The organism is Streptomyces sp. NPDC127595, from assembly GCF_042671685.1.
Lineage (GTDB): Bacteria > Actinomycetota > Actinomycetes > Streptomycetales > Streptomycetaceae > Streptomyces.
In genome coordinates, this window is record NZ_JBHXWK010000006.1 from 114496 (window position 1) to 227645 (window position 113150).

103 protein-coding genes, 2 tRNA genes and 2 pseudogenes (2 of these 107 only partly in view) are annotated in these 113150 nt (G+C 70.1%); 46 read left to right on the forward strand and 61 right to left on the reverse strand.

Features of this window, described 5'->3' with window-relative positions; all coding sequences use genetic code 11:
• Positions 1-945 carry the 5' end (the start) of an MMPL family transporter gene (locus tag ACFVKT_RS20360; RefSeq protein WP_385733387.1) on the reverse strand. It extends 1272 nt beyond the left edge of the window, so the window shows 945 of its 2217 coding nt (coding positions 1-945); its start codon is at positions 943-945; the stop codon falls past the left edge of the window.
• Positions 946-1102: 157 nt separating this feature from the next.
• Positions 1103-1693 (reverse strand): TetR/AcrR family transcriptional regulator, encoded by a 591-nt coding sequence (locus ACFVKT_RS20365; RefSeq protein WP_385733389.1) that lies wholly within the window; start codon positions 1691-1693, stop codon positions 1103-1105.
• A gap of 322 nt (positions 1694-2015) precedes the next feature.
• Here ACFVKT_RS20365 and ACFVKT_RS20370 point away from each other — a divergent pair, with 322 nt between their 5' ends.
• The gene (locus ACFVKT_RS20370) at positions 2016-5306 is read left to right on the forward strand and encodes a S41 family peptidase (RefSeq protein ID WP_385734194.1); all 3291 of its coding nucleotides are present in this window, start codon (positions 2016-2018) and stop codon (positions 5304-5306) included.
• Between the two features lie 135 nt (positions 5307-5441).
• Here the strand turns inward: ACFVKT_RS20370 and ACFVKT_RS20375 are convergent, their stop codons facing one another.
• The 4 genes from ACFVKT_RS20375 to ACFVKT_RS20390 all read right to left on the reverse strand — a co-directional run bounded on the left by ACFVKT_RS20375 (position 5442) and on the right by ACFVKT_RS20390 (position 9103).
• Positions 5442-5681, reverse strand: a complete 240-nt coding sequence (locus ACFVKT_RS20375) for a hypothetical protein (protein ID WP_385733391.1) — start codon at positions 5679-5681, stop codon at positions 5442-5444.
• Positions 5682-5796: 115 nt separating this feature from the next.
• Positions 5797-6675 (reverse strand): SDR family oxidoreductase, encoded by an 879-nt coding sequence (locus tag ACFVKT_RS20380; protein ID WP_385733392.1) that lies wholly within the window; start codon positions 6673-6675, stop codon positions 5797-5799.
• Positions 6672-7589, reverse strand: coding sequence for an alpha/beta fold hydrolase (locus ACFVKT_RS20385; RefSeq protein ID WP_385733394.1), 918 nt, complete (start codon positions 7587-7589; stop codon positions 6672-6674). Before ACFVKT_RS20385 ends, ACFVKT_RS20380 begins: the two co-directional genes overlap by 4 nt.
• Positions 7586-9103: a flavin-containing monooxygenase gene (locus ACFVKT_RS20390; protein ID WP_385733396.1), complete on the reverse strand. Its 1518-nt coding sequence runs from the start codon at positions 9101-9103 to the stop codon at positions 7586-7588. Before ACFVKT_RS20390 ends, ACFVKT_RS20385 begins: the two co-directional genes overlap by 4 nt.
• Positions 9104-9256: 153 nt before the next feature.
• Between ACFVKT_RS20390 and ACFVKT_RS20395 the strand changes: the two genes are divergently transcribed.
• Positions 9257-9883, forward strand: coding sequence for a MerR family transcriptional regulator (locus ACFVKT_RS20395; RefSeq protein ID WP_385734196.1), 627 nt, complete (start codon positions 9257-9259; stop codon positions 9881-9883).
• Positions 9884-9920: 37 nt separating this feature from the next.
• On the opposite strand, the gene ACFVKT_RS20400 is transcribed toward ACFVKT_RS20395, so the two are convergent.
• The gene (locus tag ACFVKT_RS20400) at positions 9921-10724 is read right to left on the reverse strand and encodes an exodeoxyribonuclease III (RefSeq protein WP_385733398.1); all 804 of its coding nucleotides are present in this window, start codon (positions 10722-10724) and stop codon (positions 9921-9923) included.
• Between the two features lie 58 nt (positions 10725-10782).
• On the opposite strand from ACFVKT_RS20400, the gene ACFVKT_RS20405 reads away from it, so the two are divergent.
• The gene (locus ACFVKT_RS20405) at positions 10783-11268 is read left to right on the forward strand and encodes a GNAT family N-acetyltransferase (protein ID WP_385733400.1); all 486 of its coding nucleotides are present in this window, start codon (positions 10783-10785) and stop codon (positions 11266-11268) included.
• 27 nt (positions 11269-11295) lie between these two features.
• Here the strand turns inward: ACFVKT_RS20405 and ACFVKT_RS20410 are convergent, their stop codons facing one another.
• The 13 genes from ACFVKT_RS20410 to galU all read right to left on the reverse strand — a co-directional run bounded on the left by ACFVKT_RS20410 (position 11296) and on the right by galU (position 23288).
• Positions 11296-12480 carry an ABC transporter permease gene (locus tag ACFVKT_RS20410; RefSeq protein ID WP_385733402.1) on the reverse strand — a complete coding sequence of 395 codons (1185 nt, stop codon included), beginning with the start codon at positions 12478-12480 and terminating at the stop codon, positions 11296-11298.
• 89 nt (positions 12481-12569) lie between these two features.
• Positions 12570-13244, reverse strand: coding sequence for an ABC transporter ATP-binding protein (locus ACFVKT_RS20415; protein ID WP_385733404.1), 675 nt, complete (start codon positions 13242-13244; stop codon positions 12570-12572).
• Positions 13245-13522: 278 nt separating this feature from the next.
• Positions 13523-14563, reverse strand: coding sequence for a peptidoglycan-binding protein (locus tag ACFVKT_RS20420; protein ID WP_385733406.1), 1041 nt, complete (start codon positions 14561-14563; stop codon positions 13523-13525).
• A gap of 62 nt (positions 14564-14625) precedes the next feature.
• Positions 14626-15156, reverse strand: a complete 531-nt coding sequence (locus ACFVKT_RS20425; RefSeq protein ID WP_385733408.1) for a hypothetical protein — start codon at positions 15154-15156, stop codon at positions 14626-14628.
• Between the two features lie 58 nt (positions 15157-15214).
• A complete protein-coding gene (locus ACFVKT_RS20430) occupies positions 15215-16663 on the reverse strand; it encodes a sensor histidine kinase (RefSeq protein WP_385733410.1) in 1449 nt (482 codons plus the stop codon).
• Complete coding sequence (locus tag ACFVKT_RS20435; protein ID WP_385733412.1) at positions 16656-17321, reverse strand: response regulator transcription factor; 666 nt, start codon at positions 17319-17321, stop codon at positions 16656-16658. Before ACFVKT_RS20435 ends, ACFVKT_RS20430 begins: the two co-directional genes overlap by 8 nt.
• A 164-nt stretch (positions 17322-17485) precedes the next feature.
• A tRNA-Ala gene (locus ACFVKT_RS20440) sits at positions 17486-17559 on the reverse strand.
• Positions 17560-17654: 95 nt separating this feature from the next.
• Entirely contained in the window at positions 17655-19058 is a 1404-nt protein-coding gene (gene glpR / locus ACFVKT_RS20445) for a gephyrin-like molybdotransferase receptor GlpR (protein ID WP_385733414.1), read from the reverse strand.
• Positions 19059-19242: 184 nt separating this feature from the next.
• A complete protein-coding gene (locus ACFVKT_RS20450) occupies positions 19243-19977 on the reverse strand; it encodes a GNAT family N-acetyltransferase (RefSeq protein WP_385734198.1) in 735 nt (244 codons plus the stop codon).
• On the reverse strand, positions 19974-20489 hold the full coding sequence (locus tag ACFVKT_RS20455; RefSeq protein ID WP_385733416.1) for a molybdenum cofactor biosynthesis protein B: 516 nt from the start codon (positions 20487-20489) through the stop codon (positions 19974-19976). Before ACFVKT_RS20455 ends, ACFVKT_RS20450 begins: the two co-directional genes overlap by 4 nt.
• Complete coding sequence (gene moaC, locus ACFVKT_RS20460; protein WP_385733418.1) at positions 20486-20998, reverse strand: cyclic pyranopterin monophosphate synthase MoaC; 513 nt, start codon at positions 20996-20998, stop codon at positions 20486-20488. The genes ACFVKT_RS20455 and moaC overlap by 4 nt, the downstream gene beginning before the upstream one ends.
• A gap of 60 nt (positions 20999-21058) precedes the next feature.
• Positions 21059-22381 carry a gephyrin-like molybdotransferase Glp gene (gene glp / locus ACFVKT_RS20465; RefSeq protein ID WP_385733420.1) on the reverse strand — a complete coding sequence of 441 codons (1323 nt, stop codon included), beginning with the start codon at positions 22379-22381 and terminating at the stop codon, positions 21059-21061.
• A 4-nt stretch (positions 22382-22385) separates the two neighbouring features.
• Positions 22386-23288 carry a UTP--glucose-1-phosphate uridylyltransferase GalU gene (gene galU, locus ACFVKT_RS20470; RefSeq protein ID WP_385733422.1) on the reverse strand — a complete coding sequence of 301 codons (903 nt, stop codon included), beginning with the start codon at positions 23286-23288 and terminating at the stop codon, positions 22386-22388.
• Positions 23289-23419: 131 nt separating this feature from the next.
• Between galU and ACFVKT_RS20475 the strand changes: the two genes are divergently transcribed.
• The gene (locus ACFVKT_RS20475; RefSeq protein WP_385733423.1) at positions 23420-23995 is read left to right on the forward strand and encodes a 5-formyltetrahydrofolate cyclo-ligase; all 576 of its coding nucleotides are present in this window, start codon (positions 23420-23422) and stop codon (positions 23993-23995) included.
• 82 nt (positions 23996-24077) lie between these two features.
• Here ACFVKT_RS20475 and ACFVKT_RS20480 read toward each other — a convergent pair whose 3' ends face one another.
• Positions 24078-26828, reverse strand: coding sequence for a penicillin acylase family protein (locus ACFVKT_RS20480; protein ID WP_385733425.1), 2751 nt, complete (start codon positions 26826-26828; stop codon positions 24078-24080).
• 260 nt (positions 26829-27088) lie between these two features.
• On the opposite strand from ACFVKT_RS20480, the gene ACFVKT_RS20485 reads away from it, so the two are divergent.
• The 6 genes from ACFVKT_RS20485 to ACFVKT_RS20510 all read left to right on the forward strand — a co-directional run bounded on the left by ACFVKT_RS20485 (position 27089) and on the right by ACFVKT_RS20510 (position 33109).
• Complete coding sequence (locus tag ACFVKT_RS20485) at positions 27089-28630, forward strand: potassium/proton antiporter (protein WP_385734200.1); 1542 nt, start codon at positions 27089-27091, stop codon at positions 28628-28630.
• Between the two features lie 364 nt (positions 28631-28994).
• On the forward strand, positions 28995-30257 hold the full coding sequence (locus tag ACFVKT_RS20490; protein WP_385733427.1) for an MFS transporter: 1263 nt from the start codon (positions 28995-28997) through the stop codon (positions 30255-30257).
• Positions 30258-30326: 69 nt separating this feature from the next.
• A complete protein-coding gene (locus ACFVKT_RS20495; RefSeq protein ID WP_385733429.1) occupies positions 30327-30689 on the forward strand; it encodes an FmdB family zinc ribbon protein in 363 nt (120 codons plus the stop codon).
• Positions 30690-30790: 101 nt separating this feature from the next.
• The gene (locus ACFVKT_RS20500; RefSeq protein ID WP_385733431.1) at positions 30791-31669 is read left to right on the forward strand and encodes an S-methyl-5'-thioadenosine phosphorylase; all 879 of its coding nucleotides are present in this window, start codon (positions 30791-30793) and stop codon (positions 31667-31669) included.
• Between the two features lie 318 nt (positions 31670-31987).
• Entirely contained in the window at positions 31988-32497 is a 510-nt protein-coding gene (locus ACFVKT_RS20505; RefSeq protein WP_385733433.1) for a hypothetical protein, read from the forward strand.
• 141 nt (positions 32498-32638) lie between these two features.
• Complete coding sequence (locus tag ACFVKT_RS20510) at positions 32639-33109, forward strand: MscL family protein (protein ID WP_385733435.1); 471 nt, start codon at positions 32639-32641, stop codon at positions 33107-33109.
• 148 nt (positions 33110-33257) lie between these two features.
• Here ACFVKT_RS20510 and ACFVKT_RS20515 read toward each other — a convergent pair whose 3' ends face one another.
• Positions 33258-33449 (reverse strand): hypothetical protein, encoded by a 192-nt coding sequence (locus ACFVKT_RS20515; RefSeq protein ID WP_385733437.1) that lies wholly within the window; start codon positions 33447-33449, stop codon positions 33258-33260.
• 196 nt (positions 33450-33645) lie between these two features.
• Between ACFVKT_RS20515 and ACFVKT_RS20520 the strand changes: the two genes are divergently transcribed.
• From ACFVKT_RS20520 to ACFVKT_RS20535, 4 genes are all read left to right on the forward strand, one after another.
• A complete protein-coding gene (locus ACFVKT_RS20520; RefSeq protein ID WP_385733439.1) occupies positions 33646-34872 on the forward strand; it encodes a low temperature requirement protein A in 1227 nt (408 codons plus the stop codon).
• Between the two features lie 16 nt (positions 34873-34888).
• On the forward strand, positions 34889-35929 hold the full coding sequence (locus tag ACFVKT_RS20525; RefSeq protein ID WP_385733441.1) for a P1 family peptidase: 1041 nt from the start codon (positions 34889-34891) through the stop codon (positions 35927-35929).
• A 165-nt stretch (positions 35930-36094) separates the two neighbouring features.
• A complete protein-coding gene (locus tag ACFVKT_RS20530) occupies positions 36095-37324 on the forward strand; it encodes an Ig-like domain-containing protein (RefSeq protein ID WP_385733443.1) in 1230 nt (409 codons plus the stop codon).
• A gap of 157 nt (positions 37325-37481) precedes the next feature.
• Positions 37482-38231 carry a DUF6227 family protein gene (locus ACFVKT_RS20535; RefSeq protein WP_385733445.1) on the forward strand — a complete coding sequence of 250 codons (750 nt, stop codon included), beginning with the start codon at positions 37482-37484 and terminating at the stop codon, positions 38229-38231.
• Positions 38232-38262: 31 nt separating this feature from the next.
• Here ACFVKT_RS20535 and ACFVKT_RS20540 read toward each other — a convergent pair whose 3' ends face one another.
• The 6 genes from ACFVKT_RS20540 to ACFVKT_RS20565 all read right to left on the reverse strand — a co-directional run bounded on the left by ACFVKT_RS20540 (position 38263) and on the right by ACFVKT_RS20565 (position 45179).
• Positions 38263-38613, reverse strand: coding sequence for a hypothetical protein (locus tag ACFVKT_RS20540; protein ID WP_385733447.1), 351 nt, complete (start codon positions 38611-38613; stop codon positions 38263-38265).
• A 115-nt stretch (positions 38614-38728) separates the two neighbouring features.
• On the reverse strand, positions 38729-40849 hold the full coding sequence (locus ACFVKT_RS20545; protein ID WP_385733449.1) for a fructose-specific PTS transporter subunit EIIC: 2121 nt from the start codon (positions 40847-40849) through the stop codon (positions 38729-38731).
• Positions 40846-41574: a hypothetical protein gene (locus ACFVKT_RS20550; RefSeq protein WP_385733451.1), complete on the reverse strand. Its 729-nt coding sequence runs from the start codon at positions 41572-41574 to the stop codon at positions 40846-40848. The genes ACFVKT_RS20545 and ACFVKT_RS20550 overlap by 4 nt, the downstream gene beginning before the upstream one ends.
• The gene (pfkB, locus tag ACFVKT_RS20555; protein ID WP_385733453.1) at positions 41571-42524 is read right to left on the reverse strand and encodes a 1-phosphofructokinase; all 954 of its coding nucleotides are present in this window, start codon (positions 42522-42524) and stop codon (positions 41571-41573) included. The genes ACFVKT_RS20550 and pfkB overlap by 4 nt, the downstream gene beginning before the upstream one ends.
• A gap of 92 nt (positions 42525-42616) precedes the next feature.
• Positions 42617-43378 (reverse strand): DeoR/GlpR family DNA-binding transcription regulator, encoded by a 762-nt coding sequence (locus ACFVKT_RS20560; RefSeq protein WP_385734202.1) that lies wholly within the window; start codon positions 43376-43378, stop codon positions 42617-42619.
• Between the two features lie 274 nt (positions 43379-43652).
• On the reverse strand, positions 43653-45179 hold the full coding sequence (locus ACFVKT_RS20565) for an MFS transporter (RefSeq protein WP_385733455.1): 1527 nt from the start codon (positions 45177-45179) through the stop codon (positions 43653-43655).
• A gap of 118 nt (positions 45180-45297) precedes the next feature.
• Here ACFVKT_RS20565 and ACFVKT_RS20570 point away from each other — a divergent pair, with 118 nt between their 5' ends.
• Positions 45298-46299 (forward strand): helix-turn-helix transcriptional regulator, encoded by a 1002-nt coding sequence (locus tag ACFVKT_RS20570; protein WP_385733457.1) that lies wholly within the window; start codon positions 45298-45300, stop codon positions 46297-46299.
• 257 nt (positions 46300-46556) lie between these two features.
• Here ACFVKT_RS20570 and ACFVKT_RS20575 read toward each other — a convergent pair whose 3' ends face one another.
• The 3 genes from ACFVKT_RS20575 to ACFVKT_RS20585 all read right to left on the reverse strand — a co-directional run bounded on the left by ACFVKT_RS20575 (position 46557) and on the right by ACFVKT_RS20585 (position 49396).
• Complete coding sequence (locus tag ACFVKT_RS20575) at positions 46557-46700, reverse strand: hypothetical protein (RefSeq protein ID WP_385733459.1); 144 nt, start codon at positions 46698-46700, stop codon at positions 46557-46559.
• A gap of 11 nt (positions 46701-46711) precedes the next feature.
• On the reverse strand, positions 46712-47860 hold the full coding sequence (locus ACFVKT_RS20580; RefSeq protein WP_385733461.1) for a TetR/AcrR family transcriptional regulator: 1149 nt from the start codon (positions 47858-47860) through the stop codon (positions 46712-46714).
• Between the two features lie 537 nt (positions 47861-48397).
• Entirely contained in the window at positions 48398-49396 is a 999-nt protein-coding gene (locus tag ACFVKT_RS20585) for an RNA polymerase sigma factor RpoD/SigA (RefSeq protein WP_385733463.1), read from the reverse strand.
• A 172-nt stretch (positions 49397-49568) separates the two neighbouring features.
• On the opposite strand from ACFVKT_RS20585, the gene ACFVKT_RS20590 reads away from it, so the two are divergent.
• Complete coding sequence (locus tag ACFVKT_RS20590; RefSeq protein WP_385733465.1) at positions 49569-50087, forward strand: GNAT family N-acetyltransferase; 519 nt, start codon at positions 49569-49571, stop codon at positions 50085-50087.
• Between the two features lie 88 nt (positions 50088-50175).
• On the opposite strand, the gene ACFVKT_RS20595 is transcribed toward ACFVKT_RS20590, so the two are convergent.
• Positions 50176-50943 carry a dioxygenase gene (locus ACFVKT_RS20595; protein WP_385734204.1) on the reverse strand — a complete coding sequence of 256 codons (768 nt, stop codon included), beginning with the start codon at positions 50941-50943 and terminating at the stop codon, positions 50176-50178.
• Positions 50944-51153: 210 nt separating this feature from the next.
• Between ACFVKT_RS20595 and ACFVKT_RS20600 the strand changes: the two genes are divergently transcribed.
• On the forward strand, positions 51154-51657 hold the full coding sequence (locus tag ACFVKT_RS20600) for a MarR family winged helix-turn-helix transcriptional regulator (protein WP_385733467.1): 504 nt from the start codon (positions 51154-51156) through the stop codon (positions 51655-51657).
• A 188-nt stretch (positions 51658-51845) separates the two neighbouring features.
• Here ACFVKT_RS20600 and ACFVKT_RS20605 read toward each other — a convergent pair whose 3' ends face one another.
• Positions 51846-53393, reverse strand: a complete 1548-nt coding sequence (locus tag ACFVKT_RS20605; protein WP_385733469.1) for an MFS transporter — start codon at positions 53391-53393, stop codon at positions 51846-51848.
• 239 nt (positions 53394-53632) lie between these two features.
• The gene (locus ACFVKT_RS20610) at positions 53633-54277 is read right to left on the reverse strand and encodes a TetR/AcrR family transcriptional regulator (RefSeq protein ID WP_385733471.1); all 645 of its coding nucleotides are present in this window, start codon (positions 54275-54277) and stop codon (positions 53633-53635) included.
• 273 nt (positions 54278-54550) lie between these two features.
• Between ACFVKT_RS20610 and ACFVKT_RS20615 the strand changes: the two genes are divergently transcribed.
• The 3 genes from ACFVKT_RS20615 (at position 54551) to ACFVKT_RS20625 (ending at position 57976) form a co-directional block, all read left to right on the forward strand.
• Complete coding sequence (locus tag ACFVKT_RS20615) at positions 54551-55825, forward strand: M6 family metalloprotease domain-containing protein (RefSeq protein ID WP_385733473.1); 1275 nt, start codon at positions 54551-54553, stop codon at positions 55823-55825.
• Positions 55826-55929: 104 nt separating this feature from the next.
• A complete protein-coding gene (locus tag ACFVKT_RS20620; protein WP_385733475.1) occupies positions 55930-57720 on the forward strand; it encodes an IclR family transcriptional regulator C-terminal domain-containing protein in 1791 nt (596 codons plus the stop codon).
• Positions 57721-57903: 183 nt separating this feature from the next.
• A tRNA-Arg gene (locus ACFVKT_RS20625) sits at positions 57904-57976 on the forward strand.
• A 109-nt stretch (positions 57977-58085) separates the two neighbouring features.
• On the opposite strand, the gene ACFVKT_RS20630 is transcribed toward ACFVKT_RS20625, so the two are convergent.
• Entirely contained in the window at positions 58086-58724 is a 639-nt protein-coding gene (locus ACFVKT_RS20630) for a TetR/AcrR family transcriptional regulator (protein ID WP_385733477.1), read from the reverse strand.
• Positions 58725-59123: 399 nt separating this feature from the next.
• Here ACFVKT_RS20630 and ACFVKT_RS20635 point away from each other — a divergent pair, with 399 nt between their 5' ends.
• Positions 59124-59759 carry a nuclear transport factor 2 family protein gene (locus ACFVKT_RS20635; RefSeq protein ID WP_385733479.1) on the forward strand — a complete coding sequence of 212 codons (636 nt, stop codon included), beginning with the start codon at positions 59124-59126 and terminating at the stop codon, positions 59757-59759.
• 49 nt (positions 59760-59808) lie between these two features.
• Here ACFVKT_RS20635 and ACFVKT_RS20640 read toward each other — a convergent pair whose 3' ends face one another.
• On the reverse strand, positions 59809-60510 hold the full coding sequence (locus tag ACFVKT_RS20640; RefSeq protein ID WP_385733481.1) for an NAD(P)-dependent oxidoreductase: 702 nt from the start codon (positions 60508-60510) through the stop codon (positions 59809-59811).
• Positions 60511-60623: 113 nt separating this feature from the next.
• On the opposite strand from ACFVKT_RS20640, the gene ACFVKT_RS20645 reads away from it, so the two are divergent.
• Complete coding sequence (locus ACFVKT_RS20645) at positions 60624-61334, forward strand: TetR/AcrR family transcriptional regulator (protein WP_385733483.1); 711 nt, start codon at positions 60624-60626, stop codon at positions 61332-61334.
• Between the two features lie 9 nt (positions 61335-61343).
• Here the strand turns inward: ACFVKT_RS20645 and ACFVKT_RS20650 are convergent, their stop codons facing one another.
• The 3 genes from ACFVKT_RS20650 to ACFVKT_RS20660 all read right to left on the reverse strand — a co-directional run bounded on the left by ACFVKT_RS20650 (position 61344) and on the right by ACFVKT_RS20660 (position 63297).
• Positions 61344-62183, reverse strand: a complete 840-nt coding sequence (locus ACFVKT_RS20650; protein ID WP_385733485.1) for an enoyl-CoA hydratase/isomerase family protein — start codon at positions 62181-62183, stop codon at positions 61344-61346.
• A 67-nt stretch (positions 62184-62250) separates the two neighbouring features.
• Complete coding sequence (locus ACFVKT_RS20655) at positions 62251-62859, reverse strand: DJ-1/PfpI family protein (protein WP_385733487.1); 609 nt, start codon at positions 62857-62859, stop codon at positions 62251-62253.
• A 126-nt stretch (positions 62860-62985) separates the two neighbouring features.
• Positions 62986-63297: a hypothetical protein gene (locus tag ACFVKT_RS20660; RefSeq protein ID WP_385733489.1), complete on the reverse strand. Its 312-nt coding sequence runs from the start codon at positions 63295-63297 to the stop codon at positions 62986-62988.
• A gap of 137 nt (positions 63298-63434) precedes the next feature.
• On the opposite strand from ACFVKT_RS20660, the gene ACFVKT_RS20665 reads away from it, so the two are divergent.
• Positions 63435-64943 (forward strand): ISL3 family transposase, encoded by a 1509-nt coding sequence (locus tag ACFVKT_RS20665; protein WP_385733491.1) that lies wholly within the window; start codon positions 63435-63437, stop codon positions 64941-64943.
• 169 nt (positions 64944-65112) lie between these two features.
• Here the strand turns inward: ACFVKT_RS20665 and ACFVKT_RS20670 are convergent, their stop codons facing one another.
• Complete coding sequence (locus ACFVKT_RS20670) at positions 65113-66108, reverse strand: hypothetical protein (RefSeq protein ID WP_385733493.1); 996 nt, start codon at positions 66106-66108, stop codon at positions 65113-65115.
• 208 nt (positions 66109-66316) lie between these two features.
• Positions 66317-67219 (reverse strand): helix-turn-helix domain-containing protein, encoded by a 903-nt coding sequence (locus ACFVKT_RS20675; RefSeq protein WP_385733494.1) that lies wholly within the window; start codon positions 67217-67219, stop codon positions 66317-66319.
• 153 nt (positions 67220-67372) lie between these two features.
• On the opposite strand from ACFVKT_RS20675, the gene ACFVKT_RS20680 reads away from it, so the two are divergent.
• Together ACFVKT_RS20680 and ACFVKT_RS20685 are read left to right on the forward strand one after the other, a co-directional pair.
• Positions 67373-67888 (forward strand): SRPBCC family protein, encoded by a 516-nt coding sequence (locus ACFVKT_RS20680; RefSeq protein ID WP_385733496.1) that lies wholly within the window; start codon positions 67373-67375, stop codon positions 67886-67888.
• A 122-nt stretch (positions 67889-68010) separates the two neighbouring features.
• On the forward strand, positions 68011-68517 hold the full coding sequence (locus tag ACFVKT_RS20685; RefSeq protein ID WP_385734247.1) for a sensor histidine kinase: 507 nt from the start codon (positions 68011-68013) through the stop codon (positions 68515-68517).
• Here ACFVKT_RS20685 and ACFVKT_RS20690 read toward each other — a convergent pair.
• The 4 genes from ACFVKT_RS20690 to ACFVKT_RS20705 all read right to left on the reverse strand — a co-directional run bounded on the left by ACFVKT_RS20690 (position 68498) and on the right by ACFVKT_RS20705 (position 73107).
• Entirely contained in the window at positions 68498-69700 is a 1203-nt protein-coding gene (locus tag ACFVKT_RS20690) for a DegT/DnrJ/EryC1/StrS family aminotransferase (RefSeq protein WP_385733498.1), read from the reverse strand. The genes ACFVKT_RS20685 and ACFVKT_RS20690 overlap by 20 nt on opposite strands.
• Positions 69701-69877: 177 nt before the next feature.
• Positions 69878-71026 carry a GNAT family N-acetyltransferase gene (locus tag ACFVKT_RS20695; RefSeq protein WP_385733500.1) on the reverse strand — a complete coding sequence of 383 codons (1149 nt, stop codon included), beginning with the start codon at positions 71024-71026 and terminating at the stop codon, positions 69878-69880.
• A 224-nt stretch (positions 71027-71250) separates the two neighbouring features.
• Complete coding sequence (locus ACFVKT_RS20700) at positions 71251-71799, reverse strand: isochorismatase family protein (protein WP_385733502.1); 549 nt, start codon at positions 71797-71799, stop codon at positions 71251-71253.
• Between the two features lie 279 nt (positions 71800-72078).
• Complete coding sequence (locus ACFVKT_RS20705; protein ID WP_385733504.1) at positions 72079-73107, reverse strand: trypsin-like serine peptidase; 1029 nt, start codon at positions 73105-73107, stop codon at positions 72079-72081.
• A 297-nt stretch (positions 73108-73404) separates the two neighbouring features.
• Here ACFVKT_RS20705 and ACFVKT_RS20710 point away from each other — a divergent pair, with 297 nt between their 5' ends.
• The gene (locus ACFVKT_RS20710) at positions 73405-74190 is read left to right on the forward strand and encodes a Scr1 family TA system antitoxin-like transcriptional regulator (RefSeq protein WP_385734206.1); all 786 of its coding nucleotides are present in this window, start codon (positions 73405-73407) and stop codon (positions 74188-74190) included.
• A pseudogene (locus ACFVKT_RS20715) lies at positions 74187-74300 on the forward strand (DUF397 domain-containing protein); the annotation flags it as partial. The gene ACFVKT_RS20710 and the pseudogene ACFVKT_RS20715, both read left to right, overlap by 4 nt.
• On the opposite strand, the gene ACFVKT_RS20720 reads toward ACFVKT_RS20715, so the two are convergent.
• Positions 74262-75503: an MFS transporter gene (locus ACFVKT_RS20720; protein WP_385733506.1), complete on the reverse strand. Its 1242-nt coding sequence runs from the start codon at positions 75501-75503 to the stop codon at positions 74262-74264. The pseudogene ACFVKT_RS20715 and the gene ACFVKT_RS20720 sit on opposite strands and share 39 nt — an antisense overlap.
• A 77-nt stretch (positions 75504-75580) precedes the next feature.
• On the opposite strand from ACFVKT_RS20720, the gene ACFVKT_RS20725 reads away from it, so the two are divergent.
• A complete protein-coding gene (locus ACFVKT_RS20725) occupies positions 75581-76576 on the forward strand; it encodes an ArsR family transcriptional regulator (protein ID WP_385733508.1) in 996 nt (331 codons plus the stop codon).
• 15 nt (positions 76577-76591) lie between these two features.
• Here ACFVKT_RS20725 and ACFVKT_RS20730 read toward each other — a convergent pair whose 3' ends face one another.
• Both ACFVKT_RS20730 and ACFVKT_RS20735 read right to left on the reverse strand, forming a co-directional pair.
• Positions 76592-77326 carry an ABC transporter permease gene (locus ACFVKT_RS20730; RefSeq protein WP_385733510.1) on the reverse strand — a complete coding sequence of 245 codons (735 nt, stop codon included), beginning with the start codon at positions 77324-77326 and terminating at the stop codon, positions 76592-76594.
• 160 nt (positions 77327-77486) lie between these two features.
• Complete coding sequence (locus ACFVKT_RS20735; protein WP_385733512.1) at positions 77487-78539, reverse strand: ABC transporter substrate-binding protein; 1053 nt, start codon at positions 78537-78539, stop codon at positions 77487-77489.
• A gap of 181 nt (positions 78540-78720) precedes the next feature.
• Here ACFVKT_RS20735 and ACFVKT_RS20740 point away from each other — a divergent pair, with 181 nt between their 5' ends.
• From ACFVKT_RS20740 to ACFVKT_RS20760, 5 genes are all read left to right on the forward strand, one after another.
• Positions 78721-79491, forward strand: a complete 771-nt coding sequence (locus ACFVKT_RS20740) for an ABC transporter ATP-binding protein (RefSeq protein WP_385733514.1) — start codon at positions 78721-78723, stop codon at positions 79489-79491.
• A 7-nt stretch (positions 79492-79498) separates the two neighbouring features.
• On the forward strand, positions 79499-80437 hold the full coding sequence (locus tag ACFVKT_RS20745) for an LLM class F420-dependent oxidoreductase (protein WP_385733516.1): 939 nt from the start codon (positions 79499-79501) through the stop codon (positions 80435-80437).
• A gap of 9 nt (positions 80438-80446) precedes the next feature.
• A complete protein-coding gene (locus ACFVKT_RS20750; RefSeq protein WP_385733518.1) occupies positions 80447-80944 on the forward strand; it encodes a glutathione peroxidase in 498 nt (165 codons plus the stop codon).
• Between the two features lie 287 nt (positions 80945-81231).
• On the forward strand, positions 81232-81519 hold the full coding sequence (locus tag ACFVKT_RS20755; RefSeq protein ID WP_385733520.1) for a DUF6355 family natural product biosynthesis protein: 288 nt from the start codon (positions 81232-81234) through the stop codon (positions 81517-81519).
• Between the two features lie 125 nt (positions 81520-81644).
• Positions 81645-82502: a MerR family transcriptional regulator gene (locus tag ACFVKT_RS20760; protein ID WP_385734208.1), complete on the forward strand. Its 858-nt coding sequence runs from the start codon at positions 81645-81647 to the stop codon at positions 82500-82502.
• 169 nt (positions 82503-82671) lie between these two features.
• Here the strand turns inward: ACFVKT_RS20760 and ACFVKT_RS20765 are convergent, their stop codons facing one another.
• Positions 82672-84687, reverse strand: coding sequence for an MFS transporter (locus ACFVKT_RS20765; protein WP_385733522.1), 2016 nt, complete (start codon positions 84685-84687; stop codon positions 82672-82674).
• 241 nt (positions 84688-84928) lie between these two features.
• The gene (locus tag ACFVKT_RS20770) at positions 84929-87958 is read right to left on the reverse strand and encodes a serine hydrolase (RefSeq protein WP_385733524.1); all 3030 of its coding nucleotides are present in this window, start codon (positions 87956-87958) and stop codon (positions 84929-84931) included.
• 256 nt (positions 87959-88214) lie between these two features.
• On the opposite strand from ACFVKT_RS20770, the gene ACFVKT_RS20775 reads away from it, so the two are divergent.
• From ACFVKT_RS20775 to ACFVKT_RS20785, 3 genes are all read left to right on the forward strand, one after another.
• On the forward strand, positions 88215-88970 hold the full coding sequence (locus tag ACFVKT_RS20775; RefSeq protein ID WP_385733526.1) for a GPP34 family phosphoprotein: 756 nt from the start codon (positions 88215-88217) through the stop codon (positions 88968-88970).
• A gap of 464 nt (positions 88971-89434) precedes the next feature.
• On the forward strand, positions 89435-90292 hold the full coding sequence (locus ACFVKT_RS20780) for a helix-turn-helix domain-containing protein (protein WP_385733527.1): 858 nt from the start codon (positions 89435-89437) through the stop codon (positions 90290-90292).
• Positions 90293-90549: 257 nt separating this feature from the next.
• Positions 90550-90759: a DUF397 domain-containing protein gene (locus ACFVKT_RS20785; RefSeq protein WP_385733528.1), complete on the forward strand. Its 210-nt coding sequence runs from the start codon at positions 90550-90552 to the stop codon at positions 90757-90759.
• 148 nt (positions 90760-90907) lie between these two features.
• Here the strand turns inward: ACFVKT_RS20785 and ACFVKT_RS20790 are convergent, their stop codons facing one another.
• Positions 90908-91747: a hypothetical protein gene (locus ACFVKT_RS20790; RefSeq protein WP_385733529.1), complete on the reverse strand. Its 840-nt coding sequence runs from the start codon at positions 91745-91747 to the stop codon at positions 90908-90910.
• A gap of 81 nt (positions 91748-91828) precedes the next feature.
• On the opposite strand from ACFVKT_RS20790, the gene ACFVKT_RS20795 reads away from it, so the two are divergent.
• Together ACFVKT_RS20795 and ACFVKT_RS20800 are read left to right on the forward strand one after the other, a co-directional pair.
• The gene (locus ACFVKT_RS20795; RefSeq protein WP_385733531.1) at positions 91829-92617 is read left to right on the forward strand and encodes an SDR family oxidoreductase; all 789 of its coding nucleotides are present in this window, start codon (positions 91829-91831) and stop codon (positions 92615-92617) included.
• Between the two features lie 209 nt (positions 92618-92826).
• A complete protein-coding gene (locus ACFVKT_RS20800) occupies positions 92827-94371 on the forward strand; it encodes a sodium:solute symporter family protein (RefSeq protein ID WP_385733533.1) in 1545 nt (514 codons plus the stop codon).
• Positions 94372-94483: 112 nt separating this feature from the next.
• On the opposite strand, the gene ACFVKT_RS20805 is transcribed toward ACFVKT_RS20800, so the two are convergent.
• From ACFVKT_RS20805 to ACFVKT_RS20830, 6 genes are all read right to left on the reverse strand, one after another.
• Positions 94484-95599: an ADP-ribosylglycohydrolase family protein gene (locus ACFVKT_RS20805; RefSeq protein ID WP_385733535.1), complete on the reverse strand. Its 1116-nt coding sequence runs from the start codon at positions 95597-95599 to the stop codon at positions 94484-94486.
• A 176-nt stretch (positions 95600-95775) separates the two neighbouring features.
• Positions 95776-96036, reverse strand: a complete 261-nt coding sequence (locus tag ACFVKT_RS20810; RefSeq protein ID WP_385733537.1) for a hypothetical protein — start codon at positions 96034-96036, stop codon at positions 95776-95778.
• Complete coding sequence (locus ACFVKT_RS20815) at positions 96033-96380, reverse strand: DUF6247 family protein (RefSeq protein ID WP_385733539.1); 348 nt, start codon at positions 96378-96380, stop codon at positions 96033-96035. Before ACFVKT_RS20815 ends, ACFVKT_RS20810 begins: the two co-directional genes overlap by 4 nt.
• Before the next feature lie 89 nt (positions 96381-96469).
• Entirely contained in the window at positions 96470-97144 is a 675-nt protein-coding gene (locus tag ACFVKT_RS20820) for a helix-turn-helix domain-containing protein (protein WP_385733541.1), read from the reverse strand.
• A 242-nt stretch (positions 97145-97386) separates the two neighbouring features.
• Positions 97387-97818: an ATP-binding protein gene (locus ACFVKT_RS20825; protein ID WP_385733543.1), complete on the reverse strand. Its 432-nt coding sequence runs from the start codon at positions 97816-97818 to the stop codon at positions 97387-97389.
• 65 nt (positions 97819-97883) lie between these two features.
• Positions 97884-100340: a tetratricopeptide repeat protein gene (locus ACFVKT_RS20830; protein WP_385733545.1), complete on the reverse strand. Its 2457-nt coding sequence runs from the start codon at positions 100338-100340 to the stop codon at positions 97884-97886.
• A 104-nt stretch (positions 100341-100444) separates the two neighbouring features.
• Here ACFVKT_RS20830 and ACFVKT_RS20835 point away from each other — a divergent pair, with 104 nt between their 5' ends.
• The 3 genes from ACFVKT_RS20835 (at position 100445) to ACFVKT_RS20845 (ending at position 102871) form a co-directional block, all read left to right on the forward strand.
• On the forward strand, positions 100445-100978 hold the full coding sequence (locus ACFVKT_RS20835; protein WP_385733547.1) for a DUF2165 domain-containing protein: 534 nt from the start codon (positions 100445-100447) through the stop codon (positions 100976-100978).
• 270 nt (positions 100979-101248) lie between these two features.
• Positions 101249-102451, forward strand: a complete 1203-nt coding sequence (locus ACFVKT_RS20840) for a glycoside hydrolase family 27 protein (RefSeq protein ID WP_385733549.1) — start codon at positions 101249-101251, stop codon at positions 102449-102451.
• Between the two features lie 222 nt (positions 102452-102673).
• Positions 102674-102871, forward strand: a complete 198-nt coding sequence (locus ACFVKT_RS20845) for an NPCBM/NEW2 domain-containing protein (protein WP_385733551.1) — start codon at positions 102674-102676, stop codon at positions 102869-102871.
• A gap of 320 nt (positions 102872-103191) precedes the next feature.
• Here ACFVKT_RS20845 and ACFVKT_RS20850 read toward each other — a convergent pair whose 3' ends face one another.
• Positions 103192-103470: a LamG-like jellyroll fold domain-containing protein gene (locus ACFVKT_RS20850; protein ID WP_385733553.1), complete on the reverse strand. Its 279-nt coding sequence runs from the start codon at positions 103468-103470 to the stop codon at positions 103192-103194.
• A 72-nt stretch (positions 103471-103542) separates the two neighbouring features.
• A complete protein-coding gene (locus tag ACFVKT_RS20855) occupies positions 103543-106128 on the reverse strand; it encodes a bifunctional FO biosynthesis protein CofGH (RefSeq protein ID WP_385733555.1) in 2586 nt (861 codons plus the stop codon).
• A 215-nt stretch (positions 106129-106343) separates the two neighbouring features.
• Here ACFVKT_RS20855 and ACFVKT_RS20860 point away from each other — a divergent pair, with 215 nt between their 5' ends.
• Both ACFVKT_RS20860 and ACFVKT_RS20865 read left to right on the forward strand, forming a co-directional pair.
• Complete coding sequence (locus ACFVKT_RS20860) at positions 106344-107834, forward strand: CehA/McbA family metallohydrolase (protein ID WP_385734210.1); 1491 nt, start codon at positions 106344-106346, stop codon at positions 107832-107834.
• A gap of 248 nt (positions 107835-108082) precedes the next feature.
• Positions 108083-109453 carry a CapA family protein gene (locus ACFVKT_RS20865; protein WP_385733557.1) on the forward strand — a complete coding sequence of 457 codons (1371 nt, stop codon included), beginning with the start codon at positions 108083-108085 and terminating at the stop codon, positions 109451-109453.
• Between the two features lie 12 nt (positions 109454-109465).
• Here the strand turns inward: ACFVKT_RS20865 and ACFVKT_RS20870 are convergent, their stop codons facing one another.
• Complete coding sequence (locus ACFVKT_RS20870) at positions 109466-110479, reverse strand: hypothetical protein (RefSeq protein WP_385733559.1); 1014 nt, start codon at positions 110477-110479, stop codon at positions 109466-109468.
• 140 nt (positions 110480-110619) lie between these two features.
• Between ACFVKT_RS20870 and ACFVKT_RS20875 the strand changes: the two are divergent.
• Positions 110620-110741: pseudogene (locus tag ACFVKT_RS20875) on the forward strand (DALR anticodon-binding domain-containing protein); the annotation flags it as partial.
• Positions 110742-110822: 81 nt separating this feature from the next.
• Here ACFVKT_RS20875 and ACFVKT_RS20880 read toward each other — a convergent pair.
• Positions 110823-111266 (reverse strand): peptidoglycan-binding protein, encoded by a 444-nt coding sequence (locus ACFVKT_RS20880; protein WP_385733560.1) that lies wholly within the window; start codon positions 111264-111266, stop codon positions 110823-110825.
• 306 nt (positions 111267-111572) lie between these two features.
• Between ACFVKT_RS20880 and ACFVKT_RS20885 the strand changes: the two genes are divergently transcribed.
• A complete protein-coding gene (locus ACFVKT_RS20885; protein ID WP_385733562.1) occupies positions 111573-112367 on the forward strand; it encodes a peptidoglycan-binding protein in 795 nt (264 codons plus the stop codon).
• On the forward strand, positions 112364-113150 hold the 5' portion of the coding sequence (locus ACFVKT_RS20890) for a DUF2690 domain-containing protein (RefSeq protein WP_385733564.1). Its footprint extends 71 nt past the window's final position; only the first 787 of its 858 coding nucleotides appear in the window; the start codon lies at positions 112364-112366; its stop codon lies off the right edge, out of view. The genes ACFVKT_RS20885 and ACFVKT_RS20890 overlap by 4 nt, the downstream gene beginning before the upstream one ends.

The window sequence follows — 113150 nt, forward strand, 5'->3', positions numbered from 1 at the left end:
CACGGCGATGACGACCGTGCCGGCCGCCGCGACCCCCATCTTCGTCAGCATCGGGACGTTCACGACCGACAGGCCGACCAGCGCGATGACCACGGTGAGACCTGCGAAGACGACCGCGGAACCCGCCGTGCCGACGGCCCGCCCGGCCGCTTCCTCGCGTTCGCGGCCCTCGGCCAGCTCGGCTCGGTAGCGGGAGACGATGAACAGCGCGTAGTCGATACCGACCGCGAGGCCGATCATCATCGCGAGGGTGGAGGTGGTGCTGCCGAGGTCGAGCGGCTTCGCCAGGGCCGTGATGACGGAAATGCCGATGCCCACGCCGATCAGGGCGGTCAGCAGGGGCAGTCCGGCCGCGATCAGCGAGCCGAAGGTGATGACGAGGACGACCGCGGCGACCGCGATACCGATGACCTCGGTGGACCCGGTCTCGGGCGTCGCCTGGAGCGCGTCACCGCCGATCTCGACGGTCAGGCCGCCGGCCCGCGCCTCCTTCGCCGTGTCCTCCAGGGCCTCCTTCGAGGAGTCCTTCAACTCCATGCCGGAGACCTTGTACGAGACCTGCGCGTACGCGACGGACCCGTCCTTGGAGATCGAGTTGGCCTTGTAGGGGTCCGTGACGGAGGTGACCTCGGAACCGTCGCCGAGTGCCTCGACGGCCTTCTCGACGGTCGCCTTGTTCTCCGCGTCCTCCATCTTCTCGCCGGCGGGCGCCTTGAAGACGACTCGCGCGGTCGCACCGTCGGCGCTCATGCCGGGGTTGCGCTGTTCCAGCAGGTCGAAGGCCTTCTGTGCCTCCGTGCCGGGTATCGAGAAGGAACTGGTGCCCGCGGCGGGTGCGCTTGCCGCGCCGACACCGGCGAGGGTGAGCAGCGCCACCCAGATCAGGGCGACGAAGTGCCGTCGCCTGAAGGCGAGTCGGCCGAGTTTATAGAGAAACGTAGCCACGAGGGCGTACTCCCGGTCAGGTCGTGGGATGGCAAAGGGCTGGTGCGATCACCCGCTGGGGACCGGGTGAGGGCAGGAAGGATCAGCCCGACGACGTGAGCGGTCGCGTCAGGTACAAGTGCAGGGAATTGCAAGGGACTTACAAGGGGGGTGAGGTTCAGGCGCAGAGGGCAGGGAGGACCACTGCGTCGACGTAAGAGGTGAGGAAGGCCTGGCTCGGAGGTAGTTCGTCGATCATTGTCCGGGCGGCGAAGCCACCGATCATCATGTGCATCACGTAGTCGATCGCCGGGTTGTCCGGACGGACCTCACCACGGTCGATCGCGCGTTGCAGCATGCGCCGCACCTCCGCCATCTCGGGCTCGATGAGCAACTCCCGGAAGGCACGCCGGAGATCGGGGTTCGCGTGCATCGCCACGGCCAGTCCCCGCATCAGCGCGGAGTTCTGTTCCATGTGACAGTCGTCCTCACGCGTCACCATCGCGTGAAGGTCACCCTGGAGGGACCCGGTGTCGACACCGCCGAGCCGGCCCGGCTTCTGTTGCCGCATCGCCCTGGCGACGAGCTCCGCCTTGCCGCCCCACTGGCGGTAGAGGGTGGCCTTGCTCGACTTGGTGCGGGTGGCGACGGCGTCCATCGTCAGGGCGTCGTAACCGACCTCCCGAAGCAGGTCGAGCACAGCCGCGTACAGCTCGGCCTCACGCTCGGGCGTGATCCGACTGCGTCGCACCGTTGCGGCTTCAGTCATCCCACTCACCTTCTCCTGCTCGGCGCACGGAGCGGGGGGAGCTCCGGGCGACACGGTTCTTACGTCTCTGAACATACCCTGAGAGCGAGCGAAACGAAACCGTTTCGTACGTGTCGTGTGTCACGGGTTTCCGGCTCAACCCCGCAAACGCCCCCGCGCACAAGTTGCCGAGGCCCCCCGACCGGAAAAGCATAGGGAGGTGAGCGACGCGCACGAGGACGAAACCAGGGACACGCACGAGGTCGAGCCCAAGGGCAGGTACGAGGTCGAACCCAGGGACACGTACGAGAACGCGACCGGCGAGGAGAGCGCCCCGGGCTACCTGCGCTTCCCACACCTCAGCGGCGACCGGCTGTGCTTCGCGGCCGAGGACGACCTGTGGGTGGCCCCCTTGGAAGGACCGGGCCGCGCCTGGCGCCTCACCGTCGACCGCACCAAGGTCGGCCACCCCCGCTTCTCCCCCGACGGCCGCCAGATCGCGTACACGAGCTGGCGCAGCTTCGTCCCCGAGATCCATCTGGCGCCGGTGGACGGCGGCCCCGGCCGACAGCTCACCTACTGGGGCAGCGCCGACACCCAGGTCTGCGGCTGGTCACCCCCTGACAAGGACGGAAACAGCGACATCCTCGCCGTCGCCTCGCACGGCCAGCCCTTCTCCTACTTCACCTGGGCCTACAGCGTCCCCACCACCGGCGACCCGGGGGGCAAACTCCCCTGGGGCCCGGTCTCCGACATCGCGGTCGCCGACATCGGCGGCGAGCGCCAGACCCTGCTGCTCACCGGCACCCCACCGCACGAACCGGCCGCCTGGAAGCGCTACCGCGGCGGCGCGACAGGCCGGCTCTGGCTGCACGGCAGGCGGCTCCTCGCCGATCTCGAAGGCCACCTCGACACGCCCATGTTCGTGGGCGGCCGCATCGCGTTCCTCTCCGACCACGAGGGCGTCGGCAACCTGTACTCGTGCGCGTACGACGGCTCCGGCCTGCGCCGCCACACCGACCACGACGCGTACTACGCCCGGCACGCCTCCAGTGACGGCACCCGGGTCGTCTACCAGTGCGCGGGCGACCTGTGGATCGTCGACGACCTGTCCGCCGACTCGATCCCGCGCCGGCTCGACGTCCGCCTCGGCGGCCCGCGCGCCGGACGCCGTACCTACCAGGTGCCTGCCGCCCAGCACATCGACAGCATCTCCGTCGACGAGACGGGCCGGGCCAGCGCCGTCGTCGTACGCGGCAGCTTGTACTGGCTCACCCACCGCGACGGCCCCGCGCGCACCATCGCGGACACCCCGGGCGTACGGGTCCGGCTCCCCGAGATGCTCGGCTCCGGCGGCCAGGTCGCTTACGTCACCGACGCGGAGGGCGAGGACGCCGTCGAGATCGCCTACCTCCCGCGTGCGAGCGGTGAACGCGAACCGCGCCGCCTGGCCTCCGGCGAACTGGGCCGCGTACAGGAACTGGTGTCGGACCCGCAGGGCGAGCGTCTCGCGATCGCTTCGAACGACGGGCGGCTGCTGCTCCTGGACGCGTCCGAGGAGTCTGGGGGCACCTCCCGGACGAAGTCTGGGGGAGGCGAGGTCACCGAGCTCATCCGGTCCGTCAACGGGCCGGTGCGCGATCTCGCCTTCTCGCCGGACGGTGCCTGGCTGACCTGGGCACACCCCGGGATCGGCCGCTCCTTGCGCCAGATCAAGATGGCTCGAATTTCCCCGAAGGGACAAGGGGACCGCCTGATCGTCGATGTCACCAACGGCCGCTTCGAGGACGAGAATCCGGTGTTCACGCGGGACGGCCGCTATCTGGCGTTCCTGTCCTGGCGCGGCTTCGACCCGGTGTACGACGTCCACACCGGAGACCTGTCCTTCCCGCTCGGCTGCCGTCCCTACCTGGTGCCCCTGTCGTCCGCGACCCCCTCCCCCTTCGCGCTCAACCCCGACGGCCGGCCGGTCGCGGGAGGCCTGGACCCGGTCGAGGACGACACGGGCGACGGCTCCACGGTGACCGTCGAGATCGAGGGCCTGGAGAGCCGGGTGACGCCGTTCCCGGTCACCGCCTCCAAGTACTCGGCGCTCTACCCGGTCGCGGGCGGCGGCCTGGTCTGGCTGCGCTGGCCGATCTCGGGCGCGCTCGGCGAGACCTTCGCCAACCCCGACGACACCTCCGGCCGCCCCACCCTCGAGTACTTCAACATCGCCAAGGCGAAGAAGTCCGAACTCGTCGACCATCTCGACTGGTTCGCGGTCAGCGGCGACGGCAGCCGGCTGGTCGTGGTCGACGAGGGCGACCTGCGCGCCGTCCCCTCCACCGAGTCCGGCGACGGCGACTCCACGGTCTGGATCGACCTGCGCCGCATCCTGCACGAGGCCGACCCGCCCGCCGAGTGGCGCCAGGCGTACGAGGAAGCGGGCCGCATCATCCGCGCGTACTACTGGGAGCCACAGATGTGCGGCATCGACTGGGACGCGGTGCTCGCGCAGTACCGCCCCCTGGTCGAACGGGTCGCGTCCCCCGACGACTTCGCGGATCTGCTCCGCGAGGTGCTCGGCGAACTGGCCACCTCGCACGCGTACGTCTCCGCCGCCCGCCGCAACGAGGGCCCGGCCCACTACCAGCGCCGGCAGGGCCTGCTCGGCGCCAACTTCGTCCGCAGGGACGGGAGTTGGATGCTCAAGCGGATCCTCCCCGGCGACTCCTCGGACTCCAAGGCCCGTTCACCGCTGGCCGGCACGGGCATTCGCGAGGGCGCGATGCTCACCCACGTGGACGGCCGGCCGGTGGACCCGGTCACGGGCCCGTATCCCTTGCTGGCGGGCGCGGGCGGTACGACGGTGGAGCTGACGTTCACCCCGGCGGAGTTCACCCCGGCGAAGGGTGCGGGGCGCTCCCGCCGGGTCGCCGTGGTCCCGCTCATCGACGAACGGCCGCTGCGCTACCAGGACTGGGTGGCCAAACGCCGTGACGTCGTACGGGAGTTGAGCGGCGGACGCTGCGGCTATCTGCACATCCCCGACATGGGCGGCTCGGGCTGGGCCCAGTTCAACCGCGACCTGCGCCTGGAGGTGTCCCGGCCCGCGCTCATCGTCGACGTGCGCGGCAACGCGGGCGGCCACATCAGCGAACTGGTCGTCGAGAAGCTGACCCGCAAGATCCTGGGCTGGGACCTGACACGCAACGCCCAGCCGGTGTCGTACGCCTCCAACGCTCCGCGCGGTCCGGTGGTGGCCCTTGCGGACGAAGCGACCTCGTCCGACGGCGACATGATCACCGCCGCCTTCAAGCTGCTGAAGCTGGGGCCCGTCGTCGGCCAGCGCACCTGGGGCGGAGTCGTCGGCATGACCGGCCGGCACCGTCTCGGCGACGGGACGGTGATCACGGTCCCGATGAACGCCGCCTGGTTCGACGCGTACGGCTGGTCCATCGAGAACAAGGGCGTCTACCCCGACCTGGAGATCCTCCGCACACCGCTGGACTGGGCCGAGGGCCGCCACGCGCAGCTCGACGACGCCGTCCAACTCGCCCTGGACCTGCTGAACACACAGCCCGCGGCCTCCCCGCCGGACTACTCGAACGTGCCGGACCGGACGAGGCCGAAGCTGCCGCCGCGAGCCTGAACACCGGGGTGGGGCGCCCTCGTTGAGGAGGGCGCCCCACCCAGGTACTGCTCGTGCGGCGACTCGACGACCGGACCTCAGAGGCCAGATCGTCCGACGTCAGAGGTCAGATCGCCAGACACCAACTGCCAGACGTCAGACGTCGTAGTCCTGGTCGAAGCGGTCCTGAGCCTCCTGCTGCATGCGGTCCGTGCCCCGCTCACCACGCTCGCCACGGTCCTGCTCGCCGCGCTCGCGGTCCCGCCGGCCGGGCTCGGGCTGCCGCGAGGAACGCTCGCTCGCCTCGTCCTGGTTCTCGGCGTTCTCGCCCATCTTCTTCTTGGCCCGCTGCTTCATCTCTTCGGCCTTGTCCTGGAACTGGTCCTTCATACCCATGAGTTTTCACTCCCGTTTGTGGGTGAGGGGGTCAAGCCTCGACCAGACTTACACGGGGCCACAGAGCACGCATTTCGATCAATAACGCACGGTGAGTACGCCCAGGAACTCCAGGTCAGACGCCCTGCCGTTCCTCCTCGTCCGCCGCCCCGCCCGCACCCACAAGTCCCCTGCCCACACCCTTGAGTCGTGGTTCGAGCCGCCGCATCTCCCGCTCCCCCACCACCGCGATGATCCCGGGAAGGTAACCGCGGATGCCCTGCGTCCCCCGCAGCCACCACTGCGCGTACACATGGCTCGACCGCCGCTCGATGCCGGCGACGATCCGGTCGACGGCAGGACCCAGCGGATACGTCTTGTTGGCCGGCCACGGCAGCCGCTGCCGCAGTTCGCGCATCACGTCGTCCTGATCGGCCCCGCGCACCATGTCGGTGTCGGTCCACGACAGGTAACCGACGCCGACCCGCACCCCCTTGTAGCCGACCTCGGCCCGCAGACTGTGCGCGTACGCCTCCACGCCCGACTTGGACGCGCAGTACGCGGTCATCATCGGCGCCGGGGTGACCGCGGCGAGCGAGGCGATCTGGAGCAGATAACCGCGGCTCTCCATCAGCACCGGCAGGAAGGCGCGAGCAGTCACCGCGGACCCGATGAGGTTGACCTCGATCACGCGCCGCCAGGCGACCGGGTCGGACTCGACGAAGGGCCCGCCGTTGGCCACCCCCGCGTTCGCGACGACGATGTCCACCTTCCCGAACCGCTCCTTCACCTCCTCGGCGACCCGCGCCATCGCCTCGTGGTCGGTGACATCGGCGTACCAGTGGCCGCTCTCACTGTGCAGCCGCTCCGAGACCTGCTTCAGCTCGTCCGCCTCCAGACCGACGAGCGCGACCTTCGCCCCGCGTGCGGAGAGCTTGCGGGCGAGGAGTTCACCGACTCCCCGAGCGGCCCCCGTGACGACCGCGACCTGCCCTTCGAGGCTCACCCTGCTCATGCGCCCTCCTTGATCTGTACGTACGTCGACACCAGTTCGCGTATCCGCCCGGTCACCAGCTCGGGCGCCTCCACCGGAGTCATGTGCCCGAGTCCGGCCAGTTCGGTGATCCCGACGCAGTTGGGCAGCGCGGCGACCAGGGCACGTGCGTGCAGGGCCGGCGTCATCCGGTCCGCCGTACCCACCAGCACGGCGGTCGGTGCCACCAACTGACGTGCGCCGTCATCCAGATCGAGCCGGTCGAGCACGACCGACCAGGCGTAGCGCACCCGCCGCGGACACGCGTGCACGATCCGCGCGCACGCCTCGACCATGACCGGCGACGAACCGGCGCCCATGGTCGCGTACTTGAGGATCCGGCCGGCGAGCGGCGTGACCGGTCCGAGCGGCGCCCGCGAACCGAGAACCGACCGGGTGATACGGGTCCGCAGCCGCCCGGCGCGCAGCGGCACCACCCGCGACTCGGCGACCAGTTTCGAACTGCCCGTGCTGCACAGGAGTACAGCCGCCGCGTGCTCCCGCAGCCCCGGCCGCGCGGAGGCGGCCATCAGCGTCATCCCGCCCATGGAGTGCCCCACAAGCACGGCCTTCTCGCCCGGCGCGAGGGTGGCCGCGAGCACCGCCTCCAGGTCGTCGGCGAGCGCGTCCGTACCGCACGCGTCGCTCGCGGGACTGCGCCCGTGCCCGCGCTGGTCGTACGCGATGACCCGGTGGTCGGCGGCGAGCTCGCGGATCTGCGCCGCCCAGAAGGCGGTTGAGCAGGTCCAGCCGTGCACGAGGACTACAGCGGGCGCCCCCTCCGCGCCGTGCACCTCGACGTGCAGCCGCGCCCCGTCGGCGGAGACGGCGGTCAGTTCGCGCGCGGCGACGGGCGGGGCGTAGGGCCCGTGCGACACATGCATGAGCCGGCTCATACTCCGGCCTCCACGGCCTTCTCGGCGGTGTTCTCCGTGCGCGGCTCGGCCGCCCGCAGCACCTCGTACTCCGCCAGTTCGACACGTCGCGTCGCCCTGCGGAACTCGGTCGTGGTCCCCGGCCAGATGGTCGTGTTGACCCCGTTGGCGTCGAGGTACCAGCTTTCGCAGCCGCCGACGTTCCACACCGTGCGCTTCATCCGCCCCTGGACCTGGCGGTTCCAGGCGTCCACGGCGTGGGGGCGCGCGTCGAGGGCCACCCGCCCGCCGAGCACGTCCAACTGCCGTACGAAGTCGGCCATGTAGTTGAGCTGGGACTCGATCATCAGGATCATGCTGGAGTTCCCGAGCCCGGTGTTGGGCCCGACGATCGTCAGCCAGTTGGGGAAGCCCGCGGCGGTGGCGCCCCGCAGCGACTTCATGCCGTCCTTCCAGGACTCGGCGAGCGTCCGGCCGTCCGCGCCGACGACCCGGTCGGCGATCGGCATGTCGGTGACGTGAAATCCCGTACCGAAGACGATCGCGTCGACCTCGGCCTCGCTGCCGTCGGCCGCGACGAGGGTGGATCCCCTGATCTCGCTGAGACCGCCCACCAGGTCCACGTTGGGCTGGGCGAGCGCCGGATAGTAGGAGTTGGAGAGCAGGATCCGCTTGCAGCCGATGCGGTAGTCCGGGGTGAGCCGGGCCCGCAGACCAGCGTCCTTGATGGCGCGGGCGATGTTGCGCTTGGCCAACTGCTCCACCATCCCCAGCTCGTTGGGCCGCTTGGTGAACGCCTGGACCTGCAACTCCCGGATCCCCCACAGGAGTCCGCGCCTGGCCTGCGCCGTGAACGGCAGCTGCCGGTGCAGCCACCGCTCGACGCCGCTGATGGCACGGTCGGTGCGCGGCATCACCCACGGCGGGGTGCGCTGGAAGAGCGTGAGGTGCGCGACCTCCGGCTGGATGGCCGGCACGATCTGAATGGCCGAGGCCCCCGTACCGATCATGGCGACGCGCTTGCCGCGCAGGTCGTAGTCGTGGTCCCAGCGGGCGGAGTGGAAGACCTTGCCGGGGAAGGTGTCGATCCCCGCGATGTCCGGGACCTTGGGGTCGGACAGCGCCCCGGTGGCGGACACGACGACGTCGGCGGTAAGAAAGCCGCTACTGGTCTCGATCCCCCACCGCAGCTTCTCCGCGTCCCAAGTCAGCTTCTTCACTTCGGAGTTGAAGCGCAGATGCGACCGCAGCCGGAAGACGTCCGCCACGTGCTCCAGATAGGCGCGGATGTGCTCCTGCCCGGAGAAGGTACGCGGCCAGTCGGGATGGGGCGCGAACGAGAACGAGTACAGATGGGACGGTACGTCGCAGGCGCAGCCGGGATAGCTGTTGTCCCGCCAGGTGCCGCCCACGCTGTCGGCCCGCTCCAGGACGACGAAATCGGTGGCCCCTTCACGGCGGAGCCGCACGGCCGCCCCCAGCCCGCCGAACCCGGACCCGATCACCGCCACCCGCACATGCTCGTGCTCGGTCATCCCGAAGCCTCCCTGACCCACGACTCTGCCAGTGAACACTGGCGCAATGGGGAGAGTAGGGCAGGTTCGTACTCATGGGTAGGGGTCGCGACAGGGAAAGTTACCGACGGTACGACGTAGGGTGCGCTCGTGACGGAGAAGCGCGAGTACCGGATGGCGGAGCTGGCCAAGGAGGCCGGCATCACCGTGCGCACCCTGCGCTTCTACCGCGAGCGCAAACTGATTCCGCCGCCCCGCCGCGAGGGCCGTATCGCCTGGTACGACACCACCCACCTGGCCCGCCTGCGCACGATCACGGCGCTCCTGGAACGCGGCCACACCCTGAACGGCATCGCGGAACTGGCGGAAGCGTTCGACCACGGCCGCAACGTGGGTGAGTTGCTCGGCCTCGGCGAGCCCTCCGAGGAAACCCCGGTCCGCCTCTCCCCCGAGGAGCTGGCCGACGTCTTCGCCGGCCAGGCCACCCCGGAGAACCTCGCCGCCTCACTCGACCTCGGCTACCTCGGCACCGACGGCGGCGAGATCGTCCACATCAGCCGCCGCCTGCTCGACGCCTCGGCGGCCCTGGTCCGCGAGGGCATCCCCCTCGCGGACGTCCTCGCGACAGCCCGCCAGGTACGCGCCCACGCAGACGCCCTCGCCGACCTCTTCATCACTCTGGTCCTCACCGCCGACCACACCCCGTCCGACCTCCAACGCCTACGGCCCCTGGCGAAGACCGTGGCGGAGGCGGAACTGTCGATGGCGATGGACAGACGGCTACGCGATCAGAAGTCGTAGACCTGGCCGCCCAGTCAGTGGTTATAGACCACCCCAGTCAGTGGTTATAGACCACCGTCACCGGCGCATGGTCGGACCACCGCTCCTCATGCGTCGCCGCACGCTCCACGAACCCCTTGACGGCCTTGCCCGCGAGCCCCGGCGTGGAGACGTGGTAGTCGATCCTCCAACCTGCGTCGCCGTCGAAGGCCCGCCCCCGGTACGACCACCACGAGTACGGCCCCTCGACGTCCGGATGCAGCGCGCGCACGACATCGACGTACCCGCCGTCGGTCGCGTCGAAGACCCGCCCCATCCACTCCCGCTCCTCGGGCAGGAACCCGGAGTTCTTCCTGTTGGCGCGCCAGTTCTTGAGGTCGGCCTCGCGGTGGGCGATGTTCCAGTCGCCGCACACGACGACCTCACGCCCGTCGGCGGCGGCGCGCTCCCTGAGCCCCTTCAGGTAGGCGAGGAACTCCCCCATGAACCGGATCTTCTCGTCCTGCCGGTCGGTCCCGACCTCGCCCGAGGGCAGATAGAGGCTGGCGACGGTGACACCGGGGAGGTCAGCCTCGACGTACCGCCCACTGGCGTCGAACTCCGCGGACCCGAACCCGGTCCGCACCCGGTCGGGCTCGCGCCGCGTGTACAGGGACACACCCGCCCGCCCCTTGGCGAGGGCGGGTGCGTGCACGACATGCCAGCCCTCGGGCGCGCGGACCTCGTCCGGCAGCTGCTGCGGCTCGGCCCGCACCTCCTGAAGGCAGAGCACATCCGCGGAGGTCCCGGCGAGCCACTCCACGAAACCCTTCTTCGCGGCGGCCCGGAGCCCATTGACGTTCACAGAGGTAATAGTCAGCACGCGGGCACGATACTTAATCCGTACCGCCCGCCCTACGCATGAAAGTACGAAGGTTCGCATGGATTTCCGCCGGGTCCCTTTCGACCACCCCGACGCCGTCAAGCTCAACGACCAGGTGCAGGCCGAATACGCCGAGCGCTACGGCGACGAGGGCGATGTCACACCGCTCGACGCGAGGATGTTCGAGCCACCGCTCGGCCTCTACCTCATCGCGTACGACGACCGGGACCGGCCGGTGGCCACCGGCGGCTGGCGCGCCCAGGACGAGAACGACGAGGGGTACGCGGACGGCGACGCCGAGCTCAAGCGCATGTACGTGATCCCTCAGGCCCGCGGCCTCGGCCTCGCCCGCCGCATCCTGGCCGCCCTGGAGACGGACGCCCGCGCGGCCGGCCGTACCCGCATGGTCCTGGAAACGGGCACCGAGCAGCCGGAGGCGATCGCCCTCTACGAGTCGAGCGGCTACGAACCCTGCACCAAGTTCGGCCACTACCGCGACTCCCCCCTGAGCCGCTGCTTCGCGAAGCCACTTCGCGCGAAGTAGACGCCGGTCAAACAGAAACCCCGAGGCTCATACCGGTCGCACCGCCTCCGCCGGCTGGAGGCGGGCCGCACGCCCCGCCGGGTAGAGGCCGGCGAGGCCGCCGATCGCGAGGGCGGCCAGTACACCGCCGGCCAGCCCCTGGGCGGGCAGGACGACCGGCCAGTCCGCGCTGACGTCGTACCCGACGGTGATCGCGGCACCCAGCGCCACGCCAACGAGTCCGCCCGCTCCCGCCTGGGCCAGCGCCTCCACCAGGAACTGCACCCTGACATGGCGCCGCGAGGCGCCGAGGGCGCGCCGCACCCCGATCTCGCCCCGCCGCTCCAGCACCGAGATGACCATGATGTTGGCGATGCCCACCCCGCCCACCAGCAGCGCGACCCCGCCGAGCCCGAGCAGCAGCGCCGTGAACGATGTGTCCGCGGCGGCCCGTGCCTCCAGCGCGTCCGACGGCCGGGTGACCTCGACCTCCCCCGGGCTCCGCGGGTCGGCGGTGCCGGCAGCCACCTCGTACACGGCGTTGACGTGCTGCGGGTCGGTCCGGAGGTAGACCGTCGTGGGCGACCCCTCGTAGCCGAACTCCTGCTCGGCGATACGGGTGCTGATGATCGCCGCGTTGTCGAGCTCGGGCGCCAGCGGCATCGCCTTGAGTACGCCGACCACCGCGAACCACTGGTCCCCGAGCCAGACAAGCTGGTCCCCCCGGGCCAGGTCGACCCCCTGGCGCCGGGCGGCCGTCGTACCGAACACGACCGTGGGGTAACCGTTCACCCCCTGGTCCAGCCAGTGTCCGGCCGCGAGCTCGCCGCCCAACGTGCTCAGCAGGCCGCCGTCGGCCGCCAGCACCGCCGTACCCCTGGTGTCGGTCGCCGGAAGCCGGTCGCTGCGCCGTACGGTCACGTCGAGTTGGGCGGTCATGGCCACGGCCTGCACCTGGTCGAGGAGCGACAGCCGGCCAGGCGCCTGCGCCGGGAGCTGGGCACTGCCGCCGGTCAGGGACTGCCCCGGAGTGACCGTCAGATAGTTGGTGCCGAGCCGGTCCAGGACCGCGAGGACGTTCGCCTTCGAGGAGGCCGAGATTCCGACCACGGCCACGATGGCGGCGATCCCGATCGAGATGCCGATCGCCGTCAGCACCGCCCGCCCGCGTCGGCCGCCCGCGCCGACCAGCCCGAGCAGACCGAGGGCCAGCGCGTCACGGGGCCGCAGCACGGACCTCAAGCCACCGCCGCCGGACCTCAAACCACTGCCGACTGACCTCACGCCGCCCCTCGCAGACCCCACGCCACCACCCGCCGACCTCATGCCACCACCCCCTGGGCGACGATCCGGCCGTCGCGGACATGGAGGCGGCGCGGTGCCGCGCGGGCGATGTCCTCGTCGTGGGTGATGAGCGCGAGCGTCGCGCCGGCCGCGTGCAGTTCGCCGAACAGGTTCATGATCTCCTCACCGGTACGCGAGTCCAGGTTCCCGGTCGGCTCGTCGGCGAGTATCAGGGCCGGTTCGCCGACCAGCGCGCGGGCGATGGCGACCCGCTGGCACTCGCCGCCGGACAGTTGCGATGGCCGGTGCCCGAGCCGCTGCCCGAGCCCGACCCGGTCCAGCGCCCGCGCCGCGCGCTCGCGCCGTTCCCTGACCGGAACCCCCCGGTACAGGAGGGCGGTCGCGACGTTGTCGAGCGCCGTGAGGCCCTGGAGAAGATGGAAGGACTGGAAGACGAAGCCGAGCGCCCGCCCGCGCAGCGCGGAGAGTTCGCCGTCGGCCAGCCGCGTCACGTCGTGACCGTCGACGCGTACGACCCCCGAGGTGGGCGTGGACAGGGCACCCATCAGGCTGAGCAGCGTGGACTTGCCAGAGCCGGACGGGCCCACGATGGCGACCCATTCCCCGGCCGTCACCGTCAGGTTCACCCCGTCGAGAGCCCGTACGGGCGGGGATCCCGGGTACTGGTGCACGACATCGACGAGTTCGAGCACGGGTCCGGCTTCGGGGAGGGGTCCCGCCTCGAGTACGGGTCCTGCTTCAGATTGGGGACCCGACTCGAGTACGGGTCCCGCCTCGGGTACGGGACCCACTTCACGCACGGGTCCCGCCTCGGGTACGGGACCCACTTCACGCACGGGTCCCGCCTCGGGTACGGGACCCACTTCACGCCCGGGTCCCGCCTCGGATACGGGACCCACTTCACGCCCGGGTCCCGCCTCGGATACGGGACCCACTTCACGCCCGGGTCCCGCCTCGGATACGGAGCCGGTCACTCCGGCACCTCCACCTGGCTGCCGGCCGGGACATCCCCGGTGATCGCGACGAAGCCGTCGCCCCACGCCCCGAGCTTCACCGGCACCCTCTCGAGGCCGCCGTCCTTCGCCGAGACGACATCCACCACGTAACCGCCCCCGGGCGTCCCGACGATGGCCGTGGCCGGGACGGAGAGCACGTCCTTGGCGACGACGGTCGTGTAGTGCACCGTCACCGGCGCCAGCACGAGGTCCTTGCCCGCCGACGGCTGCTCAAGGCTCGCCGTGACCTTGTACACCCCCTTGTTGTCCGCGTTCATCTCCAGCGTCGTACTGATGGACTGGACCGTCGCGGCGACCCTGTCCCCGGAAGGGAACTCGACCTCCAAGGGGGCGTCTTGCTTCATCAGGTTCCGGTCGAGCGGATCGAGGTCGAGCATCACCACACGGACGGTGTCGGAGACCTTCATCACCGATGTTCCGGGCGCGGCGGGACCGCCCGGGTGGGCGTCGAGCTTCGCGACCCGGACCGGTCCGGAGGCGAAGACCACGTCGCCCAGGGAGACCACGCCGTCGACCACGGCACCCGTCTTCCCCTGGAACTCCTCGACCGCGTCCGTCGTACGAGAGTCCCAGTGGCCGTCCGGATATCCGTCACCCTTCGTGCCGTACCCGAGCGCGAGCAGCGCCGCCTCCAGCTCCTTCACGTCGGCGCCGTCGGACATCCCGGGCCGCAGGTCCCGCCACGCGGGCACCTTGCCCGCCAGCAGCACCACGGGCCGGTCGTCGATCCGCATCAGCACGTCTCCGGAGTCGAACTGCTCGTCCACGGCAGGCAGTTGCGTGATCACGCCGCTCCGCCCCGGCGACAGGGCGCGCAGACCCTGGTAGGCGACAACGCCGTTCAGCGTCTGGGTCAGGGTCAGATCACGGACTGCGGCCTCGGCGGTGGCGTACGAACCCTGCCCGCCGCCGTCAGAGGGACTTGTCGTGGGCAACGTCCTTACCAGCAGCACGGATACGACCGTGACCGCGACGAAGACGCAGAGCACGGCCACGCCAACGCGCCGCCTCCCCGCCTTCCCTGCCTTCCCCGCCTTCTCCCCCCTCTCCGTCGTCATCACTTCTGGCACGCCTTCAGTGCCTTGGCCGCGGCCGGGTCGGTGCGGTCCAGGCTCTTGCCGAAGGGTCCGTCGGTCTGCCCGGGGACCGGATCTGAGACGTCGATCCCGTGTGCGCGCAGGCACTTGGCGAGCGCGAGCAGTTCCTCCTGGTTCTCCTGCGCCTGCTCGGGGTCCTGCTTCTCCCGGTCCTGGACGATCCCGGCGATCAGGTGGGCGCAGTTCTTGTCGGCCGCCTTGAAAGCCGCCGCCTCGGTGTCGACCCCGTCGTAGAGCGAGCCGGGATCGCTGGGCTGCGGATCCGGCACCTGCACCCCGTTCGTCCGCATGCACTGGGCGTACGCCAGCAACGCGTCCTGCGTCGTGTCCTGCTGGGACTGCCCGGATTGCCCTGACTGCCCTGATTGCCCGGCCTGTTGGGCTTCCGTGCCTCCGCCCGAGCTGCCGCAACCGGTCAGGAGCAGCGCGACGGGAAGCAGCAGGGCGGGGAGCAGAAGCGCCGCCGAACCACCGCGTATAGAACGCGACATGGCCTTTCACCTCCGTGGTTGGTGAGGAGTGAGGACCACCACGGTGGCGAGGAATCCTTCAGACGACCTGAGCCGGGCTGAGCGGGAGCTGAACCTCGAAGTGGGCGCCGCCCAGCGGGGATTCGGTGACCGTGACATCACCGCCGTGCCGACGCGCGATGCCGCGCGCCATGGCGAGGCCGAGGCCGACTCCCCCGTCGCCCCGGGCCCGGCTGCCGTCCCCCAGCCGTACGAACCGCTCGAACACCCGCGCCCGCTGCTCCACGGGGATCCCGGGCCCGTCGTCGTCCACGCTGAACACGGCGCGGCCGCCGGCCGTCCCGACCCGCACCGCCACCCGGCCGGCCGCGTGGCGGTCGGCGTTGTCGAGCAGATTCCTGGCCAGCCGGGCCAGTTCGGCGACCACACCGGTGACCTCGACCGGCTGCCCGAGCGAGGCAACGGCCTCTGCCCTGCTCACGGCACGCAGCTCTCCCGCCACGACCTCGTCCAGCCGTACGGTCTCGGCTCGCCGGGACACCGTCGAATCCTCGGTGCGGGCCAGAATCAACAGGTCGCCGGTGAGCCGGTCGAGCCGCCGGTGATCCTCCAGCAGGCGCCCGGCGACACCTCGCCAGTCGTCGGCACTCCGGTGGGCCAGCGACACTTCGAGCTCCGCCCGGATCACGGCGAGTGGTGTACGCAGCTCATGGGACGCGTCCGAGACGAACTCGCGCTGCCGGCGAGCGCCCTCGTCGAGGCGGTCCAGCATGGCGTTCAGCGTGGTGGTCAGCCGCTCCACCTCGTCGCCGGTCCTCGGCCGGGGCAGCCGTTCGCCAAGCGTCGAGTGGCTGATCGCCTCGGCCCGCCTGCGAATGGCCTCGATCGGCCGCAGCGCGCGGTCCACGGTGAACCAGGTCAGCAGCCCGACGAACGCCGTCAGCACCGGCGTACCGACCCACAGCGCCCGGACCACCAGGTCGATACTCCGGCTGACCGGCCCGAGCCGGGACACCGCGGACACCGTCCGTACGCCCTCGGGCGTGACGACCGTGCGGGACGCGACCACGAGGTCCTCGGCGGGGACCTGGACGGGCTCTTCGGAGGGCCGGGCGGACGGACGGTCCTCCGCAGCCCCCGTCGGCAGCTCGGGAATCGTCTGGACGATCCGCCCGCTCTCGTCCTCGACACGGATCACGGTGACGACGTCCACCGGGCTGTACCGCCGGTCGGTCGCGGGCTTCCCGCCCGCCAGTTCGTCCGCCACCCGGTCGACCTCGCGGACGGCCGCCTCTTTGACATCACCGATCAGGGTGTGCGACATGCCACTGACCAGCACGACCGAGGCGAGCGTGAGCACCAGCCCGACAGCCAGGGTCACGAGCGCGGTCAGCGTGACGCGCAGAGTTGGCCGCCATGTGACGCGCGGGGTCGGCCTGCGCGTGAACCGCGGGACGGCCAGCCACGCGCCCCGCAGGGTGGGCCACCACGTACCCCGCCGCAGGATGCGCCGACGCCACTCACGCATCGGGATCGACCAGCCGGTACCCCAGCCCCCGCACCGTGTCGATCCGCGCCGCCCCGATCTTCCGCCGCAGCCCGGACACGTACACCTCGATGAGGTTCGCGTCCCCAGGCGCGTCCAGCCCCCAGACCGCCCGAAGCAGCCGCCCCTTCGACAGCACGCGGTCCCGGTTGCGCAGCAGCACCTCCAGCACCGCCCGTTCCCGCCGCTGCAGCCCGACCGCCTGCCCGCCCACGGTGCAGTCCCCCGACTCGGGGTCGAGTGTGAGTCCCCCATGGCTGAGCAGCCGCGGACGAGGTGTGGCCCCCCTCCGCGCCAGCGCCCTCAAGCGGGCGACGAGCACGACGAACGAGAACGGCTTCCGCAGGTAGTCGTCCGCCCCGACATCGAGCCCGTCGGCCTCGTCGTACTCGCCGTCCTTCGCGGTGAGCATCAGGACCGGAGTCCAGACCTGCTCGGCCCGCAGCCGCCGCGCGATGTCGTATCCGCTGAGCGACGGCAGCATGATGTCCAGCACGATGACGTCGTGCGCTCCCTCACACGCCTGCCAGTACCCCTCCAGGCCGTCGTGCACGACATCGACGTCGAACCCCTCGGCGACCAGCCCGGCGAACAACACGTCCGCCAACCGCACGTCGTCCTCGACCACCAGTAATCGCATCCGGCCCACGGTGGCACACCACCCTGAACACGGCCTTAACCACCCTGCTCCGCACAGCTACCGGCAACTCCCGGAAACGCCAAGATCCCGCCCGATCAACCAGATCGGACGGGATCTTGTCAACTGCCCCTGAGCGAACCCAAGAACAGTCCCTGCATGCAATGTGGACCTGTGGGGATTTGAACCCCAGACCCCCTCGATGCGAACGAGGTGCGCTACCAGACTGCGCCACAGGCCCTTGCAACGAGAGAAACTCTAGCATCCCCATCAGGGTGCCCGGAAATCCGTTCCTGGCTGGTCAGCCGGTGGCCCCGAGGGGCCGTCACGGCAGCCTCACTCGTTGGCCGCGCGCGGCCGTTCCCCGTCCTCGTACTGGTCGAACAGCGGGGTGCGACCGCGCTCGCGGGCGCGGCGTGCGGACGCGGCGCGACGGGCGTCGCTGCGACTGTCGTCGGCGCAGTCCGCGCCATCGGCACCCCCGTCGTCCTCGCAGTCCTCCTCGGCGGCGCGCTCCGTGTCGGACGCGCTCGGCTCGACGGCGCTGGACCGCGCCGAGCTCCACGCGTCCGGCCCGCCGAGGTCGACACTCGATGTGGCCCTGGGTGCGACCGGCGCGGTGACATACGTCGGAAGCGGAACCGGCACCGGATCCCAGCTGTCACCCCGGCCGGGGCCCCGCTGACGCTCGCGCTGCTGATCCACCCACTCCGCGTGGTCCGTCTGCTCGACGAGCGCGCGGCGGTCGGCGGCGAGCGCGGAGAGACCGGGGTCGGTCTCCGGCTCCGGTCCCTCGTCCGGCTCGTCGGCACCGGGGTCGACGGTCGGCCGTCGTCGCGGCTGCCGTTCCCGCAGCCGCTGCGCCGCGGCCTCGGCCCGGCGCCGGTCCATCGTGTACGTGAAGCGGCGCCGTTCCTGGGCGCGCAGATACACGATGTACCCGCTCAGCATCACTGCCGGTACGCCGGGTGCCCACAGGAACGCGAGCCCCCCGACGGCCGCCACGATCGTGCCGAGCGTGAAGGCGAGGAAGAGCATCACCGTCGTACGCCGTCGGCGCGCGAGCACCTTCGAGCGCCGGGCGCGTGCCGCGGCGTCCGCGGAAGCAGCACGCCGCGCGGCAGGGGTCTGCCGGGACGCGGGCTTGGGCTCGGAGTTGGGCCGTGCCGCCTGCTTCGGCGTGGGTCTGGCCGACTGCTGCGGTACGGGTCTGGAGGCGCCCTGCGCGGAGTGCGCGCCGCGCGCCGGTTCCTGCGCCGCGTGCGCCGGTGTCCCGTGCTGGGTTCCGGGCCTGCCCGTGCTCTGGTGCGTCGACTCCGGCTCGGGCTGGACGGGGGGCTGGGCCTGAACCCGCTCCCGTACCTGCGGCCGGGACTGTGCCTGCGCGTGCGCCTGTGCCTGCGGTCGTTGCTGGGCCGGTGCCTGCGCGTGCGCCTGCGGTCGGTGCTGGGCCGGTGCTTGCGACTGGGCCGGAGGCATGGCGAAGGCCCGGACGTCCACCGAGTCGGTGACGCCGTCCGAATCGGCGCTGGGCTCCCCCTCTTCGGTGGAGCGCGCCCGCAGGTCCTTGGCGTATCGGCGCTCCATGCCCGCCCGTCCGGACAGCAGCCGGATGGCGGTGCTGAAGCGTTCCGTCGGACGGGCTTCGTTCAGCTCGTCCTGCCTACGGAGCCACATCGGCACCAAGTAGGCGGCCCAGGCCCCGACGATGACTGCGTAGATGAGGCCGCTGCTGCTCACGCCTCACACGGTAGAGGGGTTTGCGTGAGGCCATCTGCCAATTGAGTCGGTGTGTCGCACGATCTGGCTGATATTTCGAGCTTTTTTTGTGACCGATGCGATCAGCTGGCCGCCGGGACCGCGAATTTAATGCCCCGAGACGATCGCCGGACGATCGCCGGGCGATCAATTTCGAACACCTATTTCATTTACTGGCGTTGCCGGGCTTGCTCGGATTCTGCGCGCCCGTCTGCCCGGGTCGCACCTGCTCGTGCCCTGCCTGCCCCGGCCTGGTCTGGTCCAATCGCGCCTGTTCGGAGCGCGCCCGCTCCGCGCGCGACCGCTGCCAGCGCCCGAGCAAGCCCTCCGGCACCTCTTCGGCGGTGAGCGCGAAGACGAGATGGTCGCGCCAGGCTCCGTCGATGTGAAGATAACGTGGACGAAGGCCTTCCTCGCGGAATCCGAGTTTCTCCACGACTCTGCGGCTGGGCCCGTTCTCGGGGCGAATGCAGACTTCGATGCGGTGCAGTCCGACGGTACGGAAGCAGTGGTCGGTCACGAGCGCCACCGCTGTCGGCATCACTCCGCGCCCCGCCACCGACTGGTCGACCCAGTAGCCGATGTGCCCGGAGCACATCGAGCCCCAGGTGATCCCGGCGACCGTCAACTGCCCGACGAGCCGCCCCTGGTACTCGATCACGAAGGGCAGCATCCGGCCGGCGTTGGCCTCGGCGCGCAGGTGCCGGACCATCTGCCGGTAGGTCGGCCGGTGCGCGATCGGACCGCTGGGCGTGGGCGGCGGAATGGTCGCCTCCCAGGGCCGCAGCCAGTCCCGGTTGCGCCGGTTGACCTCACGCCAGGTCCGCTGGTCGCGCACCTTTATCGGCCGGAGGACGACATCGCCTTCCACCAGCTCGACGGGCCACGATGGGGTGTTCAGCTCACACCCCCGGCGCCGCTGGGTCTGGGGTGGTCGCCGCCGCGGATCTGGTCCACGGCGTGAATCAGCAGGGGCTCCAGGACGGCCAGCCCGTCCTTCACCCCGCCGGAGGATCCCGGCAGGTTGACGATCAGCGTCCCTCCCGCGACTCCGGCGAGCCCCCGGGACAGCGCCGCCGTCGGCACCTTCTCCCTCCCGAACGCCCTGATGGCCTCGGGAATCCCCGGGATCTCGTGGTCGAGAACCCGACGCGTGGCCTCCGGGGTCCGGTCGGTGGGCGAGATGCCGGTGCCGCCGGTGGTGACGATGACGTCGTACCCGGCGTCCACACCGGCGCGCAGCGCGGCCTCGACGGGATCCCCGTCCGGGACGACCCGCGGGCCGTCCACCTCGAAGCCGTACGAGGCCAGCCCCGCGGCGATCAGAGGTCCGCCCTTGTCCTCATAGACCCCCGCGGCGGCCCGGTTGGACGCGGTGACCACCAGGGCTCGGTACGACGGCGGGGCCGTCATTCCCTGCTCCAGTCGCCGGACTTGCCGCCCGTCTTCTCCTCCACGCGTACGTCCGTGATGACCGCCCTCTTGTCGACCGCTTTGACCATGTCGATCACGGTGAGGGCCGCCACACTGACCGCGGTGAGGGCCTCCATCTCGACCCCCGTACGGTCCGTGGTCTTCACGGTGGCGAGGATCTCGACGGCGTCGTCCGCGACCGACAGATCAAGCTTGACACCCGACACCGACAACGGGTGGCAGAGCGGGATCAGGTCCGGCGTGCGCTTGGCGCCCATGATGCCGGCGATGCGTGCGGTCGCGAGGGCGTCGCCCTTGGGGACGCCCTCGCCGCGCAGCAGCTCGATGACACGGGGTGAGACCAGGACGCGGCCGCTGGCACGGGCGGTGCGCGCGGTCACGTCCTTGCCGGACACATCGACCATGCGGGCGGCGCCCACCTCGTCGATGTGCGTGAGGCGGTCCTGTTCAGGGGGTCCGGGGGTCTCCCCCCGGGATGGAACTGTCATGTGCTGCGGCGCTCCCGGTCGGCCTGTTGTGCGCGACACGGTACCGCCAACCCGGGCCGCTCAGCCGAGCAGGACCACATCGACCTCGGCGCCGGGCTCGACCGAGGTGTCGTCCTCGGGGACGACGATCAGACAGTCGGCCTGTGCGAGGGCCGCGACCAGGTGTGATCCGGCGCCTCCGACGGGCGTCACCCGGCCGTTCGCGTACTTCCCCCGCAGGAACTGTCTGCGTCCCGCGGGCGAGGTCAGAGCCTTGTCGGACGCGACCACGGCCCGCACCGTCGGGCGATGGATGTCCTTCAGGCCCATCAGGGTGCGGATCGCGGGGCGCACGAAGAGCTCGAAGGAGACGTACGACGACACGGGGTTGCCCGGGAGCGCGAGCAGCGGGGTGTGGTCGGGGCCGATGGTGCCGAAGCCCTGGGGTTTGCCGGGCTGCATGGCGAGCTTGCGGAACTCGATGCCGCTGCCCTCCTCGTCCTCGTCGCCGACGGAGGAGAGGGCTTCCTTGACGACGTCGTACGCGCCGACGCTCACCCCGCCCGTGGTGACCAGCAGGTCCGCCCGGATGAGCTGGTCCTCGATGGTGGCGCGGAGCGTCTCGGCGTCGTCGGCGACCGCGCCCACCCGGTAGGCGATGGCTCCGGCGTCGCGGGCGGCGGCGCAGAGGGCGAAGCTGTTGGAGTCGTAGATCTGTCCGGTGCCCAACTCCTCGTCGGGCTGAACGAGTTCGCTGCCGGTGGACATGACGACCACACGGGCGCGGGGGCGTACGCGCACGGTGCCGCGGCCGATCGCGGCGAGCAGGCCGATCTGCGGCGGGCCGAGGATCGTGCCGGCGTCGAGGGCGCGGTCGCCCGCCTTCACGTCGCTGCCCTTGGCGCGCACGTGCGCGCGTGCCTGGGCCGGGCGGTGGACCTGCACCTGGCCGAAGGCACCCTCGGGAGCCGCGCTGTGGGCCCGCATTCCGGAGACCGGGCCCTCGCCCAGGCCGCCGTCGGTCCACTCCACGGGGACGACGGCCTCGGCGCCGGGCGGCAGCGGGGCGCCCGTCATGATGCGGGCGGCCTGGCCGGGGCCCACGTGGAGCAGCTCGGCCTGGCCCGCCGCGACATCGCCGACGACCGTCAGAACGGCCGGGAACTCCTCGCTCGCGCCCGCGACATCCGCGACCCGCACCGCGTACCCGTCCATCGAGCTGTTGTCGAACGGTGGCAGGGAGACCGGCACCGTGACGTCCTCGACCAGGACGCAGCCCTGGGCGTCGAGGAGTTGCAGCTCGATGGGTTCGAGGGGGCGCACGGTCGCGAGAATGTCCTCCAGGTGTTCGGTCACCGACCAGATGTGGTCCTGGCCGGTGACGCGGGTCGCGGCGGTGCTCAAATCGCTACATCTCCTCGGCTACGTAACTGCGAAGCCAGGTCCGGAAGTCCGGGCCCAGGTCTTCACGTTCGCATGCGAGTCTGACAATGGCACGCAGGTAGTCGCCGCGGTCTCCGGTGTCATAGCGGCGGCCACGGAAGACGACGCCGTGCACCGGGCCGCCGACCTTCTCGTCGGTGGCGAGCTGCTGGAGGGCGTCGGTGAGCTGGATCTCGCCGCCGCGGCCCGGCTCCGTCTTGCGCAGTATGTCGAAGACGTGCGGGTCCAGGACGTAACGTCCGATGATCGCGTAGTTGCTGGGAGCGTCGGCCGGGTCCGGCTTCTCGACCAGGCCCGTCACCTTCACGAGGTCGCCCTCGTCGGTGGTCTCGACGGCGGCACATCCGTAGAGGTGGATCTGCTCGGGCGGGACCTCCATGAGCGCGATGACGCTGCCGCCGTACTGCTCCTGGACCTCGACCATGCGCGCGAGCAGGGGGTCGCGCGGGTCGATCAGGTCGTCACCGAGGAGCACCGCGAAGGGCTCGTGGCCGACGTGCGGGGCCGCACACAGCACGGCGTGGCCGAGTCCCTTGGGGTCGCCCTGGCGCACGTAGTGCATGGTGGCGAGGTCGCTTGACTCCTGGACCCTGGCGAGCCGGTCGGCGTCGCCCTTCTTCTGGAGGGCCGATTCGAGCTCGTAGTTGCGGTCGAAGTGGTCCTCGAGAGGGCGCTTGTTGCGGCCTGTGATCATCAGAACGTCGTCAAGACCCGCTGCCGCGGCCTCTTCGACCACGTACTGGATCGCCGGCTTGTCCACGACCGGCAGCATCTCCTTGGGCGTGGCCTTTGTGGCCGGCAGGAACCGGGTGCCAAGGCCTGCTGCGGGGATGACAGCCTTGGTGATCCTGGGGTGTGACTCAGTCATGCTCGAACCATATCCGGTGGCTATGTTGAGAATCTGTGGCTCCGGTTAATTTGCTCTCATATGAGCCTATTGCGAAGCTGCGGGAGCCACCTGTGAGTCATGCCGGATCGAATGCAGATCATGACAAGCGAATGTTGCGGCGAGAATTCCTCGCGGTGAGAAACGAGTTGACGGCCGACGACCTGCGGGAATCCACCGTGGCTCTGGCCGCACGCGCCCTGGAACTGCCCGAGTTGGCGCACGCGCGCACGGTGGCGGCGTACGTCTCGGTGGGGGGCGAACCCGGAACCCTCGCGCTCCTGGACGCGCTCCACGCGCGCGGGGTCCGCGTGCTGCTTCCCGTCCTGCTGGCGGACAACGACCTGGACTGGGCGGCGTACGCCGGAGCGGGCTCCCTCGTACGTGTCCAGCACGGCGGAAAGATGGCCCTCTTGGAGCCCGCGGGCGAGCGGCTGGGGCCCGAGGCCGTCCAGGAGGCGGACGCCGTCCTGCTGCCCGGTCTCGCCGTCGACGCGCGCGGGATGCGCCTGGGACGCGGCGGGGGCTCGTACGACCGCGTACTGGCCCGCCTGAAGCGCGCGGGGGCCGATCCCGCGCTGGTGGTGCTGCTGTACGACAGGGAGGTCGTCGAGCGGGTGCCCGGGGAACCGCACGACCGGCCCGTCCAGGCGGTGGTGACCCCGGCAGGTGTACGCCGTTTCGGCTGACGGCCCCGGGCCGCATGCGAAGGGTCCACTTGCGGAAGGGGCCCTCCACGCGCGCGTGGAGGGCCCCTTCGACGTGATCGCGTCACGCCGGTTTCAGGACCAGCGTGTCACTCGTCGAGTTCTCGACCGCCTTCTCCGAGAAGGACCAGTCCAGCAGTTGGCCCTCGGCCCAGATGTCCGTCTGGTCGGTGTAGTGGGCGCTGTAGGCATGTCCCGATGCGCCGGTGAGGTTGATCCACTTGGACTTGTCGAGGTCTCCGAGGTTGACCACCATCCGCATGGACGGCACCCAGACCACGCCGTAGCCGCCCGCCGCGTTCCAGCCGGTCGCGTTGACCGTCGCCTCGCCGCCGCTGAGGTTCCAGGGGCCGCGGTTGAGCATGTACTGCACGATGCCGGGGCCGTCGACACCCAGGGTCTGGTTCTTCAGGAACAGGCGGTGCAGCCGGCCCCAGTTCCAGGTGTCGATGTCCTTGCCGAGCTTGGCGGTGAGCTCCCAGCGGGCGTCCGTCATGGCCCGGGCGAACAGCTCGTCACGGGTGTCGGTCGCCTTGTCGAGGCGCGTCGCCGGCGACTTCCACCAGTCGTTGTCCTCGTCGTCGATGATGTTGCGGACCACCTCGAACCAGCGGTCGCCGCCGTCCGGCTGCGCCTGGTCCGCGGACCGCTGGCCGCACTCGCGCACTGTCTGGTCCTCGTCCGCGGGGCCTGTGGTGTCGACCGGGGCCACATTGAGGCACTGGCCCTCGACCCGTAGCTCCTTGGGCAGTTTGTTGCCGAAGGCGAGCTTGAGAATGTTGCGCCAGACCGAGTTGAAGTAGGCGGCCGCAGCGGAATCGGCGTCCTGGGTGTAGTCCCAGCCCTCCAGGAGCTTCTGCGCCTCGCGGACGTTCGGGTCGTCGACGTCGATCTTGAGCAGCTTGGGCACCAGCAGCTTGGCGATCTCGCTGCTGTTGTCGAGCTGCATCTGGCGCATGTCCTCGGTCGAGATCTTGCCGCCGCCCTTGATCTTCGACTCGATCAGGTCGGTGATCCGCTGACTGCGCGTGCCGTAACCCCAGTCCGTGGTGATCGTGTAGGGGTACTTGTCCTTCTCGATGACGGCCTGGTTGGCGGTCACGATGTAGCCGCGTTCCGGGTTGTAGTCGTAGGGCAGCTCGGACTGCTTGATGTAGCCGGTCCAGTCGTACTTGGAGTCCCAGCCCGGCGCGGGGAGCGAGCCGTCGCCCTTGCCGCGTGTGGGGATCTTGCCGGGCAGCTGGTAGCCGATGTTGCCCTTGGTGTCGGCGTAGATCAGGTTCTGCGAGGGCACGTCGAAGGACGCGGACGCGTTGCGGAACTCGGTCCAGTTGGAGGCCTTGTCCAACTCGAAGACGGCGTCCATGGAGTTGCCCGGATCCAGCGCGGTCCAGCGCAGCGAGATGCCGTAGCCGTCGCCTCGGTCGGGTGCCGCGGTGTCGACGGTGGCCTTCTGGCCGACCTTGACGAGTTCGTCGTTGCGGTCCGACAGCAGGGGCCCGTTGTCGGTCTCCCGGACGATGATCGTCTTGGACTTGCCGCCCGCGACCTTGATGGTCTCCTCGCGGGTCGTGAAGGGCTTCACCTTGTCGTCGACCTGGTAGCCGTCGCCGGTGAGCTTCTCCAGGTAGAGGTCGGTGACATCGGCACCGGAGTTGGTCATGCCCCAGGCGATGTCCTGGTTGTGGCCGATGATCACGCCGGGCATGCCCGCGAAGGTGTAGCCGGAGACGTCGTACTGGCAGGTCGCGGAGAGCGTGGTGCAGTGCAGGCCCATCTGGTACCAGACCGAGGGCAGCGACGGCGACAGGTGCGGGTCGTTGGCCAGCAGTGGCTTGCCGGTGATGGTGTGGGCGCCCGAGACGACCCAGGAGTTGGAGCCGATGCCGTTGCCGTTCACTCCGACGGCCGTGGGCAGGTCGTCGAGAACGTCGTAGAGCCCCGACAGCTGGCTCTCCAGGTCGGAGGGCGCCGCCGTGTTGCCCGCGAGCCCGGTGCCCGCCGCGGTGCTCGTGGAGGTGCTGCCGTCCTGGACGTACGTCCCGGTGGCGCTGTCGTACTCGCCGTCCTGGACGATCGTCTCGTTCCGGCTGTACGGGTACTCCGGGTACAGGTCCTTGATCTGCTGCGGGCCCAGGCGGCTGGTCATCAGGGAGCGGTCGATCTCGTCGTCCATGTTGCCGCGCAGGTCCCAGGCCATCGCCTTGAGCCAGGCCACCGAGTCGACCGGGGTCCACTCCTGGGGCTTGTAGTCGTTGCGGAAGCCGAGGGCCGCGTACTCCAGGGAGATGTCCTTGCCGTCCTTGCCCTTCAGGTAGGCATTGACTCCCTTGGCGTATGCCTGGAGGTACTTCTTCGTGGAGTCCGACAGCTTGGTGTCGTACTCCTCCTGGGCGACCCGGTCCCAGCCCATGGTGCGCAGGAACTCGTCGTCCTTGACCTGCGAGGAGCCGAACATCTCGGACAGCCGGCCCGAGGTCATGTGCCGGCGTACGTCCATCTCGTAGAACCGGTCCTGCGCCTGGACGAAGCCCTGCGCCATGAAGAGGTCCTCGTCGGACGAGGCGTAGATCTGCGGGATTCCGTAGCTGTCCCGCTTGACGTCCACGGGTCCTGACAGACCGTCGAGTGTGATCTCGCCCGTGGTTTGCGGGAAGGAAGCGCGCACTGTGCTGACGGTCCAGAACCCGCCGAAGGCGATGCCGCCGATGACGGCCAAAACCAGGACGATCAAGAACAGTCGGGCTTTGCGCCCCTTCTTCCTGCCGGACTTGCCGGGCTTTTGGCCGGAAGAGGCGGTGGTGGTGGGGGGCATCGCTGTCCTTGCTGTCCTAACGCGAGCGGCAGGCGGGGCTGTGCATTTGACTGAGCGCTGGAGCAACCATAGGCGCAGGGCCCAGCGCGCCTTGACGCGGAGTCGGGTACCCGAACGGACGGGCGTTCGATCTTGCACCGGCGAGTGTCAAGAAAGCGTCAAGAGTTAGGTAAGGTAACGAAGTACTTGCACTGAAGTGCTCGGCTTCCGGTCTTCTGATCCGAGGGTTCCGATCCGCGTCTGCCGATCCGAGCGTTCCGATCCGCGAGCCCGGATTGACGAGAAGGGAACGGCCGCTGACTGTCCACCACCTCAACCAACTTCTGCTCGTGTGCTCGCTCGTTCTGCTCGTCGCGGTGGCAGCGGTTCGGATCTCTTCGCGCAGCGGGCTCCCGACGCTGCTCGTTTACCTGGGCATCGGCATCGCGATGGGCCAGGACGGAATCGGCAACGTCCACTTCAACAACGCCGAGCTGACCCAGGTCATCGGGTACGCGGCCCTGGTCGTGATCCTGGCCGAGGGTGGCCTCGGCACGAAGTGGAAGGAAATCAAGCCGGCCCTTCCCGCCGCCGCCTCGCTGGCGCTGGTCGGAGTCGCGGTGAGTGTCGCGGTCACGGCCACGGCGGCCCACTATCTGATCGGCCTGGACTGGCGTCAGGCGCTCATCATCGGGGCGGTGGTGTCCTCGACGGACGCGGCGGCCGTCTTCTCTGTGCTGCGGAAAATCCCCCTCCCCACGCGCGTGACGGGCGTCCTGGAGGCCGAGTCCGGCTTCAACGACGCCCCCGTGGTGATCCTCGTCGTCGCGTTCTGTGCGGCGGGCCCGGTGGAGCACTGGTACGTGCTGCTGGGCGAGATAACGCTGGAACTGGCCATCGGCGCGGCCATCGGCATCGCGGTGGGCTTCCTGGGCTCGTACGGGCTGCGGCATGTGGCACTGCCCGCCTCCGGCCTCTACCCGATCGCCGTGATGGCCATCGCGGTCGTGGCGTACGCCGCCGGGGCGCTCGCCCACGGAAGCGGCTTCCTCGCCGTGTACCTCGCGGCGATGGTGCTGGGCAACGCGCGACTGCCGCACTGGCCCGCCACGCGCGGTTTCGCCGAAGGGCTCGGCTGGATCGCGCAGATCGGCATGTTCGTCCTGCTCGGCCTGCTGGTCACCCCCCACGAGCTGGGCGGCGACATCTGGCCCGCGCTCGTCATAGGCCTGGTGCTGACCGTGGTCGCCCGGCCGCTCAGCATCGTGCTGAGCCTGCTGCCGTTCCGCCTGCCCTGGCAGGAGCAGACGCTGATGTCCTGGGCCGGGCTGCGCGGCGCCGTGCCCATCATCCTGGCGACCATCCCCATGGTGAGCGGCATCGAGGAAAGCCGTCGCATCTTCAACATCGTCTTCGTACTGGTGGTCGTCTACACCCTCATCCAGGGGCCCACGCTGCCCTGGCTGGCCCGCACGCTGCGGCTCGGCGAATCCGAGGGCCCCGCCGACCTGGGCATCGAATCAGCGCCCCTGGAGCGGCTGCGCGGCCATCTGCTGTCCGTCGCGATCCCGGGCGGATCACGCATGCACGGCGTCGAGGTGGGCGAGCTGCGGCTGCCCGCAGGCGCCGCCGTCACCCTCGTCGTGCGCGACGGGAAGTCCTTCGTGCCGCTGCCCACGACCGTGCTGCGGCGCGGCGACGAGCTCCTCGTGGTGGCCACCGATCCCGTCCGGGACGCCGCCGAGCAGCGGCTGCGCGCGGTGGGCCAGGGGGGCAAGCTGGCCGGCTGGCTGGGACCGGCGGGCGGCGGAAGCCGACGCTGAGGCCGGGTGGCCGGGGCCGGGGACGACGGCACCCGCCGCTGACCGGTCCGTCGCGCGGGGCATCGAGGCGAACAGCGCCTTAACGGTCCATATGCATTCACAGGTGAACGATGCCGTGGTGCTGGGTTTCACAGGCACCTGAGCCTTCATCCCTGTACGATGAAGGCAGACTTTGATCGAACCGACGTCGGTTCGACGTCGAACCAAACTCGAACCAACTCTGCCTGACGCAGAGCTGGCGCGACCGTATGGCGGCCGCGGTGCCTCGCAGTGGGCAGCCGGTATCTACCGCAGTTCCGCGCAAGAGGACAGCTCTCGGCGCCCCCCGCACGGGCGCGCTACCAGGTGGCAGAAAGGCACGGCCGTGGCATCCACGGTCACCTCCCGCCCCGGGTACGGACAGCTGCTGCGCACCCGCGGCGCCTGGACGTTCCTGCTCCCCGGCTTCGCCGCACGCCAGCCGTTCGCGATGCTGACCATCTCCATCGTGCTGCTCGTGCAGCACACCACCGGTTCGTACGGAGCCGCCGGCGCCGTCGCCGCCGTGACCGGTGTCTCCATGGCCCTGTTCGCCCCCTTCACGGGGCGTCTTGCCGACCGGTTCGGGCAGCGGGCTGTGCTGATCCCCGGCGTCCTGGTGCACACCCTGTCGGGCCTCTCCCTGACCACGCTCGCGCTGACGGGCGCCCCCTTGTGGGCCCTTTTCGCCGCAGCCGTGCCGACCGGCGCCTCGGTGCCGCAGATCGGCCCGATGGTGCGCGCCCGCTGGGGCGTGAAGCTCCAGGGCTCACCCCTGATGACCACCGCGGCGGCCTTCGAGTCCGTCACCGACGAGCTGACCTTCGTGTTCGGGCCGCTGGTGGCGACCGCGCTGTGCACCACCGTGGACCCGGCCGCGGGCCTGCTGACCGAGGCCGCGCTGACCCTGGTCGGCGGCCTCCTGTTCGCCGCGCAGAAGAGCACACAGCCTGCTGTCGCTCTTGACGGGCACGCGCGCGTGGAGCACGTTTCGGCGCTGCGCATCCCTGGTGTGCGGATTCTGATCGTGGCCTTCCTGGGCATCGGTTCCGTCTTCGGCGGCATGCAGGTCTCGCTCGCCGCGTTCAGTGAGTCCATCGGCGAACCCGGCCTGAACGGTGTCCTGTACGGCGTCTTCGCCGCGGGCAACATGGTCTCCGGCATCGTCTGCGGCGCCGTCGCCTGGAAGGTGGCCCCGCAGCGGCGGCTCGTCCTCGGTTACGCGGCCCTCGCCCTCACCGCCGCCGGACTCTGGGCCGCCCACTCCGTGATCGTGCTCGGCGGGCTCGGCCTCCTGGTCGGCATGTGCATCGCTCCGGCCCTGATCACCGGCTACACACTGGTCGAGGGGCTGGTGCCCGCCGGCGCCCGCACCGAGGCCTTCACCTGGCTGACCGGCGCCGTCGCGCTCGGCCAGGCGGCGGCCGTCACGGCCTCCGGACAGCTGGAGGACCGCTTCTGGGACGGCGCCGGTTTCCTGGCGCCGATGGCCGGCACCGCACTGGCTCTGATAACCCTTGTGGCTCTGCGATCACGGCTGGCGACGCGGCCCACCCACCGCACCGTCGCACGTGGCGTGGGTCACCGAGTACCGGTGACGGTGGACTGATCTCTCGGAATACGTCACTATGGACCGTCGTTAGCACTCATTGAGTGAGAGTGCCAGGAGGAAGAGCCAGTGCCGACCTACCAGTACCAGTGCACCGAGTGTGGCGAGGGCCTTGAGGCCGTCCAGAAGTTCACGGACGATGCCCTGACCGAGTGCCCCAGCTGCGGTGGCCGCCTGAAGAAGGTGTTCTCGGCCGTCGGCATTGTCTTCAAGGGCTCCGGCTTCTACCGCAATGACAGCCGCGGTTCGTCGACGAGCACCTCGCCGGCGCCGGCGTCGGCTTCCAAGCCGTCGTCGACACCCTCGACCTCTTCGTCGTCCTCTTCGGACTCGAAGTCGTCGGGATCTTCGAGTTCGTCGGGTTCATCAGGTTCTTCGAACTCGAAGTCGTCGGGCAGCGGCTCGTCCAGCAGTAGCAGCTCCGCCGCGTAGGACCTTGTTCTTACAGGACTCTTTCGTAGTTCTTACGGGACCCTGTCGTCGTACGACGACAGGGTCTTCGGCGTTTTCCGACCCGGGCTAGGGTGCCGTCCATGGCGAATACGGAGAACGCGCAGAGCCCTGCCGCAGAGCGGGCGGCGGACAGGGCCGAGATCGGGGTCATCGGCGGCTCGGGGTTCTACTCCTTCCTCGACGACGTGACCGAGATACAGGTGGACACCCCCTACGGGCCGCCCAGCGACTCCCTGTTCCTGGGGGAGATCGCCGGGCGACGGGTCGCCTTCCTCCCCCGGCACGGCCGCGGCCACCATCTGCCGCCGCACCGCATCAACTACCGGGCCAACCTGTGGGCGTTGCGTTCCGTCGGCGCCCGCCAGATCCTCGGCCCCTGCGCGGTGGGCGGACTACGCCCGGAGTACGGACCTGGGACCCTGCTCGTGCCGGACCAGCTGGTGGACCGCACCCAGTCGCGGGCGCAGTCGTACTTCGACGGGCTTCCGCTGCCTGACGGCACGGTGCCGAACGTGGTGCACGTGTCGCTGGCCGACCCGTACTGCCCGGTCGGACGCAAGGCCGCTCTTGAAGCGGCGCGCGGGCGGAAGTGGGAGCCGGTGGAGGGCGGCACCCTCGTCGTCATCGAGGGCCCCCGGTTCTCCACCCGCGCCGAATCACTCTGGTATCAGGCGCAGGGCTGGTCCGTGGTGGGTATGACCGGCCACCCCGAAGCGGCGCTCGCCCGCGAACTGGAGCTCTGCTACACGTCCTTGACCCTCGTCACCGACCTCGACGCGGGGGCCGAGACCGGCGAGGGCGTCTCGCACGACGACGTCCTGAAGGTGTTCGCGGCGAATGTCGACCGGCTGCGGGGTGTGCTCTTCGACGCGGTCGCGGGGCTGCCGGAGAACGGGACGCGGGACTGTCTGTGCACGACGGCGCTGGGCGGGATGGATCCGGGGTTCGCGCTGCCGTAGTGAGGGTCGCGGGGGGGATGGGTGGTGGGCGGGACTCCTCGGGCGGCTCGGGACGGGGGTGGAACTTCCCGTTCGGGTGAGGGAGTTGTCCACAACCCGTCGGTGGTCCACGGGCTCCGGCGGGCTCGGCCACGAGGCCTCATCGTGGGATCGCAAGCCGATCTCTCGTCACAGGTGGTGGTCACCATGGCACAGCAACTCGCTCCTCTCGGGCCCCAGGCTTCTCTCGCTCCGGCGGGGCGGCCGACCGGCACGGATCCTGTACGTCCGCCGGATCCTGTACGTCCGCCGGGTGCGGACGCGCCTCCGACCTGCGAGGTGCCTCACTTTGCTCCCGTACGCGTACGCGGCGGGCGGTATCAGCTCCGGCGCCTCACCCGGCACCGGCGGCGGGCGGTGGCCGCCGGACTGGCGGTCACAGCGGCCGCGCTCATCGCGGCGTGCCCTCGTGACGCCGAGCGGGCACGGGGGCATCCGGCGAGCGCCGCCGCTTCCTCTTCCTCATCCGAATCGCCATCGGCATCGGCATCGGCATCGGCATCGACTCACGTACGCGAGCGGCGCGCGGTCGAGATGGTGACGGCGCCGGTGCGGATCGCCGACGCGGCCACGGTGCGGTTGCTGCGGCGGGGCGATCGAGTCGATGTGGTCGCGGCGGACAGCGGCGGCGAAGCGCGGGTGGTCGCGGCCGGGGTCCGGGTCACGGAGGTGCCGCAGTTCGACGCCACCGAGACCGGGGCGCTGGTCGTCCTGTCGGTCCCGCGGACCACGGCGGCGCGACTGGCCGGCGCGAGCGCGACCTCACGGCTGGCGGTGACGCTGTGCTGAGTTGTGCGGCCGGTGGTGACTCCGTGAGTGAAGAATCGGTGTCAAGTCCCTCGTTGGAGCTACCGAATTGGACAGGCCCGGCCCGCCCTGACGTAGGTTGCGGAGCTGTTTGTTCCACAACTTGTACAGAGGGGCCCCTCGGTGAGCGAGAAGAAGAAACCCAGTGTCCTGGACGGCTTCAAGGCCTTTCTGACGCGGGGAAACGTCGTCGACCTGGCAGTCGCGGTCGTCATCGGCGCGGCCTTCACCAACATCGTCAACTCTGTGGTGAAGGGAGTCATCAACCCGCTGGTGGGGGCGTTCGGCACGAAAAATCTAGACAGCTACAGCTCCTGCCTCAAGTCGCCCTGCACAGGAACCGGCGACACCGCGACTGGCATCCGGATCATGTGGGGCTCGGTGCTGGGCTCCGCGCTCAGCTTCGTGATCACCGCGGCCGTCGTCTACTTCCTGATGGTCCTGCCCATGTCCAAGTACCTGGCCCGGCAGGCGGCCCGCCAGAAGGCGAAGGAGGGCACGCAGGAAATGATGGAGGTGACCGAGCTGGAGGTGCTGAAGGAGATCCGCGACGCCTTGGTCGCGCAGCGTGGTTCGGGGCACAGCGAGAACTAGCGGGGAGAGTCTGGGCCGGGGTCCGGACGGGGCCGGCCAGGGCACGCACATGGGCCGGCGAGGCGCGGACGTGGTCCGGCAGGGCTCAGAGGTGGTCGGCCGGAGCTCCGAGGCGGTGGGTCACGGCTCGGACCTGGTCGGGCGCGGCTCAGATGTGGTGGGGCGGCTTCTCGTCGAGGAAGCGCTTGAGGTCGGCCGCACTGTCGCCGTCGCCGCCGGGCCGCTCGCCCCACCCACGGTCCGTGTCGTCCGAGGACTGCTGGCTCAGCGGGTCGTCGAAGACCAGCGCGGCGGGCTTGGGATCGCGCGGTTCGGGGGCGGGGGTGGGAGCGGTGCTCATGCCTTCAGGGTACGCGGAGGGCGCGGCGGGCGATCCCGGCCCAACCGGGCGCCGCAGGGGCTCGACGGGTAAGGAACCGCAGAGGGACGCCGAGGCAGGCAGGTCCCACGGGCCATTACCCGCGACTACCGGACCCCAGCCCGCTTGTGATCGCATTCACAAGAATTTCCGGAGCTTTTCTGCTGTGCTTGGCTGTATGACGTCGTCCCGTTCCGCTTCCGAATCCGCTGCGACGCCACGGCCTGCCGGTCGTGGGCCGTTGCGCAGAATGACCGCCCGCGGCCGCGACGAGGCGCACCGGGTGGCGTCGCCGCTGGAGCTCTTCTTCGACCTGTGCTTCGTCGTGGCCATCGCCCAGGCGGGCATCCAGCTGGTGCACGCCGTGGCCGAGGGGCACGCGGGTGAGGGCATCCTCAACTACGCGATGATCTTCTTCGCGATCTGGTGGGCCTGGATGAACTTCACCTGGTTCGCCTCGGCGTACGACAACGACGACGCGCTCTACCGGGTCGTCACGCTGGTGCAGATCGCCGGCGTCCTCGTACTCGCCGCCGGAGTGTCGCAGGCAGCCGACGAACACGACTTCCTGGTCGTCTGGCTCGGGTACGCGATCATGCGGTTCGCGATGATCGCGCAGTGGCTGCGGGTGGTGCGGTCGACGGAGGGTGCCGAGAGAACGACGGCTTCGCGGTACGCGGGCGGCGTGCTGCTGTGCCAGGTCGGCTGGCTGGGGCTGCTGTTCCTGCCGGAGCCCGGCAGGCCCTGGGTGTTCCTGGTGATGGCCCTCGCCGAGTTGTGCGTTCCGCTGTTCGCGGAGAAGGACTTCGCGACGTCCTGGCATCCACACCACATCTCCGAGCGGTACGGCCTGTTCACGATCATCGTCCTGGGCGAGACGATCGCCGCGGCCACGGTCGCTGTGAAGTCGGGTGTGGACGAGAACGACGCGCTCGGAGAACTGCTGCCGATCGCCGCGGGCGGACTGCTGATCGTCTTCTCCGCGTGGTGGATCTACTTCGTGGTGCCCATCCACGGGCATCTGCGGTCCAACAGACAGTCTTTCCTATGGGGTTACGGCCACTATCTGATCTACGCGTCGGCGGCCGCGATCGGCGCGGGACTCGAGGTGGCGGTCGAGCAGGCGGTCGGAAAGGCGCACATCTCGACGCTCGCCGCGTCCTCCGCCGTGACGCTGCCGACGGCGCTGTACCTCCTCACCGTCTGGGTGTTGCATTCGCGCTACTTCAAGGTGGGCATCGCCCAGCAGGCCGTCCTGCCGACCACCGCCTTGCTGGTCATCCTGTGCACGTTCCTGGGCGACCGTGCGGTGCTCGCGGCGGGCATCGTGTCGGCGCTGGCCGTCGTGGTCGGGGTGACATTGACGGCGCGGATGGTCACACGGGAGGAGGCACGGACCGCCTAGGGGAAACACTGTCGGCATGACAGTTGACGCTCTGACGGATGTCGCGGGTCTGCGGGTGGGGCATGCGACGCGTGCCGGCGACGGTTGGCTCACCGGTACCACGGTCGTGCTCGCCCCTCCGGGCGGCGCCACGGCGGCCGTGGACGTGCGCGGCGGCGGGCCGGGCACCAAGGAGACCGACGCGCTCGACCCGCGCAACCTGGTGCAGAAGGTCGAGGCGGTCGTACTGACCGGCGGCAGCACCTACGGGCTGGATTCGGCGTCCGGTGTGATGGCCTGGCTGGAGGAGCAGGGGCGCGGGGTACGGGTCGGCCCCGATCCGGCGCACGTCGTGCCGGTCGTCCCGGCCGCCGCTGTCTTCGACCTGGGCCGTGGCGGCGACTTCAGGGCCAGGCCGGACGCGTCGACGGGCCGCGCGGCGGTCGAGGCGGCCGACGCGAGCGAGCCCGGCGCTGCGGTGCGTGAGGGGTGCGTGGGCGCCGGTACGGGGGCGGTCGTCGGGACGGTCAAGGGTGGGGTCGGCACCGCGAGCGTAGTGCTCGACTCGGGGATCACGGTGGCCGCGCTGGTGGTGGCCAACGCGGCGGGGTCGGCGGTGCAGCCGGAGACGGGGGCGCTGTACGGGGAGCTGATGCAGGGGCGTACGCCGTACCCGTCGGCCGAGGTGCACGAGGCGGCGCAGCGACGGCTGGCCGAGGCCGCCGCGAAGAACGGCCCTCCCCCGCTGCACACCACGCTCGCGGTCGTCGCCACCGACGCCGACATCACGCGCGCCCAGGCGCAGAAGCTCGCGGGCACGGCGCACGACGGCATCGCGCGCGCCGTGCGTCCGGTCCACCTGCTGAGCGACGGGGACACGGTGTTCGCACTGGCCACGGGCGCCCGGCCGCTCGCCGACACAAACCCCCTCACACTCAACGACATCCTCGCGGCGGGCGCGGACGTGGTGATGCGGGCGATCGTACGGGCGGTGCGGGCGGCGGAGTCGGTGGACGGGGCGGGAGGGGTGTGGCCGGCGTACGAGGAGCTGTACGGGGGACGGGGACAGCGGGAGTAAGGACCTGGAAGGCAGGGGGTTTCACGGCCCCGGGGTGGGGTGATTGTCGCGGTTCTGTCACGTGATGGTGTTCACGGCGGACGGAGGGAACCCTTCACGCCGCTGCTCGCTCTTTCTCGACGTAGTGGAGCGGATCACCCACATCACGAGAATCTGGAGCAGCCCGTGGCAACGCCGGACAAAACAGCGCGGCGCACACTGGGGGCCTGTGCCGCCCTGATGGTCGGCGCCCTCACCCTCACCGCCTGCGGTGGCAACGCGAAAGCGGACAGCAAGAGCGGCAACGACGCGGGGAACGGCGCGAGTTCGGCCAAGACGTCCACGGCGACCCTCGTCATCTCGGCGAAGGATGGTTCGACGGGCGCCTCCATCAACGCGACCGGGGTGAAGGTCAGCGACGGCAAGCTCACCGACGTGAAGATGACGGTGTCCGGGACCGGGGCACCCGTGGCCGGGGCGATATCCGCGGACGGCAGCTCCTGGAAGCCGAACGAACAGTTGGAGCGCGGGACGAAGTATCAGATATCGGCCACGGCGAAGGACGCGAGCGGGCGCACCGCCGCGGCCAACTCCATCTTCACGACGGTCACCTCGAGCAACAGTTTCATCGGCACGTACACGCCCGACAACGGCACCACGGTCGGCGTCGGGATGCCGGTCTCGTTCAACTTCGACAAGGCGATCACCGACACGAAGGCCGTGCAGTCGCACATCACGGTGTCCTCCAGCAGCGGGCAGCAGGTGGTGGGGCACTGGTTCGGGACGCAGCGGCTCGACTTCCGGCCCGAGGAGTACTGGAAGGCCGGTTCCAAGGTCACGATGAAGATCGACCTGGACGGAGTCGAGGGCGCGAACGGCGTCTACGGGGTGCAGGAGAAGACCGTCAGCTTCACCATCGGGCGTTCCCAGGTGTCCACGGTCGACGTCAACACGCAGACCATGACGGTCGTGCGGGACGGAAAGACCCTCAAGAAGGTCCCGATCTCGGCGGGCAGCCCGGACCACACGACGTACAACGGGCAGATGGTGATCTCGGAGAAGTTCGTGCAGACGCGGATGAACGGGTCGACGGTCGGTTACGGCGGCGAGTACGACATCCCGGATGTGCCGCACGCGATGCGCCTGACGACTTCGGGGACATTCATCCACGGCAACTACTGGTACAACAAGGGCAATCCTCCCTTCGGTCGGGAGGGCACCAGCCACGGCTGTGTGGGGCTCGCCGACGTGCAGGGCGCGCAAGGGGACACCACCGCCAAGTGGTTCTACGACAACTCTCTCGTCGGGGACGTCGTGACCGTCAAGAACTCCCCCGACAAGACCGTCGCGCCGGACAACGGGCTCAACGGCTGGAACATGTCGTGGAGCGCGTGGACCGCGGGAAGTGCCGTCTGACGAGGGCTTTTTGACGCCCGGGCGGGCCGCGTGGGAACTTGCCGCGCGGCCCGCCCGTTTTCCGGCCGTACGTTTTCTCGGTTCGCGGACATGATGTCCGATCGAGGGGCTACGGTATGCACCCACAAGGTGACATGCAGCAACGCCGGGAGAAACCTTGAGCGTTCCGTACGAGACAGCAGCGTACGAACCACCCGAGTCGCCCGAGTCTCCGGAGGAGCATCTCGCGCGACTCCTCGGTCGTGCCCTGAATTCCTTCGAACTGCCGGACGAGACCATACGGCGGCTCGACTGCGCGCTGGCGCACGACAGTTCGCTGCACTCCGCACACCACAGCGCGGGCCTGCATCGCGAGACGTACCGGCACACGTGGCTGCTCGCCGACGGCTCGGCGGTCACGCTGTGGGAGCTGGTGCACAACACGGCACCCGGCAGCGATCCGCAGCACGAGGTGTACGTGGACAACGAGGAGCTGCGCGCCGCCACGGACCGGCTGCCGCTGCCCGCGGACACACCGGACTTCGAACTGGCCGTGCTCGTGCACCTGTCGCCGTTCCCCGAGCCGCGCCACGAGTACGTGCCCGACGCCTCGGCGGATCACGCACGGCGGCTGTTACGGCGAGCGGAGAATCCGGATCAGCCGGAGGCCGACATCGCGGCGCTGCTGACGAGTGAGGCGTGCGCGCACCAGATCACCCAGGCCTTCGGCCGCCCCTGCCGGACAGGCCGGCCGGGGATGTCCTTCTCGCTCTACGAGCACGCGTTCCTGCTGCGCGACGGGCAGGAGATCTCCCTGTGGGAGGTCGAGCACACGGCGACGCCCGACCGGCGGCACATGTGCGAGGTGTACGCCACGGAGGACGCGGCGCGGGACGCGATGGAGCGACGCGCCGCCCGGCTCAACTGACCCACGGAGCCAGTCGGCCACCGGAAGCCGTCTACGGGCGGCTTTCGCTGAACTGACGTACCAGACCGGCGAAAGCGGCGTGCTCCTGCGGGGTCAGTTCGACGGACTCGGTGTCAGGACCTGACCGTCGTTGGCGGGGCATCGCCCGGAGTACGTCGCCGTGGTGCCGGAGTACGTCGCCGTGGTGCCGGAGTGCGTCGCCGTGGTGCCGGAGTGCGTCGCCGTGGTGCCGGAGTGCGTCGCCGTGGTGCCGGACCGCGGCGGCCTGGGAGCGGCCCCGGCCCCCGCGCAGAAGGCGTACCAGCCCGACGACCCAGATGACGGTCGCCAGGGCGAGCGCGGCCGCACCTGTCAGCTGAAGGATCGACACTTGCTCGGGCATACTCGCCAGTAGACACCACGGTCCGGGACTTTGACCCCGGACCGTGACGTATCTCGCAGATGCAGCGAACAGCTCACAGGCTGCCTAAAGGGGCAGGCGGTAGCCGGTTGGCGTCTCAGGCCGCCGCCACCGGCTCCTTGCGCTCGGCCTTCGCTGATATCGGAGCGTCGGCGACCCCCGCGCCCGTGCCCTCGGGGGCCTGCTTGCGCATGCCCTTCAGGACGACCACCAGAGCGGTGGTGACACAGACGCCGGCGGCGATGGCGACCAGGTAGAGGAACGGGTTGCCGATCAGCGGGACCACGAAGATGCCGCCGTGCGGAGCGCGCAGGGTGGCGCCGAAGGCCATCGACAGGGCGCCGGTGACCGCGCCGCCCACCATGGACGACGGGATGACCCGCAGCGGGTCCGCCGCGGCGAACGGGATCGCGCCCTCCGAGATGAAGGAGGCGCCAAGGACCCAGGCGGCCTTGCCGTTCTCGCGCTCGGTCTGGGTGAACAGCTTGGCGCGGACGGTCGTGGCCAGCGCCATGGCGAGCGGCGGAACCATACCCGCCGCCATCACCGCGGCCATGATCTTCATCGCCGAGTCGCTGGGGCTCGCGACCGCGATACCCGCCGTGGCGAAGGTGTACGCGACCTTGTTGACCGGGCCGCCGAGGTCGAAGCACATCATCAGGCCGAGCAGGGTGCCGAGCAGGATGGCGTTGGTGCCGGTGAGGCCGTTGAGCCAGTCGGTCATGCCCTTCTGCGCGGACGCGATGGGTTTGCCGATGACCACGAACATCAGGAACCCGACGATCGCCGCGGAGATCAGCGGGATCACCACCACCGGCATGATGCCGCGCAGCGCCTTCGGGATCCTTACCTTCTGGATCGCGATCACCACGGCACCGGCGATGAGACCGGCGGCCAGACCGCCGAGGAAGCCCGCGTTGATGGTGAGGGAGATCGCGCCGCCGACGAACCCGGGGACCAGACCCGGCCGGTCCGCCATGCCGTACGCGATGTAGCCGGCGAGGACCGGGACGAGGAAGCCGAAGGCCACGCCGCCGATCTGGAAGAACAGCGCACCCCAGCTGTCCGCCTGCAGCCACATGAAGTGGTCCATGACGGACGGCGCCTTGTTGACCTGGTAGCCGCCGATCGCGAAGCCCAGGGCGATCAGCAGACCGCCCGCGGCGACGAACGGCACCATGTAACTCACGCCGCTCATCAGCCACTTGCGGAGCTTGCTGCCGTAACCCTCGCCGGACTCACCGGTGCGCTCCACCGGCGTGCCGGACGCGGCGCCCGCGGAGACCTCGCCGCGCTCCGCCTTGCCGCGGACCTCGGAGATCAGCTCGGCGGGGCGGTTGATGCCCGCCTTCACTCCGACGTCGACGGTCGGCTTCCCGGCGAAGCGGTCCTTCTCCCGTACGGGCACGTCGTGCGCGAAGATCACGGCGTCCGCCGCCGCGATGACCGCCGGGTCGAGCCGGGTGAAACCGGCCGAACCCTGCGGCTCGACGACGAGTTCGACACCGGCCTCGCGTCCCGCGTTCTCCAGCGACTCGGCCGCCATGTAGGTGTGCGCGATGCCGGTGGGACAGGAGGTGACGGCGACGATACGGAACGGGTGCTCGTCGGAGGTGGCGGTGGCACCCGGCGCCGGGGCGGGTCCGTCCTCGACGGTCGCACCCGGCGCCGGGGCCGCGCCGTCCGCGGCGGTGCCGGCGGAGGCCGCCGCGTTCGGCTCCGCCGCGGAGTTATTGGAGTTATTGGAGTTATTGGAGGCGGCGGTTGCCGCCTCGGGCTCGTCCCCGCGGATGAGCGCGGCCGCGGCCGCCGCGTCGTCCACCGACCGCAGCGCGGTCGTGAACTCGGCGTTCATCAGCTGCCGGGCGAGGGACGAGAGCATCGTGAGGTGGGCGTCGTCCGCGCCCGCGGGGGCGGCGATCAGGAAGATCAGGTCGGCGGGCCCGTCCGGCGCACCGAAGTCGACCCCGGCCGCACTGCGCCCGAAGGCGAGCGTCGGCTCGGTGACGTGAACGCTCCGGCAGTGCGGGATGCCGATGCCGCCGTCGAGTCCGGTCGGCATCTGGGCCTCGCGGGCGGCCACGTCGGCGAGGAAGCCGTCGAGGTCGGTCACCCGGCCCAGGGCCACCATGCGCTCGGCGAGGGCTCGTGCCGCCGCTTCCTTCGTATCGGCGGACAGGTCGAGGTCGACCAGGTCCGCGGTGATCATCTCGCTCATCGCGGGCTCCTTCGCACGCGTATCGCCCGGGGGAAGTCATGGGCGGGGGTGGGGACAGGGGTGAGGACGGAGGTGAGGACAGGGGTGAGTACTGGGGTGAGTACGGGGATCGGGTGAGGTGCTTGGCGGGTCGCGGAGGCGGGGCCAGTGGCGCCCCGCCTCCACTCGGCGGCGGGACCGGGCAAGCCCCGTCGTCGTATGGCTGCGGCGGGGACGGGGAAACCCCGCCGCTTCAGGGCCGGTTCGGGGGGTTCGGGAGGTTCGGGGGGTTCGGGGGGTTCGGGGGGTTCGGGGGGTTCGGGGGGTTCGGGGGGTTCGGGGGTGGTGGGTACGGAGGTGGTGGGTACGGAGGTGGTGGGTACGGAGGTGGTGGGTACGAAGGTGGTGGGTACGAAGCCTTCGTGCCCGGGGCCGACGAGGCCAGGGCGGGCGAGCCCAAGGCCGGTTCGTACCGAGCCCGCGAGTACGACGCCCACGCACCCGAGGCCGACGAGGACCGAGCCGGCGGGTACGAGGCCCACGTGCCCGGGGCCGACGAGGCCAGGGCGGGCGAGCCCAAGGCCGGTTCGTACCGAGCCCGCGAGTACGACGCCCACGCACCCGAGGCCGGCGAGGACCGAGCCGGTGAGCCCAGGGCCGGCGAGACCAGGTCCGGCGAGTACCGCATCCACATGCCCGACGACAGTGAGCCCAAGGCCTGCCGCACCGGCGTAGCGCGCGTTCATGACACTGGCTCCGTCAGGACGCGGTCCACCGGGATCTGCGATGTGACTGTCACGGCGGAGGGGTCGAGGTCGGCGGGGCCCGGCATCACGCTGCCGGGGAGCTGGACGGCCGCGGCGCCGTGGGCGACGGCGGAGGCCAGCGCTTTCGGGCCGCTGCCGCCGGCGATCAGGAACCCGGCGAGCGAGGAGTCACCGGCGCCCACGTTGCTGCGTACGCCGTCCACCCGGGCGCTCGCGAACCAGGCGCCCTCGGCGTCCACGAGCAACTGGCCGTCGGCGCCCAGGCTCGCGAGCACGGCGCGCGCGCCCAGTTCACGCAACTCCTCGGCCGCCTTCACCGCGTCGCCCACCGTGGTAAGGGGACGCCCGACGGCTTCCGCGAGCTCCTCGGCGTTGGGCTTCACCACGTCGGGCCGCTCGCGCAACGCAGCGAGCAGCGCCGGGCCGGAGGTGTCCAGCGCGATCCGGGCGCCCGCCGCATGGGCACGGGCGACGAGATCGGCGTACCAGGAAGGCCCGAGCCCGCGCGGCAGGCTGCCGCAGCAGGTGATCCAGTGGGTCTCACCCGAGCGGTACTGCGAGCGGACGGTCTCCAGGAGGAGTTCGGCCTCGGCGGCGGAGAGTTCGGGGCCGGGCGCGTTGATCTTCGTCATGGTGCCGTCGGGTTCGGCGACCGAGATGTTCGAGCGGGTCGCCCCGGCTATCGGGACCGGCGCGACCTCGATGCCCTGCGCGTCGAGCAGGTCGGCGACGAGTGCGCCGGGCGCACCACCCAGGGGCAGGACGGCGACCGTGCGCTGCCCGGCGGCCGCGACCGCGCGCGAGACGTTCACGCCCTTGCCGCCCGGGTCCATGCGTTCGCCGGTGGCCCGGATGACCTCGCCGCGGTCTAGCGACGGGACCTCGTACGTACGGTCGAGGGAGGGGTTGGGCGTGACGGTGAGGATCATGCGCACTCGTTTCTCAACTCTCGACACACAGCGGTCACGTACCGCTTGCCGCTTTCCGCTCAATACACACAGCGCCTCAAAGGCAGAGGGCTCTATACACACAGCACTTCGGTGCCGCCGCGTTCGATGGCGGCGGCGTTGTCCGGGCTCAGCCCGCGGTCGGTGATCAGCAGGTCCACATCACTCAGGTCGCCGAAGCGGGCGAAGTGCTCCTGGCCGTGCTTGGAGGAGTCGGCCAGCAGCACCACGCGGCGCGCGGCACGCATGGTCGCGCGCTTGACGGCGGCCTCGGCGAGGTCGGGGGTGGTCAGTCCGTACGAGACGGAGAAGCCGTTGGCCGCGATGAAGAGGACGTCGGCGCGGATCTCGGTGTAGGCGCGGAGCGCCCAGGCGTCCACAGCGGCGCGCGTACGGTGCCTCACGCGTCCCCCGACGAGATGGAGTTGGATGCCGGGGTGGTCCGCGAGGCGGGCCGCGATCGGCAGGCTGTGGGTGACGACGGTGAGCGTCGCCTCCAGCGGGACCGCTCCGGCGAGCCGGGCGACCGTCGATCCGGCGTCCAGGATCACCGTGCCGTCGTGCGGCAGTTCGGCGACGGCGGCCTGCGCGACACGGTCCTTCTCGTCGGCCGCCGTGTACTCGCGCTCGGCGAGGTCGGGCTCGAAGTCCAGGCGCCCGGCCGGTATCGCGCCACCGTGCACCCGGCGTACGAGGCCCGCGCGGTCCAGCGCCTTCAGGTCCCGGCGGATGGTCTCCGCGGTGACCTGGAACTCCTCGGCCAGTGACACCACGTCAACCCGGCCGCCGTCACGGGCGAGCCGGAGGATCTCCTGCTGCCGCTCCGGTGCGTACATGTCCGTTCGCCTCCGAGTCATGCCCGAACCTGTGGTTTCAATCGGAGGCTACGCCCGGATTTCCGGAAAGTAAACAGGTTCGGGCGCGACCCGGACATGAACGGACTTCGGTTGCCGAGGGCAACACAAACCGGGGGCAACGCCAACCGGAGCAGAGCAAACCGGAGCAGAGAGGGGCAGAGCAGAGCGGGGCAGAGCAAACCGGGGCAACGCAAAGGGCCCGGCACCTACAGCATCGCTGCGGTACCGGGCCCCTTCCCCCTTCAGTCCTGGTTCACGAAACGAGCGCGGGCGCCTTCGTGACCTCGTCGGACGACGCGTCCCCCGCACCCTCCACACCCTCCACATGCTGCGCCGGCAGCTTCGGCAGCGCGAACATCAGCAGGAAGATGGCCGCCATCACCGCCGCGACCCAGCCCAGCGCGTGTTGGAAGGCGTTCACGAAGGCCGGGCCCACCTCGGCCAGGGCCAGCCGGTCAGCCATCGTGCCGTAGAAGACGACGGAGACCAGGCCGAGACCCAGCGCGTTGCCCATCTGCTGCACGGTGTTGATGAGCCCGGACGCCGAACCGGAGTGCTCGCGCGGCACCTCCGACAGCACGGCGTCCGTCAGCGGCGCCACGATGAAGCCCATCCCCGCGCCCATGACCACCAGGGGAAGCGCCATCTGCCAGGAGTGGATGGACATGCCGTACCGCTCGGACTCCCAGATGTAGAGGAGTACGCCGGCCGCCATGAGCAGCGCGCCCGCCTGGAGCACCTTGCGCCCGAAGCGCGGCACCAGCAACTGCACCGACATCCCCGCCGCCACCGACACCGCGATGGAGAACGGCACCCCGGTCAGCCCGGCCCGCAGCGGGCTCCAGCCCAGACCGGTCTGCATGTAAAGCGTCCAGACCAGGAAGAAGATGCCGAGCGCGACACCGAAGACGGTCTGTACGGCGATGCCCGCCGCGAAGCTCTTCACCTTGAAGAGGGAGAGCTCGACGAGCGGCGAACTGTCGATCCGCGCCTTCCGCTTCTCGTACGCCACCAGCGCCGCGAAGACGACGAGGGCGCCGGCCATCGACACGTACCCCCACAGCGGCCAGTCCAGCTCCTCGCCGCGCGTCAGCGGGTAGAGCAGCATCACCAGTCCGAGCGCGACGAGGGCGACACCGACGAGGTCGAGCTTGAGGGCCCGCGGGGCCTTGGACTCGGTGATGAAGCGGCGGCCCAGGATCAGGCCCGCGATGCCGACGGGAAGGTTGATGAGGAAGATCGGCCGCCATTCGAGGCCGAACAGGTTCCACTCGGTGAGCAGTGCGCCGAGCAGCGGCCCGGACACGGCGCCCAGTCCGACGACCGCGCCGAACAGCCCGAACACGTTCCCCCGCTCGTGCGCCGGGAAGGTCGCGTGCACGATCGACAGCACCTGCGGCACCATCATCGCGGCCATCCCGCCCTGGAGGATGCGGGAGGCGACGAGCATCTCGGGGTTCACGGCGAAACCGCACAGGGCCGATGCGATCGTGAATCCCCCTATGCCGACCAGGAAGAGCCGCTTACGTCCGTGGATGTCGCCGAGCCGCCCGCCGGTGATGAGCCCGGCGGCGAAGGCCAGCGCGTAACCCGCCGTGATCCACTGGATCTGGCTGACCGAGGCGCCCGCATCCCGCTGGATGGACGGGATCGCGATGTTGACGATCGTGACGTCGACGAGGTCCATGAAAGCCGCGGTCATCACGATCGCGAGTGCGAACCAACGGCGTCGGTCGGCCGCTGGGGCCGGGCTGTCGAGAAGAGTCTCGGTGGAGGTCATGCACCGAAGGTAGAACCCCATTAGGTCAGATCATGTCCTAGTTGTGCGGCACTCTGAGAGACATGACGACGGCAGCGCGGACCTACGCAAGGGCGGGCATGACGACAGGGGCGAAGACATGACCACGGACACACCGGCCAGGCTTCTCCAGCTCCTCTCCCTCCTCCAGACGCCCCGCGAGTGGCCCGGCGGCGAGCTGTCGGAGCGGCTCGGAGTGTCCCGTCGTACCGTCCGGCGGGACATCGACCGGCTCCGCGAGCTGGGCTATCCGGTGCAGGCGACCAAGGGCGCCGACGGTGGATACCGGCTCGTGGCGGGGAAGGCGATGCCGCCGCTCGTGCTCGACGACGAGGAGGCGGTGGCGATCGCGGTGGGGCTGCGGGCCGGCGCCGGGCACGCGGTCGAGGGCGTGGAGGAGGCCTCCGTACGGGCCCTCGCCAAACTGGAACAGGTGCTGCCGTCGCGGCTGCGGCACCGGGTGTCCACCTTGCAGGCGGCGACCACCGCGCTCACCAGCGGCGACGGAGCGAGCATCGCGCCCGAGACGCTGACCGTGATGGCCTCGACCGTGGCAGGCAGGGAGCGGCTGCGGTTCGCCTATCGCTCCGGGGACGGGACACCGTCGCGCCGGCTGACCGAGCCGTACCGCCTCGTCTCCACGGGCCGTCGCTGGTACCTCGTCGCGTACGACCTCGACCGCGAGGACTGGCGTACGTTCCGCGTCGACCGGGTCACCGAACCCTTCGCGACCGGGACGCGGTTCGCTCCGCGCGAGCTGCCGACGGGGAACGCGGCGGAGTATTTGCGGCAGTCGATGTACAAGCGTCAGGAGACATACGACTTCGACGTCACCTTCGCCGCGCCGGCCATGTTCGTCGCCGCACGGCTGCCCGCCTGGCTCGGGACGCCCGAGCCGATCGACGACCACAGCTGCCGGCTGCGTTCCTCCGCCGGGGACTCCGTGGAGTGGCTCGCGGTGCGGCTGGCGATGGTCGACTGCGAGTTCACGGTGCGGGAGCCGGTGGAACTCGTGGGGTGTCTACGGGAGTTGGGGGTGCGGTTGACACGGGCGGCGGGCGGGGTGGCCTCGGAGGATGAGGGGAATCAGGCCGCGCGGTGATCGGCGTACGCGACTCGCAGTGTGTACGCGAGTTCCCGGCGCGGACGCGGTACTACACGGCCGGGGATGCCGGGAGGGCGGCGTACACCGATGTGGTGTCGGGTACGCCGCCCTGGCGCGACCTCGACGGTGCTCTCGGTCTCCGCCGGAGGCGCGGACCCGGCGAGCGAGTTGTGCACCTGCCCACGCCCGGTACTGGCGTCGAGCCAGGCGGCGGTGCCCTGGCGGATGCCGATGTCGATGGCGCCGTAGGACGTCTACAACTGGACTGTGCCGGAGGCCACTTCCGCGATGCGCAGGGCGCCGTGGGCGGTGGTGGTGGTGACCGAGCCTTCGGCGCGCTGGATACCGATGTCACCGTAGGCACCGCTCGCCCGCAGGTCGCCGGCGGGGTGAGCCACGCCTCCGTTCCTCACCCGGTGTGCCACGGAAAGTCGCGCAGGGAACCGAGGTTGCGCACCGCGAGCGCGACCGGACCGGCCAGTCCGTCTGCCGGGTCGTCGCCGGCGGCCCACGCCTCCACTGCGACGCGCACCGCCGCGCTGGCCAGGGCGGCACCGAGTCGGATCTCAGGGGTGAGCGGCGAGGGGTCGCCGGGCGGGCTGGAGCCGGGGCCGGGTGGGGGTGCGGCGGCGGGCGCGGCAGGCACGGCGACAGGCAAGGCAGGTGCGGCGGGTGCGGCGACGGGCTCGGCGGGTCCGGCACAGGTCTCAGCGGGTCCGGCGACGGGCAAGGCAGGCACGGCGGATGCGGCGCCGGGCTCGGCGGGTGCGGCGTCCGCGGCAGCCACGGCGGGTGGGACGGGCGCGGCGACGGGCAAGGCAGGCACGGCGGGCGCGGCGACGGGCTCAGCAGCAGGCACGGCGGGTCCGGTGACGGGCCCGGCAGCAGGCACGGCCGGCCCAGTGGGCGCGCCCGCACCCACACCGCCCCGCGCATCCTCACCCACCGCGGTGCCCGCCCGCGCCGCCAGTACCTCCGCCAGCGTCCGCTCCGCGGTATGGCATGCCTCGCCCCACACCCTCAGCAGGGCCGGGCTTCCCTCGGCCAGCCGGAGCAGGGAGCGGACCCACTGCAGGGACTCCGCGCGCACCCCGACCCCGGGTGTCATCGTCTGGACGACCCCGTGGTGGAGGGCCTCGGGGACGGTCAGGTGGACCGGGGCGTCGCGCACCGTCTCGGCCCATTTCTGGGCACCTGCGGCGAAGAGGGGGGCGAGGGACTCCTCCTTGCTCGCGAAGTAGCGGTAGAAGGTGCGCGGGGCGATGCCGGCGGCGCGGGCGATGTCCTCGGCGCGGGTGGCGCGCAGGCCGTTGCGCATGAAGAGCCCGGCGGCGGCTCGGGCGATGTCCATGCGGGTGGCGGCCTTGCGCCGCTCGATCAGCGAGGGAACCTGACCGTCGGGCGAGGAACTCGGGGCCGCGCGGTCGCCGGACGCCTGGCGCGCAGGGGCGCGGGCAGGACGTACGCCGGGCTCCGCACCGCCGGCGCCGGAAGAAGCCGCAGCCACCGAGGCCGCCGCGTCCGCGGAGGCCCGGGCCGCATGTTCGGTACCGCTCACGGACGGCAGGTTATGCCTCTGTGGCACAATCTGCCATTCGGGTCACCCCGGGGTTCAGGTTCGGGGTGGCCCGTCAAACGACCTGCCCGGAAGCAGCCTGCCACGCGCGAGGCACACGAGCCGATGGGCAAGGGGCACGAGCCGACGGGCAAGAACCTCACGAGTACCAGTACGAGTACGAGTACAGGTACCAGTACGAGTAGCCCGGCTCGGAAGCTGCCCGGCCGGGAACCACCCGAGCCCCACATTCCGCCCCACAGACAACTCCCCCACAGACAACTCCCCCACAGGACAAAAAGGAGCCGAGCCCCGGCGCCAGGGGGGAGAGGCGCCGGAGCTCGGCTCTGGAAGAGTCCCGGCGCGGGGGGGGTGTGCGTCGGGACTCGGCTTGGGGGATCACGGACGTATGCCCGGGACCTTGAGGCCTAACCCTGGGCCCTGAAGTCTTGTTCCCAGAGCCCAGCAACTTGAAGCGGCCTAACACGGCCATGTCCGGTCGGCCTGTGGCCGACATCTGTCGGTAACGAAGGGCCTGGCTTACGCAGCCGCGTCGAAACCTGTGTCGCGTGCCAGCTTCTTCAGTTCGAGCAGCGCGTGCTTCTCGATCTGGCGGATGCGCTCTCGCGTGAGGCCGTGCTCCTTGCCGACCTCCGTGAGCGTGCGCTCCCGGCCGTCCTCGATGCCGTACCGCATCTTGATGATCGAGGCCGTGCGCTGGTCGAGGCGGCCGATCAGGTCGTCCAGCTCCTCGCTGCGCAGCAGCGTCATCACCGACTGCTCGGGCGAGACCGCGGAGGTGTCCTCGAGCAGGTCGCCGAACTGGGTGTCTCCATTGTCATCCACCGCCATGTTCAGCGAGACCGGGTCGCGGGCCCAGTCCAGGACGTCCGCCACGCGCTCCGGTGTGGAAGCGAGCTCGGTGGCGATCTCGGAGTGCTCCGGCTCGCGCCCGTGCTCGCGATTGAACTCGCGCTGCACGCGCCGGATCCGGCCCAGCTCCTCGACCAGGTGGACGGGGAGGCGGATCGTGCGCGACTGGTCCGCGATGGAGCGGGTGATGGCCTGGCGGATCCACCACGTCGCATACGTGGAGAACTTGAAGCCCTTGCGGTAGTCGAACTTCTCGACCGCGCGCACCAGGCCGGCGTTGCCCTCCTGGATCAGGTCCAGCAGGGGCAGGCCGCTGCGCGGATAGCGGCGGGCCACGGCGACGACCAGGCGCAGGTTCGAGCGGATGAAGACGTCCTTGGCACGCTCGCTCTCGGCGACCAGCGCCTCCAGCTCCTCGCGGGACGCGTCCGCCTTGGCCTGCTCCCCGCCTTCGAGGATCTGCCGCGCGAACACACCTGCCTCGATGGTCTGGGACAGCTCTACTTCCTTGGCGGCGTCGAGCAGCGGCGTACGCGCGATCTCGTCGAGGTACATGCCGACCAGGTCGCGGTCGGCGATCTCGCCGCCTACGACGCGAACACTGCGTGCACCGTCGCTGGTCTCGCCGGAGGCGGACTTACGACGGGCGACGGCACGGGTTGCCATGCGTGCTCCCTTGCGATGGTGGGCTTGCGGGTCGGTCCGGACACTTTGGGCTCACCCTCCCGGGTGCCCGGCATCCGAAGGAAACAACGACTGGAATCCGGACAGAATTCCCAACCCGCCCCTCGATTTTTCTGATCATGCAGTACCCTGTCCCGCCACAGAGGGGTGCCAGATGACGACAGAACGTACAGAAGTGCTGGTCAGGCCGGGATCCGAGGGTGATCTCGACGCCCTCACGGCCATCTACAACCACTATGTTCGTGAGACGCCCATCACATTCGATACCGCTGTCTTCACCGCGGAAGAGCGTCGTTCGTGGCTGCTCTCCCACCCTGAAGACGGACCGCACCGCCTGATGGTTGCCACGGACGTGGACTCACAGACAACTCTTGGGTACGCCACCAGCAGCCCGCACCGCCCGAAGCCCGCGTACGCCACCTCGGTCGAGGTCACCATCTACCTCGCCCCCGACGCGGCCGGCCGCGGCATCGGCACCCTCCTCTACGAAGCCCTCTTCGAGGCCCTGGAGGGCGAGGACCTGCACCGCGCCTACGCGGGCATCGCCCTGCCCAACGAGGCGTCCACGCGGCTGCACGAACGCTTCGGGTTCCGGCACATCGGCACCTACCGCGAGGTGGGCCGCAAGTTCGGCCGCTACTGGGATGTGGCCTGGTACGAGAAGGAGCTGTGACCCGGTAGCCGCAGGGGCACCGGAGGCACCGGAGGCACCGGAGGCACCGGATCAGCCGAACCGCACCGGAGGCACCTGAGGCACCGGATCAGCCGAACTGCACGGACCGCTTCGCCATCCCCAGCCAGAAACCGTCGATCACAGACCTCTGCCCGTCGAGCTCACCGGCCGCGTCCGCCGCACCCATGGTCACGAAGAGGGGTGCGAAGTGCTCGGTGCGCGGGTGGGCGAGACGGCCCGCCGGGGACTTGCGCTCGAAGTCGAGCAGCGCGTCCACGTCACCGGCGTCCAGGGCGTGGTGGCCCCAGTCGTCGAACTCGCTCGACCAGGACGGCACGCCGCCGCCGGTGTGCCGCAGGGCCGCGAGGTTGTGCGTGAAGAAGCCGGAGCCCACGATCAGGACACCCTCGTCGCGCAGCGGCGCCAGCTTCCTGCCGATGTCCATCAGCCGGACCGGGTCGAGGGTCGGCATGGAGATCTGCAGGACCGGGATGTCGGCCTCGGGGAACATCTCCACCAGCGGGACGTACGCGCCGTGGTCCAGTCCGCGGTCCGGGATGTCCTGCACCGGGGCGCCCGGCCCGCGCAGCAACTTCCGTACGGACTCGGCGAGTTGAGGGGCGCCCGGAGCCTCGTACCGCACCTGGTAGAAGTGCTGGGGGAAGCCCCAGAAGTCGTATACGAGCGGGACCGTCTCGACCGCGCCGAGGGCGAGGGGTGCCTCCTCCCAGTGGGCGGAGACCATCAGGATCGCCTTGGGTCGCGGCAGGTCGGCGGACCAGGCGGCGAGCTGGCCCGGCCAGACCGGGTCCTCGGCGAGGGGCGGGGCGCCATGGCTGAGATAGAGGGCGGGCATGCGCTCCCGCGAGGCACGCTCCTCGGCCGCGGCAGACGTAGCGACGGACGTGACAGCAGACCCGACTGCAGCAGTCATGGCGGCGGCTCCCCTCCACGGGGTTCGATCGATCCCTGTCGATACTTGAATCGATACTTGAACTCTCAATATCGATCTCACCATAGTACCCATTTGTTTAATTTTCAAGAAGGGGCTCGTACAGTGGAGTACATGAACACGGCATCCGCTCAAGAGACGCGCTGGCTCACTGACGAGGAACAGCGCACCTGGCGTGCCTACATGCACGCCTCCACCCTTCTGGAGGACCACCTCGACCGACAGCTCCAGCGGGACGCGGGCATGCCGCACGTGTACTACGGACTGCTCGTCCAGCTCGCCGAGGCGCCGCACAGGCGGCTGCGGATGACCGAGCTGGCCATGAGCGCGAAGATCACCCGGTCCCGTCTCTCCCACGCGATCGCGCGCCTGGAGAAGAACGGCTGGGTGCGGCGCGAGGACTGTCCCTCCGACAAGCGGGGGCAGTTCGCGGTCCTGACTGACGACGGCTACGAGGTCCTGAGCAGGACCGCACCCGGCCACGTCGCCGCCGTACGCCAGGCCCTCTTCGACCGGCTCTCCCCCGAGCAGCAGAAGGCCCTCGGCGAGGCCATGCGGATCATCGCCGAGGGGCTCCAGCCGAAGGACGCGGGCGCCGATCTGCCCTGGCTGCGCTAGCACGTCTGTTACGGGCTCTCTCGTGGGGAGCTCAAGCGCAGAAAGGGGCCGGGCGCGGGTCCGCCCCGGCTCCGATGTGCTCGGAACCGGGGCGGACCCTGGGACTCGTACGGACGAGGCGTCCCCACCCCTCGTCCGTACGCGAAGTACGAAGTACCCGGGGTACTACGGGGTACGAACAGCCGGCGTCAGTGGGCGATCACCGGCACCTTGAACTCGTCCTCGGCGCCCTCGCCCGCACCCGCGCCGGAGGGCGAAGTGACGTCCGGGCGGCCGGTGTTGATGAGGGTGACGGCGACCGCCGCGGCGAGCACGAGGATGCCGACGGCGAACCAGATCGCGTTGGTGTAGCCGTGCACCTGGCCCTGGAGCTGAACCAGCTGCTGCTGGGGCTGGGACGTGGCGCCCCCGATGTGGTCCTTGATGTACGAGGTCGTCGCCGAGGCGGCGATCGTGTTCAGCAGGGCCGTACCGATCGCGCCGCCCACCTGCTGCGAGGTGTTGACCATCGCGGAGGCGACACCGGCGTCACGCGGCTCGATGCCGAACGTGGCCAGGGACATGGCGGGCATGAACGCCGTACCCATGCCAAGACCGAGCAGCACCATGCCGGGCAGGATCACGCCGGCGTACGAGGAGCCGATCTCCAGCTGGGTCAGGAACAGCATGCCGAGCGCGGCGACCAGGAAGCCCGGGCCCATCAGCAGGCGCGGTGCGACCCGGGTCATCAGGCGGGTGCCGATCTGGGTGGAGCCCACCATCATGCCCGCGATCATCGGCAGGAAGGCGAAGCCGGTCTTGACCGGCGAGTAGCCCTTCACGATCTGCAGGTAGTAGGTCAGGAAGAGGAACAGGCCGAACATCGCGATGATCGCGAGGCCGAGCGAGAGGTAGACGCCGCCGCGGTTGCGCTCGGTGATGACACGGAGCGGCAGCAGCGGGGCCTTGACCCTGGACTCGGTGAGGACGAACCCGGCGAGCAGGACCACCGAGGCGACGAACAGGCTGAGCGTCACGGAGTCGCCCCAGCCGTCGGACTCGGCGCGGGTGAAGGCGTAGACGAGCGTGACCAGACCGAGGACGGAGAGGACGACGCCGGGGATGTCGAGCGGCGAGCGGTTGCGGCCGCCGGCGGGCTCACGGATGACGAAGTACGCACCCGTGGCGGCGATGATCGCGAACGGGATGTTCACGAAGAACGTCCAGCGCCAGTCGAGGTACTCGGTGAGGACACCGCCGAGGATGAAGCCCACGGCACCGCCACCACCGGCGATCGCGCCGTAGATGCCGAACGCCTTGGCGCGCTCCTTGGGCTCGGTGAACATCACGGCGAGCAGCGAGAGCGCGGCGGGCGCGAGCAGCGCGCCGAACGCACCCTGGAGGGCACGGGCGCCGAGCATCATCGCCTCGTTCGTGGCGGCGCCGCCGATGGCGGACGCGCCGGCGAAACCGATCAGACCGGCGACAAAGGTGCGCTTGCGGCCCCACAGGTCGGCGATACGGCCGCCGAAGAGCAGCAGACCACCGAAGGCGAGGGCGTAGGCCGTGATGACCCACTGCCGGTTGCCGTCCGATATCCCCAGGTCCTGCTGGGCGGAGGGCAGCGCGATGTTCACGATGGTCGCGTCGAGGACGACCATCAGCTGGGCGAGCGCGATGAAGGTGAGCGCTTTCCAGCGGTTGGAATGTGCGGTCTTGGCGTCGGACATTGCTGTCGAACTTCCTGTTTCAGACATGGGAGTACCCACTCCGGGACTTCGTAGCGAAAAAGACGATGAGAGATGAAGGGACGGAAGGAAAGGGAGTAAGGAAGGGGACGGCTCGTCGACGGTGACGGCCGGAAAGCGTCGGGCGAGTTCTGGATGGTGTTGTACGAGTTCTGGTTGGCCTTCGTTGCACTGGTGGCTGACCGGGAACTACTGGTGGCTGACCGGGAGTTATCCGGTCAGGTCACCGGCCCCGTCAGGAGGGCCCGTCACGCACCTCGCAGCCCCTCCATGGTCGCGGCCGTGCCCGGCAGTTCGGAGCGGGCCGGTGCCCGCAGGCCGTCCAGGAACAGCTGCAGGTGGCGGTGCACGAAGCGGTCGAAGCCCTGGCATGCCGTGCCGGGCAGTGGCCGGGTGAGCTGGGTGACGGCGACCATCAGGTCTCCGACGGCGACGTCGGAGCGGAGCTGCCCGGACTCCCGGGCGCGCTCCATCACTCCCTCGACCAGCGCCTCGATCCGCTCACGTGACGCGAGCAGATCCGGGTGGTTCTTGTCGAAGTTGCCGGAGAGCATCGCGCACAGCGCACCGAACCGCTCGTCGACGCAGGCGTGCACGAAGCGGCTCAGCACCTCGAACGGGTCACCGCTCTCCGCGAGCGCCAGCTCCGCCCGCTCGGCCGTACGGTCCATGACCGTGCAGACGACCTCCCGCACCATTGCGTCGCGGTCGGGGAAATTTCGGTACACCGTGGCGTTGCCGACGCCGGCCCGGCGGGCGATCTCGTCGAACGGCACATCTGAGCCGAACTCGATGAACATCTCCAGGGCGGCGCCCACGATCCGCTCCCGGTTGCGCAGGGCATCGGCGCGCGGCCGGGGCACTCGACGCTGCGCTCGGGTTGCGGTCTCCACGGCGTACTCCTCGTAGGTAGTTGACGGCCGTTCGCGTAACTGACGGCCGGGTTGCGATCCGGGGATTAGCTCCCCGCTTCGCTCGGACACCTGACTAAACGGGGAAACGGTCCCCGGTTATTTCCCGCCTTCAGTGTGACCTGAGTCACATCCCCTCGGGCAAGAAACCCACGATCGGGCTCATCCAGCGCGCGCCCTCGCACCCCTCGCCACAGGGTGATCGAAAGGGTGCAGTCGGTGACCGGCGGCTGCCGTCGAGCGAAGGGCTCCCGTATGCAGCCGACCAGCCGTCGGATACGCCCGCGCCGCGTGGTCGCACTCGCCTCGGTGGCCGTTCTGACGCTGGCGGTCAGCACCTCCGCCGGCACCGGACATCTGACGGCGGGCTCCACGACGGCGGGCTCCATCGCGCTGGCCCGCTCCACGGCGCTCGGCCCCTGCATGATCAACGGCTCGCTGGGCGTACAGATGGGCGAGGGCATCCCGACGTCACCGGGGTACGCCCGCTCCACCGGCACCGTCCGCGCCCTCACCCTGATGGTCGACTTCTCCGACGCGCCCGGCCAGGGCAGCGCGCTCGACCGCCTCGCCGAGTTCTTCCCGCAGACCCAGGAATGGTTCAGGACCGGCTCCTACGGCCGCCTCGACTACCGCCCCGAGACACCCGTACGGCACTGGCTGCGGATGCCCAAGCCGTTCAAGGCGTACGGCATAGAACGCGGCGCGCCCTTCGACCCCGGGTACCGCTCGCTGGTCCAGGACATCGTGGCCACCGCCGACCCGACCGTGGACTTCCGCAGTTACGACCTCCTGAACGTGCTGGTCACGCCGAACGCCGGGCCCTCCGCCCTGGACACCGTCCTGTCCGTGACCTTCGCCGGCAACACCGAGGCCCCGATCGCCGACGGTGTCGCGGTCTCCAACGCGTCGTTCGTCTACAGCCGCCAGGACGACGGCTCCGGCTCCTACGGCGAGACGGGCTACCGGGTACTCCCCCACGAGAACGGCCACACCTTCGGCCTGCCCGACCTCTACACGCAGGACGGCGGGGGCGCGGTCGGGCACTGGGACATCATGAGCGAGGACTGGGGGGCCGGCAACGATCTGCTCGGCTGGCACAAGTGGAAGCTCGGCTGGCTCGACGAGACGCAGGTCGGCTGCGCGGCCTCCTCCGGCACCACGGAGTACACACTCACCCCGCTGGCCAAGGCGGGCGGCACCAAACTCGTCTTCGTACCGACCGGCACCAAGACGGGGTACGCCCTCGAACTGCGCACCCGGGACGGCAACGACCTGGCCGTCTGCCGCCCCGGCATCCTCATCTACAAGGTCGACGCGAACGTCGACACCGGCAACGGCCCCATCACCGTGTACGACTCCCACCGCGACAGCGGCGGCTGCACCCGCTCCCCCAACGTGCACGCGGAACTCTCCGACGCGCCCTTCGCCCCCGGCGAGTCCTTCAAGGACCCCAGGACCGGCGTCGTGATCACGGTGTCGGGAGTGGATCTCGCGGGGAACTACCGGGTGTACGTGACCCGCCGCTGAACCGGCCGAGCCGCCGGTGACCTGCTCAGGCGGTACACAGGACCTGCTGAGGCGGCCGGGCAAGGACTACCGTGTCTCTTCTGAGTGCCGCAAACGGAGAGCCCATGCCATTGAACGTCGTGCCGGCCCCCGAGGACGAGACCGAGACCGAAGACGGGAGCGGAAACGGACGCGGACGCGGGACCGTGTTGACCGGGACCGCCGTGCCCACCGAGGCCGTGGCTCCGCTCATCCGCGGTATCGCCGTACTTCGGCGGCTGACCGAGGCCGACGGAGTGTCCAGCCTCAGCGGCCTCGAGCGGGCCACCGGGCTCGCGCGCTCCACCGTCGACCGGATCACCGCGACGCTCGCGCGCATGGGGTACGTACGACTCGACGGCCGCGACGCGGTCCTGGCCCCCCGCCTGATGGAACTCGGCAACGCCTACCTCGGCGCCCTCCGCCTCCCCCGCCTCCTGAACGCGCACGCCGACGCGCTCGCCGACGAACTCGACGAGTCGGTGTCCCTCGCGGTCGGCGACCGGGACGGCATCCGCTTCATCCACCAGGCGACCCGGCGCCGCGCCATGTCCCTGAGCTTCCGCATCGGCGACCTGCTCCCCGCCGAACGGACCGCTCCCGGTCCGCTGTTCGCCGCCGAGTGGGGCGAGACGGAGTGGGCGCGCTGGCACGAACGCCGGGCGGCCGATCCGGAGGACCGGGGCTTCCCCGCCGTACCGGCACGGAGCCGGCCCTTCGCCGACGCACCGTCCGGGCCCCGCGACTCAACCGGCCGCGACCGCGCCGCCCGGCCTGCCCCGCCCGTCCGGGTCGTCACGGTCGGCGACGACTTCGAGACGCGTACGGACGAGGCCAGGAAGGACGGCTGGGCGCTCGACGACCAGCTCATCGAGCCGGGGCTCGTCGCCCTCTCCATGCCCGTACGGGAAGCAGGGCGCGTCGCCTGTGTGGTGAGCGTGGTGAGCCACACCAGCCGGCACACCGCCGCCGACCTGCGCGACACGCTGCTGCCTCGGCTGCGGACGGCCGTGGCCGCGATGGAACGGGAGCTGCGCGTGGCCCCGACCGCCGCCGAACCGGCCGCCCCCTCCGGCCTCGCCACCTGGACCGGCGCCTCCAAGCAGGAACTGGGCCGGGAGTTCATCGAGTCGCTGGCCCGCGGACTGACCGTGATCACCTCCTTCGGCGAGGGCCGCGCCGAGCTGACCCTCACGGAGGTCGCCCAGGCGACGGGGCTCGCCCGCGCCACCGCCCGGCGCGCCCTGATCACGCTGGAACACCTCGGTTACGTCACCACGCACGGCCGCGTCTTCCGGCTCACCCCGCGCGTGCTGGGCCTCGGCTTCCCCCCGCTGTCGCGGACCTCGCTCCCCGACATCGCCCTCCCCCACCTCGCCGAACTCTCGCACCGGTTGCACGAGTCGGTGTCGCTCGCGCTGCTCACCGGCGACGAGATCCAGTACGCGGCCCGCGTCGCCACCAGCCGCGTGATGAGCGTCAACGTCACCGTCGGCACCCGGCTGCCCGCCTACGCCACCTCACTGGGCCGCGTCCTGCTCGCCGACCTCCCCGACCCGCACCTTCCGGAACTGCTCCCGCTGACCCCTCGTACGATCACCGATCCCCAGCAGCTACTGGCCGAACTGGACCGCGTACGAGAAGCCGGATACTCCCTGACCGACGAGGAGTTGGAGGAGGGCCTGCGGTCCGTCGCCGTTCCGGTGCGCGAGCGCGGCGGACGGGTTGTCGCCGCGGTGAACGTCGCCCTGCACAGCAGCCGCCGTACCGTCGAGGAGTGCGTCCGCGACATCCTGCCCGAACTCCACACCACGGCCGGTCGGATCGAGGCGGACCTGCGGGTCGCGGGGCGCTTCCGGCGGGTGCCGGTGGGGTGAGTTCGGGGGCACCCCCGGGACCTCGCGGGCGAGCCGACCGCCTGCCCCGCCCCCAGCCGCCCCACCACTCGGCCCGCCACATCCGCTACCCTGTCCGAAGCTGCCCTCAGCGGCAGCACGACCTTGCAGAGCCCTGGTTGACCACTCACCCAGAGTTATCCACCATGTCTCACGCAGGGCCCCGCCTTCGTAGCTCAGGGGATAGAGCACCGCTCTCCTAAAGCGGGTGTCGCAGGTTCGAATCCTGCCGGGGGCACACGCGGAAGGGCCGGCCCTGGAGGGGATTCCTCCAGGGCCGGCCCTTTGCTTTGGTCGGCTTCGTGGCGCTTATGTGCGACTGGGGATTTCGGCGGCCTTTGGCCTGGTCAGCGGGTGGCGGCGGTGTTTCCGCGGAACGCGCCGGCCACCACGGGAATCAGCTGCCGCTCGATCTGTTCGGCGGGCATGGTGGCCAGCTCGGCGCCGATGGGTGCCAGTGCGAGCCAGTTCAGCAGGCCGGCTGCGCAGCGCGTACGGAAGATCAGTTCCTGCTCGTCGACTCCGGGAAGGCTGGGTGTCAGCACCCGGAGGGCCTCCCGGCGGCTCTGGTCGAACTTGCCGGTCAGCCGCTCCCACCCCTGGGGCGGATCGATGCCGACGCGCGCCACGGTCCGCATCACGGCCAGGTCTTGTCCACCGGCCGCCAGTGCGCGCACCATCGGCCCGGCGAAGGCTCCCGCCACCTCCTGCAGTGTCGGAGTGGAGGCGAGGGAACCGAGTGCCAGGATCTGCGCGTCCAGATACTGTTCCAGCGCGTGCTCGATCGCGGAGTCGCACAGTGCCTTCAGAGACCCGAAGTGGTAACTCACGGCGGCGACGTTGGCTCCGGCGCGACTGGTGATCTCGCGGAGTGTCACGCCCTCCTGGCCTCGTTGCGCGAGCAGCTCCAGGGCGGCCGTCTGCAGGCCGTCCCGTGTGCGCTGACCGGCCTCTCGGCGCAGGTCCGTCTTTTCCTCTCGTACCACAGCGTGAACTCAAGCAGCTGATTGAGTTCATTGTCAAACGGCCGCCTCGCGGGCGTCGCCGCGAGGTGACCTCACAGCCCCCGGACCACCCCGCCGGGCAGCAAGCAAGCCGCCTCCTGCCGCAACTGCGGCATCAAATCGCCGCCCCGGATCACCACCGCGGACCTGCCGCAGATGTGCCGCAGGCGTGCCGCAGATGCGCCGCAGACCTGACCCGACCAGCCGCGACACGGCGGTGCGGGCGCGCGCCTCCACGGCCGCACCGCACAATTCAAACAGTTGCTTGACAGGCCGCCACTGTGGTCCATAAATTAAAGCGAGCGTTTGATTTACCAAGGATGCACGAGAGACCGTTGCCACGGCTCTCAGGTCCTGAGAGCCAACCTGGAGGAACACGACATGAAGTCGCTCAGCCGGAAGACGATCACCGCCACCGCCGCGATAGCGATCCTGGGAGGTCTTTCCATCGCCGCTGCGCCGACACCGGGCACAGGCCCCGTCGTCAGCGGCGCAGCAGACCGCACGGACCTGAGTCCTGGCGAGCTGTCGAAGCTGCCGCTCACCGACCGCCACCTGACCAAGCACGAGAGGGCCAACCTCGCAGTCGTCCTGCGCGCGTACCACGTGGCGGAGGGCAACAGCCTGGACGTCGACGCGTTCGTCAACAGCTTCGCCAAGGACGGCGTCTTCAACGACGTGGTCGCCGGCCAGACCTATCAGGGCGAGGCGCTCGGTGGCGTGCCGTCCTACATGGCCAACCTCTTCCCCGATGTTCACCGTGACCTCAAGCGCATCACGGTGAACGGTGACGTGGTCAGCATCGAGCTGGCGATCCAAGGCACGTTCGAGGGGCCGCTGCAGTCGCCGGCGGGCACCGTCAAGCCGACCGGCGCGAGGATCGACGCGCCCACTGCCGACTTCTGGTACCTGCACGACGGCAAGGTCGAGAAGTTCAACTGCTTCGTCGGGTACTCGACCATGTATGCCCAGATGGGCGTGGACTTCGACTGGGCCTCTGCGGTCAACAAGCCCTGAGCTGTTGCGCGGCGGGGCTTCGAGGGTCGGTCTTCTCGATTCGGACGGCTCAGTAGCCGATGGTGAAGCGGCGTTGGACGAAGTGGGGCAGTTCTGCCTCGTCGATGAGTGCGACGGCTGTGTCTTCCATGGAGATGCGGCTACGTCCGTCCGCGTCGAGGACCGGCTGGTCGGTGCCGATCCGGAAGCGGGCCGTGCGCTCGCCGGGGGCGATGTCCTCCGCGGGACTGAGGTAGGTCCACAGCCGGTTGGACGTGCGCAGGACGTTCAGGGCGTCACGATGCCCGCCTACCGCTGCGGCGTACTCCCTCGGCAGGCCTATCGCGTCGAGAGTCTCGTGCAGGAGGTCCTCGCTGTCCGCGCGGACGACTCCGGGTTCGATCTCCAGGCTGCCGGCGCCTCCAATGACGATCAGCCGGGTCCGGGGACGGCTCTCCAGTGCCTTCAGCAGGCTTCGTGCGGCGGTGGCGTACACGGTGGGATCGGCGATCGAACGAGTCACCGTGTCCGCGATGTCCTTGGCCGCGTTGCCGGGCTGGAATCCGCTGATCAGCACATCGAGGCCGGGGAGAGCCGCGGCGACGCGGTCGGCATCGAGGACGTCGAGGCTCTTCCAGATGACGTTCTCCCGGCTCTCCTCGATCTTCGAGGCGTCGCGGCTGAAGGCCGTGACGTGGTGCCCCCGATCGAGGGCTTCGGTGACTACGCGGCTACCGATGCCGCCGGTGGCTCCGATGACTCCGATGTGCATGGCTCTCCCCTGAATGACTCCGCCAGTCGTGACTTCTTCACGGCATGCGAAGAGTATACGGCGTGAAGTAAATGCACGGGGTGCAGCATGGTGACGCTGTAGAGTCAGGGGTTGTGGGAACGATCAGAGGACGCCGCGAGCGGCTGCGGGCCGAGACGACCGCCGAAATCAAGGAGGTCGCGCTCGAGTTGATGGCTTCGGGGGGCCCCGACGCGATCACGCTGCGGGCCATCGCCCGCGAGATGGGCATGACCGCCAATGCCATCTACGGATACTTCGCCACCCGCGACGACCTGGTCACCACGCTGATCAACGACGTGTACACCGCACTGGCCGACACTGTGGAATCCGCCTGGGAGTCCGCACCCGACAAGGACCCGGCCGCCCGTATCCAGGCCTGGGCCCGCGCGTTTCGCGGCTGGGCCCTGGGCCACCCCGAGGGCTTCCGCCTCATCTACGGCGACCCCGTCCCCGGCTACCGTCCCCCGGAGGGCGGCGCAGCCCCGGACGCCGCCCGGCGCGTCTGCACCGGCATCACCGCGCTGGCGGCCGCGGCCTGGCCACACGCCGAACACCGTTACGCGGACAGTGATTTCACCTGGTCCGACTTCGACGCGGGCCTCCTCGACAAGGTCCGCCCCGCCTTCCCCGACCTGCCCCCGGCCGCCGTGGCTCTCGCCCTGCGCATCTGGAGCCACCTGCACGGCCTGGTCTCACTGGAGATCTACGGCCATCTGCAGACCCAGACACACAGCCCGGACAAACTCTTCGCCGAAGAACTGGCCCAGCTCATCCGGACCTTGGACATCGCCCCGCGGCGGTAGCAAGCTTCGTCAGTCGACGGGCTTCAAGTGGCCCAGGGCTTCTCCGAGGTCGAGTTCGGTGGTGCCTCGGGTCTGGAAGCCCTGCGTGAAGAGCTCGGCCGTGCGTTGCTGGGTTTTCTCGGCGCGGACCAGTTGCTGGAACAGCGCGGCGTCCGCGCGTACTTCGGCTGGGGTCGGCAGGCTGATGGCGTTGACTGCTGACTTGGCTGCGATCAGGGCGTCTCGGGGAAAGCCGCTGATGCGGGTGGCGATGGCTGACACGAACTCGTCCAGTTCGGCGTCGGGGACCGCACGGTTGATCCATCCGTAGCGTTCGGCGAGGTCGGCGTCGAAGTCCGCCGAGGTCAGCACGGCTTCGAGTGCACGGCCTCGGCCCAGCAGGCGGGTGAGGTGCTGGATCGCGCCCGCGCCGGGGGGTGCGCCGATTCCCACCTCGGGCTGGCCCAGGACGGCGTACTCCCGCGAGGCGAAGCGCATGTCGCAGGCGAGGAGGAACTCGCTGCCCGCTCCCCGGGCTCGGCCGCGCAGCTTGGCGATGGTGACGGCCGGGAGCAGGCTCAGCTTGCGGAACAGCATTCCCAGGGAGGCGTCGCCGGGGCCTCCGGCCTTCGCGGCCTCGGCGGTGTACTCGGGGACTTTCGTCATGTCGACGTGCGGGAAGAAGAAGTCGGCGTCCGCACTGTCGAAGATCACCACGCGCGGGGCAGCCGGGCGGGACAGTTCCTCAAGCAGGAGAACCAGGTCCCGTACGACCTCGGGGCCGATGAGGTTCATCGGCGGGGCGTCGAACGTGGCGGACAGGACGGTGCCGTCCAGCCTGGTCCGGATCGTTTCGTACGAGGCGGTCATCTCGGTCTCCTGTCATCGCTCAGCCGCCTCCCTCTTCAGGACGCGGCGCAGGAGATGTCGTCGGGCCTCAGCGCAGAACGACCTCGCCCGCGTGGACGGCGCGCATGGCGCGGTCGACAGTCTCCTGGTTCTCGCCGACCGGAGCCACGTAGTCGATGACGCCGCGCGCCGCGTCCTCCCCGAGGGTTCGGGTGATCACCCATGTGGCGAGGTACTGGGACGCCATGCAGCCGCCCGCCGTGGCGATGTTCCCCTCGGCATGGAAGGGCGCGTCCAGCACCGTGACGTTGCGGGCCTCCACGAAGGGCCGGCTCGTCCTGTCGGTGCAGGCCGGCATGCCGTCCAGCAACCCGAGGCGGGCGAGGACCAGCGCGCCGGAGCACTGTGCGCCGATGAGCTGCCGCGAGGGGTCGAGCGCGAGCCTGGAGATCAGCCGGTCGTCGGCGACCACCTCGCGCGCCTTCACACCACTGCCGATCAGTACGACGTCGGCTTCGGTCACGAACTCCATCGGGCGCTGACCGGTCACCTCGACGCCGTTCATCGACGTGACGACCGGCGTCGGCGTCGTGATGAAGGCCTCCAAGCCGTCCTTACGGCACCGGTTGATCAGCGCGGACGCAATGAAACTGTCGAGTTCGTTGAACCCGTCAAAGGTGACCACGGCTACCTGCATGGCGTCTCCTCACAGCCCGGCAATCGGCGATGGAGTGCAGCTTCTCAGGGCGCCGCGCCCAGGTCACAGGCCAATTGGCGGCGAGTGGCTCACCTCTGCCCGTCCACCCCGCCCGCGGTTATGCAGCTATCGGGTACCGGCTTCGGCCTTGTGCAGCAACAGGGCGCCTACGACCGCTGCCCCTACCGCTCCCGCGGCCAGGAAACCGCGTGAGGAGCGCCAGGACAGCACCGACCACCGGGACTGCGCGGACAGCACCGATCCCGTACTCAGCCACGACCCGGCCGAGATCAGCGACAGGGAGGACCCGATCGAGCCCACGGACAACGCACTTCCGATCGACCCCACCGACAGGGCCGAACCGACGGACCCCACCGACAGCACCGACCCCACCGAGCCGATCGACAACACCGAGTCCTGAGACCACAACGACAGCACCGATCCGGAGGAGGCACGCCGTGAGGCACCCCGAACCGGGACTGTAAGAAGAACGGCCCTGTCTCACATTCGGTGGTGACGGAGCGTCGTGACGCGTCGTTGACATTGGTGTGAGGGATGTCAACGAGCTTGTCCAGATGGTGTTTTCGGGCCTGTGCCCGCTGGTCATAGACGACGTGGTCGATGAGGGTGAGCGGATCGTGGTGCGGGCGCGGACGCCGCAGGACATGGCGCCGTGCCCGATGTGCGGGGTGTCGTCGGGGCGGGTGCATGGCTACCACTGGCGGACTGTGGCTGACGTGCCGGTCGACGGGAGACGGGTGGTGGTCCGTGTGCGGGTACGGCGTCTGGTGTGCCCCACGCGCGGCTGCCGACATACCTTCCGCGAGCAGGTGCCCGGAGTGCTCGACCGATACCAGCGGCGCACCACTCGTCTGACCAGGCAAGTCAAGGCCGTGGTCAAGGAGTTAGCGGGCCGGGCGGGGGCACGTTTGCTGGCGATACTCGCGGCGGGCGTCTCGCGTCATACGGCTCTGCGGACCCTGATGCGCATCCCGCTGCCCGCAGCGCGGACACCCCGCGTGATCGGCGTCGACGACTTCGCTCTGCGCCGGCGCCACCGCTACGCCACCGTGATCATCGACGCCGAGACCCACGAGCGGATCGCCGTGCTGCCCGATCGCACGGCCGACACCCTCGAAGCGTGGCTGCGCGAACATCCGGGCGTCGAGGTCGTGTGCCGTGACGGCTCGACGACCTACGCCGAGGCCATCCGCCGCGCTCTGCCCCGCGCGACGCAGGTCGGTGATCGGTGGCATTTGTGGAAGAACCTGTGTGAAGCCGCCCTCGGCGAGGTGAAGGCACACAGCACCTGCTGGGCCACCGTACTGGACGCACCTATTTACGACGGGCCCCGCGCCCAGACCACCCTGGAACGCTGGCACCAGGTCCACGGTCTGCTCAACCAGGGCGTGGGCCTGCTCGAATGCGCCCGCCGCCTGCAACTGTCCCTGAACACCGTCAAACGCTACGCCCGTGCGGACCGGCCCGAGCGGATGCTCCGCGTCCCCAAGTACCGTGCGAGCCTGGTCGACCCCTACCGCGAGCACCTGCGAAAACGCCGGGCCGAGGACCCTGGTGTCCCCGTCCTGCACCTCTTCGAAGAGATCAAAGCCCTCGGCTTCACGGGTTGCCTGAACCTCCTGCACAAGTACATCAACCAAGGCCGCGCGGACGCCGACCGCAGCCATATCTCCCCGCGCCGGCTCGCCCGAATGCTGCTGACCAGGCCCGACAACCTCAAGGCCGAGCAACACCAGCTCCTGGCCAAGCTCACCGCCGCCTGCCCCGAGATGATCCAACTGGCGGCAGTTGTCAGGGATTTCGCCCCGCTCCTTGCACCTCACGCCGCCAATGCCGACGCGCTCTCACGTTGGATCGTCCAGGTCCGCGGCGCCGACCTGCCCCACCTGCATGCCTTCGCCCGAGGTCTAGAACGAGACCGCGACGCCGTAAACGCCGCCCTCACACTTCCGTACAGCAACGGCCCCACCGAGGGCGTCAACACCAAGACCAAGCGGATCGCCCGCCAGATGCACGGACGAGCAGGCTTCACCCTCCTCCGCCACCGCATCCTCCTCGGATAGCGGCACGCTCCGTCACCACCGAATGTGAGACAGGGCCGTTGATTGGACAGTCCCCCCGAACCGACCGTGCGGGCAGTTTTGTCATGAGGCCATCCTGCCCGCCGGCCGGTCTGTCTCGGGTTCAGTCGCTGTGTGTGCCGCAGCCGGCGGTGGCCGGCCTCCCTGCCGTCTACCGGTGGCCGCTCAGGCGGGCGCGGAGGAGGTTGGGGTCGGTGGCTGTGGTGTAGGCGGCGTTGAGGACGTAGACGTTGTTGCCGTGGAGGGCTATGGAGGTGGGGTTTTGGAGGCCGTCGGTGGCGTCCAGGACTGTGGTGCTGGTGCCGTTGGGGCGGATGCGTACGACGGTGTTGGGGGCGTTCAGGGCGGCGAGGATTTCGTCTCCGTGGCCGGTGAAGGCGAAGTCGTCTATGCCGGGCAGGTCTGAGGCCTTGATCTGCGGGGTTCCCGCTCGGTTTCCGGGGCGGATCGGAATGCGCAGGAGGGTGCCCTTGTCGAGGTTGGTCACCCAGAGCGCGCCGCGGTGTACCTTCGCGCCGTTGGCTCCGAGGAAGCCGGTGGAGGCGAGTTCGGGGGCCGTGGACCACGCGGTGGGGGTACCGCCGGTGACGGGGACGGTCCATACGGTGCCGAGGACCGAGTCGGTGATGTAGAGCTGCTTGCCGTGCTCGTCCAGGGCCAGTCCGTTGGGCAGGCCGTCGGCGGGGAGTGCGGCTATGCGCTGCGGGGACTGTCCGGGGCGCAGCCGCCACAGGCCCGTGAGGTCGGCCGTGCCGGTTGCGTAGAGGACGTACACGGTGCCGTCCGAGGTGTGGACGATGCCGGTGGCCAGGGGGAAGCCGAGGACTGGTGTGTTGACCCCGCCGTCGGCGGGTGCGGGCAGCGTTGCCAGGATGCGCGTCGTGCCTCGGGGGGTGATCTGAGCGACCTGGCGGCTCGCCGCGAAGGTGATGTCCGCCGTGCCGTCGGGGAGCAGGGTGATGTTCTCCGGCATCTGGCCCGCGGACAGGTCGAAGTGGGTGGCGATCCGCACGTCTGTCAGGGGCCTGCTGATGGGCAGGGCGTTGGCCGGAGCGGCCGCTGTAAGAACCGATGCGGCCACCGCTATCGCCGACATGATGATCTTGGTGCTTCGCTTGGATTTGGGCGTGGACATGGGCGTGCGCATGGGCAGGGTTCCTTTACTGGTTTCGGGCAGGGGCAGCCGCGGTGTGGTGCGGTCCGGTGCGGTGCCTTGGTCGAGGGGATGGTTCGAGGGGACGTCGCGGTCGTGCTGCGGCACGAGGCAGCCGACGGTGGGATGCCGACGCGGATACGGATACCCACGCGTCCGGCGCCCTCAGCCGACGGTGGCCGGGCAGCGGGGCGGGCTCGGGTCAGGTGGACGTGCGGGTATCGGCACCCTGGCTCGGCAGGGGCGCCTTCCGTGGCGCGGTCGCGTGGGCGAGCAGGGTGAGGGCGGTCGCGGAGGGGGAACCGGGGTCGGCGGTGGCCACCACCAGGGTCGGGCCGTCTCCTTGCGGGTTCTGCAGTGTCTGCTGGGTGACCGTCACCGTCCCGACGAGGGGATGGCGCATCTCGTAGTCGGCGACGTCGCAGGCCAGCACCCGGTGATCGGCCCACATCTCGGCGAACTCCTCGCTGCGCATGGTCAGTTCACCGATCAGCGAGGCCAGCAGCGGATCCGTCGGGTACCTGCCGGCCGTCAGACGCAGATTGCCCACCACCGCACGGGCCTTGGCGGGCCAGTCGGCGTACAGGTCGCGGGTGTGCGCGTCGAGGAAGACCAGCCTGGCCATGTTCGGCCGCCGGCCCGGGTCGTCGGGGCTGTCGGGATCGAGGTGGCCGGCGAACAGCCCATGTCCTGGACGGTTCCAGGCCAGGACATCGGTGCGGCGGCCGACAGCTATGGCGGGTGTGCCCTCAATGGCGGCCAGCAGGGCGCTGGTTGCCGGGGTGACGCGTTCGGCACGCGGCCGGGCGGCGGGACTCGGCCGTCTCGGTGCACGGGCCAGGGCGTGCAGATGCGCACGCTCGGAGTCGTCCAGGCGCAGGGCGTTCGCGATGGCGTCGAGCACCTCGCGCGAGGCGTTGCGCGACTGGCCCTGCTCCAGGCGGGTGTAGTACGGCGCGCTGATGCCCGCGAGCATCGCGAGCTCCTCACGCCGCAGCCCCGGCACCCGACGCCGTTCGCCGTAGGTCCGCAACCCGACGTCCTCGGGGCGCAGTTGACCCCGTCGTGCCTGGAGGAAGTCGGCGAGCTGCCCGTGCTTGTTCATGGTGCCGAGTATGCGTACCGCCGAGAATCCGCGCCTGACCCCGCCGGGGTAGGGATCCGCAGGGTCTGGCTCACCCCCGGCCCGGACCCCACGATCAGCCGCATGCCTCTACGTATTCGTCCGCACCGCCGCCGGCCGCAATCCATGGAATCCATGAACACCAAGGCAGCCGCCGATTCACCGCACCCCCTCGCCGGGATCGACCTGACCCCCTTCGCCTTCACCCGGCGGTGCTGGGTCGGCGCGACACCGGATTCCGTCTACCACCTCGTCAGTGACGTGTCACGGATCGAGACGTGGAGCCCGAGTGCCAGCGAGGTGAGCTACGCGCCGGGCTACGGTCCCTGGGTCGGCGCCCGGTTCAGCGGACGCAACCGCCGGGACGGGCGCGAATGGGTCACCCACTCCGAGGTGGTGCGCGCCGATCCCGGCATCGCGTTCGCCTTCGTCGTGGGCGGGACCGACCACCGCATCGTGCGCTGGGACTGGCACTTCCGTGAGCAGGGCAGCGGCAGCATCGTCCAGCAGTCGTGGCAGTTGCTGCGTACCGATCCGGTCCTGGGCAGAACACTCGAAGACCTCCATGCCCTGCGCGACCACATGGCCGACAGTGCGGAGTCCACTCTGCTCGCCCTGGCGGAGTGGATCGCCGGACGCCCTACCGGTTGATCACCGTTCGAGAGACTCGGCATTCCCCATGACGATCACCGGGTGCTGGTCGGGGTCGAGCGTGCGGAGGATTGTTCGATGTGGTCCTCCTCCAGGCTCACGCAGCCGTGCGTGGGGCCGCCGTGGGCGACGTGCAGCCATGTGCCGCCGCCCTTGCCCGCGCCGAATCCTCGGGCATCCAGCTGCGCACGCACACCGACCCCGGCCTCTGGCTGGACGCCGATCCGGTGCGGATGCGCCAGGCACTGGGCAACATCCTCTCCAACGCGCTCCGGCACACCCCCGCCGGCGGCACGGTCACGTTCCAGACGACCTTCAGCACCTCGCAGAGGTACTTCCACGTCTTCATCAACACCGACGGCAACACAGCGACCGGTTTCCAACTCCCCTTTCCGTCGCTCTCGGCCCTCGGTGCCGACTACATGATCGAGAACGACGTCCTCTACAAGAGCCGGTCAATCGGCTGGTACTGGACCGAGGTCGCGGCCGGTCCCAGGATGACGGTCAGTGGCGCCACCCGGACCTGGACACTGCCGCTGACCGGGATCGGCTCACCGACCGGCACGCAATGGGTGGAGTTCCACGCCGGAATCGACTACACCCCCGTGATCACCTTCCGCCCGAAGTAGCCCGTCGCGGGGACGCCGGTGCGGTCCCTTCCCTCGTCAGGGCGCGGGCGACCCTGCGGGCGAGGAGCGGGTCGGCGGGGAGCACGTGGGTGGCGAACCAGCGGGCCGCCGCCGGATCGGGGGACGGTTCTACGAACTCCGCGCCCGCGTAGTCGTCGAGCGGAGGGTCGTAGACGTAGCCGGTGACCACGCCGTGGCTCACCAGACGGTCGATGAGGGCGTCGCGGTCATGGACCAGGAGCGGGGCCCTGAAGAGGGGAAGAGGCTCGGGGTGCGCCGCGCTGTCGCGGAGTGCCGGGGACGCCCACGGGGTGCCCGCGAGCAGCGAGACCCCGGTGCTACGTCGACTGAGGCCGGCGTCGAGGCCTGCCATCCGCAGCTCCAACTGTCCGCGCACCAGGGCCCCGTGGCGGGAACGGAAGCCGTGCAGGTCGACGCGGACCCAGGGCTCGTACGCCGTGAGGCTCGGGGCCTCTCGTGCGCGGTCGGCGAGCCGTGGGGCGTGCAGGGCCATGCGGTAGTCGTCGCGTTCGAGCAGCCCGAGGCGCTGGAGGGTCCGCCACACCGGACGCACCAGGTGCAGGGTGCGGACGGTGGAGCGGGCCAGCGGTCGCAGGGTCGCGGTCAGGTCGTCGTGGAGGCGCCGTGGCGTGAGGAGTTCGTCGCGCAGGGTCTCCAACTCCCGTCGGGTGCGCGCGTCTTCCACGGCGAGGAATCCGCCGGCCGTCGACGCGGCATGCTTGGACAGGCTGAACGCCGCCGCCTTCCCGAAGGTCCCGATCGGCTGCCCGTCGACGCGCGTGCCGATCGCGTGCGCCGCGTCCTCGAACAGCGGGATCCCCAACTCCTCGCACCGGCCGCGCAGTTCGGCGACCCGGTCCGGAATCCCGTACAGGTTCGTGGTCAGGACGGCGTCCACGTTCCGCCAGGTCGACTCCGGTACGGCGGCCGGGTCGATGTTGCCGTCCCATGCGGACACCGGGGCCTGCACCGGGCGCAGCCCGGCCGCGAGGACGACGAAGAGGATCACGTCGTCGTTCACCGGAGACATCAGCACTCGTGCGCCCGGCCGGCACCAGCGCCGTAGCGCCAGGTACAGGGCGAGCCGGGCCGAGGGCGTGTAGACGCATTCCCGCCCGAGCCGCCGTGACATCGTCGCGGCGAGCCGTGATCCGTACGTCATCGTCACCTCTTCCGTTCTTCCGTTCTTCCGTTCTTCCGTTGCTCCGTTGCTCCGTTGCTCCGTTGCTCCGTTGTGGTTCGACCGGCCGGTTCAGGGAGGGGCAGAGCGCGCAGGGCCGACCCCCGGCGTCGCGCGCCGACGGGGGGTGGGGGGAAGGGGAGATGGAGGGAAGGGGGACTAGCTTGCTCGGCGGGCGCGGGGTTCCGGTCGGGTGGAGGCGGGGCGGGCCGAGGTGCGCAGGGTGCCGGCCGTCTTCAGGAGCCGGTCGGCCGGTTTCCGCAGGCCGGGGTGGGCCAGGACGGTGTTCCGCAGGCCACGGACGGGGCGGCGCCACAACCGGTGTGCCGTCGCCACCGGGTTGGGGCGGGTGGCGAACCCTTCGCCCACGCGCAGCTCGCGGGTCTTGAGCCAGTCCTTGTACTCCTTCTCGCCGCGCCCCATGTCCATGGTCCGCACGCCCTCCCGGCCCGCCGCCTCGGCCATCCGGAGGTGCATGATCAACCCGGGCGAGTAGTAGCGGAGTTCGGGGTCGTACGTCGTGAACCAGGCGGCGAACACCGTGCGCGAGGTCGGTCCGAAGTGCGCCGCCACCGGCCGGTCTCCGGCGTACACGACGGACAGCACGCCGGTGAAGTGCTCCTCGCGGACGTGGAAGAGCTGGTCCACCAGGTCCACGATCCACGGCCGCGCGAACCGGTCCATCCGGCCCGTCCTGCGGTACTGGGCGGACTTCCACTCCATGAGCTGACGCAGCATGCGCGGATCGCGCTCGTCATAGACGAACCGCATCTCGCCCAGGTCGCGTCCCAGGCGGCGCTCCTTCTTCAGCGTCGTCTTGGCCAGGCCGGGGTACGCGCCGCGCAGCCACTCCGCGTAGCTGCCGTCGCCGACCTTCAGGTCGAGCACCGGTGAGGCGAACGTCCCCGTGACGTATCTGCCGAAGGGTCTCTGCTCCTCTACGAGATGGTCGAACTCGAAGACGGACAGCCCACAGGCCTTCAGCAGCCGCTGCGGGTCCCAGGTGACTCCCGGGCGGTGCACGAGGGCCTGGCAGTCGGAGAGACCGAGCCCGATGGCCCGGCCGACACCGAAGGCGTTGCGCTCGTACGGGAGGAAGCCGACCGGCTCTCCGTTCTGGTGCAGGACCGCCACCCGCGCCCCGCTGCGGTGTCTGCCGATCCCGGCCGCGAACTCAGGTGCCAGGAAGGGGTTCGCGTAGTCCGGTGACTCGTCCATCGCCCGGTGCCAGGCCTGGCGCAGCGAGGAACCCAGCTCCTCGGGTCTGTGGATCGTGATGTCCGTCTCAGAAGATCGCGAAGATCTCATAGAAGACCGCTCCCCCAATTCCCCCATGACGCGCCCTCCGCGTCCGCCCCGTCACTTCCATGCCCAGGGGCTCAAACGTCGCGAAAGGTACGCACCCTGTCAAGGGTGCCTGTCGTAACGGACCTGTGCGGATCGGAAGGGGGCGGAGGGTGCGGGGGCAGAGGGAGGTGAGGCAGAAGGGCGCGGATCGAGGGGCGCTGCCGCCCTTCGTCCTCCGGCCCCGCTCAGAAGGTCACTGCGGCCGTCTCCGTGGTCCCGCCGAGCCGTCCGGGCGCGCTCTGCTCCTGCCAGTACAGGTTGGTGTGCGCGATGACCTGGGCCGGGGGCGGTGCGCCGTACGCCGTGAGGTCCTCCGTCGTGTGGGCGTCGGCGACCAGTGTCACGTCGTAGCCACGGACGAAGCCGCCGTGGAGGGTCGACCGGATGCAGGCGTCGGTCTGGGCGCCGGTGACGACGAGGCGGCCCACCCCGCACTCGGCGAGCAGCGCCTCCAGCTCGGTGTCCTCGAAGGAGTCGCCGTAGAGCTTGTGGACGAGCGGCTCGGCGGCATCGCGGACCAGCTCCGGCACGTACTGCCAGCTCTCGCTGTCCCTCTTCATCTGATCGTCGGAGTGCTGCACCCACACCACGGGTACGTCCTCCGCGCGGGCCTTTTCGACCAGGGTATTGATGTTCGCGATCACGCTGTCGCGGTCATGGGCGCCCTCCACCACTCCGTTCTGGACGTCGACGACGAGAAGCGCGGTGTTCGGCCTGCCGGGTAGGGTCGTCATGGGAAAACCTCCTCTGTATCCGGTGACCCCACACTAGGACGGGGCACTGACATCGACAGCGGCACGGCAAGCAGGTTCTGGCGGCCGTGGCCCTGGCCACCGCGGTCCTCACCTCATGCGGCAGCACCGACGGAAGGACACCGACGGCCATGCGATGGGCGTGTCCCCGGCTCGTGAGGGAGGCACGGGGGAAATGGACCGGGCCCCTGATCACGCGGGGCGGCGGACGCCGCCGGGCTTGTCCCTGACGGGGGCGGCCCGGCGGCGTCCGCCGGCCGATCAGGCCGCGCCCGCCTGGCGGTAGACGCCCAGGGCTTCGTCGGTGAGCACCGGGTGGTACTCGTTGCTGCCCGAGCTGACGCTGATGTTCCCGATCAGGTAGCCGGAGCCGTTCGAGGTGTCGAAGCTCGACAGGAACCCGCCGCCGCTGGAACCGCCGGTCTGCACGCAGTCGATGCCCCACATCGTGGAGCCGACCCGCCCGGCGTCGATGAACTCGTCGCCCTCGCAGTGGTTGAGGCGCTCCCCGCTGCCCTCGGCGCTGGAGCCGCCGTAGCCGAAGGAGTGCACGTGCTGGCCGTTCGCCGAGTTGAACGCGATGCCCTGGGCCCCGACGGTGTCCACCAGCGTGCGGCTGTTCACCGTGCCCAGGACCGCGAACGCGAAGTCCCAGTTGGCGTTCCCCGCCGAGGAGACGTAGTCGCTGTCGAAGAGCAGGCTACGGGCGGTGAAGGTGCCGTACGGGCGCGTGCCGTTGGCGTAGCCGGGAATGAACACCCAGTTCTTGTAGACCTCGCCGGTCGACGCGTTGACGACGCAGTGTCCGGCGGTGAGGACCACGGACTTGTTGTCACTGTTGGCCACGGTCGCCGAGCAGGTGTACGTGCCGCCCGTCGCGTTCTGGAAGAACACCTTGCCGGCGGTCGTGCTGATCAGGCCGCCCCCGGTCCAGGCGGTGGGCGAGGACGCGGCCGCGAACTCTCCCACGGCGGACTCGCCGGTGGCGGAGGCTCCCGTCGCGGTGACCGGCGGGACGGTCACCGCGGCGCCCGCCGACTGCGGCACGGCCGTCTCGGCCGTCTCGGCCGTCTCGGCCGTCAATCCTGCCAACTGGGCCGGGGCGGACAAGTCCTTTGCCGCGCGCAGCCGTTCGGTGGTCCAGAAACGCAGCGCGGCGTTCTGCTGCGCGGCCGAGAAGGACGTGCTGTCGACGTGAGTGGGGGTGTGCGGCGCGGCGCTGGCGGTGCCCGCCGTCCATGCCGTGGCGGCGAGTGTCAAAGCACCGAGGTACACAGCAGTACGTCTCATGGGGGCAGATCCAAGTCCTCGTGGGGAAGGGAGAGTTCGTGCGAGCACCGGTTCGGACTCGTTGGACTCGGGCGAGGACCGCCTTCGACGACGTTGCCGATCGCGACCCTACTGACAACGTTGTCCAGCCAATGTGCCGCCAGACTAGCTCCCCTATTCATGGCGTGTCCATGGCGCACGTGAACCCGTACGGAATGCGTTGTACGGGTGTTCTGGGGTGAACGTACGCCCCCGAGTGGGGAGTTCATCAAGGTGAACAGCGGGAGCGGCAAGGGCCGCAGGAAGAACGCGTCCGCCATGAAGATGGTGGGGGCGCTGATCGGCGTCTTCCGGAGGACGGCGGGGTACACCCAGCGGGAGCTGGCCGAGCAGTTGAGGCTCGACGAGCAGACCCTCGCCTCGATCGAGCAGGGCAGACGGTCACTGAGACTGGAATACGCGGTGTTCCTGGACGAACTCCTCGATACCAAGGGGGCGTTGGCTGTCGCCGTGGAGAACATGCCCGAGGTGGATCTGTTTCCTCGGTGGGCCGAGGAGTACATCGACCTTGAGCGGGAGGCGCTTGCGCTTTCCTGGTACGACAACCAGGTGTTGCCGGGGTTGCTTCAGACCCCGGCGTACGCTCGGGCGGTTTTCCTGAACGAAGTCCCCGCCCTCACCGAGGACGAGATCGCCCAGCGGGTCGCGGCGCGGGTCGAGCGGCAGGAGGTGCTCGGGCGGGCAGAGCCGCCGACGGCCAGCTTCATCGTCTCCGAGGTGACCGTCATGGACCGCCTGGGCGGAGACGAGGTCTACTACGAACAGCTGCGCCGCCTGCGCGAGTGCGCCGATCTACCGGGCGTCACCCTCCAGATCATGCCGGTCGGTCGTGACTTTCACGCCGGACTCGCTGGTCCTTTCACGCTCATCGAAACCGCTGACCACCAGCGCGTGGCCTATATCGAAGGCCAACGCCAAGGCCGACTGGTGGCCGACCCCGACGAGGTGTCCGTCCTTGAACGCAAATATGCGATGCTGCGGACACAGGCGCTCAACCCCCTGGAGACCAGGCGCCTGTTGGACCGTCTGCTAGGAGAGCAATGAGCACCGCACTTCAGTGGTTCAAGTCGAGCTACAGCAGCGAACAGGGCGGCCAGTGCCTTGAGGTCGCCACCTCACCCCAAACCATCCACATCCGCGATTCCAAGAGCCCCGACGACAGCCCGGCCCTCGCCGTCACCCCGGCCACCTGGACGGCGTTCCTCACGCTTGCCCGCGACTGAGAGGGTCACCGTCACGGCGATCGACGCCGCCGCCATGGCGGTCATCGCCGTACCGGCCGACGTCAGTTGAGCGACCGCGCCCGCCACCGCCGCGCTCACGCCCTGCATGGTGAGCATGCCTGAGGAGTGCAGTCCGAGGGCGTGGCCGCTCAGCTCGTCCGGGGTGAGGGCCATCAGGTGTTCCTGCTGGATCAGGCTCGCGCCGAAGCCGACGGAGGCGAGGGCGATGCAGGCCGCCGCGATCGCCGTACCCGGGCGGAGTGCGAAGAGCAGGTACGGCGTGGCCAGGAGCAGTAGGAACGGGATGCCCAGACGGCGGCGGACCGGCGGTGGGATGAAGCGGCCGGTCAGCACGTCGCCGACGAACATCCCGAACGCGCCGCAGGCGAAGAGCAGGCCGGCGCGGTCGGGGTCGTAGGACACGAACAGGGACTCGCAGCCGACGACGAGACCGTTGGGGATCCAGAGGAGCAGGTACGTCCTGCGGCGCGGGGGCGAGGACCACAGGATGGCGTTGGTGCGCCAGGTCTGGGCGATGGACGGGCGGCCGGCGGCTCTCGGGGCGCGGTGGGACAGGCCGAGGCGGGTGACCAGGGCCGCCGCCAGGTACAGGACCGCCGCGATCCCGAGCGTGGCCCTCGGTGACAGCACCGCCACGAGCACACCACCCGTGGCGAAGCCGGCGATCTGTGTGAAGCCGTTGACCATGTTGAAGACCGAACGGCCCAGCAGATAGCCGTCCTTGGACAGGATCTCGTTCAGCAGGCCCCAGCGGACTCCGCCGCCGAGCGAGGAGATCAGGCCGAGGATCGCGATGAGGGCGAAGAGCGTCCAGAGCGGGAGGCCGGGTATCGCCATCGCCGCCGTACCGAGGGCGAAGGACAGGGCGATGCCCGTCATCGTCGAGCGGGGCGGCAGCCGGTCCGCCGCCGAGAGCAAGGTGGTCGCGCCGACGACCTGGGCGAGCTGCGGCCCGAACATGCTCACCGCCGAGAGCAGCGGTGATTCGGTCGCCTTGTACACCAGCGTTCCGATGGCCAGGCCGCCGATCGTCGAGGCCGTCGAGTGGAGCGCGGAGGAGAGGAAGAGCGGGGTGAACTCCCGGGTGCGGAAGAGATCGGAGTAGCTGCGCATGCGCGGATTCTGGGGTGGGGGGTGCGGCGGCCGTTATTGTTTCGCGTAGGAGCGAAACATCAGGGGGTGTTGAGTACATGGGCTGGTGGCAGGTCAACGCCGACACCCTCGCCGGGAGCCGCTTCGTGCTGTCGCCGCTCGCCGAGACCTTCGCGAGCCTGAAAATGCTGCACGCGGAAGCTGCCTCACACCCCGGTGAGCGTGCCTGGTTGCGCGCCCATCTCCCTTCCTACAAGCGCCACTTGGCCGCCGACCCCGTCACCACGCTGCTCATCCGCTCCGGGCTCGGCCGGGACTGGATCGCCGACTTCCTCACACCCACCCCGCGCGACGACGGGGTGGCCTTCGAGGAGGAGGTGGAGCGGGTGCGCGCGGTCTCCCCAGGGGCGGCGCGCGAGCACCTCGCTCTCTCCCTGCGCGGCCCGCTCCCCGCCCGCCTCGACCGCGACGACCTTCCGGGGCGCGCCGCCGACCTCCTCACCTACGTGTGGGAGGAGACCGTACGCCCGTACTGGGACCGTCGGCGGCGCGTCCTGCAGGCCGATGTGGTCGCGCGAACCGCGCAGTTGAGCCAGGGAGGCTGGGCGGCGGCGCTCGACGCACTGCGGCCGGGGACGCGGTGGCTCGGCGGCAACCGGCTCCAGGTCAACCTGCACGAGTACCCGCCCCGCGAGATCTCCGGCGCGCAGCTCTTCTTCGTACCGGTCACGCCGCAGCGCATCGGGTGGGTCTCCTGGGAGGAGCCGCATCGGTACGCGGTCATCTACCCGTGCGCGGGCGCGCTGGCCGGCGCCGTGGACGAGGCGGCCGTGCCCGCGAGCCTGGGCGCGCTCCTCGGAACCGCCCGTGCCGGCATCCTCGTACTCCTCGACTCCCCCATGTCCACAAGCCAGTTGGTCGCCGTGACCGGGCAGGGGCTGGGTTCGGTCGGGCGGCATCTGAAGGTGTTGCTGGACGCGCGGCTCGTGGAGCGGCGGCGGGCGGGGCGTTCGGTGCTCTACTTCCGCGCCCCTGCCGGGGAGGTCCTGGTCAAGGCGCAGCGGGAGGACAGGGACTCGCCCGCCTCGCAGTAACTACCTTTGTGCGGCCTACCGCTGGGACGTCGTCTCCCTCAGCCACGGCAGCAGTGTCCGCTCCGCCAGCACGAGGGCGTAGAACAGTGCCACGCTCATCACCCCGAGGAGCCCGATCGCGGCGAACGCCATTGCCGTGTCCGAGTTCGCCCCGGACTGCATGATGACGAAACCGAGGCCCTCGTCGCCGGCGCTGAACTCGCCGATGACCGCGCCGACGGCCGCGAGCGGCATGGCCACCTTCAGCCCGACGAAGATCTGAGGCAGCGCACTGGGAAAGCGGAAGCGCAGAAAGGTCTGGACGCGGGAGGCACGCAACGACCTTGCCAGCTCGACGAGTTCGACCGGCGTCGAGGTGAGTCCGCTCGCGACCGACAGGACGATGGGGAAGAAGCAGACGAGCAGCGCCATGACCACCTTCGGCTGCGAGCCGAATCCCATCCACACCACGAGGAGCGGGGCCAGCGCCACCTTGGGCACCGCGTTGAACGCCACCAGGAGCGGCGCGAACATCAGCTCCACGATCCGGGAAGCCGCGATCGCCACCCCGATCACCAGCCCCGCGCCCACGGCCAGCGCGAATCCCAGCACGATGACCAGGAGCGTGCCCATCGCCTCGTCCAGCAGATAGCCGGGGACGCGGAGAAAGGCGTCGAGGACGGCCGCGGGGGACGGCAGGATGATTTCCGGTACGTCGAGGACGGCCGCGGCGAGCGCCCAGGCTCCGACCACCGTCGCCAGCCCGAGCACCGGCCAGCCGAACTCCCCTGCCCGCCTGAATACTTGTGAGCCCCGGGGCACGTCGGGGCCGCGCCTCACGTCAGAATCTCGGGGCCCCTCGGCACCGCCGCTCACGTCAGGACTTCGGCTCACGTCAGAACCTCGGCTCACGTCAGAACCTCGGCTCACGTCAGGACTTCGGCACCAGGTCGAAGGAGACCAACTCCTCGGGCGTCAGCCCGGGTTTCACGGCTCCCGCGTCCTCCAGCGCTTTGATCGCCCCGGCGACGCGCTCGGGGTCCATGGTGCCGATCGGTGCGCCGTCCTCCTTCGGCTGTACGGCGGTGCCGACGAGCTCGATCTCGGCGGCGGCGGTCTCCTTGTTCAGCGTCGGGAACTTCTCGGCCATCAGCGCGGCGGCCTCGTCGGGATGGTCGATGGCGTAGCGCATGCCCTTGAACAGCGCCGTGGTGAATCGCTTCACCAGGTCGGGATCGTCCTCGGCGATCTTCGTGGTCGTCGTGATCGCGGCGCCGTAGCTCTCGGTGAGGTACTCGCCGAAAGGCAGGACGACGACCTCCTTGCCCTTGACCGCGTTCTCGATGTTGGGGCGGCCCACCCGGTACTGCCCGACTGCGTCGACCGAACCGGTGGCCAGATTGACCCCGAGCTGCTGGGCTTCCAGGGCGACGAATTCGACCTTCTCGGCGTCGATGCCCGCGAGCCTGGCGTACGCGGGGAAGAGGGCGCCGATGACCGACCCGGCCGGGTCGGCGATCTTCTTGCCCTCCAGGTCGGCCGGTTCGCTGATGCCGCTGTCGGCCAGCGCCATGACCGCCGCGTCCGTGGTCTGGTGGACGGCCGCGACCGCCGTGACCCCGGAGACCTTGCCGTCGCCGAGCTGCATGATGGTGCTGCTGAGGTCGACGGGGGCGAACTGTGCGCTGCCGCCGGCGAGCGCGGCCAGGCTGTTGCCGCTGCCCTGGCCGGGCTGGATGCTGACGGTCACGCCCGCGTCGCTGAAGTAGCCCTTGTCCTGGGCCACATAGGCGTATGCCTCGCGGCCGAAGGTGCCGAAGCCGGTGATGTAGGTGACCTTGTCGGGAGCGGAGCCGCCGGAGGCGCCGCCGCCGTTCTCGCTGTCGTCGTCGGAGCCGCAGGCCGTGGAGAGCGCCGCCGTCATGAGGACGGCCAGGAATGCGGCGAGCAGTCGTGATGTCCTTTTCGAAATGCAAAGGCTCATGGAAATCAAGTGGAGTCGCTGGAGGAAAAGTTGTCGAGACCACAGAGGCGGTTGTCATGTAACAAACATTGAGCGACCGGTTGATCACGGGACGAGCCGATCTATCCTCGGCCCTACGGTCATACCGCTGTTTCCGCTGCTCGTACCGCCCACTACAGGTGAACCGGTGTTGGGGGCTCCCGTGATCCGAGTACGCGGTGTGTCGAAGAGCTTCGACGGCCGCAGGGGGACCGTGGAAGCCCTGCACGGCATCCAACTGGACGTGGACGAGGGTGAGTTCCTCGCCGTTCTGGGCCGCTCCGGCTGCGGCAAGTCCACCCTGCTGAGGGTGATCGCGGGACTGCTCCCTGCCACCTCCGGCGAGGTACGGGTCGACGGCGAGCCGGTGCGCGAACCCCGCCGGGACGTCGCCATCCTCTTCCAGCGCCCCGCCCTGCTGCCCTGGCGGTCGGTGCTCGACAACGTACTGCTGCCCATCGAGGTGCACGGCCGCCCCCGCCCCGAACACCGGCAAGACGCAAGCCAGTTGCTGGCAACGGTCGGCCTCGACACCCCCTTCCACAAACGCCTGCCGCACGAACTGTCAGGCGGCATGCAACAGCGGGTGGCACTGTGCCGCTCCCTCATCCAGCGCCCCCGCGTCATGCTGATGGACGAGCCCTTCTCGGCCCTGGACGCCCTGACCCGCGAGGAGTTGTGCGAGGTGCTGCAACGCGTGCACATGGAGCACGGCTCCACCGTCGTCCTCGTCACCCACTCCATCGAGGAGGCGGTCCTGCTCGCCGACCGGGTCGTGGTGCTCAGCCCGCGCCCGGGCCAGGTCCGCACGGTCCTGGACGTGCCGGTCCCCCGGCCGCGGTCCCTGGGCCACGACGCCCACGCCACCGAACTCGCCCGCTGCCGCGCCGAACTCCACGAACTGCTGCTCGCCAGCCACAAGTCAGGAGTGTGAGCGCGAGATGGAGCTGCGCGTCTTCACCGAGCCGTACCACGGGGCCACGTACGACGAACTGCTGCGCGCCGCCCGGCACGCGGAGGAGTGCGGCTTCGAAGGCTTCTTCGTCGCCGACCACTACCACCCCATGCACTTCACCGACGCCCTGCCCGGCCCCACCGACGCCTGGACCACCCTGGCCGGACTGGCCCGCGAGACCTCGACGATCCGTCTCGGCACGATGATGACCTCGGCCACCTTCCGGCAGCCCGGCGCGCTCGCGGTCATCGCCGCCCAGGTCGACGCGATGAGCGGCGGCAGGGTCGAACTCGGCCTGGGCGCAGGCTGGTTCGCCCTGGACCACAGCGCGTACGGCATTCCGTTCCCGTCGCCCGCCGAGCGCTTCGAGCGGATGGAGGAACAGTTCCAGGTGATCACCGGCCTGTGGGCTACGCCGCCCGGCAAGCAGTTCTCGTACGAAGGCCGCCACTACCGTCTGACGGACTCGCCCGCCCTGCCGAAGCCGGTACAGCAGCCCCGGGTACCACTGATCGTGGGCGGTCGGGGCCCCCGCCGCACACCGGCTCTCGCCGCCCGCTACGCCGATGAGTTCAACCTGCCCTTCACCTCACCCCCGCAGAGCGCCGAGCTGTACGCCGGGGCGCGGGCCGCCAGAGCCGCCGTCGGCGGACCTCCCCTGATCCTCTCGGTGTGCCTCGGCATCGCCTCCGGCCGCACCGAGGCGGAGATCGACGCCCGCCTCGCCCTCCTGCACGAGCCGTCCCGGCTCCCCCCTGAGGAGCCCCTGCACGGCTCCCCCGCGAGGATCGTGGACCTGCTCGGCGAGTACGCCGACCTCGGCGCGTCCCGCGTGTACGTCCGCCTGCGCGACCTCTCCGACCTCGACCACCTGGAACTGCTGGCCACCGAGGTCGCGCCGCAGCTGCTGGATAAACGGAGTTAGCATCCGTTTATGACTACTGACAACTCTGTCCTCGCTGTCGAGATCGATTCCCTGCAAGGCGGTTCCGCGGACCTCGGCCAGTACCGGGACAAGGCCGTGCTCATCGTGAACGTGGCTTCCAAGTGCGGGCTGACCCCGCAGTACGCGGGCCTTGAGCGGCTGCAGGAACGGTACGCCGCGCAGGGGTTCACCGTGCTCGGGGTGCCCTGCAACCAGTTCATGGGGCAGGAGCCCGGGACCTCCGAGGAGATCGCCGAGTTCTGCTCGGCGACGTACGGCGTGACCTTCCCGCTGACCGAGAAGGTCGACGTGAACGGGGACGGGCGGCACGGGCTGTACGAGCGGCTGGTGGACACCGCGGACGCCGAGGGGCACAGCGGTGACATCCGCTGGAACTTCGAGAAGTTCCTGATCGGACGGGACGGTTCGGTGGTGGCACGGTTCTCGCCGCAGGTCGAGCCGGAGTCCGCGGAGGTCGTGGCGGCGGTGGAGAAGGCGATCGGCTGAGTCGAGCGGACCGGCGGCGGTCATCGGCCGAGGGCATCGTGCGACGGCATCGGCTCAGCAGGTCGGCAGGATCGGCAGGTCGGCAGGATCGGCAGGTCGGCAGGTCGGCAGGTCGGCAGGTCGGCGGCGGCCGGGCATCTGATCCGGCAGCGGGAGCACCCGGAAGCGTGAACCGCGTACTCCGTACGTGAAAAACGCTGGGCCCATGGATTGGTGATCATCGAAGCTGCCTGTGTCCGGGCCTTCCGGCTCGGGACCTGGCACTTCGCCTCCCAAGGAGATCGTCCATGAGCGTCCGCCGCTTCCTGCCCACTGTCATCGCCGCCGTGCTTCCCGCCGCCAGTGCCCTGGCGCTCGTCGTCGGTGTACCGGCCACGGCGGCCGCCAACCCCTGCGGGTTCTACGCCACCGGCAGCGACGCGTTCTACAACCACTGCACCAGCGACGGTTCGCGCGTCGTCATCGAGGTGGAGGTGTTCGGGCCCAACTACGAGAAGTGCGTGGGCCCCGGCAACTCCTGGCTCGGCCGCTCCAGCAAGATCGACGGCGCGTACTACGTCGGGCGTACGTGTTGATCCGGCCCCGCATCGGTTGACCTTGCCCCTGGGGCAGGGACGACCGTCCTGTGTCACCGGGCGGAAGGCGCCCGGTGACGGAGGATGGGCTCGTGGACCAGGAACGTTCCGAACGCGCTCACCACATGGGTGAACTGCTCACGATCGGCGCGTTCGCCGCCCGGTCGCGGCTCTCGCCCAAGGCACTTCGGCTGTACGACCGGCTCGGGCTGCTGGCCCCGGCGCACGTCGACGAGGTCAGCGGCTACCGCTACTACCGCGCCGACCAGGTCGAACGCGCCCGCGTGGTCGCGCTGCTGCGCCAGCTCGACATGCCGCTCGCGCGGATCGCCGAGGTTGTCGAGGCCGGTGATGCCGCGGGCGGCTCCTCGGCCGCCGCGCTGCTCGACTCGTACTGGGCGGACGCGGAGGCGCGGTTCGCGTCGCAGCGGACGCTTGCCGAGTACCTCCGTGGACGGTTGTCGGGGAGGAGTTCCGAGATGTACGAGAAGTTCGTGATCGAGACGGTGGACGTGCCCGAGCAGGTGGTGCTGACGGAGTCTCGGCACACGCTCGCCACCGAGTTGCCGACGTGGATCCCGGCGTCGCTCGGGCGGCTGGAGGAGGCGGCGCGCGCCTGCGGTGGGGTGACCGCGGCGCCCTTCGTCGTCTACCACGCGGAGGTGTCACAGGAGAGTGACGGGCCCGCCGAGTCGTGCGTGCCTGTCGCTGACGAGGCCGCCGCGCGGGCGTGGGCTTCGTCGCAGGGGCGTGCGTGGGAGACCCGGGTGCGGGTCGAGCCGGCGCGGCGGCTCGCGTACACACGGATCACCAAGGCGCAGGTCGCCCATCCGCAGATTCTCGCCGCGTTCGAGGCGGTCGAGGAGTGGATGGCCGCGCAGGGGCTGTCGTACGACGGTCCCTGCCGGGAGGTGTACTTCGCGGACTGGGATGCGGCCGGGCCGGAGGACGCGGTGTGTGATGTGGCGTTTCCGGTGAGGTGACGGGTGGGTGGGGGTTGGGGGGGCGGTTTTTCGCCCCCTCCGCCCCTGCCCGTCCCTTGCTCCTGGGGGCTGCCGCCCCCAGACCCCCGCTGTCGCGCTGAACGCGCTCGTCCTCAGACGCCGGACGGACTGAAAGATCTCAGCCCCGCCGGAGCGGGTGGAAGGGGACCTACTTCAGCTCCTCCGGGCACGGGGTCCCCCGTGGGAGTTGGTAGGGCGCCGCAAGGCGGTAAGTCCCCGGCCTCGGGGCCAGGAGTACCGTCCACTTGTCGCCCGTGGCGTTCTCCGGGGCCTGGGTGAGGCAGCCGTTGAGGTTGTCGTAGGTCTTCGGGGTGTCGTCGTCCTCGCGGTTCTTGGAGGCCTCGGTCTCCTGGGGAGGCTTGAGGCTCTTGCCCTCGGCGTCGACGATGCTCAGCCACGGGGAGTACGGAATGCGGATGAGGATCCGGCCCGCCTTCTTCACATGAAGGGTCATCTCGCCCTGTTCGGCGCGGTCGACGACGGCGTTGGGCTCGGCGAGCGGCGCGGGGTCGGTGACGGTGAAGAGCTGCCAGTTGGCGTCGCCCCAGACCTGCTTGAGGTACGGCATCCCGCGCTGGACCAGCTCGCGTTCGCGCTCACCGCCGTCGCCGTCCAGCTCCCCCTTCGGCAGCACCACGTAGTGGACGGCCCAGCGCTGGAGCCACTCGTGGTAGTTCGCGGAGTTGAGGGTGTCGTCGTAGAAGAGCGGGTTGCGCTCCATGTCGGCCTGGCGGTTCCAGCCGCGGGCGAGGTTGACGTACGGGGCGAGGGCGGAGGCCTCCCGGTGGGAGCGGGAGGGGACGACCTCCACCCGGCCCTTCTCGGCGCCGACGACCTGGAGCTCGTTGATCAGCGGGGCGAGTTCGCGTGCCCAGGACGCCGCCGGTGTCGTATGCACGACGTCGTCGACCGACTTGAAGCCGATCCACCCGGTGAATCCGGCGAAGGCGAGGACGATGGCGTACCACTTGCGCGAGCGCGGCATCGTGAACGGCAGCGCGGCCATCAGCACGACGCCCGCGAACAGCATCGACAGGCGCGTGATGTTGGAGCCGATCTGGGAGCTGATCAGCCAGACGAGGAGTACGGAGAGGCCGTACACCGCTGCCGTGATCCGTACCGTCTTCCACTCCTTGGGGACCAGGAAGTAGACGACCACGGCCGACAGGAACGGCAGTGACGCCGAGCCGATGGCCATCGGCTGGGTGCCGGAGAAGGGGAACAGCCAGGCCGAGAGGGCCACCACGACGGCCGGCGCGATACCGAGGGCGTACGCGCCCGGGCGGCGTTTCTGGAGGAAGAGAGCCACCGCGACCAGGCCGACGAACAGGCCGGCCACCGGCGACGAGGCGGTGGCGAGCGCGGCGAGCGGCGCCGCGCACAGGGCCTTCGCCCAGCGTTTGTAGCGCCAGCGGTACGGCCAGCAGAAGACGACGGCGACCGCGGCGAGCCCGAACAGCATGCCCAGGCCGTACGTCACCCGGCCCGAGGCGGCGTTGCAGAGCAGCGCGAACACGCCCGCGAGGGCCGGCCACAGCGGCTGCCGTACCGCCCGGCTGCGGATGAGGATCAGCGTCAGCAGGCTCGCCGAGAGCGTCCCCGCGATCATCATCGTCGTACGGACGCCGAGCACCGACATCAGATACGGCGACACCACGCTGTACGACACCGGGTGCATCCCGCCGTACCAGGCGAGGTTGTACGCCGAGTCCGGATGCTGCCCCACGAACTCCGCCCACGCGTCCTGCGCCGCCAGGTCCCCGCCACTGTTCGCGAACGTGAAGAACCAAACGACGTGGAGCACGCCGGCTACGACGGTGGCGACGATGATGGGGTGGCGGAGGAGACGGGTCAGCAGGGGGGCGCGGGACGCCGGCGTCTCGTCGGGGGTGGGGGGTTCGGTGTCCGTCGGGCGAGATTCGTCGGCCTGCGGACGGGGTTCGGTGTCCTGTGTACGGGGTCCGGTGTCCTGTGTACGGGGCTTGGTGTCCTGCGGGGGGCGTTCGGTGTTCTGGGTGCGGGACGCGCCGTTCTGGGTGCGGAACTCGGCGTCTTGCGGGCGGGGTTCGCCGTTCCGCTTACCGGCGGTCAGCGGTATTCGCGGGCCTGATCCTGGGCTGCCCGGATCGGCGTCGTCGGCGTGTGTCGGCTCCGCTGTCGCCACTGCAAGGCACTCCCGTGTCCCGTTTTCCGTTCTCGGCCGGGACCCGCGGCCCGCGACCAGGCCGCTTAGCGACGCTAGCACGCACCCCGCCGGTGAGCGCCCGGGTGGGGCGTCATCGGCGGGGTGCGGGGCGTTCGGGGGGCGTTCACGCGGCGTTCGCCGCGCCCTTCGGCGTACGCCCGTTCAGCTGACGCGGGTCGGCTTGGCGTATCTCAGCCGATCCGCGTCAGCTTGGCGCGTGTCAGCCGACGCGGGTCAGCTTGGCGCCGAAGCCCGGTTCGGCGAGGTCCGACTGGAGCGCGACGGGAATCGCCACGGCGTGGTCGGAACCGTCGCCGACCGTCAGCTCGCCGACGACCGTGCCCGCCTTGCCGGAGTGCGGAACCGTATCGCCGCCGGCGGTGCCGATCGCGAGCTTCGTCTTCAGACCGGGCCAGCCGACCGCCGTCATGTCCTTGGTGGCCACGACGGGGGTCTGACCGCCGAGCTGGTCGTCCACGTAACCGACGACCTCACCCTTCTTCACCACCATCGCCGAGGTCAGGCTCTTCTGGACCTTGTCGATCAGCTTCTGGCTGTTGGTGAGGGCCAACTGGAGGCTGTCCCAGACCTTGCCCGTGCCCGCGTTCTGGCCGAGGACCGCGCCGTAGACCGTCTGCGTCTTGCCGTCCACGGTCTTGGTCGCGGCCCACACCAGGTTGCCGCCGGCCGGCGTCGACGAACCCGTCTTGAGGCCGGTCACGCCTACCTGCTTCACCAGCAGGTCGTTGTTGTTGTAGATGGTGCCGTCGAGCCCGGGGATCGTCGCGCTGGCCATCCCGACGATGCTGCTGAACACCTCGTTCTGCATGACCGCCTTGGCCAGCTTGAGCTGGTCGGTGGCGGTGCTCACCGTCGTCTTCTCCAGACCGCTCGGGTCCGTGTACGTCGTGTTCGTCATGCCGAGCTTCTTGGCGGCGGCGTTCATCTTGCCGACGAAGGTCTTGCTGTCGGAGTCCCAACGGGCCAGCAACCGTGCCGCGTTGTTCCCCGACGGGATCATCAGCATCTGGAGCATCTGCCGCTCCGTGAACTGCTGCCCCTTCGTCATGGCCGCCGTCGACTCGTCCTCGTTCTTCGACTCGTCCTCGGCCTGCTGGTCGACGGTGATCTTCTCGCCGCCCTCGTTCCCCTTCAGCGGGTGGTCCTGAAGGATCACGTACGCCGTCATGATCTTCGCGACGCTCGCGATGGGCGCGGACGTCTGCTTGCCGTCGGTACCGAGGCTGCCGACACCCTCGACCTCGATCGCCGACTGGCCCTGACCCGGCCAGGGGAGGTCGAGTGTGCCGCCCTCGAACGTGTAGGTCGCGTCGGCGGTGAGCGTGAGGGCCGCCGCCGGGAGCGGCCGTACGGCCTGTACGACTGCAAAGATCACGGCGAGCAGCACGACCAGCGGGGTCCAGATCTTGACCCGCCGCACGATCGTCCGCACCGGCGTCTGCGCGGGCGGCGGCGTGTTCGTCAGCTCCGCCAGCAGGTCCAGCGGCGGCTTGGGGGGCAGCGGCTGCTGCGTGGTGCGCTCCGGGCCGACCTGGGGACGCTCGGGGCCGACCTGAGGCAGGGCTGCGGTGCCACCGGGGGCACCCGTGGCACCCGGGGCACCAGGAGCGGGCTTCGGCCTCACCTGGGCCGGCTCGTCGAGGGGTTTGAGGGCGACGAACTTGCTGGTGCGTTCGGCGGGGGCCTCGGGGTTGGGGTTGGAGCCGGGGGCGGGCCGCCTGTCGGTGGGCTCGGGCTGGGGCTTCGCCTTGGGCTTGTCGGTGGGCTCGGTGGGCGGCTTGGTGTCGCCCAGCTTGAGCATGGTGGTGGGCTGGTCCACCGCCGGGGGGCGAGGCGCCTTGAAGACGGCGGTGGGCTGGTCCACCCGGGGATCCTCGGAGGGGGCCTTCGGGGAGCCGACCGGGGACCCGTTCGGGCTGGGCGCCGCGGCGTCGTCTGTGGCCTTGCCAGGGGCGCGCCCGGCGGCCTTCGGGTCGGCGTCGGTGTCACGCACGGAGGCGCTCTCGGCCTCGGGGGCCGCCTCGGACGGCGAGGCGTCCGCTTTGGGCTTGGTGTCAGCGGGCTCGGCGTCATCGGGCTTGGTGTCAGCGGGCGTGGCGTCAGCGGGCTCGGCACCGGCGCCAGGCTCGGCGTCAGCGGGCGTGGTGTCAGCGGGCTCGGCACCGCCGCCGGGCTCGGCGTCAGCAGGCTCGGCACCGCCGCCGGGCTCGGCGTCAGCAGGCGTGGCGTCAGCGAGCTCGGCACCGGCGCCAGGCTCGGCGTCAGCAGGCTCGGCGTCAGCGAGCTGGGCACCGCCGCCGGGCTCGGCGTCAGCAGGCTCGGCACCGGCGCCAGCAGGCGTGGCGTCAGCGGGCGTGCCCGAGGGCGCTCTCTCGGCGTCAGCGGCAGCCTGCGGCTCGTCGGCGGCCCCGGATTCGGGAGCGCCCTCCGTCACGTCGCCGGGCGCGATCGCGGCCCCGTCGGCGGCCTCCGCCTCGGCCCCCGCCTCGGGCAGGGCGTCGTCCTCCGACTCCCCGGCGGCGTCCGTCGTACCGCCAAGGACGGAGGCGTCGTTCGCAGAGGAGCCACCACCAGCCGGACCACCATCAGCCGGACCACCATCGCCCCTCGCCTCCGCGTCCGCGGCGGCGACGTCCACGCCCCGCGTGGACACCGCACCGGACACGGACACGGACAGGGACGCGGACGCGGCGCTCCCCGCACCCCCGTCACCCTCAACGTCCGCGCCGGCGCCGGCCTTCGTACCCGCGCCGGCAGCCCCCGAGGGAGCCTCCGCGTCGTCATCGGCGGTCGCCACCCAGGCGGCAACGGCAGCCCGGAGACGCCCGTCGCCGGGGACACCGCCCTGGGCCCCCTCCGGCCCGGGGCCGGCCTCACCGGACCGGCCCGAACGCGACGAACCGCCGGAGCCCGCACCGTCCGACCCGGCCGATCCTCCCGACCCGCCGGAGCCGACCACCTCGTCGGACCCGACCACCTCGTCGGACCCGGCCGCCCCGTCCCTCAGTGCCCGCGTCGAGAACACCGCCGTGGCCCGATCCACCCGCACCGTGGCGGCCCTGTCGCGGGCCATCGCCATGCGCGGGTCGGCCGGGGCCGAAGCCGAGACCGGCCCCGCCCCCCGCGTCGGACCGGGAACCGCGGCCGCCGTCCCCGACGTCGGTTCTCCCGACGACGCCGTTGCCGACGACTCGTGCTGCTTCGACCTGTCGGGGGACTCGCCCGCCACCGATGCCTCCTCCTGCGGCGCACACCCGCAGTGCGCCCATCCGAACCGTGAAAAGCCGTAAAAACCCGCGAAAACCCTTGACCCGCCGCCCGGACACCGCTGTCCGAACCATGTACCAGTGTCCTGTGTGGGGGCTTGTCCTCCGCGGTAGACGAGAACGACATACCTACCGGTTCCACTACGAACCGGTCACGCCCTCTCGACAGATGAATGTGAGAGGGGTCACCCTGTCATTCATCCACGCGGGGAGGCATGGATGGGCAGGAGCCGCAGATCAATTCCGGAAGAGCTTCTTCTGCTGGCGCTGGACCCGACCACGGGTACCACCGCACAGCCGCAGTCGCTCGACCTCGGTCTGGCCGGAGCACAGCTAGTGGAGCTGGCGCTGGCCGGACGGATAGCCCCGGACGGGGATCGTATCGCCGTGGTCGTACCACGGCCGACTGGAGATCCAACACTGGACTGTGCGTTGGAACTGCTTCGCCGACGCGGAGCACCCGTACGCGCAGTGAACTGGATTGGCGGACCCCGACTGGGGCTGCGCCAGACCTATCTCTCGCATCTGGAGAGGTGCGGCATGGTTCATGCCGTGGCCGGCCAGATGTGCGGGGTGCTGCCGACGACTCGCTACCAAGCGACGGACACGGCGATCAGCCGGGAGATCAAGGCCCGGCTGGACAGCGCGATCCGTACCGGCGTTCCGCCGGACCCACGGACCGCGGCGCTCGCCGCACTGGCCCACGCGGTCGGACTCGGCAAGCACCTGTATCCGGGTAATGAGGGACGTTCGTCCCGCTCCCGGCTACGGGATCTGATCAGGCACGACCCCATGGGCGGCCTCGTGGCACACGCGGTCATGGACGTCCAGAACGGTGTGGCCGCACAGCCACGCCGCAGCCCGGCACCGGCAGGCCGTCCGGCCAGCGCCGGAGTCAGGCCCGCACCGGAACCCGCCCGCGGTGTTCCGATGCAACCGCGCCACAGTTCCATGGCGCGCGCCGTGGCCCACTGAGCCGCAGTACCACGGCACAACCGCAGGACCGCACCACCGCATGACCGCAACACCAGCGCCGCACCGCAGTCCCCAGGAACCGGTTCGGGAGCCGCTGGCTCGCGCGGGGCGGTGAGACCGTACGTCCGGACGACGACACGGCCTCACCGCCCCGCGCGGCCGCATTTTCACGCCCCTTCATGCGCACGCCCCTTCATGCGCACGCCCCTTCATGCGCACGCCCCTTCATGCGCACGCCCCTTCGTGCGCACGCGCGCATACGCACGCCTGCCTCGGAGCCCCAACCCGGGCCCCCGCAGCCGCACATGTACGCGCTCGTACACGCGCGGCTACCGGCCAGATCACCGAACTGGCGGCTACCCAGCGCATATCCGCGGTTTCCCAGCGGTAGAAAGCACCTTGGTGGCAGTCTGCTCAACAGCAGATACGCAAAGTAGAGGTTCGCAGCCGGAGGTGCACGTCCCGTGGCGTCAAGTGTCAATCCCACCGTCCGGCGACGCCGGCTGGGCCAGGAGCTGCGTCGGCTCCGTGAGCTCAAGGGCATGACGGCCGAAGAGGTCGCCGAGCGACTGCTGGTCTCCCAGTCGAAGATCAGCCGCCTGGAGAACGGACGGCGCTCCATCAGCCAGCGAGACGTCCGCGATCTCTGCGGGGTCTACGAGGTGGAGGACGTCCGAATCGTCGACTCGCTGATGCAGATGGCCAAGGACTCACGCCAGCAGGGCTGGTGGCACTCCTTCGGCGACATCCCGTACAGCGTCTACATCGGTCTGGAGACGGACGCCGCGAGCCTGCGGGTGTACGACCCCCAGGTCGTCCCCGGGCTGTTGCAGACCCGGCCGTACGCGGAGGCCCTCATCGCCGGCGCACTGCCGGAGACCGCCACCGGCGAGATCGACAAGCGCGTCCAGGTGCGCCTGCGCCGACAGGAACGTATCTCCGCCCCGGAGAACCCGCTCCGCCTGTGGACCGTCCTGGACGAGGCCGCCCTGCGCCGCGTCGTCGGCAACCGCTCCCTGATGCGTGAGCAGCTGGAACACCTCGTGGAGCAGTCGCAGCTCCCGCATGTCACCGTGCAGGTGATCCCGTTCGAGATGGGCGCGCATCCGGGGCTGAACGGGCAGTACGCGATCCTGGAGTTCCCCGACGCGGCGGACTCGAGCGTCGTCTACATCGAGGGTGTCACCAGCGACCTGTATCTGGAGAAGGCGAACGACGTCCAGAAATACAGCGTGATGTACGAGCATCTGCGGGCCCAGGCCCTGAACGTGGAGCAGTCGCGGCAGTTCATCGCGGACATCGCGAAAGACTACGCACGCTGAGGCTCGCGCGGCTCAGAGGGGCTCAGAGAGGCACCCCCGTCGCGAAGGTGCCGGACTCTACACCTTCGTCACAGCTGAGCGGAAGCTCCATTGGAATATGCCATCCGGTCGAGTGAATGCTTCATTCGTCTGCCGATGTTGGCGAGTAGCGTCGATCACGCCATCAAGCAACAACGTTGGCGCAAACCGAACCGCGCGTTCCGGAAGGAACCCGTTGTGCGGTGACAGCAACTCAACAACTGGCTACCGGAGTGAAAATGGCAATCCAGCAAGGCACGCTGAACACCTGGACCAAGTCCTCGTATTCCACTGGCAATGGCGCATGTGTCGAGGTCAAGTCCCCCGCTCTCGCGGCGATGGCGGTCCGGGACTCCAAGGTCCCTCAGGGCCCCACGCTGGCGTTTCCCGCGAGCTCGTGGAACGCCTTCGTGGCAGAGGTGAGCCGGGGTACTTCCGACCTCGCCTGATGCACAGACACCACCCACCGCCCACCACCACAACTGCACCGACCAACCGCATACGCACCACCGACAGAGCCCTCTCGACTGGCCCGCCGTCCTGGCCGAGGGGGCTCGGCTTTTTCCCTGAGAACTCGCCGCCCGGCTCCGCGATCCTCTACCGGAGCCGGTCCACGTACTTGTCCGTCCCCGGCACCGTCGGAATGAACGGCGCCACCAACTCCACCTTCCCCAGGCCCGATTCCTCCACCGCCGCGTCCGTCCCGGCGAAGTACCCCTCCCAGCAGTCCCGCGGATCCGCCTCCAGGAACCACAGCAGCGTCAGCCGCGTATCCACCCCCTCGACCTGCTTGACGTACGTCATCCGGTCGCCGGGGAGCGGGGTCGGGCGGAAGACCGTGACCAGCGCGGACGGGGAGCCCGCGAGCCGCTTGGGGAGGTGCCGGGAGCGCAGCCACTCCAGCAACTCGGCGCGCTGCTCGGCGGATTCAGCGTCGATGACCTGCAACACCAGGCCCGCGTACGGGTGGTCCAGGGCGTGGAAATCACGGGGACCGGCCGCTCCGTCCCGGTAGACGGTGGCCTCGTGGTCCTGGAAGGCCGTGAAGACGTGGGTACGGTCCTGGTAGACGCGCCCGTCGCGGTTGAGCCGTTTGTTGATGCCGACGGTCCACTTCATGTGGTCGTCGTAGCGGCCGTCGGTGACCCAGTAGGTGGCGAGGTAGCAGCCGGCCGTGACGGGCTGGGCGAGCGCCGACTTCTCGGGCCGGCGCAGGAGTTGGAGGTCGCGGGTGGCGACCCAGCGGCGGCCCGCGTACATCCAGGGCATCGCCATCGCGCCAGCGTAGTAGTGATCGTCCTCGTACCAGCGGTTGTAGGCGTACTCGTGGCCCGGGTGCGGTTCGACCATGGTGATCAGGGCGTGGCCCGGGTGGACGCCGTACGGGCCGACGGCGGCCAGCTCCGCGTACACCTCGCTGCGGGTCTCCTCGCTCACGTCACTCCCCTTCCTTCCTCCGTTGGACGCCCATACTCTGACGCCCCGTCAGGGAATGTGCCATAGCCGGGGAGGCGTCCGATGCCAGCACTGCTCGCGGGGAAGACCGTCGTCGTGTCGGGGGTCGGGGCCGGCCTTGGTCATCAGGTCGCGGCGGCCGTCGTACGGGACGGGGGCAATGCCGTCCTCGGGGCACGTACGGAGGCGAATCTCGCCAAGTGCGCGGCCGAACTCGATCCGGACGGCGCGCACTCGGCGTACCGGGCGACGGACATCACGGACGAGGGGCAGTGCGAGGAGCTGGCCGCGCTCGCGGTGGAGCGGTTCGGGCGGATCGACGGAGTCGTCCATGTGGCCGCCTGGGACAGCTACTTCGGCGGGCTGGAGGACGCCGACTTCGCCACCTGGCAGTCGATCATCGATGTGAACCTGCTGGGGACGCTGCGGATGACCCGCGCCTGCCTGCCCGCGCTCAAGGCGGGCGGCGGCTCGGTCGTCGTCATCGGGACGCAGTCGGCGGTGGCCGCGCCCTCGCAGGTGTGGCAGGCGGCGTACGCGGCGTCCAAGGGGGCGCTGACGAGCGCGATGTACTCGCTGGCCCGGGAGCTCGGCCCGCACCGGATACGGGTCAATACCGTGCTGCCGGGTTGGATGTGGGGGCCGCCGGTCCAGGCGTACGTCCAGTTCACCGCGCACACCGAGGGCGTACCGGAGGCGGAGGTGCTGACGCGGCTCACCGAGCGGATGGCGCTGCCCGAGCTGGCCACGGACGGGGACGTCGCGGATGCCGTGGTGTTCCTGGCGTCGGACCGGGCCCGCGCGATCACCGGACAGTCACTGCTGGTCAACGCGGGTGAATTGATGCGGTAGGCGACGATGTGACCCCCCTCCGTCGTTCATTCATGTGAACCGAGGTCAGCAACCAGAACATTTTTACTCCCTCTTGACCATACGGGCTGTTGTCGCCGCCATGCCAGCGAACCCACGATGAGCGGGCACTTCGCGGCCTTTTCGGGCTGCACCGGCGAAGTGCCGCGTGTGTTATCGCAGTTCACAAGGCGGACCCTGGGAGGGGGCATATGAACAGTCTCGACTGGGCCGTGCTCATCGGCTACTTCGGTGTGATGGTCGCGATCGGCGTCTGGTCCCACAAGCGGGTGGACGACGTCAGCGACTTCTTCACGGCCGGAGGAAAGATGCCGTGGTGGCTGTCCGGCATCTCGCACCACATGTCCGGCTACAGCGCGGTGATGTTCACCGGGTACGCGGCGATCGCCTACACCTACGGCGTCACGTCCTACGTCACCTGGTCCTTCCCCATCGCCATCGGCATCGCGATCGGCGCGAAGCTCTTCGCCCCGCGGCTCAACCGGGTGCGCTCACGACTGCACGTGGCCTCGCCGCTCGAATACCTGAAGAACCGGTACAACCTGCCCACCCAGCAGGCCCTCGCCTGGTCCGGCGTGCTGCTGAAGATCGTGGACGTCGGCGCCAAGTGGGCCGCCATCGCGACCCTGCTTTCCGTGTTCACGGGCGTCTCGCTGAACATGGGCATCCTCATCACCGGCGCGGTGACGGCCGTCTACTGCACGGTCGGCGGGCTCTGGGCCGACGCTCTCACCGAACTGGGCCAGTTCGTCATCCAGTTCATCGCCGGTATCGCGATGCTCGTCTCGGTGCTGTCCGAGCTGGGCGGCTTCAGCCAGCTCTGGAACGTATGGGACGCCCCCGCGCTGGAGGGCCACACCAAGCCGCTGGCCGGCCCGTACATGATGGTCTTCCTGATCGCCTATCTCTTCATCAAGACCTTCGAGTACAACGGCGGCATGTGGAACCAGGCCCAGCGCTACATGGCCACCGACTCCGCGAAGTCCGCCACCCGCTCGGGCATCCTGTCGGCCTCGCTCTGGCTGGTCTGGCCGCTGGTGCTGTTCTTCCCCATGTGGGTCGCGCCGCTGATCATCAAGACGGACGTGCCGGCGGACTCGTACGCGCTGATGGCCGAGAAGCTGCTGCCGCACGGCCTGCTGGGGCTGGTCATCGTCGGCTTCTTCTCCCACACGATGGCGATGTGCTCCTCCGACGCCAACGCGATCTCGGCCGTCGTCACGCGCGACATCATGCCCGCCGTCTCGCAGAAGGCGCGCGAGTGGGACACCCGGGCGGGGCTGCTGGCCGCGCGCCTGACCACGCTGCTCTTCCTCGGTCTGTCGATGTCCATCGCGACGCAGGTCAACTCCGACTTCTTCGGCGACATCATCACAGTCGTCATCAAGTGGGTCGCCGGACTGATGGGCCCGATCGCGATCCCGCTGATGCTGGGCCTGCTGCCCTGGTTCCGCAAGAGCGGTCCCACCGCCGCCCTGATCAGCTGGGGCGTCGGCCTGCTCACCTTCTGGCTGGTCAACTACCCGATCAACTGGAACGTCGACGGCGGCGTGCCGCTCCAGTACCAGATCTCGGTTCCGCTCGCGGTCTCCCTCGTCCTCTACATCCTCATCGGCTACATCAAGCCGGAGGACACCCCGGAACGGGACGAACTCATCGCGAAGATCAACAGCGATGACGGCGGTACGGGTTCGGCAGCGGCGGCGATCCCGACCACCAGCCCGTCCGGCGTTTGACGTTCAGCCCGTCCGGCGTTTGAGGACGAGCCCTTCGGGCGAACGGGGGCCTGGGGGCGGAGCCCCCAGAAACGGGACGGGAAGGGGCGGAGGGGGCGAAAAACCCTCCGCCTCAAGCCCGCGGATACCGGACGAGCCACCCCGGGGACGACCCCCCGGGCCCGTGCAACGCCGGCCCCTGCGTCATCTCCATCGCGAAGTCGTCCGCCAGGACGAGCATCGTAGGACGGCCCTCCAGCTCGGCCAGCCAGGCCGGCGGGAGGGCCGTTTCGCCGTGCAGCGCCCCCAGCAGCCCCCCGGTGAGCGCCCCCGCCGCCCCCGAGGCCCCACCGTGGTTCACCGCGAGGCACAACCCGTGCCGGATGTCCTCACCGACCAGCGCGCAGTACACGGCGACCGACAGCAACCGCTCCGCCGTACCCTCCCCCGCGAGCTCCTCGACCCGGGACGGCGTGGGCATGCCCTGCCGTACGGCGCCCAGGGCGTGCTGGAGGGCCTCGGTGACGGGCTGGTGCCCCGGGCGCGCGGCCAGCATCCCCTGGGCCCGCTGCACGGCCCCGTCGAGGCTCTCGCCACGGGCCAGCCCGTGCACGATGACGGCGTACGCCCCCGCCGACAGGTAGGCGGCCACGTGCCCGTGGGTCTGCGCGGCGCACTCGACGGCGAGCTGCATCACGAGCTGCGGCTCCCAGCCGACGAGGAGCCCGAAGGGCGCGGAGCGGGCGGCTGCCTCGGGTCCGGGCTCGCCCGGGTTCTTGGGGGCGTCCAGCGTGCCCATGGTCTCGTCGCCGAAGCCGAGCAGGCAGGAGCGGGCGGGGTCGCGGCGGGCGTACAGCCACTCCTCGCGGGCCAGCCAGCCGTCCTCCTTGCGGCGTTCGTCGGGGCCCCAGTCGCTCTGGGTCGCGGCCCAGCGGCGGTAGGCCCGGTGGAGGTCGGTGGGCGGGTGCCAGGCGCCGGTGTCACGGCGTACCTGGGCGCGGACCAGCCCGTCGAGGGTGAAGAGCGTGAGCTGGGTGAGATGCGTGACGGCGCCCCGTCTGCCGTATCCGAAGGTCAGGTCGGTGAGGCCCTCGGCGCCGTGGGACTCCCGGATCTCCTCCAGGCTGAGCCCGTCGAGAGGCGCGCCGAGCGCGTCGCCGACGGCCGTACCCAGCAGCGTTCCGCGCACCCGGCTACGGAAGTCCTGCTGTTCGGCACGGCCCCAGACGGCACCGGCTGTAGCACCCACCGAGACCTCCCAGCCACCGTCCGCACGTCCGACTGCCAGCACTGTAATCGAACGGGAACGGTCGGTTTAGGGGCGGAACGGTATGCGAAATGTCGCCCGGCTGATCACCATTGGCGATCTTTCGACAGGTGTTCGGTGGGCTTTCCGGACGTTCGGCAGCCCGGGCACCTCAGCGGTCAGCCGTACCAGGTGACATTGCAGACGTAGACACACTCATGTCGGGGCACGGCGAGGAAGCTGATGAAGCCTCGCCCGCCCAAGAGGTCGAACTCGCGCAGCCCGCCCTCTCTGCCGACGGGCCTGCCAATCCGTACGGCGTCATGTCCGAGCGCGGCCAATTCGGTGGCAAGCCGCTCGACCTCCGCCACGACTCCAGGTGGAAGCCCCTCGGTGATGTATTCGGCACTCGGGTTGTAGTCCCAGGACCAGTCGGTCACAGACCCGCCTCGGCCTCGGCAGCCGCCCGGATCGTACGGATCTCGGCAATGGCCTCGGTGGGCTCGTCCTCCCCGACGTCCACGAGCCGCTCCAGCTCCCGCAGCCGGGCAGCGCGTTCGGGGTGCCGTTCAATGGCGACGAACACGGCCCAGGAATGGACGAAAGCCCGCAACGGCGCGAGGCTCTGTGTCTGCTGCGCGTTCGTCGTGGCCTCGAAGAGGTGCTGGGTGAGGGCCGGAATCCGGCTCGGAGCGATGCGCGCGACGGAGGCCCGCAGCGCGTCCGGAGTGAGTTCAGGCATGGGAATCAGCGGTCCGTACGGGCCGTCGCTCTGAGCACTCACGGTGTCCTCCGGTGCTGGTGGTTCGCTCCTCGTACGGTACCGGCGGAGGCTGCGGTGCGGTGCTGGGACGACGCTGGTCATCACATGACTCACTTCGAGCATGACCTACGCCGCTGCCGCTTGGGCCGGGCGGCAGTCCCGGCAGTGGCCCGGTTCCGGGGCACGGAACGCGCGGTCGCACCCGTCGCAGTTCTGGAGGGGTCGGGGCGGGCGGCCTCCGGCCGGGTGGGCAGGGGTGGGGGCAGGAGGGCGATGAGGCGGTGGGCCAGGAAGCCCGCTGGGTGACGTACGCCTTCCCGTGGCAGCCCTGCCGCGAGAGTTCGCTGTACGTCGTCCGGGGCGACGCCTCGCTCCAGCCAGGCGGCGATGGCAGGAGCGAGACGGCGTACGTCGGCCTCGGCGAGGTGGAGACGGAGGTCGTGTACGCGAAGGCGCGCCAGGACATCGCGGGCGGTGCGGTGGGTGGGCAGGTCGGGGGTGTCCGGGGCGGGAGTCGGCGTCGCCGCGGCAGGTTGTTCCGGCTCCATGAGGTCCCCGGCAGGTTGTTCCGGTTCCTTGGGGTCCGGGGCCGGTTCGCGGCGGGGCGCGGGGGCCGAACAGGCCGTACGTGTCTGGGGCTTGTTGTACGAGATCGTGCGGGTCACGATCCGCCCGGACGGCATTCGCTCCTTGGTGCGCGACAGGTAGCCGTGCTGCTCCAGCTCCCGCAGGGCGGCGGCGATCCGCGCCTCGCCCGCAGGCGCGTTAAAGTGCTGCTCAGTCACCGGGAAGTTATGCCTTCCTGAATGATCAGGCCCTCGTTCGGGATTGCAGTCCCGGCGGGGGCCGATTCATGTGTGCGGTTGGTGTCGGGAGCGACGCTGCCCGACCAAATCACCTTCGCGCCAGCCGAATTGACCGTGATCACCCGGCCGAGTGACCAGGGGTGCGGTGGATGACGGTCTGGGCGGGGCGGGGTTGGTTCTTTCGTCGGTTCTTTACTCCTTTGGCGTCGGGCCCGACCGGGTCACTGGTCCACGCGACCCGGCGTCAGTTCGGCCCACCCCGTCTTACCGTTCGCCGGCGCCTCATCCACGCCCCAGCGGTCCGAGTACGCCTCCACCAACCGCAGCCCCCTACCCGATTCCGCGTCTCCCGGCACTGGGTCCGGGAGACGCGGCGCCCGGTCGCCACGGGCGTCGGTCACCTCGATGCAGAGCATGCCGACCGCGTCGAGCCGCAACGTCGGCCTGAAGTCCCGTCCCGGTACGCGCCCGTGCAGCACAGCGTTCGCCGCGAGTTCGGCCACGACGTGCTCGGCGGCGTCGGATGGTTCGCCCCAGTCGGCGAGTTGACGTTCCGTGAGCAGGCGGGCAAGACGGGCTCCCCTGCGTGTCGCGGACAACAGCAGGGTGAAGTGCCGTACGGGGGCGGAGGTTTGAGTGATTTCCAGGTTCACATCACTCAGCGTGGCCGCGTAGCGCGCCTGGACGGCGTCACGGGCTGCTCCGGTTCGAGATTCTTCTAGTCGACGTCCGGATCCATCTCGATGGTTCGCTGTAGGTCCCCCAACCTGTCTTGCTGGTAACCCAGATGCCCCCTCACCCGGGCTCGCACAGCCAACGCCCAGGCATAGCCAGGGTTCAACTCGACAGCACGACTGAGGTCGATCAGGGCCTCCTCGTTCCGGCCCAGCTCATGGAGGGACGCTCCACGGCTCGCCAGGGCCGAGGCGTAGTCGGGGGTGAGGGAGACAGCCCGGCTGAGTTCGTCGACAGCCTCTTCGTGGCGTCCCGCAACCCGATAGGCATCACCACGTTCCGACGCGACCCAGGCGGAGTCAGGTGCCAGAAGGGCCGCTCGGTCCAGATCGGCGAATGCCCCGTCCCACTCCCGCCTCACACAGTGCACGCGAGCCCGGCGTACACGCGCCCACAGGTTGCCCTCGTCAAGGCTCAGCGCACGGTTGAAGTCGTCGAGTGCCTTGTCGTACTGCCCGAGCGCGTGTCGGCACACCCCTCTGCAGGCCGGAGCGTTGGAATCGGTCGGGTCGAGAGCGATGGCCCGGTCGAAGTCGACCACGGCTTCCGTGAACCGGCCCGCCATCCGATAGGTCTCACCACGCTCCGCGACGATCCGCGGGGTGTCGGGGGCCAGTTCGTCCGCACGGTTGAAGGCGGCCAGAGCCGCATCCAGATCGTCCAATGCCTGGAAGGTGATGCCACGGCCGTAGTGGGCCATGGCCCAGCCCGTATCAAGCTCGATCGCCCGGTCGTATTCGGCCAGGGCCGCTCTGTGTTCGTCGGCCTTCCGCAGCTCCCGGCCCCTCAACACATGTGCCATCGCCCTGCCTCTGGCGTTCAGCCCAGGCGCGACGAGGAGCAGGTCCATCGCCCGGGTCACCCCGGCCAGGTCGTCGGCCAGCGCCTCGGACAGCCGACGGCCCCAGTCCCGCAAGACCGGGTCATCCGCGGCGCCGCCCGCGTCCACCAGCATCCGTACGCAGCGGCGGCCGACCGCCGGATCCGCGAGGCAGGCCATGACAACGTCCCCCAGCACCCCCGCCAGCGCCGCCCGCGGCCGAGCACACAACTGGTGGTACGCCTCCTCCAGCCGCAGCCCCCACCACGGCTCGTGTTCCCACCCCTCCCCGGGGCGCAGGCCGCTCGCCGCCTCCTCCCTCCAGCCGCCGAACACCTCCGCGAGCCTCTCGTGCCGCTCCGCCCAGCCACGCGGCGAGCGGCGTCGCTGCAGGCGGAGCATCTGCTCGCGTACCAGGTCGTGGTACTGCACCCGGTCGCCGCGATCGTCCACGAACGGCAGCCCGCGCAGCCAGGCGAAGAGCCCCTCGACCTCGGCCTCCGGGCAGTCCACGGCCGCTTGGAACACGTCCGCGTCCAGGCGTCGGGGCAGCGCGCACACGAGTGCCGCCATCCTGCGTGCCGGATCCTGTTCCCACTTCAGGAAACGTTCGACGGCCGTGGCACTGGGGTCGCCTATGTCGTCCGGTTCGGCGGGGCGCTGCTCGGCCAGGGTGGAGACCAGCACCGGCAGCCCACCGGTGAGCCGCAGCACCTCCTCGACCACCGGCTCCGCCATCACCCCCTTGTCGGCCAGCAGCCCGCGTACTTCCGTCTCCGTGAACGGCCCGAGCGGTACCTCCGTGACGAAGTCCGTGAGACCGCCCCAGCGGGCGGGGTCGAGGGGGTGTTGCCCGGCTGTGACCACCACGAGGTTCGCGGGCAGAGCGCCGCCGTACCGGTCCGTGGTCATCACGTCGTGGAGCCAGGCGTCGAGGAAGGGACCCGTCCGCTCGTACGTGTCGAAGACCAGGACCAGCCACGGAACCTGGTCCGCAGTCTCAGCCAGTTCCTTCAGGAGCACGGGGGTCAGGACACGCTCAGGGGACAGAACCAGTTGTACGTCCTCGTGTGTGCGGAACCGGGCACTGAGGCCGGCCCTCAGTCGCTCGGCACCCTGAGCGAGTTGGGCGGGGTCCAGAGCTCCCGCGAAGGCACCGACTCCCGGCACCAGGCCGAGTCCCACCAGACCGGCACGGGCCGCCGCCATGCTCGCGGCCGACGGCTCCCCGTCCCCGGGGCCGGCATCCACGACGGCCGCCGCTTCATGCCGCCGCTCCCGGTGGCTGGTCAACAGCCGCTCCAGTTCCTTGAAGCGGTGGCCCTGGCGCGCGAAGTGCTCCGCGATGGCCGCCATCGCCTCCGGCAGACTGCCGACCGACTCGTCGACGCACGCCGTCAACGCCCCGCGCTCCCGCGCGACCTGCTCCAACTCCCTTACCAGGAAGCTTTTTCCGACCCCCGCGTTCCCGTGCACATGGAACAGGAACCGGTGCCGCTCATCCTCCGGCGGCAGTTCCAGGTTCTCCCGGAACGCGGCACGCTCCGCCCCCCGTCCGACGAACCCGCGCCGCGTGCGGCCCGTGATCAGCTCCCGCATCGAAGGCCGCGCCCGCACCATCCGCCCGTCTCCTCCGCGTCACCTGCCCGGACCGGGTTCCAGTCTGACCCAACGCACCTGAGGAGGCATGGTTGTCGACCGTCCCGCGGGGCCATATTGGGATCATGCCTGTAACCAGAACCCCCCACACCACTGTCCTCCACCTCACCTCCACCCTCCTCACGGCCACGGTGGCCCTCTACATAACCCTCGTCGCCTTCGGCAACATCACGGACTTCGGCACCAACCAGCTGTTCGTCCGCCATGTCCTCGCGATGGACACGACGTTCAAGGACGACGACCTGATGTGGCGGGCCATCACGTCACACGCCTGGCAGGACGCGGTGTACGTCGCGATCATCGCCTGGGAGACGACCGCCGCCCTCGTCCTCATCGCCGGCACGTATCTCTGGGCCCGCCGCGACGACACCCGCGCCCGCTCCGTCTCCACCCTCGGCCTCCTGATGCTCCTGCTCCTGTTCGGCGCCGGTTTCATCGGTGTCGGCGGCGAGTGGTTCTCCATGTGGCAGTCGGGGGACTGGAACGGGCTGGACGCGGCGATGCGGGTGTTTCTGCTGAGCGGGGTCGTGCTGGTGGTCATTCATCTGCTGCCGTCCGCGGCGGACGCGCGGGGAAGCCGGGCGGGGAACTCCGGCTGACGGTCGTACGTAGCAGTCCGGCTCACGGCCGTACGTAACAGTCCGGCTGGCCGTCGTCCGTAACAGGTGGCCTCGCTCACGTAAGCAGGTTGAGCGAGGCACCAGTTACTGGAATCGCAACCAATGGGACTTTCACCCTCCCGGGGCGGTACGCAGCTCTTACCTGACCCTCAGGGTGCTCATATATTCGATCGCTAAATTGCCGCCACCTGTACATGACCGTCTTTGCAACCCCACGAGAGACACTCCCCCAAATGAAAGAGGGGTTCGATGTCTGGCCGTCTACTGGTGGCCGCGGCAGCAGCAGCCGTGCTCGTAGCGGGAGCGTGCGTGGTGGGACTGACCAGGGCGCCCGCCACCAACGCACTGGACAACGGCTTGGCTCTCACCCCGCAGATGGGGTTCAACAACTGGAATTCCACCCAATGCACCTCGACATTCAACGAAGAGATGATCGAGGGCATAGCGGATCTTTTCGTCTCGTCCGGTCTCAAAGCTGCCGGATACGAATACGTGAATCTTGACGACTGCTGGGCGCTTCCCACGCGCGACGCCAACGGCAACCTCGTGGCCGATCCGGTGCGCTTCCCGAACGGCATCAAGGCCGTCGCCGACTATGTGCACTCCAAGGGCCTGAAGTTCGGCCTCTACTCCAGTGCCGGGACCAAGACCTGCAACGACGTGGCCGGGTTCCCCGGTTCGCTCGGCCATGAGCAGCAGGACGCCGACCTGTGGGCTTCCTGGGGCGTCGACTACCTGAAGTACGACAACTGCAACAACGACGGATCGAGCGCCCAGCAGCGCTACACCACGATGCGCGACGCCCTGCTGGCCACCGGACGGCCGATCCTGTACGCCATCTGCGAATGGGGCGAGAGCGACCCCTGGACCTGGGCCGCGCCGGTGGGCAACTCCTGGCGCACCACCCTCGATGTCACCGACACCTACAGCAGCCTGCTGTCGATCTACAAGGCGAACATCCGGCTCGGCAAGGACGCGGGGCCCGGCGGATGGAACGACCCCGACATGCTGGAGATCGGCAATGGGGGCATGACCGACATCGAGTACCGCTCCCAGTTCAGCCTCTGGTCGATGATGGCGGCGCCTCTGATCATCGGCACCGACCTCCGGAAGGCGACCCCCGCCACGATGGAGATCCTGGGCAACTCCGATGTCATAGCCGTCGATCAGGACCCGCTCGGGGCGCAGGGCACCGAGATCAGCTCGTCGAACGGCCTGCACGTCATCACCAAGCCGCTGGAGAACGGCGACCGGGCCGTCGCATTGTTCAACGAGACCGACGCGGCGACGACGATCAGCACCACGGCCTCGGCCGTCGGCCTGTCCAAGGCCTCCGGTTACACGATCGAGGATCTGTGGGCAGGCACGAGTGCCGAGTCCGCGGGTGGGATCAGCGCCGTCGTGCCGCCGCACGGGACCGCGATGTTCCGCGTCCAGGCGGGCGGCGACTAGCAGATCTTGCCGCCCGCCGTGCACACCGGCATCGAGTAGCCCGCTCGCTTCGCGGGCGCGCCGCCGCTGGTCGAGGCCGGTGCGACCGCCACGGTGACCACCGTCACCGGCAACGACGGTGTCCAGCCCGCGCGTGACGGAAGCGTCAGCTGACCGGCCCCGAGGGCTGGACCGTCAGGGCCACCAGTGGGTCGCCACGTCCAACGGCTCCGGTCCGGTCCGGTGGAACGCAACACCAGCAACGGCGGTTCCGCCGCGGGCGACGGCGGGCCGATCACCCTGAACGGGCATACGTTCGCCAAAGGGCTGGGTACGTTCGCTCCCAGCGAGGTCAGCTACTACCTGGGCAGCAGGTGCTCGACCCTGGAAAGTACCGTCGGGGGCAAGCCTGCTGAAGCTCGTGGTCACCGACGCCGGTGACGCCAAGATCGGCGACAACGGGGTCTGGGCCGGCGCCGAGGTCACCTGCGCGTGATCCGGCCGCGCCGCGTGGGACCACCGGGCCATGCCTCGGGGGCCCGCGGCGGAGCACGGACGCCCAAGGGCCGGGGGGCCCCCCCCGGGCCCAAAACCCGGCGGCCCCCCCCCCCGCACGGGGCCCGCCGGGGCCGGCCCCCCCCGGGGCGCCCCCCCCCCCCCCCCACCGCCCCCCCCGCCCCGCCCCCGCCCCCCCCGGGGCCGCCCCCCCGCCCGCTCACAACCGGGGGGGCCCCCGGCCCCAGTTCAGTGCTCCGTCGGGCTCAGCACAGGCAGGGCTCGACGCCCGAGCCCATTTGTCTGATGCTGCTGTCATTCAAGACGCCGCTGAACGCGTGGACTTCGTCGACGTCGCCGTGGAGGTACTCGCCCCAGCCGTCGCCGACGCGGGCCCTGCCCACCTGGAGCGGGCCGGAGCTGTGCCAGCCGTTCGGGAAGGTGGCGGTGGCCCCCGCATTGGTCCAGCCGTCCAGGTAGAGCTTGATCTGATCGGTGGCGTCGTCGTAGACGACCGCGAGCGACGGGCCGCAGGAGAGTAGCAACGGCCGGTGATCAGTTCCGAGTGAGTTTTCGGCTTCTTCGCGATCAGGCCAACGGCGTTCGTCCCGCTGCTCTCAGTCCAACACCGGCAACAACTCCGGCAGATGACCGTCCGAGGCCGCCGCAGCCTCCTGCCGCTCCTCGGACACCTCCCCGTAGAACGTCGTACGCGGCTTCGCCGGGCGGCCCGCCGCCTCCGCCACCGCGACGAGTTCCTTGACGGACTTGTACGAGCCGTAGGACGAGCCCGCCATGCGGGAGATGGTCTCTTCCATCAGGGTGCCGCCGAGGTCGTTGGCGCCGGAGCGGAGCATCTCGGCGGCGCCCTCGGTGCCGAGCTTCACCCAGCTGGTCTGGATGTTGGGGATGTGCGGGTGGAGCAGCAACCGAGCCATGGCGATGACCGCGCGGTTGTCCCGCATGGTCGGACCCGGGCGGGCGATCCCCGCCAGGTACACGGGCGCGTTGGTGTGGATGAAGGGCAGGGTCACGAACTCCGTGAAGCCGCCGGTCTGTTGCTGGATGCGGGAGAGCGTGCGGAAGTGGCCGAGCCAGTGGCGGGGCTGGTCCACGTGGCCGTACATCATCGTGGAGGAGGAACGGATGCCCAGTTCGTGGGCCGTCGTGACAACCTCGATCCAGGTGGCCGTGGGGAGCTTGCCCTTCGTCAGGACCCAGCGGACCTCGTCGTCGAGGATCTCGGCGGCGGTGCCGGGGATGGAGTCGAGGCCCGCCTCCTTGGCGGCCGAGAGCCACTCGCGGATGGACATGCCGGTGCGGGTCGCGCCGTTCACCACCTCCATCGGGGAGAAGGCGTGCACATGCATGCCGGGGACGCGTTCCTTCACCGCCCGCGCGATGTCGAAGTAGGCGGTGCCGGGCAGGTCGGGGTGGATCCCGCCCTGCATGCAGACCTCAACAGCCCCGACTTCCCAGGCCTGTTGGGCGCGGTCGGCGACCTGGTCGAGCGACAACGTGTACGCGTCCGCGTCCGTACGGCGCTGCGCGAAGGCGCAGAAGCGGCAGCCCGTGTAGCAGACGTTGGTGAAGTTGATGTTCCTGGTGACGATGTAGGTGACGTCGTCGCCCACCGCCGACTTCCGCACGTCGTCCGCGATCCGCGTCAGCGCGTCCAGCGCCGGGCCGTCCGCGTGCAGCAGCGCCAGCGCCTCGTCGTCGGTGAGGCGGGTCGGGTCGTCGGCGGCCGTCGCGAGCGCGGCCCGTACGTCCGTGTCGATCCGCGACGGCACCATCCCGGGCGCCGCCGCCTCCCGCAGCGACTCCCAGTCGCCGTAGACGTGGTCGAAGTCCTCGCGGCGGTCGCCGGTGCGGCCCTCGGTGTCGATCGACGCGTGCAGATCCGTACGCCCCGACGACGTGAACACCTCCTCGGGCTCCTGCCACGGGTGCCCCTCGACGACGGCGTCCGCACGCGCCAGCCCCGACTCCGGGTCCGCGAGCGCCCGTACGTGCGGCAGCAGCCGCGGGTCCAGCCACGGCTCGCCGCGCTGCACGAACTCGGGGTAGACACAGAGGCGTTCGCGCAGTTCGAAGCCGACGGCCGCGGACTCCGCGGTCAGCAGGTCGATCTGCGGCCACGGCCGCTCCGGGTTCACATGGTCGATGGTCAGCGGCGAGACCCCGCCCCAGTCGTCGATCCCCGCGCCGATCAGCCGCCCGTACTCGGAGTCCACCAGGTTCGGCGGCGCCTGGAGGCAGGCGGCGGGGCCCATGATGTGCCGGGCCACCGCGACCGTGGCGACCAGCTCGTCCAGCTCGGCGTCCGGCATACCGCGCATCGCCGTGTCCGGCTTGGCGCGGAAGTTCTGGATGATCAGTTCCTGGATGCCGTGGTAGGCGCGGGCGATGCGCCGCAGCGCGAACAGCGAGTCCGCGCGCTCCTCGTACGACTCCCCGATCCCGATCAGGATCCCACTGGTGAAGGGGACGGAGGAACGGCCGGCGTCCTCCAGCACCCGCAGCCGTACGGCGGGCTCCTTGTCCGGCGAGCCGTGGTGCGGGCCGCCCGGCTCGGACCACAGCCGGGTCGCGGTGGTCTCCAGCATCATGCCCATCGACGGGGCGACCGGCTTCAGCCGCTGGAAGTCCGTCCACGACATCACCCCGGGGTTGAGGTGCGGGAGAAGCCCCGTCTCCTCCAGGATGCGGATCGAGATGGCCCGTACGTACGCGATCGTGTCGTCGTACCCGTGCGCGTCCAGCCACTCGCGCGCCTCGGGCCAGCGGTCCTCGGGCTTGTCGCCGAGGGTGATCAGCGCTTCCTTGCAGCCGAGTTCGGCGCCGCGGCGGGCGATGTCGAGGACCTCGTCCGGGGACATGAACATCCCATGGCCGGCCCGGCGCAGCTTGCCGGGCACGGTGACGAAGGTGCAGTAGTGGCATTTGTCCCGGCACAGGCGGGTGAGCGGGATGAAGACGCTCTTGGAGTACGTGATGACGCCGAGCCGGCCGGCCGCCGCCAGGCCCGCGTCGCGCACCCGGGCGGCGGACGCGGTGAGGTCGTCGAGATCGGCGCCGCGGGCCTGGAGCAGCACCGCGGCTTCGGTGACGTCGAGGGCGACGCCCTCACGGGCACGTTTGAGGGCGCGACGCATGGAGTTCTCGGTCGGGCCGGTTCCAGAGGTCGCGGAAGTCGTCATCCTTCGAGCATACGATCGCCGTGATCAGGGACCACAGGACACAGGCGTATTCCTCCGGTGGGGCAAGCCGTTACGGACAAACTGGCACCGGCACGGGAAACTCCGCACGCCTCGCACGCCACGCCTGCCCGCCACGCCCGCACGCCTCGCCCGTCAGGCACGCCGCCTGCGTCCAAGCGAAAGCTGTCGGGACCAGCGGCACGGGCAGACGCGCTCTGATCGTGACGGGAGCGGCTGCCGCGCTTACGTTGGGAAGCGTGACCTTCTCTGCGGGCTATGGCGCGGAAGCAGCGGGCGAGCTGGAGACGAGGTCGGTGCGCGGCACGCTGCCCGCCGGCTCGCCGGACTTCGTGTACCTCCCCGTCGAAGTTCCGGCGGGCGTACGGGAGTTCAAGGTCTCGTACGCCTACGACCGGCCGCCCGTCCCGGCGGGCACGCAGGGCAACGCCCTCGACATCGGCGTCTTCGACGAACGCGGCACCGAACTGGGCGGCAAGGGCTTCCGCGGCTGGTCGGGCGGGGCCCGCTCGGAGTTCTTCGTCCGCGCGGACGACGCGACGCCGGGCTATCTCCCGGGGCCGGTCCGCGAGGGCACCTGGCACATCGCCCTCGCCCCGTACACGGTGGCGCCGCAGGGCCTGCCGTACGAGATCACGATCACGCTCACGTACGGCGAACCGAGCCCCGCCGTACAGCCGGTGTACCCGCCCGCGCGGGCGAAGGGCAGGGGCCGCGCCTGGTACCGCGGCGACTGCCATCTGCACTCCTGGTACTCGGACGGCCGCCGCACCCCGGCCGAGATCGCGTCCCTCGCGCGCGCCGCGGGCCTGGACTTCATCAACTCCTCCGAGCACAACACCACTTCCGCGCACGCCCATTGGGCGGACCAGGCGGGTCCTCATCCCGACGGCGAACTGCTGGTCCTGCTCGGTGAGGAGGTCACGACCCGCAACGGTCACGTCCTCGCCCTCGGCACCGACCCCGGCACCTTCATCGACTGGCGCTATCGCGCCCGCGACGACCGTTTCGGCAAGTACGCCCGGGAGATCCGCCGCTCGGGCGGCCTGGTCGTGCCCGCCCACCCGCACGCCACCTGCATCGGCTGCAACTGGAAGTTCGGCTTCGGGGAGGCGGACGCGGTCGAGGTGTGGAACGGCGCGTACGGCCCCGACGACGAGGTGGCCCTCGCGGACTGGGACGGCATGCTGGTGGCAGCCGTGCGGGAGGGCCGCGGCTGGATCCCGGCCATGGGCAACAGCGACGCCCACCGCGACCCCGACCCGGTCGGCCGCCCGCAGACCGTCGTCCTCGCCGACGACCTGACCCGCGAGGCCATCCAGGACGGCATCCGGGCAGGCCGCTCGTACGTGGCCGAGTCGGCGGCCGTGTCACTCGCCTTCTCGGCCGCCGGGGCGAAGGGGGAGCACGCGGGCATCGGCGAGCGGCTGAAGGTGGACAAGAACACCCCGGTCACGGTCCGCCTGGAGGCCACCGGCGCACCCCGCTGCACGGTCCGTTTCGTCACCGACCAGGGCGTCCTGTTCACCAGCGACCCGCTGCCGGTGGACGGCTCCGGCACGGTCGAATGGCGTACGACGGCTTCGTACGCGGCGTACGTACGGGCCGAGCTGCGCCACGAGGCGGTGCTCGCGCCGCTGCCGGGGGCGCTGGCGGCGTTCACGAATCCGATCTTTCTGGGGCGCTGATTTGGCTGAATTTCTGGCGCGTTGACTTGGCGGTGTGAGGAGGTGGCGGGAGCATGCGGTCCCGGTCTCAGTCCCGGTTGCGGTCCCGGTTGCGGTCCTGGTCTCAGTCCCGGTCTCGGTTGCGGTTGCGGTTGCAGTCCCGGTCTCAGTCCCGGTCTCGGTCTCGGTCTCGGCGGGAGGTGCTGGCTGCGGGGGCCGCTGTCGTCGCGCTGAGCGGGTGCGGCGGCGGTTCGGAGGAACGGCGACCAGTGCCTCGTACGACCTCGACCTCACCCTCGCCTTCCTCTGCTGCTCCTCCCTCTGCCCGGCTGCCGCTCGTGCTCGCCGTCCATCCGTCGCGGGCCGTCGGGCTGTCCGCGAGCCGCGGTCTGCTGGGGGACGTACGGTCCGGGCGGCGGCTGACGTGGGAGCAGTTGGGCGGCACAGGTGGCGTCGCGCGGGTGGTGCGCGGACGGCACGGGGCGGACTCCGGTGCCGCCGGTGCCGCCGACGCTTCCGACGCGGCCGCGGTTCTGGACGTACAGCGCGACCCCGACACCGTGGCCGTGGTGCGGGCGGACGCGCTGGGCCCGGGGGTGGCGGCGCTGCCTGTCGACGGGCGTGACCCGGTCGGCGACCCGCGCGGCTACCCCGTACAGGTCGGTGCGGACGCGGGCCCGCGCGCGGTCGCCACCACCCTCTGGACCGGCGACATCATGCTGGGCCGGCGGGTCGGCAAGGAGATCGCCGCGTCCGGCGACCCGACGCTCCCCTTCGCCCGGACCGCACGCCGGCTCGCGGCCGCCGACCTGACCGTCGGGAACCTGGAGTGCACGCTGTCCCGGGCCGGACCTGCCACCCAGGGAGACGACTCCTTCGCCGCCGACCCCGCCGCCCTCTCCGGCCTGCGCGAGGCCGGGTTCGACGTCCTGCTCCTTGCCAACAACCACCTCGGCGACTTCGGCGCGGAGGCCTTGCGGAGCACGGTGAGCAGCGCCCGGTCCGCCGGGTTCACGACCGTCGGCGCGGGCGAGGACCTGGCCGCCGCCCGCGAACCGGCGATCGTCCGCGTGGGAGCCGTACGCTTCGGCATCCTCGCCTTCAACGCGATCGGCGAGACCCCGGCGGCGGGACCCGCGAGCGCGGGCGCGGTCCAGTTGCGGATGCCGCCGCGCACCGGTCCCCTCTCCGCCGCCGACCTGGCCGCGTTGGAGGCCTCGGTCCGGGCCCTGCGCGCCCGCGCCGACGTGGTGGTCGTCTGCCCGCACTGGGGTGAGCAGTACACCCACACTCCGGTCGCCGCCCAGCACACGGTGGCCCGCCGGCTGGTCGACGCGGGCGCCGACGCGATCATCGCCTCGCATCCGCACTGGGTGCAGGGCATGGAGCTGTACGAGGGCGCGCTGATCGCCCACTCGCTGGGCAACTTCGTCTTCGACATGACGTTCTCCCGCGAGGTCCAGCAGGGCGTGGTCCTGGAGCTGGTCTTCTGGGGCGCGAAGGCGATGGCGGCCCGGCTGCTGCCGGTGCGGATCGGGGACGGGGGTGTGCCCTCTTTCCTGGGGGCCGGGAGCGCGGAGGGCCGCGAGATCCTGGCCGACGTGTGGGGGACGAGCGGCGCGCCCTTCGCGGCGGGCTGAGCCCGGCCCTGGCTAGCCGTCGCTGTCGAAGGCGATGTGCAGATGGTCCCGGTGGACCCGGTCCGAGAAGAAGCCGGGGAGGCCGAGCTGCCGGGGCCCGCCCACGTTGTACGCCCCCGCCTTCGCCGCCGCCCGCATGAAGCCGTCGATGAGCGCGTCGGAGGTCGCCGGGTCGATCACCGTGTGCCCGTCGACGGCCCACACGTCGAAGGCGCGCATACGGGTGTGGTCGCTGAGCCGGTCGGTGCCGAAGACGTTGCGCGGGTGACCGGTATGGACGACGCTCACGTCGATCTCGTACGTCTCCGCCAGCGTCAGCAGCGCCCGCAGCGGCTTGGGGCGCAACTGCCCGGCCCTGACGTCGGCTTCGGCGGCGGGCGGCAGCCGGATCCGCTCGTGCGCGACGACCTGCTCGATCAGCGTGCCGGGCCGGGCGAGCGGTTTCGCGGTGCGGGACGGGTACAGGTCGCTGACCTGCCAACCGGACGCCGCCGTCCGCGTCAGCCGTACGTCGACGGTCGGCCCGCCGTCCTGCACCGTCCCGTCCGCGGTCCTCCCCCACTGCCGGAGCGCGACCAGGACACTGGCCCGCGCGCTCAGCAGTCCTCCGTACTGGGCGGCGATCACACGGACGGTGGCCTCGGACCCGGCGTCGAGCAGGGGTTGGGCCTGCGCGACGAGGTCCGGGACGGAACCGGCGGCCACGTCCTGCACCTCGGCCCGCTCCGTCGCCGGGGCGGCTCCCTGCTGCCCGCGCGGCCAAGTGCCAAGTGCTTCCAGGAGTCGTACGGCCGCCTGTTTGGCCTGGGGTTCGACCTCCGTACGGACGAGGGGCCAAGGGGAGGCGGACGGGAGGGGCTCCGGCGGGGGCGACGAGGGGGACGTACTGGAGGAGCTGGTACGAGGTGAACTGGCGGTCGGTGCCGGCTCCTTGCCCCCGCCCTCGCCTTCGCCCATGCAGCCGACCAGTCCGAGCCCGGCCGCGGCCGCGCCCAGCAGCAGGGTCCGCCTGGCTGGCTCGCTCACCCCACCAGGATCACAGCGTGTGGGGCCGCGCTGTCAAGACGGTCTCCGTATGCGCATCGCTCGGACCGTGTCCCGGAGCTGGCACACGGAGAGCCGACCGGTGGGCGAAAGGACTCCGACGAGGAGTTCAAGGCACGCGCCCGGCCCCGAAGGCCGAGACGCACGAGCAGGTGGCGAACCGCCTGTTCCTTTGTAGCGTCGCGGCCCGCACGCTGCACCGGGGCATGCCCTGCTGGGCATCAGGACGCCCGAGCGGCTCTGACTTCCTGGACCACCCGCTGAGGCCCGTCTTCTTCGCGCACCAGACGACGGGCCTCAGGAGGTTCGTGGGGCGGCCCAGCCGTCAGATCGCGTTGGCGAACCGCTTGAACGCGTCCTTGGTTCCGTCGCCGGCAATACCGTCGAGCGGGCCGTCGTAGTCGTAGTTCCGCAGCAGCCTCTGCAGCGCCGTGATCGTCTTGGGGCCGACGATTCCGTCGATCTCGCCGGTGTAGCCCCAGTACTTGGTCAGGCAGCGCTGGAACGCCTTCCAGCTGTTGGTGCCGAGGTAGCCGTCGATCTCGCCGGTGTAGCCCCAGTACGCCGCCAGCCAGCGCTGGACGTTCTTAGCCTCTGCCACGGTCAGCCCCAGGTTGACCACCGCGAGCGGCGCGACAGCCTCGGCACTCACCGCCTGCTGCTGGGCCGGCGCGGGAGCCGCCGTGGCCGTGGCCGCGGTGGCCAGGCCGCCGGCGGCGATCCCGATCGCGGCGGTGACACTGACGAGTGCCTTCGTGAGAGCTCGCATGCTGTTTCCTCCGTTGACGTGCGATGAGTGGAACCGACCGCACCGGCCGACTCCGCAACGAGACTGCGGGTTCGGCGCGCCGCGCAGCCACAGTTGACGAAGAAGTGGCGTCGTCCCGGGACGTCCCACTCGCTGACCTGCTGGGACGTTGCCCACTGAGTCCGTACGGCGGGACGACCGCGAGCGGGGATGGCCGGTTCCGCACGGGCGCGTGGTCACCGTTCCGTGAGCGCCGTGACGGCTGATGCAGAATGAAACCGGGACACGGGGGGCCGGACAGCGGTCCCTGACGCGAGCGGGGGAAACATGTCGCGTTGGAAAGAGCTGCCTGCTGAACTGCATCCGCACGTCCGCCAGTTGATCGTGCGATTGCGCAAACTGAAGGACCACGGCGAACTGAGCACGCGGCAACTGGCCGCGAAGACCGGGTACAGCGCGAGGTCGTGGCAGCGGTATCTGAACGGCAGGTCGCTGCCGCCCCGGGAGGCCGTCGAGGCGGTGGCCCGCATCAGCGGTGACGATCCCGCCCGGCTGCTGGTGCTGCACGAGATCGCCGCCGAGCACTGGGCGGAGGGCCGCGTGGTCACCGCCAGTGCCACGGAGAGCGCCCCAGCGACACCGGCACACCCGCCCACGGAGCGGCATCCGTACGGGCGTTACCTGCGCGTCGCGGTGCCGGCCGGAGCGGTGGCCCTGGTGCTGTCCCTCTCCGCGGCGCTCCTGCTGGCCGTGCGGCTCGCCGACGCCCGCAGCCAGCTCGCGGACATCCGCGCCCGTACGGTCGCGGCCCCGGCCATCGTGTCGGAGACCTCGGTGCCGGTCATTTACTCCTGCCGGCTGGAGCAGAGTGACGGCCTCTGGTACGCGGGCCTGAGCCGTACCACGGACGCCATCCTGGCCTACACCTACATGGGCCCGGAAGTGGCCGAGGCGCAGTGCCTGCTGCGCCGGGCGGGCATCTCGCCGGGGGACATCGACGGCGTCTTCGGCCCGAAGACACAGAGCGCGGTCGAGCGCATCCAGACACGGGACGGGCTGGTCGTGGACGGTGTCATCGGCCCGCACACCTGGAAGGCCCTACGGGAAGCGGCGCCCAAGTGACCGCGGAACACACCCGGCTGACCGCGGCGCTGCGGGAATTGCGAGCCCGTACGGGGCTGAGTCTGGCGGCGCTGTCGGAGCGGACGGCGTACAGCAAGTCCTCATGGGAGCGATACCTCAACGGCAAGAGCCTGCCCCCTCGTCAGGCCGTACAGGACCTGTGCCGGGTCGCGAACGAGCCGGACGGGCGGCTGTCGGCCCTGTGGGAGATCGCCGAGTCGGACTGGAGCGGACGCGCGGCGGTCCTCGCCCCTGCCGCCGACGAGCCGCGGCCACAGCCGCAGGAACCGTCCCGGCCCGCCGAGACCGGGCGGCCACGCCGCCGCAGACGCCGGCTCACAGTGGTGCTGGCGTCGGTGTACGCCACGCTCGTCGGCGGCGTGGCAATGGTGCTCTTCCTGCTGCCGGACCGGGATGCCCCGGAGGACGAACCGCTGGCGGCCTCCGCCCCGTCCTCTCTCGCCCCCCAATGCCAGGGAGCCGCCTGCGAGGGCCGGGACCCGATACGCATGGTCTGCGGCTACGCCCCCGACACCCTCACCACATACCGCACCGCCACCGGCGCCCATGTGGAGCTGCGCTACAGCGAGAAGTGCGGCGCGAGCTGGGCCCGAGTGTGGGGGACCCGGATCGGCGACCGGGTGGAGCTCACGGCCGGCGGCCCGACCCACGACGTGCGCATCGAGAACAGGACCGACACGGAAACCTACGTCTACACCGGCATGGCCGCGGCCCACCCCGGCAGCACCGTCCGTGCCTGCTTCCGGCCCGCGTCGGTTGACG

What these genes read in the sequence shown, in the direction of transcription:
- ACFVKT_RS20710 (WP_385734206.1), top strand. Translation starts at nt 73,405, where the DNA reads ATGAAGATGGTGGGGGCGCTGATCGGCGTCTTCCGGAGGACGGCGGGG.
- galU (WP_385733422.1), bottom strand. Translation starts at nt 23,288, where the DNA reads ATGACTGAGTCACACCCCAGGATCACCAAGGCTGTCATCCCCGCAGCA.
- pfkB (WP_385733453.1), bottom strand. Translation starts at nt 42,524, where the DNA reads ATGATCCTCACCGTCACGCCCAACCCCTCCCTCGACCGTACGTACGAG.
- ACFVKT_RS20380 (WP_385733392.1), bottom strand. Translation starts at nt 6,675, where the DNA reads ATGAGCAGGGTGAGCCTCGAAGGGCAGGTCGCGGTCGTCACGGGGGCC.
- ACFVKT_RS20650 (WP_385733485.1), bottom strand. Translation starts at nt 62,183, where the DNA reads ATGACCGCCTCGTACGAAACGATCCGGACCAGGCTGGACGGCACCGTC.
- ACFVKT_RS20585 (WP_385733463.1), bottom strand. Translation starts at nt 49,396, where the DNA reads ATGGCAACCCGTGCCGTCGCCCGTCGTAAGTCCGCCTCCGGCGAGACC.
- ACFVKT_RS20595 (WP_385734204.1), bottom strand. Translation starts at nt 50,943, where the DNA reads ATGCCCGCCCTCTATCTCAGCCATGGCGCCCCGCCCCTCGCCGAGGAC.
- ACFVKT_RS20375 (WP_385733391.1), bottom strand. Translation starts at nt 5,681, where the DNA reads ATGGGTATGAAGGACCAGTTCCAGGACAAGGCCGAAGAGATGAAGCAG.
- ACFVKT_RS20835 (WP_385733547.1), top strand. Translation starts at nt 100,445, where the DNA reads ATGCCTGTAACCAGAACCCCCCACACCACTGTCCTCCACCTCACCTCC.
- ACFVKT_RS20405 (WP_385733400.1), top strand. Translation starts at nt 10,783, where the DNA reads ATGGATTTCCGCCGGGTCCCTTTCGACCACCCCGACGCCGTCAAGCTC.
- ACFVKT_RS20540 (WP_385733447.1), bottom strand. Translation starts at nt 38,613, where the DNA reads ATGCCCGAGCAAGTGTCGATCCTTCAGCTGACAGGTGCGGCCGCGCTC.
- ACFVKT_RS20830 (WP_385733545.1), bottom strand. Translation starts at nt 100,340, where the DNA reads ATGGTGCGGGCGCGGCCTTCGATGCGGGAGCTGATCACGGGCCGCACG.
- ACFVKT_RS20725 (WP_385733508.1), top strand. Translation starts at nt 75,581, where the DNA reads ATGGGCTGGTGGCAGGTCAACGCCGACACCCTCGCCGGGAGCCGCTTC.
- ACFVKT_RS20675 (WP_385733494.1), bottom strand. Translation starts at nt 67,219, where the DNA reads ATGAACAAGCACGGGCAGCTCGCCGACTTCCTCCAGGCACGACGGGGT.
- ACFVKT_RS20520 (WP_385733439.1), top strand. Translation starts at nt 33,646, where the DNA reads ATGACGTCGTCCCGTTCCGCTTCCGAATCCGCTGCGACGCCACGGCCT.
- ACFVKT_RS20615 (WP_385733473.1), top strand. Translation starts at nt 54,551, where the DNA reads ATGCAGCCGACCAGCCGTCGGATACGCCCGCGCCGCGTGGTCGCACTC.
- ACFVKT_RS20385 (WP_385733394.1), bottom strand. Translation starts at nt 7,589, where the DNA reads ATGAGCCGGCTCATGCATGTGTCGCACGGGCCCTACGCCCCGCCCGTC.
- ACFVKT_RS20680 (WP_385733496.1), top strand. Translation starts at nt 67,373, where the DNA reads ATGAACACCAAGGCAGCCGCCGATTCACCGCACCCCCTCGCCGGGATC.
- ACFVKT_RS20425 (WP_385733408.1), bottom strand. Translation starts at nt 15,156, where the DNA reads ATGTCGCGTTCTATACGCGGTGGTTCGGCGGCGCTTCTGCTCCCCGCC.
- ACFVKT_RS20480 (WP_385733425.1), bottom strand. Translation starts at nt 26,828, where the DNA reads ATGCCCCCCACCACCACCGCCTCTTCCGGCCAAAAGCCCGGCAAGTCC.
- ACFVKT_RS20565 (WP_385733455.1), bottom strand. Translation starts at nt 45,179, where the DNA reads ATGACCTCCACCGAGACTCTTCTCGACAGCCCGGCCCCAGCGGCCGAC.
- ACFVKT_RS20435 (WP_385733412.1), bottom strand. Translation starts at nt 17,321, where the DNA reads ATGCGATTACTGGTGGTCGAGGACGACGTGCGGTTGGCGGACGTGTTG.
- ACFVKT_RS20570 (WP_385733457.1), top strand. Translation starts at nt 45,298, where the DNA reads ATGACCACGGACACACCGGCCAGGCTTCTCCAGCTCCTCTCCCTCCTC.
- ACFVKT_RS20720 (WP_385733506.1), bottom strand. Translation starts at nt 75,503, where the DNA reads ATGCGCAGCTACTCCGATCTCTTCCGCACCCGGGAGTTCACCCCGCTC.
- ACFVKT_RS20635 (WP_385733479.1), top strand. Translation starts at nt 59,124, where the DNA reads ATGAAGTCGCTCAGCCGGAAGACGATCACCGCCACCGCCGCGATAGCG.
- ACFVKT_RS20600 (WP_385733467.1), top strand. Translation starts at nt 51,154, where the DNA reads ATGAACACGGCATCCGCTCAAGAGACGCGCTGGCTCACTGACGAGGAA.
- ACFVKT_RS20395 (WP_385734196.1), top strand. Translation starts at nt 9,257, where the DNA reads ATGGCGGAGCTGGCCAAGGAGGCCGGCATCACCGTGCGCACCCTGCGC.
- ACFVKT_RS20620 (WP_385733475.1), top strand. Translation starts at nt 55,930, where the DNA reads ATGCCATTGAACGTCGTGCCGGCCCCCGAGGACGAGACCGAGACCGAA.
- ACFVKT_RS20560 (WP_385734202.1), bottom strand. Translation starts at nt 43,378, where the DNA reads ATGTACGCACCGGAGCGGCAGCAGGAGATCCTCCGGCTCGCCCGTGAC.
- ACFVKT_RS20550 (WP_385733451.1), bottom strand. Translation starts at nt 41,574, where the DNA reads ATGAACGCGCGCTACGCCGGTGCGGCAGGCCTTGGGCTCACTGTCGTC.
- ACFVKT_RS20705 (WP_385733504.1), bottom strand. Translation starts at nt 73,107, where the DNA reads ATGAGACGTACTGCTGTGTACCTCGGTGCTTTGACACTCGCCGCCACG.
- ACFVKT_RS20655 (WP_385733487.1), bottom strand. Translation starts at nt 62,859, where the DNA reads ATGCAGGTAGCCGTGGTCACCTTTGACGGGTTCAACGAACTCGACAGT.
- ACFVKT_RS20750 (WP_385733518.1), top strand. Translation starts at nt 80,447, where the DNA reads ATGACTACTGACAACTCTGTCCTCGCTGTCGAGATCGATTCCCTGCAA.
- ACFVKT_RS20525 (WP_385733441.1), top strand. Translation starts at nt 34,889, where the DNA reads ATGACAGTTGACGCTCTGACGGATGTCGCGGGTCTGCGGGTGGGGCAT.
- ACFVKT_RS20430 (WP_385733410.1), bottom strand. Translation starts at nt 16,663, where the DNA reads ATGCGTGAGTGGCGTCGGCGCATCCTGCGGCGGGGTACGTGGTGGCCC.
- ACFVKT_RS20455 (WP_385733416.1), bottom strand. Translation starts at nt 20,489, where the DNA reads ATGACGGCCCCGCCGTCGTACCGAGCCCTGGTGGTCACCGCGTCCAAC.
- ACFVKT_RS20500 (WP_385733431.1), top strand. Translation starts at nt 30,791, where the DNA reads ATGGCGAATACGGAGAACGCGCAGAGCCCTGCCGCAGAGCGGGCGGCG.
- ACFVKT_RS20700 (WP_385733502.1), bottom strand. Translation starts at nt 71,799, where the DNA reads ATGACGACCCTACCCGGCAGGCCGAACACCGCGCTTCTCGTCGTCGAC.
- ACFVKT_RS20475 (WP_385733423.1), top strand. Translation starts at nt 23,420, where the DNA reads ATGTTGCGGCGAGAATTCCTCGCGGTGAGAAACGAGTTGACGGCCGAC.
- ACFVKT_RS20795 (WP_385733531.1), top strand. Translation starts at nt 91,829, where the DNA reads ATGCCAGCACTGCTCGCGGGGAAGACCGTCGTCGTGTCGGGGGTCGGG.
- ACFVKT_RS20590 (WP_385733465.1), top strand. Translation starts at nt 49,569, where the DNA reads ATGACGACAGAACGTACAGAAGTGCTGGTCAGGCCGGGATCCGAGGGT.
- ACFVKT_RS20390 (WP_385733396.1), bottom strand. Translation starts at nt 9,103, where the DNA reads ATGACCGAGCACGAGCATGTGCGGGTGGCGGTGATCGGGTCCGGGTTC.
- ACFVKT_RS20855 (WP_385733555.1), bottom strand. Translation starts at nt 106,128, where the DNA reads ATGACGACTTCCGCGACCTCTGGAACCGGCCCGACCGAGAACTCCATG.
- ACFVKT_RS20735 (WP_385733512.1), bottom strand. Translation starts at nt 78,539, where the DNA reads ATGAGCCTTTGCATTTCGAAAAGGACATCACGACTGCTCGCCGCATTC.
- ACFVKT_RS20365 (WP_385733389.1), bottom strand. Translation starts at nt 1,693, where the DNA reads ATGACTGAAGCCGCAACGGTGCGACGCAGTCGGATCACGCCCGAGCGT.
- ACFVKT_RS20760 (WP_385734208.1), top strand. Translation starts at nt 81,645, where the DNA reads ATGGGTGAACTGCTCACGATCGGCGCGTTCGCCGCCCGGTCGCGGCTC.
- moaC (WP_385733418.1), bottom strand. Translation starts at nt 20,998, where the DNA reads ATGACAGTTCCATCCCGGGGGGAGACCCCCGGACCCCCTGAACAGGAC.
- ACFVKT_RS20515 (WP_385733437.1), bottom strand. Translation starts at nt 33,449, where the DNA reads ATGAGCACCGCTCCCACCCCCGCCCCCGAACCGCGCGATCCCAAGCCC.
- ACFVKT_RS20665 (WP_385733491.1), top strand. Translation starts at nt 63,435, where the DNA reads ATGGTGTTTTCGGGCCTGTGCCCGCTGGTCATAGACGACGTGGTCGAT.
- ACFVKT_RS20640 (WP_385733481.1), bottom strand. Translation starts at nt 60,510, where the DNA reads ATGCACATCGGAGTCATCGGAGCCACCGGCGGCATCGGTAGCCGCGTA.
- ACFVKT_RS20785 (WP_385733528.1), top strand. Translation starts at nt 90,550, where the DNA reads ATGGCAATCCAGCAAGGCACGCTGAACACCTGGACCAAGTCCTCGTAT.
- ACFVKT_RS20605 (WP_385733469.1), bottom strand. Translation starts at nt 53,393, where the DNA reads ATGTCTGAAACAGGAAGTTCGACAGCAATGTCCGACGCCAAGACCGCA.
- ACFVKT_RS20775 (WP_385733526.1), top strand. Translation starts at nt 88,215, where the DNA reads ATGGGCAGGAGCCGCAGATCAATTCCGGAAGAGCTTCTTCTGCTGGCG.
- ACFVKT_RS20840 (WP_385733549.1), top strand. Translation starts at nt 101,249, where the DNA reads ATGTCTGGCCGTCTACTGGTGGCCGCGGCAGCAGCAGCCGTGCTCGTA.
- ACFVKT_RS20800 (WP_385733533.1), top strand. Translation starts at nt 92,827, where the DNA reads ATGAACAGTCTCGACTGGGCCGTGCTCATCGGCTACTTCGGTGTGATG.
- ACFVKT_RS20745 (WP_385733516.1), top strand. Translation starts at nt 79,499, where the DNA reads ATGGAGCTGCGCGTCTTCACCGAGCCGTACCACGGGGCCACGTACGAC.
- ACFVKT_RS20670 (WP_385733493.1), bottom strand. Translation starts at nt 66,108, where the DNA reads ATGCGCACGCCCATGTCCACGCCCAAATCCAAGCGAAGCACCAAGATC.
- ACFVKT_RS20690 (WP_385733498.1), bottom strand. Translation starts at nt 69,700, where the DNA reads ATGACGTACGGATCACGGCTCGCCGCGACGATGTCACGGCGGCTCGGG.
- ACFVKT_RS20545 (WP_385733449.1), bottom strand. Translation starts at nt 40,849, where the DNA reads ATGAGCGAGATGATCACCGCGGACCTGGTCGACCTCGACCTGTCCGCC.
- ACFVKT_RS20880 (WP_385733560.1), bottom strand. Translation starts at nt 111,266, where the DNA reads ATGCGAGCTCTCACGAAGGCACTCGTCAGTGTCACCGCCGCGATCGGG.
- ACFVKT_RS20695 (WP_385733500.1), bottom strand. Translation starts at nt 71,026, where the DNA reads ATGAGATCTTCGCGATCTTCTGAGACGGACATCACGATCCACAGACCC.
- ACFVKT_RS20885 (WP_385733562.1), top strand. Translation starts at nt 111,573, where the DNA reads ATGTCGCGTTGGAAAGAGCTGCCTGCTGAACTGCATCCGCACGTCCGC.
- ACFVKT_RS20755 (WP_385733520.1), top strand. Translation starts at nt 81,232, where the DNA reads ATGAGCGTCCGCCGCTTCCTGCCCACTGTCATCGCCGCCGTGCTTCCC.